The following is a 111470-nucleotide window of genomic DNA, read 5'->3' as shown; positions in this document are numbered from 1 at the left end:
TAAACCAGGTCGAGGGGTAGATCTCGCCCAGAACCCGGCCAAAACCCGACAGCGAAGAGACCGGGTAGATCAAACCCGAATAGCTGACCGCCGGGATCATCGTCAGCATGGCGGTCGCGAACAGCGCCGCGACCTGACTTGCGATGAAGACCGACACCAGAAAACCAAGCGCCGTGGTCGCGGTGACATAGATCAGCGCCGAAAGGGTAAAGCCCAGAAAACTGCCGTTGAAGGGCACTGCGAAGAATGTGACCGCCATGGCCATCATCAGGAAGAAATTCAGCATGGCCAGCGCGATATAGGGCAGCTGTTTGCCAAGCAGAAATTCCAGCCGCGTCACCGGCGTGACGTAGAAATTGATGATCGAGCCCAGTTCGCGTTCACGCGCGACCGAAAGCGTGGTCAGGATCGCCGGGATCATCAGCAAAAGCAGCGGGATGATCGCCGGGACCATCGCATTCAGGCTGCGCACGTCGGGGTTGTAGCGGTATCGGGTCACCAGTTCGAAACTGCCGCCGCTCGCCTTGTCACCGTAAAGCTGACGCGCCTGACGTGTGATCCAGTCGGCATGCATGCCCTGCACATAGCCCTGCACCGTATTGGCGCGGCTGGGGTTGGCGCCGTCGAACCAGGCCCCGACCTGCACATCCCTGCCTGCCGCGATATCGGCGGCAAAGCCGGGCGGGATCTCGATCGCCAGCGCCAGCTCGCCCGAGCGCATTCTTGCGTCGATCTCGTCGTAACTTGTCAGGGCCGGCTGTTCGATGAAATAGCGCGATCCCGCAATATCGGCGATATAATTGCGGCTGGTGGTGGTCTGGTCGCGGTCAAGGGCGGCGAAGGTCAGATCCTCGACATCCATGTTGATGCCCAGCCCCACCACGATCATCAGAAGAAGGCTGCCGACCAACGCCATGGTCAGCCGGATCGGATCGCGCTGCAATTGCAGGCTTTCCAGCTGCGAATAGCTAAGCAGTCGCCGCAGGCTGAAGCCGGATTGCTGCGCGTGATGGGTCACCCCGGCTGCGGGGGCCTCGGGCGCGGCCTCGGGCGCAGCGGCGGGGGCGGGTGCCGTCTCGCCAATCGCCTCTTCAAGATAGGCGATGAACGCGTCTTCCAGCGTGGCGCAACCTTTGGCTTTCGTGATCCCCTCGGCGGTGTCCGAGACCAGCACCTTGCCCGCATGCATCAGGCTGATGCGGTCGCACCATTCCGCCTCGTTCATGAAATGGGTCGAGACAAAGATCGTCACGCCATCCTTGCGCGATAGTTCCGCCAGAATGCGCCAGAAGCCGTTGCGCGCCACCGGGTCCACCCCCGAGGTCGGCTCGTCAAGGATCAGGATCTCGGGCGCATGGATCATCGCCACCGCCAGCGAAAGCCGCTGGCGGATACCCAGCGGCAACGCCTCGGGCAGGCTGTCGGTCACGTCGCCCAGATCGAACCGGGCGATCATCTCGTCAACCCTGGCGGGGATCTTCTCGGCCGCCATATCGAAAAGCCGCGCGTGCAGATCAAGGTTCTGACGCACCGTCAGCTCGGAATAGAGCGAGAAGGCCTGCGACATGAACCCGACCCGGCGGCGCACCGACAGATCGCTTGCATCGACCTCATGGCCGAAAAGCTTTGCCCGGCCCTCACTCGGCTCCAGAAGCCCGGTGAGCATCTTCATCGTCGTCGTCTTGCCGCAGCCGTTCGAACCCAGAAAGCCGAAAATCTCACCCCTAGGGATGCGGAAGGAAACATTATCGACCGCCACGAAATCGCCAAAGCGCTGCGTCAGCCCCTCGGCCTCGATGGCGATATCGCTGTCATCGGTGGTCCGCGGCGGGATCACCACGGCACTGTCTTCGCCCCGGTCTTCTTCGGGCAAAAGCGCGATGAAGGCTGCATCAAGCGTGTCGGCCCCGGTCCGCGACAGCAGATCGTTGGTGGTGCCGGTGGCCAGCACCCGGCCCGCATTCATCGCAACCAGCCAGTCGAAGCGCGCGGCCTCTTCCATATAGGCGGTGGCGGTGATCACGCTCATCCCCGGCCGTGTCGCGCGGATGCGGTCGATCAGATCCCAGAACTGGCGGCGCGACAGCGGATCGACGCCGGTGGTCGGCTCGTCAAGAATCAGGAAATCGGGATCATGGATCAGCGCGCAGCACAGACCCAGCTTTTGCTTCATGCCGCCCGACAGCTTTGACGCCGGGCGCGACCGGAACGGCGTCATGCCGGTCGCAGCCAGCAGATCGGTAATCCGCCGCTCGCGTTCGGCCTTGTCATGACCGAAAAGCGAGCCGAAGAAATCAAGGTTCTCTTCGACCGAAAGCGTCGGGTAGAGGTTCTTGCCCAGACCCTGCGGCATATAGGCGGTGCGGGGGCAGACGCGGTTGCGATGCGCCACATCGCGCATATCGCCGCCCAGAACCTCGACCTTGCCCTGCTGGATCACACGTGCCCCGGCCAGCAGCGACAGAAGGCTGGACTTTCCGACCCCGTCTGGCCCGATCAGCCCGACCATGCGCCCCTCAGGGATCTCCAGCGTCACATTGTCAAGCGCCGTGACCTTGCCATAGCGCAGCGTCAGGCCGGAGACCCCGGCAACTGAGCCGGTCATTTCGCGACATTGGAAAGAAAGTCAGGCCAGGCGGCATCCGGATCAAGCCGCAGATAGGCCATGCCCGGCAGGCCGGTTTTGACATATTCGATATGCCGCGACAGCAGCTCGGGGTCGATGCGGGCACGGACGCGGAACATCAGCTTTTCGCGCTCATCGGCGGTCTCGACCGTCTTTGGCGTGAACTGCGCCACATCGGCAACATAGGAAACCGTGGCCGGGATCACGAATTCCCGCGCCGCATCCATGACAAGGCGCACCTCTGATCCGACCTGCACCCGGCCGACCTGCGATGTCGGCAGAAAAACCGTCATATAGACATCGCCCAGATCGACAAGGCTGAGGATCCGCCCGCCAGAGCCGACAATCTCGCCCTCTTGTGCGATGCGATACTGGATCCGGCCCGTGCGCGGCGCTTTCAGCGTGGCGTCGTCCAGAGAGGCCTGGATCGCATCAATCGACGCCTTTGCCGCCTCGACGGCCGCACTTGCATCGACCACCTGCGCCTGCGCGCTGCTGACCCCCGCCAGCGCTGCCGCATGGCTGGCTTCGGCCGAGGCCACACCGGCGCGGGCCTGGGCGTCCCGGGCGCGGTCATCATCCAGCACCTGCTGCGAGATCACACTGGTCTTTGCAAGCTGCTCAGAGCGTTCAAGCCTGCGCGACGCGGCATCGGCAACCGAGCCTGCCTGATCAACCGCGGCCCGGGCCGCGCGCTCTTGTGCCTCGGCCTGAGCGACCAGCGCCCTTGCTGTCTCGACGCCGATTTCGGCGCGGGCAAGCTGCGCTTCGGCCTGACGTTTTTGTGCGTTCAGCTGCACCACGTCCATCTGCACCAGCACATCGCCTGCGCTGACCATGTCACCTTCGGCAGCGGTGATTTCGGCGATTCGGCCGCCGGTGAGCGCCGCGATATCCACCTCGGTCGCCTCGATCCGGCCATTGGCGCTGGCAAAACCCGCCGGCAGACCGGCGGGTTGCAGCCGGTCCCAGGCCAGCCAGCCAAGCACGGCGACAACGGCCAGGCCGCCCAGAATAATGGTGTTTCTGCCGGGCTTTGCCATGATCTGCCTCTGATTGCTGTGCTGATGGATGCTTCGCGCATGTCCCGATGCGGTTTTCGCCCTACGCTCCCCTGTTGTCAACGCTCGATGACAGGGTAAAAACCTGTATTGTCGCGCAAAAGCGGCTGCTGGTTGTTTGCTGTTGAAAAACCAGCTAAACAACACGACCCGGTGTGGGCTGCACCTTGCCGCACCTCTGCTCCGGGGCAGCATTTTCAGTTTCTTCGCGTCGAAGCCACCGGACGAACACAAGCCACCCATGCCAAGGACGCTCAACTCAGCCAACTCGACCGACCGCATGCCGGGGCAGGCAACCGGGAAAGAACGCATTCTTGCATCGGCGATGCTGCTTTTCGCGCGGATGCCCTATTCCGACACCAGCCTGCGCGACATCGCCGCCGCGGCTGGGGTCGATGTGGCCTATGTCCATCGCGCCTTCGGGTCGAAGGCCGAGATATTCCGTCAGGCCTTGCTGGCGCTTGCGCCCCTCGATGACATCGCCGCAGGGGACCCCGATGGCGCGACCATGATCAACCGGATCTGCGATCTGGCCTTCCTGCGTGATCCGCGCAAGGTAGAAGATGTCAGGCCGCTTCATTTACTGACACAGTCCAGCCTCTGCAGCGAGGCGCGGGCGATCATTGCGCAATTCTTTGGCACGTCACTAGCCCTGCCTCTAAGCAGGGCGTTTGGCCATGCGGATCCGGGACGGGCGCATTTCGCGCTTAGCCTTCTCAGCGGTTTCGTGACCCATCGTGCGATTTTCGGGCCTGCGGATTTGCTGGCTATCCCCGAGGCGGATCAGCGACAGATGCTGCAAACCGCCCTGATGAACGCAATGCTGCCTGGTTGTTCAGATGGGGTATTCGGCTGGCGTCCCATCTAGACCACTATCCAAGTCAGCTTGCCAACTGCGATCCTGTATAAGTCATGTTGGGATTTCCGCGTTTCGTGCGGAGATTTCAACACGATTGATCGGACGCCTCAGGTGCTTTCAGGCGGCTATATACGGTCGGTCAGATGGCCGCTTGGATCGAGTGTCGGTCTCGTAGGTAGCGCGCCCCCGCACCAAACAAATCAACGATATCAAAATGTTGGAGCCCGACTTAAACCGTCGGGTTTTTGCTTTTGAAATTCTTGTCAACACCTGGTCAACATTTGCAGAGGCCCCCATCGAAGGCCCTGCGGATGGGCGAGTGCTTCCATTTTCCCGATCAATGGAAATCCCGACTCGGAAACAGCTTCCGTGCCTGTTCGCGGGGATGGCGCGCTGTTGGTCTCCTGCTGCCGCCAGTCGGGCGCTTTCCCGGTCTCGACCCATGTCTCGCCTAGGATGGTGTTGCGGAACGCCTTGATCGCCTCGTCCGACCCCTGAGCTGCGTCCCATGCCCGAACGATCCGCTCCCAGCTCAGCCAGCCGATCGGCGAATAGAGCGCCGAGAGGTGATACCCGACCGTGGTCGGATCGGCGGCCGTGGCGGTCGCCCGCCACTCGCCGCCTTCCAGCATCGCCGTCTTGTGGTGTTCCGTGATTGCCGCGTCGCAGCCCTCGCAGTGATATTCCGCCGTTTCCGGCTTACCCTTCTGCCAGCGCAGCCGGTCGAACTTCAGCCATTGCATCGCGCCGCAATGCGGGCACGGCACGAAGTACCGGCGCTGGTCGCTCACCTCGTATTCCCGTTCGATCCGGCTCAGCCCCCGGATGGTGGGCGTCGACACCAGCAGCACCTTGCGCCGATGGGCGAAGGTCAGCGACCGTGCCTCGGCCAACGTGACCGGATCGCCTTCCTCGTCGGCCGAGGCGGGATAGGCATCGACCTCGTCGAGGAAGATGTACCGCGCCGGGGTGGACCGCAGCCCGACCGCCGAATTGGCCCCGGTCATGATCAGGATGCCACCCGCGAACTCCTTCGACAGCATCGTATTGCCCGCATCTCGCGACCGGGCCGGTTTGACCCGCTCCCGCAGCTCGGGGCTCTCGTCGATCAGCGGGTCGATCCGCTGGCGTGAGTTGCGCTTGGCAAGTTCCACCGTCGGCTGGACCGCAAGCATCGGGCCCGGTGCCTGGTGGATCGCAAAGCCGATCCAGTTGTTGCCCGCCTCGGTCGCCCCGACCTGCGCGGCCTTCATGAACACGATCCGCTGCATCGTGTCGCCGGCCGACAGCCGGTCCATGATCTCGCGCATGTAGGGCGTGCGCACCGTCCGGTGCCCGAGCACGATCACCGGCGCTTCGGTCAGCCCGAGCTGCGTCGCGGCCAGCACCCGGCCATGGCCCGCTATCAGTTCGCCGTCATCGCCGACGAGGCAGGGCACGGTCCAGCCGAACTCGGCCATGCTGGCGGCGATTTTTGCGACCTGGTCGGGCCCGTGCACCTTCGCGTTCTTCGCGTAGGGTTGGAGGCGCGCAAGCGGCCACATCTCGATCCGCTCGGGGGCGAAGGCGAGGTTCATGCAGGTTCCTGTCGATGATAGGTCGGCATCCGCTGGGCTGGACTCCGGCGCGATGGGGTCCGCCGGCTTCCGGCTGGACTCCGGCATCCGCGGGGTATCCACCCCGCGCGGCCGGTCAGATGCTTGAATTCACGAGGGTTTCTTGGCGCCGCGGCTGGACGCTGGACTCCGGTGGCTTCCCAAAAATCTGGCCCTGTCGCTGGCGAAATGCCGAGCCAAGCCCGCCAGCATACGTGCGGGCCCGGAAAGGAACCGGAAAACAACGGCTTGGCAGCCTGGACCCCGGCTGGACCCCGGAAGCCAGCCCCGGTGTCCACCTCGGGATGAGCGTCGGTTCGCCCGAGCGCACAACTCCGAGTCTAGTGATTTGATAGCGTGGCTGGGCTTCGGCGTCTCGCCTTCCGGTGTCTCGCGGGAAAATGTCTCGCGGGTTCGTTGTGACTTGACAGCGCGATCTTGAAGCCCGTTGCCGCGCCCCCATCTTTCCGGTAGTATTTCCGGAAATGGAGGGCAGCATGGCCAGCACCGATCCTTCCCCCGTCACCCAGTGGCGCAAGCGCCGTCAGCGGCAGGGCTTCGTGCGCGTGGAAGTGCAGGTCCGCAAGGAGGATGCCGCCCTCGTCCGGGACGTCGCCACCGCTCTCGGCGATCCCGAACGCGAGAGCGAGACGCGCGCCATCCTGCGCGAGAGGATCGCCACGCCCCGCAGCGGCGGTCTCAAGGCGTTGCTCGCCTCGGCGCCGCTCGAAGGGATCGATCTCGACCGTCCCCGCGATTTCGGGCGCGACGTCTCCCTGTGAGCTTCCTGATCGACACGAACATCATCTCTGAAGTGCGCAAGGGCGACCGCTGCGACCCGGCCGTGGCGGCCTGGTGGTCGGGCGTCGCCGAGGACGACCTGTGGCTCAGCGCGCTGGTGCTGGGCGAGATCCGCAAGGGCGTGGAACTGGCGCGCCGCCGCGATCCCACGAAGGCCGCCGCGCTCGAGGCGTGGCTCGGGGACGTGATTGCGGGCTTCGGTGACCGGGTTCTGCCCGTCGACACGGCCGTGGCGGAGGAATGGGGCCGAATGAACGCGGTCCGTCCGGTGCCGGTCGTCGACGCGCTGCTGGCGGCGACGGCCAAGACCAACGGCCTGACGCTCGTCACGCGCAACGGGGCGGACGTGGCCGGGCTGGACGTGGAGGTGCTGAACCCGTTCGAGGCGACGTAAGGCGCGCTCATCCCGCACGCCCGACCACGAAATCCATCGACCGCTTCTTCGGCACCTGCCTCCCATTCAGCCGCCAGACGATCACGGCGATCCCGTATTGCCAGCGCCGGTTCGCGGTGGCACGGCTGATGCCGAGTTCCCAGCAGATCGGTTTCCACGGCTTCCGGTTCGCCCGGAGCCAGAGCAGGCGCGCGTCGGCGGGGTCGAGCCAGCGCAGCCAGAGCAGAGCATCCTCGGCCTGCGTGATCTGCCGCGGGCTCGGCCGCGGCCGACGCATCCGGGGCTCCTGGCCGACCTGATCCGCGAAGCTGTGGAAATACTCGGGCCAGGCGTTGAAGTAACCCTGCGGCTTCACCTCGGGCAGCGAGCGGAACACGTCGGCCGCGCTCTCGAGCCGGTCCTCGACCATGGTGGGGGTCCACTCAGCCATTCGCAGCCTCCCGGTCGCCCGCCCGAGGTCCATACAGCTTCTCGCCGAGCTGACGCACCAGCTCGCGCTCCGGCCAGGTCAGGCGGTTGTCGTTGACGGAGACGGCCAGCACACCCTCGTCATGCCAGCCATCCCGCTTTACCTGGTCGGGATCCCGGCGCGCGCCGCCGTAGCCTTTCGGGTACCACCTCATCCCAGGCCCCCGTTCGTCTCGATCGCCCAGAGCAGGATGGCGATGGCGTCGGCCTCGTTGTCGTCGGCGGGGCTGAAACCGCGGGCGCGGGCCGCGGCAATCATCGCCTCCTTGGGAGCGTTGCCCTTGCCGGTGGCGTGGCGCTTGATGGTGCCCACCGGCACGCCCTGGTAGGGGATGCCCCGCAATTCAGCGTATGCGGTCAGCGTTGCGAGGAGACCTCCAAACACATGCGCCGCGTCGGTCCCGGCGTGGCGGCGAACTTCCTCGAACCAGATCGCGGCGATGGGCCCGGACAGCCGATCGAGTTCGGTCAGCCAGTTGGTGAACCGCAGGTAGCGCATACCGCCACCGTCGAAGCGTCCGGGCCGAAAGCTGACCGTGCCGCTGGTGGTCAGTCCGTCGTGGCTGCGGAGCGCCCAGCCGGTCGTGGTGCCGAGGTCGAGGGCGAGGATGCAGGACCGGGAGATCGCGCCCGGCTCGGGGCGGACGTCCTGCGCGGGGATCGGTGTGTTCATCATGAAGGCTCACAAGCTGTGGGCCTTCGGCTTCGGTCACCGCAAGATGTAGCATTCGGCGGTCCTCGGCCAAAGCGAAAACGACCAGGACCGCGGCGACGTGCGATGATCCGCGCTCTGCACGCGCCGGTCCCAACCTCCGAACGCGTGGCCCCAACCTTCGAGGGGGTTGGGACAGTTCTTTATCGTTCTATAACAATGGCTTGCGCGGATGTGGTCCCAACCTCGGTGTCCCCAACGGGGGTCCTTCTCTTTTCGTATAGAAAAACATGTTCCCGACCTTTTCCGTTCTCCCACATGAATGTGTAGCAAAAGGTTGGGACCACGGGGTGAGGTTGGGGACACCTTTGTTTTTGAACGGCTTTTTGTGTCCCCAACCTCCTCGGGAGGTTGGGCCAGGGTTGGGGCCACCGGGGAGGTTGGGACAAGACTCTGTTCCGAGGGGAGGCTGAAGCCGAAACGCTCAAGGGTTAGCAAAGGGCGGAAAGCGACCAGACTGCACCGCGGCAGAGCGACCGCAGAAATGCCTGGTATGCGGCCAACCGTCGGTCGCGCTGGAGTCGTGCTCCATGTGTCATTGCGGGGCCGGTAAAGGAACAATAGCAATGGGCCAAGTATGTCGCCGTGCGAAGCCGTTGACGGAGTGAACCGTGTCAAAGAAAAAATTGAGTACTGCCCTACACAACCTGTCCGAAAGCGCCTTCGATTTCCTTGAACGGTCGGTGGAGGAGATCAAGGCTCATCCGAAGTACTCTGTGATCCACTTCGCCACGGCGGTTGAACTAATCCTGAAGGCTCGACTGATGCGGGAACACTGGACACTCGTAGTCGAACGAACTTCGGACGTATCGGTTGAAGACTTCCTGTCGGGGAAGGCGAAGACTGTCACACAAGGCGATGCGATCAAAAGGCTGAAGAACGCCTGCGGTGAGAACATTCCGCAGGATGCAGTGACGCAGTTTGCCCAGATCGCCGCACACCGGAATCGTATGATCCATTTTTTCCACGAGGCCGCAAAAAGACAGGCCGACGACAAGATGACGGAGGAGATCGTCAAGGAGTTGTGCCTGTGTTGGTTTCACCTCGAACGCCTGCTCTCCGATTGGGATGATCAATTTGATCAATTCGAAGAAGAAATCTCGACCGTAACTTGGCGAATGAACCAACTTCGCGCCTATTTGCAGGTGGCGTTCGACCGGCTGAAACCGGAAATTGACGCGGAAAAGAAGGCAGGCACGGTATTCAAGACCTGTTCCGGCTGTGGGTTCGAAGCGGCAGCCGTAGCCGAAGTTTCAGAGGTTTTCTTTGAACAAAGATGCAAGGTCTGCGGCTTGGGTGAGTCGTATATCGAGATACCTTGCCCGGGTGAATGCGGTGCAACACTGCACATCGACGGGCACAACGTCTCCGGGATGACCTGCGAGGAATGTGGATACGAGGTGACGCGCGAAGACCTGTCAGAAGCCTTGGACACGGAATTCTCCGATCCGTCAGACTTTGAGCCCCAGATCAATTGCGCCCAATGTTCCAGTCTTGGCAGCGTAGTGCAGCACGGCGAGACCTTTGTATGTACTGAATGCCTTTATTCAGAAGATTCAGCGCCCCAATGCGACTGGTGCAACGAACGGCAGATAGGAGGCGGCGATTTGGAATACAGCTATCATACCGGCTGCGAGTTCTGCGAAGGTCACGCTGGTTGGACGAAGGATGACTGATCAAGGCCAACTAGAAGCTCCGGTTCAATGATCATCCTGCCCCTCTCCTATACCGCCACTCGCGCGGCGCCTCGCGCCCGCCCTCGTCTCGCCGTCGGTACCGCTCCCAGCCGTTGGCCTTGAGGTAGGCCGAGACGCGCATCTGGTCTCCGCGGGTCCATCGGGCCGGTTCGAGGCCGATGGCCTCCTCCAGGATCTCGCCGACCGACACGTCCCGCAGCGGCTCCGGCCGCAGCACGCTCTCGGTGCGGGAATTGCCGTAGTCTGGGAAGCCGTCGGAGACGGTGCGGATCTCGTGCGTCAGCCAGTGTTCGATCAGGTCGTCCCAGGCGTCGGACTGGTAGCGGCGGTCCTGTTCCTCGCGGGCTTCGGCCAGCAGCGCCGGGTCGTCGATCCACCAGATCGCGCCGGCCCGGAAGCGATGGACGGCCTCGGCCCAGATCTGGTCCCGGTCGCGGGCGAGCGCCGCGATGTCTATGGCGCCGCAGCGGAGGGGCCAGAACCGGCGGTTCCCGGTCTCGTCGCGCAGATAGGTGTCGGGGTTCACGGTGCCGGCGAAGACGCACTGGCGCGGAACCTCGACCGTGTATCGGCCATAGGGCGGGCGGAAGCGGTCAGTGGTGCGGGTCAGGAACGCCTTGATGCGCGAGACCTCGGCGCGGCCGATGGCGTCGAGCTCGGCGATCTCCACAATCCAGACGCCCTGCATGTGCAGTGCGGCGTCCTTCGACCCAAGCTCGGGCAGCTCGTCGGTGAACCAGTCCTCGCCCGCCATCACCTTGATCGCGGTGGATTTGCGCGCGCCCTGCGGCCCTTCAAGGATCAGCATGTGGTCGGCCTTCACCCCGGGGCGGTAGATCCGGGCGACGGCAGAGATCAGCCAGAGCGCTCCGACGGTGTGATGGAAGGCGGTCGGCGCAGCACCGAGATAGGTGCTGGTCCAGGTCTCGATCCGGGGCGTGCCGTCCCATTTCAGGGTGTCGAGCCAGTCGCGGACGGGATGGATGCGCAGCTCGCGGGCGACGGCGCCGACGGCACGGCTCACGACCACCGGCGCCACGTTGATCCCGCGCAGCTGCAGCCATTCGGCGGTGCGGATGTCGTCGGCGTCCTCCCACGGGCGCGGCAGGGTCGCGGCGGCGCAATCCCACGGCAGCGGCTGGCGCACGACAATCTCCTGCCCGAACTCGTCGAAGGCCAGCACGCCGGCAAAGGCCGGGTCGGAGGTCAGCGCGACGATGACGTTGGCCTCGTTGCGCTCGGGCGCGCCCGCGAGATCGAGCCGAAGGCGCCTGAACCAGGCAGGCTTCGGGATCGGCGCGTTTGGATCGCCGGTGGCGTTGATCCTGCGGCGGAGCTCGGCCAGCTGCTGGGTCAGGACGGACATGCCGATCCCGGTCGCGGACTTGATCCGCGCGACGACCTGCCGTTCGGGCAGCGGGTCGAGTTTCGCCAGCGCGATGCGCCCGAGCAGCGTGGACAGGGCTTCGAACTCGGGCGGGTTGGTCAGCGCCTCGGCCGCGGCAATCAGCGTTGCGGGATCGTCGGCAGAGGTGACGACGGGCGTGGCCGTCTCGGCGTCGACCGGATCTTCGGTCTGCGGCTCGGCTGCGGCATCTGTCCCGCGCGCGTAATCCTCGGCGCGGGCCCCGCGCAGCAGATCGTCGTTGAAGTCGTCGCCATGGAGTGGCGCGACGATTTCGTTCGGGATGTCGGCCCGGTTCAGGCGGTCCGAGAGCGTCGCAGCCGCCTGGCAGCCCGCGTCTCCGGCATCGGCATAGATGGTGACGCGCCGGGTGCCCTCGGGCCACTGGAACCGCGCCAGACCGTCGGCCGACAGCGCTGCCCAGACCGGTGTGCCGAAGAGCGCGTGGGCGGCGAGCGCCGTCTCGATCCCCTCGGCGATGCCGATGTGCCCATCCTCCGGCATAGGAAACAGACGAACGACCGCATCCTTCACGCTGCCGAGCATCTTCTTGCCCGGAGGCGCCTTGGCGCTGCCGTCGTCGAGCAGGAAGGTGCGGTGGATGCCCGGCGCGCGCTCCCCGCCCGGCAGCCGCAGGATCGCGATCAGGCCGGGCCAGCCGCGGCAGCTGTCGAAGTCCGGAAGATCGGGATGGAACAGCAGGTCGGGCGATCCGGGATCCGAGACCCCGCGGGCGCGCAGATAGGTCTCGCCAGGCGTACCCGCGATCGGCACGGCCCCGCCGACCAGCCGCGCGATCTCGGCGGTATGGTCGGGGCGCGCGCGCATGGGCGACGCCGGCGCGGGCCGCGGCGCCGGCAGGTCCATCCCCGCAAGCCGCGCCGCCTCGTCGAAGAGCGCGCCGTCGCAGAGCCCTGTCGCCTGCGCGATCAGGTCGATGGGACCGGCCCGCTCGCCGGTGGCGTAGTCGAAGCCCCAGCCTGCATAGGGCCCGTCGAGATGGATGGTGCAGGAGCCCTCCTTGCGCGGCGGGCGCCCGGAGAGGTCTGCGCAGCGCAAGGATCGACGGTCACGCGCGAGCCGGGCCTCGGGGAAGAGCCCCGGCAGCCAGTCGGCGGCCGTGTAGGCGAGCCGCTCCTTCACCGCCGCCAGATCGTGCCGGGTCTTCGGAACCGCGATGTCGTTGAGATCGATCATCGCACCCCTCAGGCCAGAAGGACGAGCCCGCGCTCGGCCCGGGTGATCGCGGTGTAGAGCCAGCGGCGCCGGTCGATCTCGGTGCGACCCAGCCCGTCGTCCCAGACGATCACATTCTCCCACTGCGAGCCCTGCGCCTTGTGGGCCGTGATCGCCCAGCCGAAGGTCGCCTCGGTCAGGAGGCGCTTCTCCTTGTAGTCGCGGTCGTGACGCTTGTCGTCGTAGGCGACATGGTCCTCGAAATGCCCCTTGTAGATGCGCAGCCGGCCCGGGCGCCCGTCCTCATAGGGCTCGCCGATGCGGCGCCCGTCCTCGTCATGGACGACGGCGGAGAAGTAGAGGCTCCCCTCGTCGACGATGTCCTCGAGCGTCACGAACATGCCGTTGATCAGCCCCAGATCGTTCTGGTTCTTCAGGCAGATGATCTTCTCGGCCGGCCCCGTGGGCAGCCAGGTCCCGCCGAGACCGGCCGCCGCGCGCATGGCGTTGTTGATCTGCAGCCGCGTTGCGTTCAGCCCGCAGATCAGCTGGCCGCCGCGGAGCGCCTGTTCCGGCGTTATATCGCCCTTGCGGAGCTTCGCGACATGGTCGTCGTAGACGCCGAAGCCGATGGGCCGGCCTTCGCGCGCCATGGTGGCGAGGCGGATGATCGCGCTCTCGGCCGCCTGGCGGTGGATCTCGGTCAGCATCACGTCCGGCTCGTCGCGAGTGAAGGCGCCTTCGCCCCGGATCGGCGGCAGCTGGCCGGGATCGCCGAGCACGAGGATCGGCTTGCCGAAGCTCATCAGGTCGCGCGCCATCTCCTCGCCGACCATCGACACCTCGTCGAGCACGATGAGCCGGGCGTCCGCGGCGTCGCTCTGCGGGTTCAGGGCGAAGCGCGGGTGCTTCATCGCCGAGAGGCCCCGGCGCATCGCCTCGATCGCGGCATCGGCCGTGGTGCGCGCGAACCCGGTGAGGCGAAGCGCGTCGCGTTCGGCCAGCGCGATCTTCCTCGCGGCTTCCTCGATTTCCTCCTCGGTCGCCTCGATCACCGAGTAGATCAGGCTGTGGATGGTGCGCGCCGGCGTGCCCTTGCGGGTCAGCACCAGCGCGGCCTTGCCGGTGAAGGTGGCGGTGACGACGCCCGGCACGCACCGGCCGTCCTTCGCGCTGCGGTGGGGCGAGAGCCCGAGTTCGTCGAGCGCGAACTTCAGCACGGTGGTCTTGCCGGACCCGGCATAGCCGAACAGGCGAAATACCTGCTGTTGCTCGGTGCGGGTCTCGAACCACTCCTTGATCTCGCGGATCGCGGTGGCCTGCGTGGCGGATGGGGTGAACTCGGTCATGAATGGGGTGCCTCCACTGCGTAATCCTTGACGATCCCGCCGCGGGTCGGATCGCCCACCTCGCACGGACGGACGAAGACCCGGCGCCCGTCGGCCAGCTGCCGCCAGTGACCGCGTCGGATGTGCCAGCGTGGGCTGGCGTGACTGCCGCCCTGAGGCGGCGTCGCCGCGCGCAGGCGCTCCGGATCGATGGCGACCTGGCGCCAGACCCATCCGCGCACGCCCTCGCGGGACAGGCGGGACCGTTTTGCAGGCGACACCTTGCGGTCGCGGATTTCAGGTGAGGCGCCGAGGATGGTCAGCGCGCGCCAGACGATGCCGGCGGCGACTTCGCCGTGACCGCGGACCGTCTCGTCGCTCCGCTCGGCCGGGTTGCCCTCGATCTCCGCCTTGCCGTCCGGATGCATCCAGACCCGCACCAGGCAATCCGTCCAGCCGCGCGGCGCCCGCTTGCGCATGAGGAACGTGGCCTCGACGATGTCGCCGTCGGCGCGTGCGCAGACGATCAGGCCCGAGGGAGAGGCGCGCTGCTCGCGCACCTCGAAGATCACGGACGGATGCGGCAGCCGGAGCGGACCGGTAAAGACCCGGGTCATCGCGCGGTCGACGATATCGCCATCGAAGGCGGCCTGATCGTCGAAGAAATAGATCGGCGCGAACTCCGCCGCTCCGAGCAGGTCGGAGCACCAGAACCGCTCGCGATGCGCGCGCACGATCCGCTTGAGCTCATAGGCGTCAGGGATCATCGCCGCTCACCCCAGCACCGTTTCGCCCACGCACAGGGGGCGTGCCATTTGCCCGCCGCCATGCCGCCGCGGCAGAGGACCGCCGTGGGCTCAGCCGCGGCGCGCGGCAGCCATTCCCCCGCCTCGGAGGCTCGCACCACGGCAACGGCGCGATCCGACATCTCCTGCGCGAGATGCGCATCGAAGGGCACGAGCTCGGCATGCAGCTCCATCGTGTCGCGATTGAGCGCTGTGAAGAGCGCCGGGGCCGGCAGGTCCATGTAGGCCTGATAGAGCGCGATCTGGGCGGCATAGACCGGCCGCGCCAGGCTGACGCCGCGCTTGACCACGTCCTTCCAGCTGGCAGCGCCGAGCGCCTTGTTCTCCCAGAGCGCGGGATAGACCATCGCGACGGGGCCCGAGACGAGGCAGCCGTCGATATGGCCCTTGAACCGGCCGCCGAGGGCCTCAAACCCGAACTGGCGGCCGTCCGGACGCTCGGTGCGCAGGTCGAACCCGGCGATGCGGAACCAGCCCGCGACGATGTCCTCGGCCCGATGGCCCGCCTCGAAGATGCGCAGCGTGCGCGGCGCGAACTCCTGGCCTTCGTCCTTGGGCACCGCGAGGAAGTCGTACTGGATCTGGCGCAGGCAGTCGCGGCCGAGACCCGAGGAGCTTACATAGGTGCGCGGGCGTTCGGCGCGGTGGCGCGCGGACAGCGCCGTGTCGATGGCGGCAGACACGGCTTCGGCGATGGGAGGACGTGGCGCGCCGGCGCCGTAGAGGAAACCCGAGCCATGGTTGAGGTCGATCATCGCTCGCGCTCCCAGAACCCGCCGGCCTGCGCGATGCAGGTCAGCTTGTGGAACTGCGCGTCCGTCAGCCGGGCGTTCTCGCCGAACCGCGCGAGCTTCTCGTGGAGGCTGTCGCAGAACTCGATCTCGAAGTCGGTGACGGCGTTTTCGGTGGCGGCCTCGAGCAGGTGCTTCCAGCTGCAGGACGCGGTGTCGTCGTTCAGGTCGATCATGACCGTGCCCTCCGACGCTTGCCGACGGCGACGGGATGACGATCTCCGGCCCTCCCACGGCAGTATTCGAGGAAACCAGGCGCGTTCAGGTTTTCGCGCTGCGTCCCCCACGCGAGGTTGTCGGCGCGATTGTTCGCGGCGTTCTCGTCGAGATGCATGACGACGGCGCGGTCGAATGGCGCGGGTCCGTGGAACGCCTCTGCGACGAGCCTCGCGACCTTGTAGGTCGTTCCGCGCACCACGATGATGAAGCGGGCATCCTGCTTGTTCCACACGCCGAACGTCGGCGTGCCCCCGTAGGATCGTTCGCCGCCCTTGGGCATCGGACCGCGATAGGGCGCGAGCATCACGCGCCCCTCGCTGCTCACTAGCAAGTCGGGGGCGCTCGGGACGGTTCTCCAGATTTCACCGTTGGTCATTTCGCTCTCCGACTAGAATGGCAGAGGGTCATCCAGGACCGTGCCGGTGCGCTCCTTGCGCGCGGCCTGGTCCTGCATGCTGTCGATGTAGCCGGTGACGGCCGCCTCGATCAGGCGGTCGATGTCTTGGGCGCTGCGATGGAAGAAGGGCTCCATGAGCCCCAGATCGGTGAGCGCTTCGGCGAAGAGCGTCCGCGCATCGCGGATCGCCTGCGCCTCGCGCGCGGTCTTGTCGATCATGCCGTTGTTCCTTTGGGCGATGGCGCTGCCCACGTCCTGACAGCGGCGCGAGCAGAAGCGGTGGTAGGGGTGGCGATCCCAGCGGAGGCCGTGGCAGTAGCCGAAGCCGCGCGCCTCGCGGGCGCAGACGGCGCAGAGCGCTACCCGAGCAAGAAGGTCGCGATCGGGTCCTCGGGCGGCCAGCCCGCCCTCCGGAGCTTTTCGGACTGGAGCACGATCCAGCGCGAGATCGCGTTGCTGGCCATGGCTTCGAGGTCTCCGAGGCCGAGGCTTGCGATGGGGGCGTGCAGTCTTCCTCGGGCCTCGAGCCATCGTCCGATCTCCAGCGCCGCCTCGCGCGTCACATGCGCCTGCCATTCATCCGGGGTCATCGGCCCGGCAGGATCGCGCCGGGCCTCGGGCAGCGGCGAAGGCCGACCGGACCTCCGCCGCCGCGCTGCCGACCGCGCCTCACCCATTGAGCCAGGCGGGCATGCCGGTCGCCGGCGCTCCGCTCGGCGCGGTGGGCGGGGACGCCGGGGGCTGCTGGGCGGGCGGTTGCTGCGGAGCCGGCGCCTGCGAGCCCCAGGCCGGAGCCGCCGCCGGGGCTTGCGGCTGCGCGCCCCATGCCGGCGTGGGCGCCTGCCAGCCCGGCGCCGGCGCGCTCGCGGCTTTCCGCGGCGGCGCGTTGACGGGCTCCGGGGGAACGGCTTCGCCGCGCATGATGGCGGCATGCTGCGGCTCGTCGGGCAGAACGACGTTGGCGATGCGGTTCTGGTCGCGGTATTGCGGGTTCGAGGCGGGCTCCACCATGATCCGCGCGGCGAAGACGATGCCGTCGAGATGCTTGAGCCCGGGCAGCACCCGCTTGGCCTTGGCGTCGGGGCTTTCGTCCCTGGGATCGAGCCCGAGAGCGCTGTCGACCATCGCCCGAAAGGTGGATTTCGAGATCTTCCAGCCGATCGACTGGCCCTTCTCGTCGACCTTGCCGCCCGCCACGGTGAAGCTCTGCCAGAACTTCCGCCGGGCATGCGGCCCCTCGAGGATGGTGAACTCGCAGTCCAGCATCTTCGCGTCGCTCGACTGCGAGGCTTTCAGGAGCTTCGCGTCCATCGGCGTGGCGCCGTCCACGCCGCCGGGGCGCACGGTCAGGCGGACCTTGGCGAAGGTGCCGTCGGGGATCAGCTCGCCGATGGGGGCCATCTGCGGCTGGGCATCATTGAGATCGTAGCTCATGGATCTGTCCTTTGCGTCTGGATCAGGAGGGATTTGCGGAGTGGGCGGGTGCGCGGCCGTCGATCTTCGCGATTAGCGCGCCGAGATCGGGCGGCTCGGTCACATCGAGGCGGCCGGAGCGGTCCTTGGCGGGAAGGCCCCAGGGGTTGCCGGAGCGGCAGACGAGGCGGCGCTCGGCGGAGGTCTCGTCGAGGGTCCAGTCGCCCTTGGCGTCGCGGCCGAAGAGCTGCATGGAGACGACCTGATCGACGATGCCCGGCAATTCGCGCCCGGCCTTCGTGCCCTCCATCTGCGGCTGCCATGTCGTCGCGCCGAATTCGTCGGTCACCTTCTCGAGCACGCCGACGAAGATCACCGTCTTGCCGCGGGCGTGCTGGAGGTGCTTCAGCGCCTGGATCACCTCGCGACCCAGGAGCCCGTAGGCGCCACGGACATCCGGTTTGCCGGTCCGCTCGGAGAAGGCCTCGGGTTGCTGGCGGGCATAGGCCATGGCCTGCCGCGTCAGGTCGGTGATCGAGTCGACGAAGACGATCCGCTTCCGGGCGAGGAAGTCCTCGATGCCGGTGCCGAGATACTGCTGCTGCAGCCAGGCGTGATACTCGGCGCCGTACCAGGACTTCGGATGCTGGGCCGGATCGTGGCCGCCGATCAGCACGGCGAGGTCGCGGAAATCGGTGAAGCTGCGCACCGGGATCGAGTCCCCGCGCCAGTCCTGCACCGATTTCATACCGGCCTCGAGATCGAGACAGACTGTGTCCTCGGCGGGCAGCGATTTCAGGAGCGTTGTCTTGCCGACGCCGGGCGGACCGAAGATGGCGAGGGACGTCTTGTTCTCGGCGGCCGAGAGCCGTTCGTCGGCGGTGATGATGCGGAAGGCCATGGGGTTCTCCGGGGTGTGAATTCAGGGGGCGCGGCGGCGGGGGTGACCGGGTGCCGAAGGGGAACCTGCCCGGCGTTGCCGACCGGGCGTCCCGCCGCCGCGCGTCACCGGTCTCGAGCCTCGAGCCGGAAGACGGGTTTGCCGGTGGTCTCGCTGCGCGCGTCCGCGAAGCCCTCGCGCATCGCCGCGGGCCAGGCGCCGAAGCGCCGCTCGGGCACGCGGTAGGCGACCTCGAGATACTCGGTCGGGTCGTCGCCCGCGGCGCGGATGCGTTCGGCCATGGCCGCGAGCCGGACCTGATCCCACGTGACCTTCTTGGGCAGGTCCGCGACGACCACGACGCCCTCATCATCGACCCGCACGGTGCCGCTGGTCTTGCCCTGAGCGGCCCGCTCGGCCGCGACGGCGGCCTCGTAGCGCTGCGCGATGCCGGCCTCGAGCCGGTCCCGCAGCCGCTTCACGCGGGCGGTCTCGGCGAGCGCCGTCGTCTGCAGATCCAGCAGCATCTCGGGCGGCAACGCCGCGATGTCGCCGATGGCGAGACCTTCGAGATCGTCGAAGCGGGGGGCATTGTTGGGGTGCGGCATGGCGGGGTCTCCGTTTGAAGGGAATGGCAGGGCCATCACGCGGCGCGCTCTTCGAGGAGCAGCGCCGAGAGCGAGGCGTTGGCGGCTCTGGGTCTGGGTCGCGCGACGGCGATGTAGGCGAAGCGATCGGGGCCCACGCGCTCCTGCACGAGGTGGACGAGGCCCTTCTCGAAGGCGCCCAGCGCGGCCTGACCGAGGTCGGCGAGCTGACGGCGCTCGGCCTCGGGCAAGGTCGAGATCACCGGCGTGACATCGATCCCGAGAAAACCGCGGTGGTACTCGATCCGGGCGCCGGCCTCGGCCTGCGCGATCCAGGCGTAGAGCTCGACATCGGTGAGCTTCGGCGTCGCCACGCGGGCGCCGATCGGGGTTGCGGCGACCATCAGCACAGCCGCGCAGTCCGCTGGTGCGTGGCACCATGACCGGTGTCCCGCACCGGGTCCGCGGTCAGACGGCGGGGCGTGTGACCGACGCGCGCGACGGCCTCGCTGATTTTCAGGGCACGCTGCAGCTGGCTCTGCTCGAAGGCTTCGATATCGGCGAGCCGGTAGAGCACGCGTCCGCCGAGCTTGAGGAAGGCCGGCCCCTGGCCGTTGTAGCGCCAGCGTTCCAGCGTCCGGTGGGAGATCCCCCAGCGCCGGGCCAGCTCCTTCTGGTTCAGGCAATGCCTCTGCAGCATCGGTGTCTCCTCTCGTGTCGTCGTTGAGGAGACAGTGCGCAATTGCGGTGTGGGATGTCGTGGGGACTAGCGGGGGATACGGAGGGGGATCAGTCGGCCCTTGCAGGACTGACTCTTGGCCGTTGGCGGGGCGCCGTCATCCCCCACCATCCCTCACCCATCCCCCTCCCGATCCCACAGGGACCGGGCGGACGGGGATCGCTCAGTCGAGATTCAGACGGTATCCGCCGCGCCGGTCGGAGCGGATCAGATGCCGCCAGTCCTTTTGCGACTTGAAGACGTCGGCCATGCGCAGGCTCTTCGAGCCGGCGCGCGACAGGATCGCCTTGCCATTCTGCCAGGGCGCGCCGGCCTGCGCCGCCTCGTGCAGTGCGCGCACCACCTCCGCCTGGATCGGGCCCAGCTTGAACCGGCAGCCGTTGCAGCGAACCTCGAGATAGTCGGCCGAGTAAATGAAGGTGGCCTCCTCCATCGGCTGTCCGCCGGGCGAGAACCCGGTCTCGACTTCGAAACGGTCGCGTTCATCGCGCCTTAGCAGCAGGTCGCCGATCATCACCAGTACGGGTTGCGCATCGCCCCAGGTCTCCGCGTAGTCAGCTTTCGACGTCCGAAAGCTTTCAAGATGGACTTCACCACACCGGAAGAGCTGGAACACATCACGGGCATGGAGATCGAGCAGGCCGCTGTAGTAGTTCTGTTCCCACGGCACCCGGCAGGGCTCGCCGTCCGCACCTTCCTCGTAGTCGCCGAACTCCATAGGCACGCCGAACACGCGCACCGACAGCCGGAGCTTGTCGTTTTCCGCGAGGTAGATCAGGTCGGCCTCGGTGATCTGCCACCGCTCGAGGATCTCGGGGAGCGTGAAGTACGATTTATCGATGTGCATTCGCTGCCCTCCGCCCCGATTCCCGTGTAAGATGTTTACTTTCTGTTCTTATTCGCTTGACGGGCTTCGATCAATCCTATTTTATCCTATTTCATCCACAGATGGTTGGGGATGACATGACCGAGCACCACACGCTTTCCGACCGCCTCAGAGCCCGGGCCAACCAGCTCGGCATCAGCCCCGCCCATGTTGCCGAGATGGCCGGCGTGAACCGTTCCTTCGTCTACGACATCCTCCGTGGTCGCTCCGCGCGCCCGGGCATCGATCGGCTGGCCGAAGTCGCCCGCGTGCTGAAGGTGGATCGCGACTGGCTGATCCATGGCATCGGAGAGGTCGAGGGCACGCCCCCCTTCGTCGAGAACCCCGACGATGCCTTCGTGGCCATCGCCCACGCCACCCCGCGCCCGGCGATGGGCGGCGGCGCCGTCGTGACCGAGGACGGCGACACGCCCGGCCGGGTCTATCATTTCCGTCGCTCCTGGATCCGAAACAGCCTCAAGGCCACCCCGTCGCAGCTGCGCATCATGCATGTGGAGGGGGACAGCATGGCGCCGACGCTCCTGAGCGGTGACGCGGTGCTGGTCGACATGACCCGGCGTGCGCCCAACCCACCCGGCATCTTCGTGCTGGATGACGGGATGGGGCTGGTCGCCAAGCGGCTCGAGCACATCCCCAACAGCGACCCGCCCGCGGTGCGCGTCATCTCCGACAACAAGCACTACCCCGAATACGAAAGAACGGCCGACGAGATCCACATCGTCGGCCGCATCCGTTGGTTCGCGCGGGAGATCTGAGGTGATTGCGTTCCGCGAGGTCGATGATGCCGATCCGGCGCTGGTGTTCTCGCCGCTGGTGCGCGGGATGGAGAAGACCTTCGCCTGGGTAGACGAGCATGGCGGCATTCCCCTGACGCCGTCCAGGGCCTTCAAGCGGGTCTTCGTGCACTGGGCCGCGGCCGAGTTCGACCGGCCCGCCCACACCGAGGCGGACCTCTTCGCCGTCAACAAGGTGCTGAACGAGCCCGACTTCGCCCCGCTCATGGTGCTTCACGACCTGATGATCGCGATGAAGCTCGGGCGGCACTACAAGGGCGAATTCCGGCCAACCAAGGCTGGCCAGGCACTGGCGGGCCATCCCGGTCGGATTTTCGGCACGGTCGTCCCGTTCTTCCTGTTCCGGATCAACCACGCCAGCATGTCTCGCTTCGAGGACGCACCGATACTCGGCAATTGGGACGTGTTCCTGAACGTGCTGAACGTCGAAACCGAGGACGGCACCACCGGCGCCCACCTCCGCCGCGTGCTCTTCGGAGAACCCGAGATGGGGCCGTTGCCGCGCTACGACGAGGTGATGGGCCAGCTGTACATCCAGGTGCTGCGCCCGCTCTGCTGGGCGGGGCTGCTAAAGCAGGGACGCGGCACGGCTAGCTATCGCTTCGAGGAGGCGGTATTCATGAAGACGCCGCTCTGGAGATCGGCGCTGGTTCTCGACACCGATGCCCAGGTCGCGCCGGCGATTCGTCACTGAGGCTCCGCCGGTTCCTATCCTCTGCGCAGGCTTACGCGGGACTCCCATAAGCCTTTGAATCCGATTGTTTTCGGAGGGTGTACGGGTAGCGTTTCCCCCATGCGAAACGTGCCGACAAATCCACAGCGGGGTTCAAACCCGCTGCCGCCCGACCAGATGACTCCCGCCGAGCGCCGCGGCGAACTGTGCGGCCTGCTGGCGCTCGGGCTGGTCCGCCTGCAGCTGCGGGAACAGGGCGAACCTTCTGACGATACTGGAGAAATTCGCCTACACTCTCCGGCCGACCGATGCCGTCATGCAACTCCAACTCACCGGAGACCCGCATGACGACCCACGATCCAATTCTCGCGCGCCTGGCTGCGCTGAAAACCGCCACGACGCCGGAACTGAAGGCGCAATGGCGCGATCTGTTAGACAGCGAACCGCCGCCGTTCAACCGGCGTTACCTGGAGAGCCGGCTGGCCTATCGCATCCAGGAGCTCGCCTATGGCGGGCTGAAGCCCGAGACGATCCGGCGGCTGGAACGGCTGGGCGAGGAACTCGACGGCGGTGACAAGAGGAAGCGCGGCATGCGCCTCGACCGTGACCGCCCCATCACCGGCACGCGGCTGCTCCGCGAGTGGCAAGGTGTCGAGTACATCGTCACCGTCACCGCCGACGGCTTCGAATGGCAGGGGCGGCCGTACAAGTCGCTGTCCGCTATCGCGCGCGCCATCACGGGCACGCGCTGGAATGGCTGGGTGTTCTTCGGCCTCAAGAATCGGAGGGCGCGGACATGACGAAGGCCCCTGCGAAATCAGGAATGGTCCGGAAACTCCGGTGCGCGATCTACACTCGGAAATCCTCCGAGGAAGGGCTAGAGCAGGAGTTCAACTCGCTCCACGCCCAGCGCGAGGCATGCGAAGCCTACATCGCCAGCCAGCGCTCAGAGGGCTGGGTGCTGGTCCGCGATCAGTATGACGACGGCGGCATCTCGGGTGGGACTCTGGAACGGCCCGGCTTGAAGCGGCTGCTCGAAGACATCGAGGACGGGCTGGTTGATGTCGTCGTGGTCTACAAGATTGACCGTCTCAGCCGCTCGCTGGCCGATTTTGCCAAGCTGGTCGAAGTGTTCGACCGGAACGGCGTAACCTTCGTCTCCGTGACGCAGTCGTTCAACACCACCACGTCGATGGGCCGGCTGACTTTGAACATCCTGCTCTCGTTCGCCCAGTTCGAGCGGGAGGTCACGGCCGAGCGCATCCGCGACAAGGTTGCAGCGAGCCGGAAGAAAGGCATGTGGATGGGCGGCGTCCCGCCCTATGGCTACCGGGTCGAGAGCCGGAAACTGGTCATCGACGACGAGCATGCCGAGCAAGTTCGCTTGATCTTCACCCGCTTCCTCGAGATCGGATCCGGGACGGAACTGGCACGCGAGGTCGCGAAGCGCGGTATCCGCACGCCACGGGGCAACCGGATCGACAAGAAATACCTCTACCGGATGTTGAATAACCGCGCCTACATCGGCGAAGCGGTCCACAAGGGCGACAGCTTCCCCGGCGAGCACGACGCCATCATTGACCGCCAAACATGGGACCGCGTCCACGCCATTCTGCAGGAGAGCCCGCGCAAGCGGGCGATGCGAACACGCGCCGAGTCGCCGGCACTGCTGAAGGGTCTGCTGTTTGGACCCGACGGCGCGGCGTTCTCGCCGACGCACACCCGCAAGGGCGAAAAGCTCTACCGCTACTACGTAAGCCAGACGGTGCTTAAGCATGGTGCGGGTTCGTGTCCTGTTGGACGCGTACCGGCAGGGGAGATTGAGGCGGCAATCATCGACCAGCTGCGCGCCGTGTTTCGCCAACCCGAGATCGTGGCGGGCACGTGGAAGGCCGCGCGCGCCCACGCCGACGACATCACCGAGGCCGATGCTGACCTGCCACGGGCTTTTTCCTCCATCTGTGACTAGAGTCCGGCCCAACGAGAGGACGGACGAAGATGAAGAAGGCACGACGGACCGAGGAACAGATTATCGGTATCCTTCAGGAGCATGATGCCGGCGCGAAGTGCGCAGATCTGTGCCGCAAGCACGGCATGTCGGAAGGCACATTTTACGCTTGGAAGGCGAAGTATGGCGGGATGACGGTGTCGGAGGCGAAGCGGCTGAAGGCACTCGAGGACGAGAACGCCAGGCTGAAGCGCTTGCTGGCTGACCAGATGCTCGACATGGCTGCGATGAAAGAACTGCTGTCAAAAAAGTGGTAACGCCCGCCGTGAAGCGCGAGGCTGTCGCGCACCTGAAGGCCCATCTCGGGCTGTCGGAGCGGCGGGCGTGCCAGATTGCCGGGGCGGACCGGACGATGGTGCGCTACCAGTCCCAGCGAGCGCCGGACACGGCGCTGCGCGGGCGGTTGCGGGATCTGGCCAACGAGCGGCGCAGGTTCGGCTACCGGCGGCTGTTCGTGCTGCTCAGGCGCGAGGGAGAGCCATCCGGGATCAACCGCATCTATCGGCTTTACCGAGAAGAGGGCTTAACCGTGCGTAAACGCAAAGCGCGCCGCAAGGCCCTCGGAACGAGGGCACCGATCCTGATCGAGACACGAGCCAATGCACGGTGGTCGCTGGACTTCGTCCATGACCAGTTCGCCTGCGGGCGGCGCTTCCGGGTGCTGAACGTGGTTGACGACGTCACCCGCGAATGTCTGGCGGCGATCCCGGACACCTCGATTTCGGGCCGCCGCGTGGCTCGGGAACTGACGGCGCTGATCGAACGCCGCGGCAGGCCTGGAATGATTGTCAGCGATAACGGGACAGAGCTGACATCGAACGCGATCCTGAAGTGGTGCGCCGAGCACAAGGTCGAATGGCATTACATTGCGCCGGGCAAGCCGATGCAGAACGGGTTCGTCGAAAGCTTCAACGGCAGGATGCGGGACGAGCTTCTGAACGAGGCCCTGTTCCGCAACATCGCCCATGCCCGTGACCTGATCGCTGCCTGGGTCACGGATTACAACACCGAAAGGCCCCACTCGGCCTTGGGCTACCAGACCCCTGTAGGGTTTGCCGCGAACCTGAACCCCGCAATCGCCCGCCCCGCTGCGCGAGATGAAAGCTCCGCGCGCCGGGCGATTGCTCAACCCGCGCCAACAGGCGTAAACAAAAACCGGGCTCAGGTCGCCGTTGGATGAAAGTTCAGTGGCAGGTCAATACCCGCGCGGCCCTGCAGCAGCTCGATCCGATGTGGGACGAGCTTTTCCCGGCCGAACAGGCGCGCATCGTGGCGCTGCTGGTTGAGCGGGTGGAGATAGGCAGGGACGGGCTGAACGTCCGGCTCCGCGTCGACGGGCTCGGCAGCCTCGCGCGCGAGATGCTTGCCGGCGGCATCGAGGCGGCCGCATGAACCGCAGCACGCCGATCCCGGAGACTGTGACGCTCCACGTCCCGTTCCGGATCGTGAAGCGTGGCGGGAAGAAGGAGATGCAGTTGCCCGAGGGCGCCACGCAATCGCAGCGGACTGACAGCACGCTGGTCAAGGCGCTGGCCCGTGCGTTCCGATGGAAGCGGATGCTCGAGTCGGGCGAATACGCCACCATCGCCGAACTGGCCGAACGAGAGGGCATCGCGCCCTCCTACATGACCCGCGTCCTGCGGCTCACGCTGCTCGCGCCTGACATCATCGACGCGATCCTGGACGGGAAGCAGGGGCCGGAGGTGACGCTCGCGCAGGTGCTGGAGCCGTTCCCGCTCACATGGCAGCATCAGGCGCTGCATTTTTCTCTGTAGGGTGAAAACTGCAATTTGAAGGATTGACTCTAGGGGCGGGTTCTCCTAGATCTCTGTAAATCGCCTTACAGAGGTTTCTTTCATGCGGCTCGCGGAGCTCTCGGACATTCACTCCGGCTACACGGCGCGCGGCAGGCTCGATCCGCTGTCGGAGGGTGGCGTGCCGGCGCTTCAGCTGCGTGACGTCGGAACGAACGGCGAAGCGCCAGGACCAGACTTCCAGAGGTACGACCTGGCCAAGCTGTCCGACCGATACTTCGTCCGCGGCGGCGAGGTCGTCTTTCGATCGCGTGGCGAGCCGAACGCCGCGGCGGCCATTCCCGCTTCGCTGCCGGAGCCCGTCGTGGTCATCGTTCCGCTGGTGATCGTTCGCCCTGACAGGGCCCGCGTTCTCCCAGAATACCTCGCTTGGGCCATCAACCAGCCCGACGCGCAGCGCAGGCTCGGCGCGGAAGCGCAGGGCACAAGCCTCAGGATGATCCCGATGGGGGTCCTCGAGAACCTCGAGATTGCCGTGCCTGACCTGCCCACGCAGAAACGTATCGTTGAACTCGATGCCCTCGCCCGGCAGGAGGGACAACTGCTCCGTCAACTCGCCGCTCGCCGCGAAGAACTCGTAAGCGCCATTCTCGGCGAGGCCGCAAAGGCCGCCGACCAGAAGGAAATTGCCTGATGACCGATCAGATTACGCAACAGCAGATCAACCAGACCGCCTGGGCGGCCTGCGACACCTTCCGGGGCGCCGTCGATGCCGGCCAGTATAAGGACTACATCCTCGTGATGTTGTTCCTGAAGTACATTTCGGACCTCTGGAACGACCACCTCGAGACCTACCGCAAGCAGTATGGCGACGACGAGGCCCGCATTCGCCGCCGCCTCGAGCGGGAGCGCTTCATCCTGCCCGAGGGCGCCAGCTTCTACGACCTCTACGCTCAGCGGAACGAGGCCAACATCGGCGAGCTGATCAACATCGCGCTGGAGAAGATCGAGGACGCGAACCGCGCGAAGCTCGAGGGCGTCTTCCGCAACATCGACTTCAACTCCGAGGCCAATCTCGGCCGCCCGAAGGATCGCAACCGCCGCCTGAAGAACCTCCTCGAGGACTTCGCCAAGCCTGCCCTCGACCTGCGTCCGTCGCGAGTGACAGAGGACATCATTGGCGAGTGCTACATCTACCTGATCTCGCGCTTCGCCTCGGACGCCGGAAAGAAGGCGGGCGAGTTCTACACGCCCACCGCCGTCTCGCGCCTGCTCGCCAAACTGGCGGCGCCCCAGCCCGGCAACACGATCTGCGACCCCGCCTGCGGGTCCGGCTCGCTGCTGATCCAGGCATCGCAAGAGGTTGGCTCCGAGAATTTCGCGCTCTACGGGCAGGAGGTGAACGGGGCGACCTGGGCGCTGGCCCGCATGAACATGTTCCTGCACGCCAAGGACGCCGCCCGCATCGAGTGGTGCGACACGCTCAACAGCCCGGCGCTGGTCGAGGGCGACCACCTGATGCGCTTCGACGTGGTGCTCGCCAATCCGCCGTTCTCGCTCGACAAGTGGGGCGCGGAGGACGCCGACAGCGACCAGTACAAGCGCTTCTGGCGCGGCGTGCCGCCCAAATCCAAGGGCGACTACGCCTTCATCACCCACATGATCGAGATCGCCAAGCGCCAGTCCGGCCGCGTGGCGGTGATCGTGCCGCATGGCGTGCTGTTCCGGGGCGGCGCCGAAGGGCGCATCCGCCAGCAGCTCATCGAGGAGAACCTGCTCGACGCCGTGGTCGGACTGCCGGCCAACCTGTTCACCACCACGGGGATCCCGGTCGCCATCCTGATCTTCGACCGCTCGCGCGAGGAAGGCGGCGCGAACGAAGGCCGGCGTGATGTGCTGTTTATCGACGCCAGCAAAGAGTTCACGCCGGGCAAGACCCAGAACGTGATGGACGAGGCGCATGTGGCGAAGGTGCTGGAGACCTACGCCACCCGCGCCGAGGTCGAGCGGTATTCGCATCGGGCGAGCCCGGAGGAGATCGCCGAGAACGGCTTCAACCTCAACATCCCCCGCTACGTCGATACCTTCGAGCCAGAGGACGAGATCGACGTCGCCGCCGTGCAGAAGGACATCCTGCGGATCGAGGCCGAACTGGCCGAGGTGCGGGCGAAGATGGCCGGGTATCTGAAGGAGCTCGGCGTTGATGCGTGACCTGGAATTTCAAGCGACTGACTGGCCCGAGACAACGCTCGGAGACGTCTGCACGTTTCGTGGAGGCAGCGGGTTTCGCGAGTCCCATCAGGGCCAATCGAGCGGCGACCACCCGTTCATCAAAGTCAGCGACCTGACGATCGACGGCAACGAGAAGTATATAACCACGGCCCAGAATTGGGTTTCCGCAGCTGCACTGCGGGAACTGCGTGCCACCCTCCAGCCTGCGGGGGCCGTGGTGTTCGCGAAGGTTGGCGCTGCACTCAAGCTGAACAGGCGGCGAATTCTTGGGCTCCCGACTGCTATCGACAACAACATGATGGCGGCCATACCGGACAAGCAGCAATTGGACGGCGAGTTTCTCTACTACTTTCTTCTGATGCAGGACCTTGGGCGGTTCAGCCAGGAAAGTGCTGTTCCGTCAGTCAACCAGGGGCATCTCTCATCCATCGAGATCAGCCTTCCCCCACTCCCCGAACAGCGCAAGATCGCCGAGATCCTGCGGACCTGGGACGAGGCGCTCGAAAAGCTCAACGCCCTCCGCGCAGCGAAGGCGCGGCGGCACCGCGGGCTCACGATGGCGTTGGCCTTTGGCGCCAACCAGCTCGACCGATTCCGCAGGACCGACGAAGTCGCGCCGTACCGGTGGTTTAAGCTTCCCGCATCCTGGAGCTGCCAGCACATCGGTGATCTGGCCGATGAAATTTCGGAACGGAATGGTGGAGGGGACCAGCACGAAGTCCTTTCCTGCTCGAAACACGACGGTTTCGTGCGATCGCTGGAGTACTTCAAGAAGCAGGTCTTCAGCGCCGACCTGACTGGCTACAAGAAGATCTGGCGCGGCGATTTCGGCTTTCCCAGCAACCATGTCGAGGAAGGGTCGATCGGCCTCCAGAACCTGACCGACATCGGCGTCGTCAGCCCCATCTACACTGTCTTCCGCTTCGACCCGGACCAGGTGAATGCCGAATATGCCTTTGCGGTTCTGAAGACCGAACTCTACAGGCACATCTTCGAGGTCAGCACCAGCGCCTCAGTAGACCGGCGCGGAAGCCTCCGCTGGAGCGAGTTCTCCCGCCTCCCGTTCCCGGTCCCGCCGCTGGATGAACAAGAGGCCATCGCCGATGTCCTCCGAACGTCGCGGCGCGAACTGGATGCTCTCACAGACGAGATCGAAGCCCTGACCCGACAGAAACGCGGCCTCATGCAGAAGCTGCTGACGGGCGAGTGGCGCGTGAACACGACAGAGGCGACGGAGGTGGCGCAATGAAGTTCATCTACGTCGACGAAAGTGGATCAGAGGGTGAAAGCGACGTCTTTGTCATGTGCGGGCTGATGGTGGACGCCTACAAGCTGCGCAAGAAGACGGCTGATTTCGACAAGATGTTGGCTGAGTTCCTGGCCAAGCATCCGGGATCGAGCACCGAACTGAAGACCAGCAGGTTCATCAACGGGAAGGGCGGCTGGAGTAAGATCTCGCCGGACGAACGGAAGGCGTTCCTCGCCGACATCTGCAATCTCGCAGTCGACAACGGCGGAAAACTCTTCGGCATCGGCTTGTCTTTCGCGGCTCTGGAGGCCGCGCGCGCCGCCGGGCGCGGTCATCCATTCGGTGAGAGCTATTGGCTTGCCGGCGGCATGTTCACCTGCGCACTCGTCCAGAAAAGGATGCAGAGCAAAGAGAAGAGCAAGGGCCTCACCGTCGTGATCATCGACGACAACAAGGCCGGGATGCCGCAGCTCTCGGACGGCCTGTACAATGCAGATGCCTGGTACGACGGACTGTACCAGCTCCGGGGAACCAAGCGCGGAAAGAAAATCTGGCTGCCTCGAAGCAAGTCGGATCGGTTTGATCACATCATCAACACGGCCTTCGCGATCAAGTCGCACCATTCCTCGCTGGTGCAGGTCGCCGATGCGATCTGCTACGTGTATCGTCGGCACCTCGAGATGAAATCCTCGGGCGAAGCCTACCCGGGAGAGGCCGCGTATTACCAAAGCTTGGTCGATATCCTCGAACCCCAGCGAGAGAAACTCGGCCAGTCGCCCGACGCGCCCTGCGTTACATTCTACAAGGCAGCCAGGCACCCGGAGTGGGCGCTATGAGCCCCGAGACCTTCAATTCGAGCGAGAAGCACCAATCCCAGGTACCGGCGCTGCAGCTACTGGTGGCGCTCGGGTTTAAGCCGCTCTCGCAGGACGAGGCACTGCGCCTGCGCGGCGGGCGGCTGCGGAACGTGGTGCTGGACGATGTGCTCGCCGAGCAACTCATGCGCATCAACCGCTTCTCGCATCGCGGCCGTGAGTATGCCTTCGACCTTGAGGACGCGCACGAGGCAATGCGACGGCTCAAGCCCACGCCCGATCGCCTGAAGGGGCTCCGGGGCACCAATCAGGACATCTACGACACGCTCGTCCTCGGCACGACCATCACGAAGTCCATCGACGGCGACTCGAAGAGCTACTCGTTCCGCTACATCGATTGGGAGCGGCCGGAGAACAACGTCTTCCATGTCACTGCCGAGTTCTCGGTCGAGAGGACAGCGTCGAGCCAGACCAAGCGTTGCGACATCGTCACGTTCGTGAACGGCATCCCGATCCTGGTGATCGAGAACAAGCGGCCGACCGAAAGCCTGAAGAAGGCGGACAGCCAGCTGATCGGCTACCAGAACGAGGACAACATCCCGCAGCTCTTCCACTTCGCGCAGCTGCTGATCGGCATGAACCGGAACGAGGCGCGCTATGCGACCGTCGGCACGCCGCGGAAGTTCTGGCAGACTTGGCGGGACGAGGAAGACACCGACGAGGCCATCGCGCCCTTCTCAAACCGCGTGCTCACCGTGGCGGAGAAGGACGCCATCTTCTCCGGCGACTTCGCGGATGCACGCGCCTACTTCGACGCGATGGCCGCCGAGGGCGAGCGCGCGGTCACGGCTCAGGACCGGACGGTGTACGCCCTATGTCGCCCCGAGCGGCTGCTCGACCTCATCCGCCGCTTCACGGTGTTCGATGGCGGCGTCCGCAAGGTTGCGCGCCATCAGCAGTTCTTCGGGATCCGGCGCGCGGTCGAGACGGTCAAGCAGCGCGACCTGAGCGGCGCGCGCAAGGGCGGCGTGATTTGGCACACACAGGGCTCGGGCAAGTCGCTGACGATGGTGATGCTGGGGCGCTCGCTCGCTCTCGAGCGCAGCATCGAGAACCCGCGGATCATCATCGTCACGGACCGCGACGATCTCGACAAGCAGATCAAGGATACCTTCAAGTCCTGTGACCTCGAACCGGTTCGGGCGACGAGTGGGTCTCATCTTCTGGAGCTCGTCCAGAACAAGGCTCCGCTGGTCACCACAATCATCAACAAGTTCGACACGGCGCTGAGGAACAGCAAGCTGGCGGACGACGACCCGAACATCTTCGTGCTGGTCGACGAGAGCCACAGGACGCAGACGGGGCGCTACGGCGGCCACAGCCAGTTCGCCGCCAAGATGCGCCGCCTCCTGCCCAAGGCCTGCTACCTCGGCTTCACCGGCACGCCCCTGCTGAAGAAGGAGAAGAACACGCTTTCGACCTTCGGGCGGCTGATCCACCGCTACGCCATCGACGAGGCTGTCGCCGACGGCGCCGTCGTGCCGCTGCTCTACGAGGGACGACTTGTGGAGCAGCAGGTCTCTGGCACCGTGATCGACCGCTGGTTCGAGAAGATCAGCGAGGGGCTCAACGACAGTCAGAAGGCCGACCTCAAACGCAAATTCTCCCGAATGGACGCGTTGGCCAAGACCGACCAGGCCATCCGAGCCAAGGCGTTCGACATCTCCGAGCACTATCGCCAGCACTGGCAGGGGACCGGCTTCAAGGCGCAGCTCATCGCCCCGTCGAAAGCGGCGGCCGTCCGCTTCAAGGAGGTCCTCGACGAGATCGGCCACGTGTCGAGTGCGATCGTCATCTCCCCGCCGGATGAGAACGAGGGCAACGAGGAGGTCGACCAGGAATCCAAGGACCTCGTCCGCCGCTTCTGGTCGCAGATGATGGCGCGGTACAAGACCGAGGAAGAGTACAATCGCCAGATCATCGATGCCTTCAAGGGTTCCGGCGATCCGGAGATCCTGATCGTCGTCTCCAAGCTCCTCACCGGCTTCGACGCGCCCCGGAACACGGTCCTTTATGTCTGCAAGTCCCTGAAGGAACACAATCTCCTGCAGGCGATTGCACGGGTGAACCGGCTCTACGAGGACGGCGGAACGGAGAAGGAGTTCGGCTTCATCGTCGACTATGAGGGGCTGCTGGGCGAGCTGGACAGTGCGCTGACGACGTACAGCGCCTTCGAAGGCTACGAGGCGGCCGACCTCGCCGGAACGGTGCATGACGTCCGCGAGGAGATCCGCAAGCTGCCCCAGCTGCACGATCAGCTCTGGGATCTCTTCAAACCGGTTCGAAACAAGAAGGACATGGAGCAGTTCGAGCAGCACCTCGCTGACGAGGCGCTGCGCCATGAGTTCTACGGGCGCCTCAAGGCATTCAGCCGCTGCCTGCACATCTCGCTCTCGTCCGACAAGCTGTTCGATGTCTTCGACGAGGCCAAGATCGATGCCCTGAAACGCGACTGGAAGCAGTTCTCCGAACTCAAGCGCTCGGTCCAGCTCCGCTACCAGGAGACGGTCGATGTCCGCGAGTTCGAGCCGAAGATCCAGAAGCTCCTTGATGACCACGTCGTGGCAATGCCGGCGGAAACCATCATCGAGGTGGTCAACATCAACGATCCCGACGCGCTGAAGGCCGTCGTCGAAGAGACGGGGGTGTCCGAGGCCTCGAGGGCCGATCGCATCGCCAGCGCGACCCGGCGGGCGATCACCGAGAAGATGGATGAGGACCCGACGTTCTACAAACAGTTCTCCGAGCTGCTCGAAGAGACCATCCGCACCTACCGCGAGAAGCGGCTGTCCGAGCGCGAATACCTGAACAGCGTCGTGGACCTCGCGAGCAAGGTCGCGCGCAAGGATCGCGGCCGCGATGTTCCGGAAAGCATCCGGGGCGATGAGGATGCGCAGGCGTTCTTCGGGATCCTGGACGGTCAGCTGAAGACCGAAGGCGATGAGCTGGTAGCCGGCGACGATGCCGCAGCGATCGCTCAACAGATCATCGACATCATCAAGTCCCACCTGATCGTGGACATCTGGTCGAACGAGGTGGCCCAGAACAATCTGCGGAACGCCATCGATGACTACTTCTTCGACGTCCTGCGCGACGAAAAGGGCGTCGACCTGCCCGTGGAGGTGCTCGACGAGCTCGAACTGAAGATCATGGACCTCGCCCGGGCCCGGTTCGCAGCATGACGCCGGAATTGCATTGCCTGCAGTACGGTGAGCAGGAGATCCGATACGAAATCGTCCGCCGCCCAAGGAAGACACTGGAGATCGCCGTCGAGCCGGATGCGTCGGTGGTGATCGCGGCCCCGGAAGACGCGACACTAGACGCCATCGAAGCCAAGCTGCGGAAGCGCGCGGCATGGGTGACGAGGCAGCAACGGTACTTTGCCCAATTCCTGCCGCGGACGCCGGAGCGCAGGTTCGTGGCCGGAGAAACGCATCTTTACCTAGGGCGCCAGTACCGGCTGAAGGTCGTCCCGCATGTCCAGGAAAGCGTGAAGCTGATCCGCGGCTTCATCGTCGTGCAGACTCATCGGCCGACCAGGCCGGAAGTAACGCGCGAACTGGTCGACGCCTGGTACCGGGATCGGGCCCACATCAAGTTCCCGGAGCGGATCGAATTCTGTCTCGGCCACTTCCCGGATCCGGAGGCATTCAGGCCGAAAGGTCTCATCGTACGTCAGACCCGGCAGCGATGGGGGTCCATGTCACCGGCCGGACGTCTGCTACTAAACCGCCGCCTCGTGCAGGCGCCGGTCGATGCCATCGACTATGTGATCACCCACGAACTCTGCCATGTGGCCGAGCCTCATCACGGGGCAGCCTTCTTCGATCTCCTCGACAAGGTGATGCCCGACTGGGAGCGCCGGAAGCAGAGACTGGAACGGGCCATGGCCTAAGAACTTCCGAACCCGGTCGCGGCAGCCCCAAACGCGACTCCAATCCAAGCAATTTTGACCTGCCACGGGCTTTTTCCTCCATCTGTGACTAGAGTCCGGCCCAACGAGAGGACGGACGAAGATGAAGAAGGCACGACGGACCGAGGAACAGATTATCGGTATCCTTCAGGAGCATGATGCCGGCGCGAAGTGCGCAGATCTGTGCCGCAAGCACGGCATGTCGGAAGGCACATTTTACGCTTGGAAGGCGAAGTATGGCGGGATGACGGTGTCGGAGGCGAAGCGGCTGAAGGCACTCGAGGACGAGAACGCCAGGCTGAAGCGCTTGCTGGCTGACCAGATGCTCGACATGGCTGCGATGAAAGAACTGCTGTCAAAAAAGTGGTAACGCCCGCCGTGAAGCGCGAGGCTGTCGCGCACCTGAAGGCCCATCTCGGGCTGTCGGAGCGGCGGGCGTGCCAGATTGCCGGGGCGGACCGGACGATGGTGCGCTACCAGTCCCAGCGAGCGCCGGACACGGCGCTGCGCGGGCGGTTGCGGGATCTGGCCAACGAGCGGCGCAGGTTCGGCTACCGGCGGCTGTTCGTGCTGCTCAGGCGCGAGGGAGAGCCATCCGGGATCAACCGCATCTATCGGCTTTACCGAGAAGAGGGCTTAACCGTGCGTAAACGCAAAGCGCGCCGCAAGGCCCTCGGAACGAGGGCACCGATCCTGATCGAGACACGAGCCAATGCACGGTGGTCGCTGGACTTCGTCCATGACCAGTTCGCCTGCGGGCGGCGCTTCCGGGTGCTGAACGTGGTTGACGACGTCACCCGCGAATGTCTGGCGGCGATCCCGGACACCTCGATTTCGGGCCGCCGCGTGGCTCGGGAACTGACGGCGCTGATCGAACGCCGCGGCAGGCCTGGAATGATTGTCAGCGATAACGGGACAGAGCTGACATCGAACGCGATCCTGAAGTGGTGCGCCGAGCACAAGGTCGAATGGCATTACATTGCGCCGGGCAAGCCGATGCAGAACGGGTTCGTCGAAAGCTTCAACGGCAGGATGCGGGACGAGCTTCTGAACGAGGCCCTGTTCCGCAACATCGCCCATGCCCGTGACCTGATCGCTGCCTGGGTCACGGATTACAACACCGAAAGGCCCCACTCGGCCTTGGGCTACCAGACCCCTGTAGGGTTTGCCGCGAACCTGAACCCCGCAATCGCCCGCCCCGCTGCGCGAGATGAAAGCTCCGCGCGCCGGGCGATTGCTCAACCCGCGCCAACAGGCGTAAACAAAAACCGGGCTCAGGTCGCCGTTGGATGAAAGTTCAGTGGCAGGTCAATTTCAATGGCTTGGATTTCGCCATTATCTACAGGGGCTTATGAGAAATTCACCAAAATGGCGCAGTCATCAGGTCCGGAGAATATCGCCCTGGAGAGACCGCTTCCAGGCCTCCTAGCAGCGGGGGCGGTGCTCAGCCCCTCCCGCATAACCCTCGAAAACAACGGAAAAATCCGGCCGCAGCCGGATCGAGAGAATGCTTTCGCGAGGGCAAGTGGCGGAGGCGGTGGGATTCGAACCCACGGTGGGGTTGCCCCCACGTCGGTTTTCAAGACCGGTGCATTTAACCACTCTGCCACGCCTCCCGCGGCCCGGCTGCGTAACCCGCCGCGCGGCGCGGGGCAAGGGCCCCGGCCCCGCCGCAGGCTACCCCTCGCCCAGCCGGTCCAGCACCCCGGTCAGACGCGCCAGCGTGCCCTCCACGTCCTTCAGCTTGTCGAGCCCGAAGAGCCCCAGCCGGAAGGTGCGGAAATCCGGTCCCTCGCCGACCTGCAGCGGCACGCCCGCGGCGATCTGCATCCCCAGCGCGGCAAAGCGGCGGCCGCTCTGGATCTCGGGGTCGGTCGTGTGGCTCACCACCACCCCCGGCGCCGCAAAGCCCGGCGCCGCGACCGAGGCGAAGCCGCGCTCGGCCAGCGCCGCGCGCACCCGCTCGCCCAGGTCCCACTGGGCCGCACGGGCCGCCTCGAACCCCATCTCGCGGGTCTCGACCATCGCGTCGCGCAAGACCAGCAGCGAGTCGGTCGGCAGCGTCGCGTGATAGGCGTGGCCGCCGTCCTCATAGGCCTTCATGATCGCGCGCCACTTCTTGAGGTCCAGCGCGAAGCTGTCGCTCGTCGTCGCCTCGAGCCGCGCGAGGCCTTCGGGCGAGAACATCACCAGCCCCGCGGCGGGCGGCGCGCTCCACCCCTTCTGCGGGGCAGAGATCAGCACGTCGACGCCGGTGGCGCGCATGTCGACCCAGATCGCCCCCGAGGCGATGCAGTCGAGCACCATGAGCGCGCCGACCTCGTGCGCCGCGGCCGCGAGCGCGGTGATGTAGTCGTCGGGCAGGATCAGCCCGGCCGAGGTCTCGACATGGGGGGCAAAGACGACCGCCGGGCGGCTGTCGCGGATCTCGGCCACCACGTCCTCGATCGGCGGGGGGGCGAAGGCCGGCTGGGGGTCATTGCCGGCGGGGCGGGCCATCTCGACGGCGGCCTCGCCCTCCATCGCGGCGGCCTCGTGGATCTGGGTCCAGCGGAAGCTGAACCAGCCGTTGCGCACGATCAGCGCGTCGGCGTGGCGGGCGAACTGGCGGGCCACCGCCTCCATCGCGAAGGTGCCGCCGCCGGGGACCACGGCCACCGCCTCGGCGCCGTAGGCCTCGCGCGCGATGGCCGAGATGTCGCGCATCACCGCCTGGAACTTCTGCGACATGTGGTTGAGGCTGCGGTCGGTGAAGACGACCGAGAACTCCATCAGACCGTCGGGGTCCACCACGCTCTTGCCGTCGGGGCGCAATCCGTCCATCGCCTGCTCCTCTGCTCGCCTGTGGGGCGAGACTAGCCCCCCCGGCCCGGCAAGGCCAGCCGCCGCGAGACCCCCGGCCACCACCCCGCGGCCCCCTTGCGGCACCCCCTGCCCCGTGCCTAGGTTGGCGGTAACGGCAGACACCCCCATGCAGAGGCAATCCCCGATGCGGATCGGCATCCTCAAGACCGGCCAGTCGCCCGAGGTCATCCGCGGCGCGCTCGGCGACTATGACCAGATGTTCGAGCGGCTGCTCGGCGGGCGCGGCTTCGACTTCGACAGCTACCATGTCGAGGCGATGCAGTTTCCCCCCGACGTCCACGCCGCCGACGGCTGGCTGATCACCGGCTCGCGCCACGGCGTCTATGAAGACCACCCGTTCATCCCCCCGCTCGAGGATTTCATCCGCGCGGCCTATGCCGCCGGGGCGCCGGTGGTGGGGATCTGCTTCGGCCACCAGATCATCGCCCAGGCCCTCGGCGGGCGGGTCGAGAAGCACAAGGGCGGTTGGGCCGTGGGGGCACAGGACTACGACTTCGCCGGCCAGACGGTGACGCTGAACGCCTGGCACCAGGACCAGGTGGTGACCGCGCCCGAGGGGGCCGAGGTGGTCGCCACCAGCCCCTTCTGCGCCAACGCCGCGCTGCTTTACGGCAACCGCGCCTATTCGGTGCAGGCCCACCCCGAGTTTCCCGACGCCTTCATCGACGGGCTGATCGAGCATCGCGGCGGCAGCGTCCCCGAGCCGCTGATCGAGGCTGCGCGCGCCCGCCGCGGCAGCGCCGACGCGCGGCTCGTGGCCGACCGGATCGAGGCGTTCTTCCGCACCCCCCGCGCGCGGGCGCCGGTCCCGGCCGCCACACCCGACGCAGCCGCCCGTCCCGACCGCGAGACGGCCGCCTGATGTACACGCCCCCCGCCTTCGACGAGACGCGCCCCGAGGTGCTGTCGGCGCTGATCGCCGCGCATCCGCTGGCGCTGCTGGTCACGGCGGGGGACGACACCGGGCCGACCGCCAACCTCATCCCGATGACCGCCGAGGGCGGCGTCCTGCGCGCCCATCTGGCCCGCGCCAACCCCCAGCTGGCCGAGCTTCGCGCGGCGCAGGCGGCGGGTCGCCCGGTCCTCGCGGTGTTCCAGGGGCCGCAGGCCTATGTCTCGCCCGGCTGGTACGCCAGCAAGGCCGAACATGGCCGGGTCGTGCCGACCTGGAACTTCCTCATGGTGCAGGTCCGCGGCGTGCCGCGGGTGATCGACGAACCCGACTGGCTCGCGGCCCAGGTCACCGATCTGACCGACCGGCTCGAGGCCGAGCGCCCCGACCCGTGGTCGGTCACTGACGCGCCCGCCCCCTTCGTCGCGGCGCAGCTGCGCGGGATCGTCGGGCTGGAGCTTCCGATGACCGCGCTGGCGGGCAAGTGGAAGGCCAGCCAGAACCGCAGCGCCGCGGACCGCGCGGGGGTGGCGCACGGCCTCGCCCGCGCCGGCCACGCGATGGCCGACCACATCCCCCTGACACCCTGAACCCGATCAAGCCGGCAGCCCCGGCGGAAAGTCCCCGATGTCAGACTGGCTGACCCGATTGCCCCGCGCCGCGCAGACCTATATCGACGGCCGCCGCCTCGATGAGGTCGAGTGCATCGTCTCGGACATCGCCGGCGTCGCCCGCGGCAAGGCCATGCCCGCGTCCAAGTTCGCACGGCAGGAAAGCTTCTACCTGCCGAACTCGATCTTCCTGCAGACCATCACCGGCGAATGGGCCGACAACCCCTCGGGCGCCTTCACCGAGCCCGACATGATCCTCGTCCCCGACTTCGAGACCGCGACCGCGGCGCCGTGGACGGCGGACGTGACGCTGCAGGTGATCCACGACGCCTATGACCAGCAGGGCAACCCGGTGCCGGTCGCGCCGCGCAACGTCCTGCGGCGCGTGGTCCAGCTTTACGCCGACAAGGGCTGGAAGCCGCTGGTCGCGCCCGAGATGGAGTTCTTCCTCGTCGCCCGCAACATCGACCCGAACCAGCCCATCCAGCCGCCGATGGGCCGCTCGGGGCGGCGGGCGGCGGCCAAGCAGGCCTATTCGCTGTCGGCGGTGGACGAATACGGCCGGGTCATCGACGACATCTACGACTTCGCCGAGGCGCAGGGGTTCGAGATCGACGGGATCCTGCAAGAGGGCGGCGCGGGCCAGGTCGAGATCAACCTCGCCCACGGCGACCCGGTCAAGCTGGCCGACGAGATCTTCTTCTTCAAGCGCCTGATCCGCGAGGCGGCGCTGCGCCACGACTGTTTCGCCACCTTCATGGCCAAGCCGATCGAGGGCGAGCCGGGCAGCGCCATGCACATCCACCACTCGGTGGTCGAGGCCGAGACGGGCCGCAACATCTTCTCGGACGAGAAGGGCCGCGAGACGCCCGCCTTCCTGCATTTCATCGCCGGGATGCAGCGCCACCTGCCGGCCGCGGTCGCGCTGCTTGCGCCCTACGTCAACAGCTACCGCCGCTACGTCCCCGACTTCGCGGCGCCGATCAACCTCGAATGGGGGCGCGACAACCGTACCACTGGGCTCAGGGTGCCGATCTCGGGCCCCGACGCGCGGCGGGTGGAAAACCGCCTCGCCGGGATGGACTGCAACCCCTATCTCGGGATCGCGGCGTCGCTCGCCACCGGCTACCTCGGGCTGGTCGAGTCCGACAACCCGCGCGCCGAATGCCTGGGCGACGCCTACATGGGCGACGACGAGCTGCCCACGAACCTCGGCGATGCGCTGGACGAAATGGTCGAGAGCGCGCCGATGCGCGAGGTGCTCGGCTCCGAGTTCGTGGCCGTCTACGAATCGGTCAAGCGCAACGAATACAAGGAGTTCCTGCAGGTCATCAGCCCGTGGGAACGTGAGCACCTGTTGCTGAACGTCTGACCCGGCGGCGCCGGGCGCTGCACGTGCGGGCGGGGTCTTGCGGCGCGGGCCGCGCGGTGGCAAGCCCCGCGGGCAAAGAGGGGTGCCCGCCATGTCCGACCAGAAGCTTGCCATCGTCACCGGCGCCTCGCGCGGCCTCGGCGCCGCCCTCGCCGAGCGGCTCGGCGGGCGCGGCCACCACGTCGTCGCCGTCGCCCGCACCACCGGCGCGCTCGAGGAGCTCGACGACCGCATCCGCGCCCGCGGCGGCGAGGCGACGCTCGCGCCGATGGACGTGGCCAGCCCCGAGGCGATGATCCAGCTGACCCGCGCCGTGCTCGACCGCTGGGGCGGCATCGACCTGTGGGTGCACGCGGCGATCCACGCGGCCCCGCTCGCCCCCGCCCCCCATGTCGATCCGAAGGACATGGAGAAATCCATCGCCGTGAACCTCGCCGCCACTCACGGGCTCATCGCGCTGTTCGAGCCGCTATTGCGCGCCCGCGGCGGCACGGCGCTGTTCTTCGAGGATGCGCGCGGCGGCCAGCCCTTCTTCGGCGCCTACGGCGCCACCAAGGCCGCGCAGATGGCGCTGGCGCGGAGCTGGCAGGCGGAAACCGCGCGCCTCGGCCCGCGCGTGGTCATCGCCGCGCCCGCGCCGATGCCGACCGGCGTGCGCGCCCGCTTCTACCCCGGCGAGGACCGCGCCGCGCTGACCCCCTGCGGCACCGAGGCCGACCGTATCCTCGGCGAACTCGGTCTCTGACCCGACCTTCCTGCGCGGGGTGGCGGGCTGGGGAGCCTCCGGCGGGGATATTTAAGTCCAGCCCGAGGGGGGGCGCTGCGCCCGGCCCCCGCCTCGGTGGCGTTTACAGGCCGTAGATCGCCCCGAACTTCTCTTCCAGATAGTCGAGCAGCGGCTCGGGGCTGACCGCGGCGCCGGTCGCCGTCTCGACCAGCTCGCGCGGCGGCAGCAGGCCGCCGTGGCGCTGCAGGTTCTCGCGCAGCCACTCGACCCCCGGCCCCGCCTCGCCGCGGGCGAGGCTCTCGTCGAGGTCCGGCACCGCCGCCCGCATCGCCTCGTTCAGGCAGCCGGCATAGACGTTCCCCAGCGCATAGGTCGGGAAGTAGCCGAAGAGCCCCACCGACCAGTGCACGTCCTGCAGCATCCCGTTCGCCGGCCGGTCCACCGCCACGCCGAAATCCTTGAGGAAGCGCGCGTTCCACGCCTCGGGCAGGTCATCCACCGACAGCCGACCCGAGATGAGGTCGCGCTCGAGGTCGAAGCGCATCATGATGTGCAGGTTGTACTGCACCTCGTCGGCCTCGGTGCGGATGTAGCCCGGCTGGACCCGGTTGACGGTGCGGTAGAACGCATCCGCATCCGCGACCGACAGCCCCCCCATCATGTCCGACATCCGCTGGTAGAGCCAGCCGGTGAACGCCCGGCCCCGCCCCATCTGGTTCTCGTAGATGCGCGACTGGCTTTCGTGCACCCCCATCGACACCCCCCGCCCGAGCGGCGTGAAGGCGTGGTCGGGGTCGATCCCCAGCTCGTAGCTCGAATGGCCGACCTCGTGGATGGTCGAGTAGATGCAGTTGAACGGGTCCGCCTCGACCACCCGGGTCGAGATCCGGCTGTCCTGCCAGCGCCCCGACGAGAACGGATGCACCGCCATGTCCAGCCGGCCGCGGTTCCAGTCATAACCGAAGGCCGTGGCGCAGGCCCGCGCGAGCCTCAGCTGCATCTCCTGCGGGAACCGCCCCTCGAGCGCCGCGGGCGGGTTCTCGGCCCCCAGCACGTCCTCGCGCAGGCTGACCAGCCGCGGCCGCATCTCGGCGTAGAGCGCTTCCAGCTCGGCCTGCGTCATCCCCGGCTCGTAGTCGTCCAGAAGCGCGTCATAGGCATCGCCGCCGCCGAACCCCGCCGCGACCAGCGCCGCCGCCTCGTCCTGCTTCAGCACCACGATCTGGTCGAGCGTCGGCAGGAAATCCCCCGACGCGTCGTTGGCCCGCGCCTGCGCCCAGATCCCCTGCGCAAGGCTCGTCAGCCGCGCCATCTCGGTGGCGAGATCGGCCGGGATCGCGCTCGCCCGGGCGAACTCGCGCCCGATCAGCTCGAGGATGCGCGCCTCGCGGTCGCTCTCGGGGGTGGCGGCGTCCAGCCACTCGCCCAGCCGCGGGTCGGTGCGGCGCTCGTGCAGCACCGCCTCCATCGCCGCCATCTCCTCGGACCGCTGCTCGGCGGCGCCGCGCGGCATCACCGTCTCCTGGTCCCAGGCGAGCCGTTCGGCCACCGCCGACAGCGCCTCGGTCTGGCGCTGGAACGCCATCAGCTCGACCATCGCAGAGGTGGAGTTGCTCATCGGATGGTCCCCCGGACACTGGTTTCAAATGGATAGCGCGCGTGGTGGCGGGCGCGGATGATCAGCACGAACAGCGCCACCGCGCCAAGCTGGTGGGCCAGCGCCTCGGGCAGGGGCGCGCCATGCATGATGGTGACGATGCCCAGCACCACCTGGAACGCCACCGCGGCGAGCATCACCGTGAACGCCCCCCGTGTCACCGGATGCGGCGAGCGGCGGGCGCGCAGCCACACCACCACCGCGAAGATCGTCAGCAGATAGGCCACCATCCGGTGGGTGAACTGCACCGTCGCCGCGTTCTCGAAGAAGTTGCGCCAGCCGAGCGCGCTGTCCCAGATCGCCGCCGGCACCCACTCGCCGCCCATCTTCGGCCAGCCGGTGTATTGCCGCCCCGCGTCGATCCCCGCCACCAGCGCGCCGAGCAGGATCTGTACGAAGGCGAGGTGCATCAGCCCGGTGGACATGGAAAAGAGCTTCGGCTCGCCCGCCCGCCGCGCCCGCATCAGCGCCGCCTCGGGCCGCGACAGCTGCAGCACGTACCAGGCGATCAGCCCGAGGATGGCGAAGGCGAGCCCGAGGTGCACCGCCAGCCGGTACGAGGCGACCGAGGTCATCCCCGCCACCAGCCCCGAGCTGACCATCCACCAGCCGACGAGCCCCTGCAGCCCGCCGAGCGCCCCCAGCGTCAGCAGCCGCGGGGTCCAGCCCGGCGGGATGCGCTTCGTGAGCCAGAACCCGAGGAACCCAAGCGCCCAGACCGCGCCGACCGCGCGCCCGAGCAGCCGGTGCGCCCACTCCCACCAGTAGATGCGCTTGAACCCGGCGAGGTCCATCGTCGGGTTCTCCTGATGGAACTGCGGGATCTGCTGGTATTTCTCGAACTCGGCCGTCCAGGCGGCCTCGCCCTGCGGCGGCAGGACGCCGGTCACGGGTTTCCACTCGGTGATCGACAGGCCCGAGCCGGTCAGCCGCGTCGCGCCGCCGAGGGCGATCATCGCCGCGACCATGACGAAGAGCACCACGAGCCAGGCCCGGATGGCGCCGCGCGCGCCCTTGGGGGCGGCGTCGATCATCCCGCCTTGGGGAAGCTGCGCCGCCGGGGCGAGGTCCGAGACCTCCTGAAAGATCGGGCGCTTGGCCATGTTGAGGGTGTTCCTGGGCAGGTGTGGGGGGTCGAATTGCGGGCGCACAGTGGCCTTGGCGGGGGGAAAGGTCAATCGGAGGGGGTGAGGGCGGCTGCCGGGGCGGCGCGGCGGATAGCGTCGGGGCGGCGCGAGCGGAGCCACGGCGGCGCATGGCCGGCGCTGGGGTCAATGTGCGGGCGGCCTCGCTTAGCGCGTCGTTCGCGTCGGGGTGGCGCGGGCTGAGGTGGCACGTGTGCCAAGATGGCAAGGGTGCGGCGCGCGGGGGTAACGCGGTGGCCGCAGGGCTGGCCGGTGTGCGGGCGGACTGGGGTGGCGGGTGGTCGGCTCCGGGGCGACGCGGGTGCGGGCGGGCGGGGGTAGCGCGCGGTTGGCGCCGGGACGGCGATTGAGCGCCGCAGGCTCAAGGGAAGGGTGCGCCGGCCAGCACGGACGCCCCTTCCCGACAAAACGCAGCGCCTCCGGCAGACTGAAGGGTCCGGCTTCTTTCTGGCCCTAATACCCAAATGACGCCGGGGCCACCGCATCCGGCAGGTCCTCTGTCACTCCGGCGGGCGCCTCATACCGCTCCGCGTTTTGCCTCCAAGCGGCCGCCCGTTCTAGCCGCCCCAGACCCCGGCTTCCCGTCAGCAGCCCCGCGACGCCCTCACGCCCCCGGCCCGTCTCCGTCCCGCCCGCGCCAGGTCAGTTGGCGGATCATCCCGTGGAAGATCTGCACGTCGCCCCGGGTCAGCGGCAGCCGCGACCACAGGTTGCGCAGCGTCAGCCGCATCGAGGCCGCCTTGTCCTCGGGAAAGAAGAACCGCGCCGCGGTCAGCCGCTCCTCCCAGTGATCGGCGAGCCGCTCGATCTCGAGCCGCGTCGCCGGCACCTCGCCCGCCGGGCGGCGCCCCGCCGGCGCAGGCTCGGGCGGCAGCGCCTCGCGGCCCCACTCGTAGCCCATCAGCAGCACCGCCTGCGCGAGGTTGAGCGAGGGGAACGCGGGGTTGACCGGCACCGTCACGATGGCGCTGGCACGCGCGATGTCGTCGTTGTCGAGCCCCGCCCGCTCGGGCCCGAAGACCAGCGCCACCCGCCGCCCTTCCGCGGTCAGCGCCCGCGCCTCGGCCATGGCGGTGGCGGGGGTGTGGACGGGCTTGGTCAACTCGCGCCCCCGCGCCGTGGTGGCATAGGCGGTGTCGATGTCGGCCATCGCCTCGGCCAGCGTCGGGAATACCCGCGCCCGGTCGAGCACCTGCCCCGCCGCGCCCGAGGCCATGGCGACCGCCCGCGGGTTCGGCCACCCGTCCCGCGGCGCGACGAGCCTCAGGTCGGTCAGGGCAAAGTTCAGCATCGCGCGCGCGGCGGCGCCGATGTTCTCGCCCATCTGCGGGCGCACGAGGATGACGACGGGTTGAACGGGGGTGATGGACATGGCCGCGCGGTAGCGAAACCCGGCCGCGCGGGCAAGGGTGAGCGGCGGGTTCCGCCGGCCGTCGCCGTCCACGCCGCCCCTAAACTGGTCCCGATCGAAGGCGCCGCGTCCCCTGCTGGCACGAGCCTCTTTTCCGCCGCCCCTAGCGGACGCGCGTCGGCGAGTCAGATCGGCGTCTTGGCCGCGGCCTCGCGCCGCACATCAACGTGGCGGACCCGGCGCCCCGCACGGCATCTCCGGGTGGCGCCTCGGCGCGTGTAACGGCCCCGGGACAGCGATATTCAAAAGGCTCGTCGGCGGTGCAACCTGGTCCCGTGCATCACTCACGCCGCGGCTGCCTCGCCCCCGAAAAAGCTCCCACCTGACCGCCCCTCCGCGCGGCCCACAGCAGAGCAACAGGGATCAGCACGCGCCACCCGCGGCGGCCCCCCTCGTCGCCCCACGCGACGGCTGCAAGCTGATCGCCGGAGAGGCCGCTTTTCGGTTGTGCCCGCGTCCGACGGAGGCAGGCGGGTCATCGTCCGCATTCGCGCGACACGCCCCCGCGTGCCTAGGAAGTCTCGTCCTCACGGCGCGGAGCTTGGCGGGACTGAAGCGCCAAATCGTTCGCATGAACTGTGCATGAACATCGCATGAACGATGCACGAACGGTGAACGGGTCGTGCATAACGGATTTCTACAATATTCAATCTATTCATATGCCAATCCATGAAATCTAACCATCTTCGAGCGTTGCGCACCGCCCCCGTTGCCCGCTCGCCCGCCTCCACCGAACGTTGCGCGTGTCCCGTCGCCCCCGCCCCAACCAACCGGCCCTTCCCCCGCCCGCCACGCTGCGCTATCCCCCGTCCCCAGCCCGACAGGAGAGCCGCAGATGACCGAGGACGCCCCGCAGCTTTACCTCATCGCCCCGGCCCGCCTGCCGGCCTCGGAACTCGCGCCCCGTCTGACCGCGGTGCTCGACGCACACCCCGTCGCCTGCCTCCGCCTCTCGGGCGCCGGCGATGAGGCCGAACTGGCCCGCATCGCCGACCTCGCCCGCGAGATCGCCCACGCCCGCGACGTCGCCGTGGTGATCGAGGACCACGTCGCACTCGCCGCCCGCCACGGGCTCGACGGGGTGCACCTGACCCAGGGCGCGCGCGGCGTCCGCCACGCCCGCAAGGAACTCGGCGCCGATGCCATCGTCGGCGCCTTCTGCGGCGCCTCGCGGCACGAGGGGATGAACGCCGGCGAGGCGGGGGCGGATTACGTCAGCTTCGGCCCCCTCGGCCCGACCGCGCTGGGCCCGGGAACCCCGGTGGATCTCGAACTTCTCCAGTGGTGGTCCGAGGTGATCGAGGTGCCCGTCGTGGCGGAAGGCGCCCTCGACGCGGCCCTGATCCGCGCCGTCTGGCCGGTCGCGGACTTCATCGCCCTGGGGCCGGAAATCTGGCAGGCGCCCGACCCGGCCGAGGCGCTGAGCGCGCTCTGGCCCGTCTGAACCGGGGCCGCGGCGCTAGCAGCTATCCGCGGCTGACGCGCTTAACCTGATCTTCACCCGCCCCGTGCCAGCCTGCACGGATGCTGTGGCTTCTGACCCTTCTGCTGATTCCCTGCGCCTGCGCGGCGGCATGGCGCGCGCACCAGCCAGCCCCTTGCCCGGCGCGGATGCGCGGCGTAACAGCGGCCCATGACCCAGCACCAGCGCCTTCTCATCATCGACTTCGGCAGCCAAGTGACGCAGCTGATCGCGCGCCGCCTGCGCGAACTGAACGTCTATTGCGAGATCCACCCGTACCAGAGCCTCGACGACGCGGCCCTGCGGGCGCTCGCGCCCCAGGCCGTGATCCTGTCGGGCGGGCCAGACAGCGTGACCCGCCCCGGCAGCCCCCGCGCCCCGCAGGCGGTGTTCGAGATGGGGGTGCCGGTGTTCGGCATCTGCTACGGCCAGCAGGTGATGATGGCGCAGCTCGGCGGCTCGGTCGAGGCCGGCCACCACGCCGAATACGGCCGTGCCTTCGTGACCCCGGCACCGGGCCACTCGGGCGACGGGATCTTCGCCGGGCTGTTCGCCGCCGGGCGCGAGGAGGTGTGGATGAGCCACGGCGACCGCGTCACCGCGCTCGCCCCCGGCTTCGAGGTGATCGGCACCTCGCCCAACGCCCCCTTCGCCATGATCGCGGACCCGGCCCGCAGCTTCTACGCCGTTCAATTCCACCCCGAGGTGCACCACACCCCGAACGGCCGGGTCATGCTGGAAAACTTCGTGCGCATGGCGGGGTTCACCGGCGACTGGACGATGGCCGGCTACCGCGACGAGGCGATCCGCCGCATCCGCGAGCAGGTCGGCGGCGGCAAGGTGATCTGCGGACTCTCGGGCGGGGTCGACAGCTCGGTCGCGGCGGTGCTGATCCACGAGGCGATCGGGGACCAGCTCACCTGCGTCTTCGTCGACCACGGCCTGTTGCGCCAGGGCGAGGCCGAGGAGGTCGTGGCGATGTTCCGCGACGCCTACAACATCCCGCTCGTCCACGCCGACGAATCCGAGCTGTTCCTGGGCGCGCTCGAGGGCGTCAGCGACCCCGAGGTGAAGCGCAAGACCATCGGGCGGCTCTTCATCGACGTGTTCCAGAAGCACGCGGCCGAGGTGGGCGGGGCCGAATACCTCGCGCAAGGGACGCTCTACCCCGACGTGATCGAGAGCGTCAGCTTCACCGGCGGCCCCTCGGTCACGATCAAGTCGCACCACAACGTCGGCGGCCTGCCCGAGAAGATGGGCCTGAAGCTGGTCGAGCCGCTGCGCGAGCTCTTCAAGGACGAGGTCCGCGCGCTCGGCCGCGAACTCGGCCTGCCGGAGAAGTTCATCGGCCGCCACCCGTTCCCCGGCCCCGGCCTCGCCATCCGCTGCCCGGGCGAGATCACCCGCGAGAAGCTCGAGATCCTGCGCCAGGCCGACGCGGTATTCATCGACCAGATCCGGCGGCACGGGCTCTACGACGAGATCTGGCAGGCGTTCGTCGCGATCCTGCCGGTCCGCACCGTGGGGGTGATGGGCGACGGGCGCACCTACGACTTTGCCTGCGCGCTGCGCGCGGTGACCTCGGTCGATGGGATGACGGCGGACTATTATCCCTTCTCTCACGCCTTTCTCGGCGAGACCGCGACGCGGATCATCAACGAGGTCAAGGGGATCAACCGGGTCACCTACGACATCACGTCGAAGCCGCCAGGGACGATCGAGTGGGAGTAGGGGCGGCTGTTTGTCGTGGGAGTGCGGTCCGGCGGGTGTGTGGTTGAGGGGCTGCGCGGCTGAGGGGCTGCGCGGCTCATAGGATGCGCGGCTCATAGGATGCGTCGTCTCTCACGGGCCCGCACGGCTGATGGACTGCGCGTCTAAGGGGGTGCACCGCTGATAGTCTGCGCGGTTCGTGCGTTGCCCGGCTGACGGATGGCACGGGTAATGGATTGCACGGCGGAATGATGCTCGGATCATGGGTTCCGCGACTTAAGGGCTGAGAGGCTGAGAGGCTGAGAGGCTGATGCCGTGTCAGCCGGGCGCGCCTTTTCCATGATGTCGGGCCTGATGCCCTGGACCTTGATCTCCATCTGCAGGCTGGGGCTGCCCTTCTCGGTGCCGGCCACCTTGAAGGCCATGTCGCCAAGTTGGTCCTCGCCGCTCAAGGATGTGGGGGTTAGCACCGCGCAGTTGGCCTCGTCTCAATGGGCAGGCCCCGGCCCACCCCCCGGGCATCGACACGATGACCACCCCGAGCGACACTATCCGCGAAGTGTTCGTCTTGGGCGGCGAGGTGATCCGCTATGGTTGCAAACGCTAGTCGCTGACTGCCCTACGACCTGCCATCCATCGGATTCGATGACACTCCGAACAGTAAACAACAGCAGTCCTCCCGGTGTGCGCACCCTGCTTGATGCAAGGCCGCATCGCCTGCTGCCGGAGATACGGCGGCCGGCGCGCCGAGCGCGGTGCGTGTTGGGGAAAGCGGTCGTTCGAGACCCCGGCCCGCGCGGACACATCGGCGCCCACCTCCTGACTGCCGAACGCCCGTTCTTTGACCGCCTCGTCTTCCGAGCGCCTCGTTCCCGCCGACGGGTTCGTCGCCGGACGGCTTAGCGTGCCGACCCCAACGACCCGCCTCGAACGGACCCTCCTGGCCGTTGGCATTGCTGCATGCCTTGCGATCCTATCGGTTGATGCCTCACCGCCCCAACCATCCTACCGCCACTGGACCCGACGCGTGCCCCGCCCACCCGCCTCTTGGCATCGCCGCCGGGCTGGCGCATCCTCCCCTCGAACCCGCGCGGCAGACGAGACGATGACCCCCAGACCGACGCTCCTCGCCTTGACCATCGCCCTCTTTGCAGGCCTGTCGGCAACCCCTGTCACCGCCGCCCCGCAGGCCGCGCTGTGCGAGGTCGCGCTGGGCGGCACCCGCATCGACGGGCCGTGCCGCTTCACCCCGCGCAAGGGGGGCAGCTTCGACATCCGCATGGACGACGGCCGCCGCTTCGGGGGCGCCGAAAGCCTGTCGCTCGAGGTGACCGGCAAGGGACGGCGTCGGCTCTCGGGGTCGGACGGCCGGGCGTGGGGCACCGCCCGGCGGCAGACGGATGGCGCCTGCTGGGCCGCCACCGGCCTCACCGTCTGCGTCCGCGACCCGGGCGACGCCCCGGGCGCTGGCGCCAGGGGCGGCACACCGCCGACCGAGGCGGAACGCCGCACGGCCTTCGGCGCGCGCTGCCACATGGGCGGCTGCACCTGGGTCATCCAGTCGGCCGCGCGACAGATCGGCGAGGGCAGCGCCGCGATCCCCGGCAAGCGGGTTGAGGTCACGGCGCGCGCGGCCTCGGCCGAATATCCCGGCGACTACCCCGCCCATCCCGAGGCGGGCCTCGACTGGAGCGCGCCGTTCACCGACCAGTATTTCTGCTCGCCTCGCCGCCCGGCCTTTGCCGAGGCAGACGGCAGCTGGCAGGTTCTCGACCTGCCGCAGGTCTTCGGCGCGAGCGAGGCGGTCAGCCTGCGCTATCTCAAGGCCTGCCACCCGGGCACCGGCGACGATCCCTATGCCGCCGCCGAGGCGCTGGACCTTGCGCCCAGCCCTGACGCGGGCCGCCGCTTCCCCGATTTCGCCGCTCTCATAGCGAGGTGAGCCGATGACCTGCGCCTGCGGACAGCATCACGGCCCTTCGGCCAGCCACGGCCGGCCCGCGCCGACCGGCGCGCAGGTGGCGCTGTCGGGGCGGCTCACCTGCGCCGATGCGGGCGAGCTGATGGCGGTGCTCGCCCACGCCCCCGACCATATCGCGGCCAGCCGGGCCGAGCCGGGCTGCCTGCATTTCGCGCTGAGCCAGACCGACGACCCGCTCGTCTGGCAGGTCGAGGAGCTGTTCGCCGACGAGGCCGCGCTCAAGGCCCACAAGGCCCGCACCACCGCCAGCCCCTGGGGCGCCGCCACGGCGGGGATCGCGCGCTCGATCCACCGCATCGACGCCGCCTGATGGCGCGCCCCGCCCGCACCGCCGACGCGGAGGGCCCGATCCGCATCGGCGTCGGAGGGTGGAGTTTCGAGCCCTGGAACGACACCTTCTATCCCGCGGGGCTCCGCAAGACCGACCAGCTCGCCCACGCCGCCAGCCGCCTGACCGCGATCGAGGTCAACGGCACCTTCTACCGCACCCAGACGCCTGAGACCTTCGCCGCCTGGCGCGCAGCGGTGCCCGAGGGGTTCGTGCTGGCGCTCAAGGCGCCGCGCTACGCCGTGCAGAAGCGCAAGTTGGCCGAGGCGGGCGAGTCGATCCGCCGCTTCACCGACAGCGGCATCGACCGGCTGGGCACGGCGCTCGGCCCGATCCTGTGGCAACTCGCGCCGACCAAGGCCTATGATCCTGAGGATTTCGCGGCCTTCCTCGAACTGCTGCCGGCGCAGGCGGGCGACCAGCGGCTGCGCCACGCGGTCGAGCTGCGCCACCCCTCGTTCGCGTGCGAGGAGGTGGTCGCGGCCTGCCGGGCGCGGGGCGTGGCCATCGTGCTCGCCGCCGACAGCGACTATCCGATGATCGCCGACCAGACGGCGGATTTCAGCTATCTGCGGATCATGGGGACCACCGAGCGCTACAAGGCCGGCTACGCGCCGCGGGCGCTCGACCTGTGGGCGCGCCGGGCGGGGCAACTGGCGTCCGGGCAGCAGCCCGAGGGGCTCGCCCCGCTCGGCGCGCCGCTAGGCGACGGCGCCCCGCGCGAGGTGTTCCTGTTCGTGATCTCGGGGCACAAGGCGCTCAATCCCCTCGCCGCCCTCGAGCTGATCCGGCGGGTGGGCTGAGCCTCACCCCGCCGGCGGATGCGGGGTGTCGGGCAGGCGGGCGCGGACCCGCTTGATGCGGCGGGCGTCGGCGTCGATCACCTCGAACTGCACGCCGCTGTCGTCGGTGACGATCTCGCCCCGCACCGGCACGTGGCCCGCGAGCATGAAGATCAGCCCGCCCAAGGTGTCGATCTCTTCCTCGTAGACGCCCGAGACGAGCTTGACGCCGATGGCGGCCTCTACCTGCTCGATCGGCGCGCGCGCGAGGATCATCCACTGGCCCGGCCGCTCCTGCACCCAGAGCCCGGTCTCGCCCTCGTCATGCTCGTCGTCGATGGCGCCGATCACCTGCTCGACCAGGTCCTCGAGCGTCACCAGCCCGTCCACCCCGCCGTACTCGTCGATCACCAGCGCCATGTGGATTCGCTTCTGCTGCATCTGCTGCAAGAGCGCGCCGATGGGCATCGAGCCGGGGACGTAGAGCAGCGGCCTGAGCAGCGGGCGCAGCGCGAAGCGCGGCACCGGGCCCTTGCCCGCGAACCCGTGCTTCATCGCCAGGTCCTTGAAGAGTACGAGCCCGAGCGGCTGGTCCAGATCGCCGCGATAGACGGGGACGCGCGAATAGCCGTGCTCGCGGAAGACCTCGACCAGTTCGGGCAGACCGACGGTGACCGGCACCGCGACGATGTCGGCCTTGGTCACGGCCACGTCGTCCACGCTCTTGCGCCGCAGGTTCAGGATCGAGGGCGCCGCGGCGCTGGTCGCGGCCTCCATCATCGAATCGGGGGCCTCGTCGTCGCCGCCGTTCCCGGCAGAGGCGAAGCGCGTGAGGATGCGGCCGAGGAAGCCGCGCGACTGCGGCAGGTCCCGCCCCTCGCCGCCGATGCCGTCCGACCAGTCGGCATGGGCGGCGGACGGGGTCACGGCAGAGGGGGTGACGGGCGATCGCGGCTCGGACGCGGCGTCGGGGTCTGCCGTGCCGTCGGTCGAACGTGCAGGCGGTTGCGGCAGGGAGGGGGACGGGGTCGGCACGCTCAGCTCTCGTGATAGGGGTCGGGGATGCCCAGACCGGCGAGGATCGAACGCTCGGCATCCTCCATGGTTTCCGCGTCGGCGTCGGCCTCGTGGTCGTAGCCGGCGAGGTGCAGGATCGCGTGCACCAGAAGGTGGGTGACGTGATCGGCGAAGGGCTTGCCTTGCTCGGTCGCCTCGCGCGCGCAGGTGTCGAAGCTGATGGCGATGTCGCCCAGCTCGTCGCCCTCGGGCGGCCGCGGCACCTCGCCCGGGCTGCGCGGGGTCGGCTCGGTCGAGGGCCAGCTCAGCACGTTGGTGGGCACGGGCTTGCCGCGGAAATGCGCGTTCAGGGCCGCGATGCGCGCGTCGTCGCAGCCCATGACCACGATCTCGACCGCGTCGATGCCGAGATGACGCGTCGTGGCCTCGGCCGCCCTCTCGGCCATGCCGCCCAGGTCCACGTCGAGCCAGCGCTCGTCCTCGATCACCAGATCGACCGGCGACGGGTGGTGCGCGCCCTCCGGCCCGGGCGCGTCCGGTTCGTCCATGCCGATCATGCCGGCTCTCCGCCCGGGGCGCGCCGCCACGGGTCGCGGCGCGGGGGATAGGCGCCGTAGCCCTCGGGCGGGGCCTCGGCGGCGCGGGCGGCGGCGGTCTCGTCATCGGCGTCGTAGGCGTGGATGATCCGCGCGACCAGCGGGTGGCGCACCACGTCCGAGGCGGTGAAGTAGCTGAACGAGATCCCCGGCACGCCCTTGAGGATGCGCTCGGCGTCCTTGAGCCCCGACTGCACCCCGCGCGGCAGGTCCACCTGCGTGCGGTCGCCGGTGATGACCATGCGCGAGCCCTCGCCCAGACGGGTGAGGAACATCTTCATCTGCATCGAGGTCGCGTTCTGCGCCTCGTCCAGCACCACGAAGGCGTTGGCGAGCGTTCGGCCGCGCATGAAGGCGAGCGGCGCGATCTCGATCCGCTTCTCCTCGATCAGCTTGGCCATCTGCTTGGCGGGCAGAAAGTCGTTAAGCGCGTCGTAGAGCGGCTGCATGTAGGGGTCGACCTTGTCCTTCATGTCGCCGGGCAGGAACCCCAGACGCTCGCCCGCCTCGACCGCGGGGCGCGACAGGATGATCTTGTCGACATGGCCGCCGATCAGCATCGTCACACCGACGGCGACGGCGAGATAGGTCTTGCCGGTCCCCGCCGGGCCGATGCCGAAGGCGAGTTCGTTGGCGAAGAGCGACCGGACATAGTCCTTCTGCGCCTCGGTGCGCGGCTCGACGGTCTTCTTGCGGGTGCGCAGCTCGACCGGGCCGTGCTGGAACATCTCGAGCTGTTCGGCGGGCGTGGGGGACGGCGCGCCGTCCGGCTCTCCGCCCATTCTGAGCGCGGCCTCGACCTCGCCCATCTCGACCGGGCGACCCTGCTCGAGCCGGGCGTAGAGGCCGCGCAGCACCTGCGCCGCGTCCGCCTGGGCCTCGGCGGGGCCCACCACGGCCAGCAGGTTGCCGCGGCGCAGGACATGGACGCCGAGCGCCTGCTCGATCCGGGCGAGGTGCCGGTCGTGCGGCCCGCAGAGGTCGATCAGCAGGCGGTTGTCGGGAAATTCCAGCAGGGTTTCGACGGAATGGGCGGGGGCGGCGGTGTTCGTCGGGGTCAGACCCACGGGGCGGTTTCCTCATCGGATGCGTCCGGTCCATCTTGCAAGCGCGTCCCGGGATGGCAAGGGAAAGCCGGCCCCGGGGGGGCCGGCGGCCTCCGGCGGGGATATTTTTGTCCAGCCCGAGGCGGGGGGGGGTGGCCAGGCCCCGCCGCTCAGTCGCGCGGCCGGCCCTCGACGAAATCGCGCAGGCGCGGGTCTGGGGCGGCGTCCATCTCGGCCACGCCACCCGCCCAGGCGATCCGCCCGCCGGCGAGGAACGCCACCCGATCGGCGATGGTGCGCACGCTGGTCATGTCGTGGGTGATGGTGACGGCGGTGGCGCCGGTCTCGGTCACGATGCCGCGGATCAGCGCGTTGATCGCCGCCGCCCGCTGCGGGTCGAGGCCGGTCGTCGGCTCGTCGAAGAAGATCACCCGCGGGTCGGCGGCGATGGCGCGGGCAAGGCCCACGCGCTTGCGCATCCCGCCCGAGAGCTCCGCCGGCATCCGGTCGGCGGTCTCGGGGCCGAGGCCCACGCGCGCCAGCCGCTCGACCGCGCGCGCGCGCGCGGCGGCCGCGGGCATGGTGCCGATGAGGCGGAAGGCGACGTTGCGCCAGACCGGCAGGCTGTCGAACAGCGCCGCGTTCTGAAACAGCATCCCGAAGTCGCGCGTGAAGGCCGCCCGCACCGCGGGCGTGCTGGCCGCGCCGTTCAGCAGGACCGCGCCCGCGTCCGGCGTCTCAAGCCCGAGGATCGTGCGCAGCAGCACCGACTTGCCGGTGCCCGAACCGCCGATGACGACGAGGCTCTCGCCGCGCGGGACGGCGAGGTCGAGCCCGTCCAGCACCGGCGTGGCGCCGTAGGACTTGGCGAGGCTGCGGACCTCGATGACGGGGGGTGCGGTCATGTGAAGAACAGCCCGGTCAGGACGAAGTTGGCGGCGAGGATGCCGACCGAGGCCGCCACCACGGCGTTGGTGGTGGCGCGCCCTACGCCCTCGGCCCCGCGGCCCGCGTGCATCCCGAACCAGCAGCCCGCAAGCGCCACGATGGCGCCGAACACCGCGCCCTTGATCAACCCCGAGAGCACGTCCCAGCTTTCCAGATAGGCCCAGGAGTTCGAGATATAGGCCTGCGAGGTGAACCCCAGCGCGGTGGTCCCGACCAGCCAGCCGCCCATGATCCCGATCGCGTCGCCGACCGCCACCAGCACCGGCACCGACAGGATCGCCGCCCACAGCCGCGGCGTGACCAGCCAGCCCATCGGGTCGGTCGAGAGCGTGACCAGCGCGTCGATCTGCTCACTCACCCGCATCGAGCCGATCTCGGCGGCGATGGACGAGGCGACGCGGGCGGCCACCATCAGCCCGCCCAGGACGGGGCCGAGCTCGCGGACCATGCCGATGGCAACGATGGCCGGCACCACGTCGCCGGCCTGGAACCGCTCGCCGCCCGAGTTGATCTGCAGGGCCAGCGCCGCGCCGGTGAAGAGCGCCGTCAGCCCCACCACCGGCAGCGACAGCCAGCCGATCCGCAGCAGCTGGCGCGCCAGCAAGGCCGGGTGGAACCCCGGCGCGGCCAGGCCGCGGGTGGCGAAGATCGCCACCTGCCCCACGCCGCGCACGACCCGCAGCGTGACCCGGCCCAGGGCCGCAAGCGGGTTCACGCCCCCTCGCCCACCCAGCGGCAGGCATAGCGCGCCCCCAGCGAGGTCAGGATCTCGTAGCCGATGGTTCCGGCCTTCGCGGCCAGCGCGTCGACGCCCTGGCGGTCGTTCAGGATCTCGAGCTCGGCCGGCACCTCGGGCAGGTCGGTCACGTCGGCGGTGATCAGGTCCATCGACACCCGCCCGACGATCGGCGCGGACCGCGCGCCGGCCCAGAGCTCCACGTCCTTTCCGGTCAGCGACCGCAGCAGCCCGTCGGCGTAGCCCGCCGAGACGGTGGCGATCCGCGACCGGCGCGGCGCGGTCCAGGTGCAGCCGTAGCCCACCGCCTCGCCCGGCTCGACCCAGCGGGTCTGGATCACCTCGAGCGCCAGCCGCACCACGGGGCGGGCGTCGGTGAAGGGCTCGGCGCCGTAGAGCCCGATGCCGGGCCGCGTCACGTCGAAGTGATAGTCGGGGCCGAGCAGGATGCCGCCCGTCGCGGACAGCGAGCGGGGCGCAGCGACCCCCTCGGTCATGCTGCGGAAGGCGGCAAGCTGCGCCGCGTTGGCGGGGTGGCCGGGCTCATCGGCGCACATCAGGTGCGACATGACGAGCGCCGGGCCGGTGCCGTCGCCGGTCGGCGCGGCGAGCGCCTCGGCGCGGACGGCCGCCCACTCGGACGGCTCGAACCCCAACCGGTTCATGCCGCTGTCGAGCTGGATGCCGAAGGCGCCGCGCGGGCGCAGCGCGCGGTCGCGGAAGAACTGCTCGGGGCTGTTCAGCACCGGCACGAGGCCGGTCAGGTCCTGCCCCGGCATATGCCCCGACAGCACGAAGATGCGCGCGTCGGTCCCGAGCAGCGGCCTTATCGCCCGCCCCTCGCCCGCCTGCGCCACGAAGAAGTCGCGGGCGCCTGCGGCATAGAGCGCCGGCGCCACCCGCGCAGCGCCCAAGCCGTAGGCGTCGGCCTTGACCACGGCGCCCGGGCGCGCGCCCGGCGCCCGCGCGGCGAGCGCGCGCCAGTTTGCCGCGATGGCGGCCAGATCGATCGTCAGTCCCATGCCGGGGGGCATGGCCCCGCCCCGGCGCGGCGTCAAGCCTTCGCCACACGGTCGCGGCGGCGCACCCGCGCGCGCCACCTATACGGGTTTTCAGTTTAAGCAGCGGTTTCCCGACGTAGTTTGCAAAGTTTCCGCTTTCCGCTTTGCGGCGCATCGCGCGCGCCTTATGGTCCCGCGCAACCCGAACACAGGCATGCGAACCACAGAGGGCGGCGATGAAGGACATTCCGGGACAGCTCGAGCAACTTCGCGCCGAGGCGAGGCTTGGCGGCGGCCAGCGGCGAATCGACGCCCAGCACGCCCGCGGCAAGCTGACCGCGCGCGAACGGCTCGACATCCTGCTCGACGAGGGGTCGTTCGAAGAGTTCGACATGTTCGTCCGGCACCGCTCGACCGACTTCGGGATGCAGGACGACCGCCCCTACGGCGACGGCGTGATCACCGGCTGGGGCACGATCAACGGCCGCATGGTCTATGTGTTCAGCCAGGACTTCACCGTCTTCGGCGGCTCGCTGTCGGAAACCCATGCCCAGAAGATCTGCAAGATCATGGACATGGCGATGCAGAACGGCGCGCCGGTGATCGGGCTCAACGATTCGGGCGGGGCCCGGATCCAGGAGGGCGTAGCCAGCCTCGCGGGCTATGCCGAGGTCTTTCAGCGCAACATCATGGGCTCGGGCGTGATCCCGCAGATCAGCGTCATCATGGGTCCCTGCGCGGGTGGCGCGGTCTATTCGCCGGCGATGACCGACTTCATCTTCATGGTGAAGGACACCTCCTACATGTTCGTGACCGGCCCGGACGTGGTCAAGACGGTGACCAACGAGGTGGTGACGGCCGAGCAGCTCGGCGGGGCCTCGACCCACACCAAGAAATCCTCGGTCGCGGACGGGGCCTTCGACAACGACGTCGAGGCGCTGACCGAGATCCGCCGGCTCTTCGACTTCCTGCCGCTTTCGAACCGCGACAAGGCGCCGACCCGGCCGTTCTTCGACGACCCGGCGCGGATCGAGGCCTCGCTCGACACGCTGATCCCCGACAACCCGAACCAGCCCTACGACATGAAGGAGCTGATCGCGAAAATCGCCGACGAGGGCGATTTCTACGAGATCCAGAAGGATTTCGCCGGCAACATCATCATCGGCTTCGTGCGGATCGAGGGGCAGACGGTCGGCGTCGTCGCCAACCAGCCGATGGTGCTGGCGGGCGTCCTCGACATCGACTCGAGCCGCAAGGCCGCGCGCTTCGTGCGGTTCTGCGATGCGTTCAACATCCCGATCCTGACGCTGGTCGACGTCCCCGGCTTCCTGCCCGGCACGGCGCAGGAATACGGCGGGGTCATCAAGCACGGCGCGAAGCTGCTGTTCGCCTATGGCGAGGCGACCGTGCCGAAGGTCACGGTGATCACCCGCAAGGCCTATGGCGGGGCCTATGACGTCATGGCCTCGAAGCACCTGCGCGGCGATTTCAACTATGCCTGGCCCACCGCCGAGATCGCGGTGATGGGGGCCAAGGGCGCGGTCGAGATCCTCTATCGCAGCGAGCTGGGCGACAAGGACCGGATCGCCGAGCGGACCAAGGACTATGAGGACCGCTTCGCCAACCCCTTCGTGGCGGCCGAGAAGGGCTTCATCGACGAGGTGATCCAGCCCCGCTCGACCCGCCGCCGGGTGGCCCGCGCCTTCGCCAGCCTGCGCAACAAGCAGCTGACCAACCCGTGGAAGAAGCACGACAACATCCCGCTGTGACCTGACCCGCCCCGACCGCTCTCACCCGAGGCTTCCCTGCGCGCCCTGATCCCGATGACCGTGACGCTGTTTCTTGCCCAGGCGGCCGCCCCCGTGGCGGTCGGCGCCGCCGCCGACGCCGCGCATGAGCGCGTCGAGGTGCCGTCGGGCGCCGAGGTCTGGCTGCAGGAAGAGATCACCGACCGGGTGCCGGGCATGGGCCTCGTGGCACGGTTCCGCTTCGTCATGCCGGCGCTCGAGGACGTGGTGCCGGCGGTCGATCCGGCCGACCTTGCCGACCATCTGCCCGCCGACATGGTCGAGGGGACGCAGGACACGCGCCCGCTGAGCCCGGCCGAGCAGGCCGAGCTTGACGCGGCGCTGGGGGACCTGGTGATCGAGGCGGTCCCCGACCAGGGCGCCGGCGCCGGCGATCCGGCGTGGGGCGGCGCGGGGTCGAGCGGGATCTCGATCACCCCTGTCCTTCCGGGCGACGGGGGCGAGATCGACGCGCCGCTGCCGTCGGAACTCGCGGCCCCCGACGCGGCCCTGCCGGGCGGCGACGGGGCAGCGGACGAGGCGGGCGGCGATCTGGCCGCCGTCGCCGGCGAGCCCGGGGCGATGGACGGGCCGGTGCTGCCGGCTGCGCCCGACCTCTTGATGCAGGACCCGGTGCACCGCGACATCCAGTTCCTGTGCGAGAACTACGCCCTGCCGCGGCTCAAGGCGATGAACCCGCGCCCGACGCAGATCGTGATCTCGATGGCGTCGGCCCCGAGCCCGTTCGGCAGTTTCGACCCCGCCATCGTCCAGTTGTTCGAGGGGTTCAGCGTCCCCCGCGACCGCGAGGCCTGCGTGTGGGAGCCGATGTGATGCGCCCGTCCCCTGCCCCCTGCCCCATCCGCGCCGACGACCGGAGCGGCGATGATGCAAGCCTGCCACAGCCCGCGCCCCGCGCGGCGTGGCCCCGCTGTCGGCGGCGGGCGGGCGCGGTTAGCATGCCGCGTCGGCCGCAGGTCGCGGTCACGACAGGCAACAGCCGGGGCACCCAAGCCCCGCATCACAGGAACAGTCCATGTCCAAGAAACTCGTCCTTCTGCTGGCAGCCACCGCAGCCACCAGCGTCCTGGCCGCCTGCCAGCCGCAGCCCACGACCACCACGGTCGTCCAGCCGACCGCCGTCACCCCCGAGCCCGTGTTCCAGGGCAAATACGGCCGCAACTGAGGCCGTCCGGCGCGGGCCATCGGGTCCGCGCCACCCCCACCCCCCGGCGCCGCTGCGCCCCCTCAGCGAGGGCGCGCCATGCTGAAGCACCGTGGCTTTCCGGGCCGGCTGCCGTCGTCGGACCTGCAGTTCGTTATTCGCCGCGCCAACAACAAGGGCGCGACCAAGCTGATCGCGCGCGAACGCTTCCGTGACCGCTCGCCGCTCGACCGGCGTGCCGACACCGCCTTCCTCGCCGCCCTCATCGAACATTTCGGCGACGAGCCGTTCGAGCGCGGCAACCTCGACGCGGGCCGGCTGTCCTGGCTGCTGGGGCGCGAGGTCGTCGCGGTCGGCAAGCTCGACCCGACCAGCTACGAACAGCTCCTCCGCGTCGACCTGAAGAAGGCCGAGGCGAACTTCCCCGAGCTCTTCGCCCCCGACACGCCCCCCGACTTCGGCTGGGACGACGACGATTTCGACGACGAGGACGACGCATGACCGTCGTCCCGCCCCGCGCCCCCGCCTGCCCGCCCCCCGCTCACCCGACCCGCGCGGACGGGGTCATGTGCGGCTTCCCGCTGCTCGCGGTGGCTTCACCGGGTTGTCAGTTTGACGCCGGTTGTGCCCGTGACATAGTGTGCCGGAACATCAAACCGGCCCGCCAACGGGCCCAGCAGACAGGCAGATCATCATGCAGAAGTCTCTCTTCCGCCTTGCGGGCGTCGTCGTCGTGTCGGTGGCTCTCTCGGCCTGCGCCCAGCAGGGCGGCTACGGCTACAACACCGGCCTCGCGCCTGACGTGCAGCGCGCGGCGGGCGGCGCCCTCGCCGGGGCCGTCGTCGCCAAGGCCGTCGACGGCAACGTTGCGACCGGTGCGCTCATCGGCGGTGCCGCCGGTGCGCTGTGCGACGACGCCGGCGTCTGCGTCCAGTAATCGGGACGAAGCCCGCTGCGGCCTCGGCCCTGACCCTCGCGCCCGGTCCCGGTCCTGCCGGGCCGACGCGGGGGTTCACCTGATCCAACCTGCCGGCTCCGTCGCGGATGCGTTCCGCGGACCCGGCCTCGAACAGAAAGACATCTCATGTCCAAGACCCTTCTTCTCGCCGGCATCTCGGCCGCCCTGCTGGCCGGCTGCACCCAGAACATCCAGCCGACCGACATGGACCGCGCCCTCATCGGCGCCGGCACCGGTGCGGTCATCGCCGACATCTCGGGCAAATCCGTCGCCAAGGGCGCCGCGATCGGTGCTGTCGGCGGCGCGCTCTGCGACGACGTGCGGCTCTGCCAATAACACCGGCCTGCGCGCCGGCTGCCTGGGCAGCGGCGCGGCCGACCTGAACTGCGCGGCGGATGCCGTCCGCGCCCTGCCACGCCGTCCCGGTCCGAGCGACCGGGGCGGCGTCTTTCGTTCGTTTTCGCGCCATCGAGGGGCCTAGATGTTCAAGAAGATCCTGATCGCCAACCGCGGGGAAATCGCCTGCCGCGTCATCAAGACCGCGCGCAAGATGGGGATCGCCACCGTCGCCGTCTATTCCGACGCGGACCGCAATGCGCTGCACGTGCGGATGGCGGACGAGGCGGTCCACATCGGCCCCTCGCCGGCCAACCAGTCCTATATCGTGATCGACAAGATCATGGATGCGATCCGCCAGACCGGCGCCGAAGCCGTCCATCCTGGATACGGTTTCCTGAGCGAAAACATGAAGTTCTCCGAGGCTCTTGAGAAAGAGGATGTGGTCTTCATCGGCCCGCCGTCGGGCGCGATCGAGGCGATGGGCGACAAGATCACCTCGAAGAAGATCGCCCAGGAGGCCGGCGTCTCGACCGTGCCGGGCTACATGGGGCTGATCGCCGACGCCGACGAGGCGGTGCGGATCTCGACCGAGATCGGCTATCCGGTGATGATCAAGGCCTCGGCCGGCGGCGGCGGCAAGGGGATGCGGATCGCCTGGAACGACCAGGAGGCGCGCGAAGGCTTCGAGTCCTCGCGCAACGAGGCCGCGAACAGCTTCGGCGACGACCGCATCTTCATCGAGAAGTTCGTCACCCAGCCGCGCCACATCGAGATCCAGGTGCTGGCCGACACGCACGGCAATTGCGTCTACCTGCACGAGCGCGAATGCTCGATCCAGCGCCGCAACCAGAAGGTCATCGAAGAGGCGCCCTCGCCCTTCCTCGACGCCGCGACCCGCAAGGCGATGGGCGAGCAGGCCTGCGCGCTGGCGAAGGCCGTGGGCTATGCCTCGGCCGGCACGGTCGAGTTCATCGTCGACGCGAACAAGAACTTCTACTTCCTTGAAATGAATACTCGTCTGCAGGTCGAGCACCCGGTCACCGAGCTCATCACCGGGGTCGATCTGGTCGAACAGATGATCCGCGTCGCGGCGGGCGAGAAGCTGCCCTTCACCCAGGACGACCTGACCATCACCGGCTGGGCGATCGAGAGCCGGCTCTACGCCGAGGACCCCTATCGCAACTTCCTGCCCTCGATCGGGCGTCTGACCCGCTACCGCCCGCCGGTCGAGACCGCCGCCGGGCCGCTTCAGGCGGCGGACAAGTGGGTGCCGGCCCAGCCCGGCGACGAACCGCCCGCCGCCGCCACCGGGGTCCGCAACGACACCGGCGTCTACGAGGGCGGCGAGATCTCGATGTTCTACGACCCGATGATCGCCAAGCTCTGCACCTGGGCGCCCGACCGCGCGCAGGCCATCGAGGCGATGCGCACCGCGCTCGACGGGTTCGAGGTCGAGGGGATCGGCCACAACCTGCCCTTCCTCAGCGCCGTGATGGACCACCCGCGCTTCGTGTCGGGCGACATCTCGACGGCCTTCATCGCCGAGGAATACCCTGAGGGGTTCCAGGGTGCGACGCTCTCCGAGCCCGAGCTCGAGCGGGTGGCCGCCGCCGCCGCCGCGATGCACCGCGTGGCCGAGATCCGGCGCACCCGGATCACCGGCCGGCTCGACAACCACGAACGCCACGTGGGCGAGAACTGGGTGGTGACGCTCGACGGGCGCGAGTTCCCGGTGCGGGTGACGGCGGACAAGGCGGGCTCGACCGTCCGTGTGAACGGCCGCGACCTGCGGGTGGAAAGCGACTGGCTGCCCGGGCAGTCGCTGGCACGCATCCAGGTCGACGGCGCGCCGCTGGCGCTCAAGGTGGACCGCATCCCGGCCGGGCTGCGGCTCAGGACGCGCGGCGCCAACCTCAAGACCCACGTGCGCCGTCCCCGCACCGCCGAGCTCGCCCGGCTGATGCCCGAGAAGCTGCCGCCCGACACGTCGAAGTTCCTGCTCTGCCCGATGCCGGGGCTGGTGGTGAAGATCAACGTGGCCGAGGGCGACGAGGTGCAGGAGGGTCAGGCGCTGGCCACCGTCGAGGCGATGAAGATGGAGAACATCCTGCGCGCCGAGCGCCGCGGCACGGTGAAATCGGTCAACGCCGCGCCGGGCGAGAGCCTCAAGGTCGATGACGTGATCATGGAGTTCGAATGAGCGCCTGCGCGCCATGGAGCCTGCACTGGCGTCCGACGGCGCCGCGCCCGGCGGCATGAGCCTCGGCGCCACCCTTCTGGCGCCCCAGCCGCTGGCGGCGATGATCGCCGGCGGTTTCCTGGCGCTGGGGTGGGTGTTCACCCATGCGCTGACGCTGAGGCGCGACCGCGCCCAGCGGGCCGAGCGGGTGCGCGACGTGCAGGGCGCGCTCTATGCCGAGATCCGGGTCTATACCGACACGCTCGAATCCCAGCGGCTCGAGGTCTACGGGGCCGAGGTCGAGGCCCAGATCGTGAGCCAGCCGGGGTTCTTTCCGGTGATCCCGACCGAGAACAACGACCGCGTCTTTGCCGCCATCGTGGACGAGATCCACGTGCTGCCCTTCGCCGTGGTCGATCCGGTGGTGCGCTACTACAACCAGCTGTCGGTGATCGGCGCGATGATCGCCGACCTGCGGGCGCTCGACCTTGCGCGCGTGGGCCCTGAGCGGGCGGCGCGGATGTATCGCCACTACATCGAGATGAAGGTCGAGGCGATCGACCTCGGCAGCGCCGCCAAGCTGTTCCTGCACACCCACCTGACCGGCGGCAACGCCGCCGTGGCCGAGCTGGTCGCGGCGCGTGAAAAAGCCCGGCTCGTCGAGACGAAAGCCGGGCTGCAAGCATGGGTCGCGGCGCATGGCGCCACTGAGGCTGTCAGCGACGCGCGTAGCCCGGCATCGGGCCGGTCCGGCCGGTGATGGGCGGGGGATTGTAGGATGTGGTGTCCATCGCGAGCCTCCCTTGGTGGTCCTGCCGCAGATATAACCTGCCGGGGCGCGATTTTCAATCCGCCTCGGGCGCGGCGCGGCTGCGGCTGCGCCTACGGCATCACGCCCATGCGCCCGATCTCTTGCCGGCGCAGCGGGAACTTGTCGATGGCGCGGACGATCTCGCGCACGTCCCAGGGGCTGGGCTTGCGCTGCTTCACCTGCCCGTCCTTGTCGATCACCAACAGCGAGAAGCCGTTGGGCTTCAGCCGCTGGCGCCAGACGGTCGCATCGGCGGGGTCGCTGTCGGCGACCACCACCACGTCGCGGTCGACCAGCGGCCCGGCCTGCGTTTCCAGCGCCACCATCTGCGCGGTAAAGGCCGGGTCGGCGGGGGTGTCGGCGAAGACCACCACCACCCGGCGGCGGAACAGCAGCTCTTCGGGCGTGATGTCGCGGGCGAGCAGGTATTCCAGCTCGACCGTCCGGTCGGGCAGCGGCACCCGCCGCGGCTCGGCCGTCCCGAGCGGCGCGTCGTGCGCCGGGCGCGCGGGCGGCGCCCGCTCGACCTGCACCGGCGCGGGCGGGGGCGTGGGGGCGCCCATGGCCCAGGCGCCCGCGCCGCACACCGCCACCCCACAGGCCAGCAGCGCCGGACCGGCCGCTGCGACACTCCGCGCGACCCTGCCGCGCCCCAGAAAATCCCGTATCATACCCCGGAATATAGCGACCGCGTTCGCAACGGAAAGGACCGAGCCATGACCCAAGCCAATCTCGACCAGTGGCGCGCGCTGGCCAGCAAGGAACTGAAGGGCGCCGATCCCGACAGCCTCAACTGGGAGACGCTGGAGGGCATCACCGTCAAGCCGCTCTACACCGAGGCCGACACCGCGGACCTGCCGCACATGGGCAGCCTGCCGGGGATGGAGCCGTTCACCCGCGGCCCGCGAGCGACGATGTATGCCGGCCGGCCGTGGACGATCCGGCAGTATGCGGGCTTTTCCACCGCCGAGGAATCGAACGCCTTCTATCGCCGCAACCTCGCGGCCGGGCAGCAGGGCGTCTCGGTCGCCTTCGACCTCGCCACCCACCGCGGCTATGACAGCGACCACCCGCGGGTCGAGGGCGACGTGGGCAAGGCCGGCGTCGCCATCGACTCGGTCGAGGACATGAAGATCCTGTTCGACGGCATCCCGCTCGACAAGGTGTCGGTCTCGATGACCATGAACGGCGCGGTGATCCCGATCCTCGCCAACTTCATCGTCGCGGGCGAGGAACAGGGTCACAGCCGCGCGGTGCTCTCGGGGACCATCCAGAACGACATCCTCAAGGAGTTCATGGTCCGCAACACCTACATCTACCCGCCCGAGCCCTCGATGCGGATCATCGCCGACATCATCGGCTATACCGCGGCCGAGATGCCCAAGTTCAACTCGATCTCGATCTCGGGCTACCACATGCAGGAGGCCGGGGCGAACCTCGTGCAGGAGCTCGCCTACACCCTGGCCGACGGGCGCGAATACGTCCGCGCCGCGATTGCCGCGGGCATGGACGTGGACGCCTTTGCCGGCCGGCTGTCGTTCTTCTTCGCCATCGGCATGAACTTCTTCATGGAGATCGCCAAGCTGCGCGCCGCGCGCCTGCTGTGGCACCGCATCATGACCGAGTTCGGCGCGAAGAAGCAGTCGAGCCTGATGCTGCGCACCCACTGCCAGACCTCGGGCGTCAGCCTGACCGAGCTCGACCCCTACAACAACGTGATCCGCACGGCGTACGAGGCGATGAGCGCGGCGCTCGGCGGCACCCAGTCGCTGCACACCAACGCGCTGGACGAGGCGATCGCGCTGCCCACCGACTTCTCGGCCCGGATTGCGCGCAACACCCAGCTGATCCTGCAGGAAGAGACCGGGATCACCCATGTCGTCGATCCGTTGGCCGGGTCCTACTACATCGAATCGCTGACCGCGGAGCTCGCCGACAAGGCCTGGGCGATCATCGAGGAGGTCGAAGCGATGGGCGGCATGACCAAGGCCGTCGCCACCGGCCAGCCCAAGCTGCGGATCGAGGAGACCGCCGCCCGCCGCCAGGCGATGATCGACCGCGGCGACGAGGTGATCGTTGGGGTCAACAAGTACCGCAAGGACAAGGAAGACCCGATCGACATCCTCGACATCGACAACATGAAGGTGCGGGCGTCGCAGATCGCCCGGCTCGAGACCATCCGCGCTACCCGCGACCAGGCCGCCTGCGACGCGGCGCTGGCCGAGGTCGAGCGGCGCGCCCGCGAGGGCGGCAACCTGCTGGAAGCGGCGGTCGAGGCGGCCCGCGCGCGGGCCAGCGTGGGTGAGATCAGCATGGCGATGGAACAGGTCTTCGGTCGCCACCGGGCGGAGGTGAAGACATTGGCAGGGGTCTATGGCGCGGCCTACGAGGGCGACGAGGGCTTTGCCCGCATCCAGAAGGACGTCGAGGCCTTCGCCGAGGCCGAGGGCCGTCGGCCGCGGATGATGGTGGTCAAGATGGGTCAGGACGGCCACGACCGCGGCGCCAAGGTCATCGCCACGGCCTTTGCCGACATCGGCTTCGACGTCGACGTGGGGCCGCTGTTCCAGACGCCCGAGGAAGCCGCGCAGGACGCCATCGACAACGACGTCCACATCGTCGGCATCTCGTCGCAGGCGGCCGGCCACAAGACGCTGGCGCCCAAGCTGATCGCGGCGCTGAAGGCGCAGGGCGCCGAGGACATCATCGTGATCTGCGGCGGCGTGATCCCGCAGCAGGACTACGCCTTCCTGCGCGACGCCGGCGTGGCCGCGATCTTCGGGCCCGGCACCAACATCCCGGCGGCGGCGCGCGAGATCATGGAGATCGTGAGGGCCAAACGGGCAGCGTGATGCTGACGGCGCACCTTCCCTCGGGCTATGTTCTCGGCCGCGCTGCAGGGTGGCGCGGTTCGTTGCTGGCCGCGGCGGTGGTCGGTGCGGTCACGCCCGACCTCGACATGATCCGATTTCACCTGCTGGATCACGGACAGGTTCATCATCACCGCTACTGGTCCCACATCCCGGCGGTCTGGCTTGCGATCGGCGTGGCATCCCTTGCGTTACCGCCGGCGTTTCGCCGCCTCGCGGCCGCGTTCCTGGCAGGCGTGGCCCTGCATCTGATCCTGGACAGCATCGGCGGAGACATCCTTTGGGGATGGCCGGTAACGGACCGCTTCTTCAGCCTTGTCACGGTGCCGGCCCGCCACGGCCACTGGATTGCCAATTATCTGCTGCACTGGACCTTCATGTTCGAGCTTCTGATCTGGGGCGCGGCGCTGTTCCTGTTCGTCCGGGATCGCACCGCCCCGAAAACCAGCGCCTCCTGATTGAACGAACCACGATCGGAATCCGGTGTTGGAGGTGCATCCGTCCGACAGATGAGCAGCGTTCCTGATGTCCCGGGTGCGGGCCGCCACGCCGTCACCACCTTGCCCCTTCCCCCCACCCCATGCCACCACTCCGCCCATGACCGCGGACGTCAAACAAATCATCTGCATCAAGTGGGGCACCAAGTTTGGCCCCGAATACCCCAACCGCCTGCGGGCGATGATCGCGCGCAACATCACGCCGCCGTTCCGGCTGGTCTGCTTCACCGATGACGGCGCCGGGCTGCATCCCGACATCGCGGTGCGGCCCCTGCCCGATTTCGACTATGAGGCGCCGACCAACACCATCGGCAAATGGCCGAAGTCCCGGCTCTGGGGGGACCTGGGCGACATCACCGGGACGGTGCTGTTTCTCGACCTCGATGTGGTGATCGTGGGCTCGCTTGACGATTTCTTCCGCTTCGGCGATCCGGGCGACACCGTGCTGGCGACCAACCCCACGCGGATCAAGCCGTTCGAGACGCTGGGCCAGACCTCGGTCTACCGGATGCGGGTCGGCACCCTCGCCCCGTTGCAGCGGATCTTCGCCGCCGACCCGCAGGGAATCGCGGACGAGTACCGGTTCGAGCAGCGCTTCGTCACCCGCCGCGCGCCGGGCGGGGTGCGGTTCTGGCCCAAGGGCTGGGTCGTGCATTTCCGCAGCGACTGCGTGCCGGGGATGCCGGCGCGCTACTGGCGCGAACCGCGCATTCCCGCGGGCGCGCGGATCGTGATCTTCGCCGGCAGCCTCAACCCCCCCGACGCCATCGCCGGACGGTGGAGCGAGGAGGACACCCCCCGCGACCCCGCCGACCACCTGCGCGCCGCCTTCGACGGGCGCCGGCGCGAGGGGCTGTCGCGGCACCTGCGCCACTACATCAGGCCAACCGGATGGGTCGAGCGGCTGTGGCGCGAATAGACGGCGATCCCTCTGTCTGGCACCCGCTGCCCCCCGACCTCGCGGCCGAACTGGGCTGGACGGTGGCGAGCTTCGGGCATCTCGAGGACATGCTGAAACGCGCCATCTTCGCGCTCGACCGCGACCGGCTGGCGGGCGGCATCCGCGAGCGCGACTTCCGCGACTGGCTGCGGCGGATGGATCACGTCGCCGCCGATTCGCTCGGCACGCTGATCGAGCGGCTGGAGCGGGTGCTGGGCCGCGGCCCCCACCCCGCGCCGCAGCGCGACCTGATCGCGCAGATGGAGGAGATCAAGGACTGGCGCAACCTGCTCTGCCACGCCGTCTGGCGCCCGGCCGCGGGCGGCTGGCAGCCGGTCTTCGCCAACACGAGGGGCGAGCTTTACGAGGGCACGATCGACACCGCCGACCTCGCCGCGATCCGCGCCATGACGCTCGACGCCGCGCGGCGGGCGGGGCGGCTGATCGAGGGGCTGGACGAGGGCAGCGGGGCGTCGGACTGATGGGGAGGGCCGGGTGATGGGGGGACTGCGCGCGCTCGACCTGCCGCCGGTGTGGCTGGCGCTCTTCGCGCTCGCGGCCTGGGGGCTGGGGCGGCTCGCCCCTTACACCGCGCTCGCCCCGATTGGCTGGGGGCTGGTCGCGCTGGGGGCGGCGCTGATGATCGCCGCCGCCTGGACGATGACCCGGCGCGGGGCGACGCTGCACCCGGGCCGCCCGCCCACGGCGCTCGTCACCCACGGGGTCTATGCCCGCTCGCGCAACCCGATCTATCTCGCCGACGCGATCATCCTCGCCGGGCTCTGCCTCATCAGGCAGCCGCTCGGCGCGCTGGTGCTGGTGCCGGCGTTCGCGGCCGTCATCACGCGCCGCTTCATCCGCCGCGAAGAGGCGTGGCTGGCCGCCCGCGACCCGGACGCCTTCGCCGCCTGGGCGGCACGCACCCGCCGCTGGCTCTGAGCCGCCACGCCTCCGGGCGGGCCGCCTCCCCTGCCCCCGATCCGCGACACGCGGCCCGATTGCCTTCCCCCCCGCGGCCGGGCTAACACCGCCCCGACCCGAAAGCAGAGGCACGCCATGTCCGACACCTCCCCCCCGGCCCCGCTGCGGCTTGGCATCGCCGGGCTCGGCACCGTCGGCATCGGCGTCGTCAAGATCATCCAGGCCCACACGGACCTGCTGTCGGCCCGCGCCGGGCGGCCGGTGGTCATCACCGCCATCTCGGCACGCGACCGGCAGAAGAACCGCGACGCGGACCTGTCGGCCTATGCCTGGGTCGACCAGGCGACCGAGCTGGCCACCCGCGACGACGTGGACGTGGTGGTGGAACTGGTCGGCGGCGAGAACGGCATCGCCAAGGAGACGATCGAGCTGGCGCTCGACAATGGCAAGGACGTGGTGACGGCCAACAAGGCGCTGCTTGCCGTCCACGGCCAGGCGCTGGCCGAGCGGGCCGAGGCGAACGGCCGGCTGATCCGCTTCGAGGCCGCGGTCGCGGGCGGCATCCCGGTGATCAAGACCATCACCGAAAGCCTCGCCGGGAACCGCATCCGCCGGGTGATGGGGGTGATGAACGGCACCTGCAACTATATCCTGACCCGGATGCAGTCCGCCGGCCTGCCCTATGAGACGGTGTTCGAGGAGGCCCGCAGCCTCGGCTATCTCGAGGCCGATCCGACGCTCGACGTGGGCGGCATCGACGCGAGCCACAAGCTCGCCATCCTCGCCACGCTGGCCTTCGGCACCCGCGTCGCCTTTGACGGGGTCGAGATCGAGGGGATCGAGCGGGTCTCGATCGACGACATCAACCGCGCCGCCGACATGGGCTATCGCATCAAGCTGCTGGGCGTCGCGCAGATGACCGGGCGCGGCCTCGAGCAGCGGATGTCGCCCTGCCTCGTCCCCTGCGACAGCCCGCTGGGCCAGCTTGAGGGCGGCACCAACATGGTGGTGATCGAGGGCGACGCCGTGGGCCAGATCGTCCTGCGCGGCGCCGGCGCCGGCGAAGGCCCGACCGCGAGCGCGGTGATGTCCGACATCATCGAGATCGCCCGCGGCGTGCGGATGCCGGTCTTCGGCCAGCCCGCCACCACGCTCGGCTCGCCGCAGCCCGCGCGCACCGCGGTCCCGGCGGCCTATTACCTGCGCCTGACGCTGGCCGACAAGCCGGGGGCGCTGGCCAAGGTGGCGAGCGTGCTGGGGGATGCGGGCATCTCGATCGACCGGATGCGCCAGTATGGCCACCACGCGGGCGAGGCGCCGGTGCTGATCGTGACCCACAAGACCACGCCCGAGGCCATCGACCACGCCATGCAGGTGCTGCCGAAAACCGGCGTCATCACCGGCGATCCGGTCGAGCTGCGCATCGAAGAGGTCTGAGCGGGCCTCAGCGCCCCTCGACCGCCGGCAGCAGGTGGCGCAACCCCTGCGTCACGTCGGTGCGGACCGCGAGCCGCAGCCCCGGCTCGTCCCCGGCCCTGAGCGCGGCAAGGATGATGCGGTGGTGCCGCGGCGCCTCGTTGCGGCGCATCTTCTGATAGACCGCCCGCATGGTCGGGCCGAGTTGCAGCCAGATCGTCTCGAGCATCGCCAGCATCGCCGGGGCCTGCGCGCGCAGGTAGAGCGTGCGGTGGAAGTCGAGGTTGGCGCGGATGTAGCCCACCGCGTCGTGCCCCTGCGCCGCCTCGCCGATGGCCGCGTTGATCGCCGCCAGCCGGTCGATCAGGGCGAAATGCGCCCGCGGCAGGGCGCGGGCGGCGAGTTCCGGCTCGATCAGCGCGCGCAGCGCCGCCAGTTCCTCGATCCGCTCGACCGACAGCTCGGGCGTCGCGACCCGCCCCGAGGCCGAGAGCGACAGCGCCCCTTCGGCGACCAGCCGCCGCACCGCCTCGCGCGCGGGGGTCATGCTGACCCGGCTTTCGGCGGCGATCCCGCGCAGCGTCAGCGACTTGCCGGGCGGCAACTCGCCCAGCATGATCCGGGTCCTGAGCGCGCGATACAGGCGCTCATGCGCGGCGGGCAGGCTGGGCGTGGGGGGGGCTGAGGCCATGATCGTCGGTTGTGATCACAGCCGCGGCGCCTGTCAATCGCCCGCCGCGGGGCCGGCACGAAACTGCCAGCGATGCAGCCCCGCGCCATTCTGCCGCAGCCAGCGGCGGTGGGTCTCATAGTCCGGGCAGAGGCTCCGCACCGCCGCCCAGAACCGCGGCGAGTGGTCCATGTGGGCGAGATGCGCGACCTCATGCGCGGCGATGTAGTCGAGCACCTCGGGCGGCGCCATCGCCAGACGCCAGCTGTACATCAGCCGCCCGTCGGCCGTGCAGCTGCCCCAGCGCGAGCGCGTGTCGCGCAGGACGATCGCGCGGAAGCCCCGCCCCAGCGCCGCCGCATGGCGGTCGCTCGCGGCGGCGAGCCGGGCCTGCGCCAGCGCCCTGAGGAACCCCGCCGCCGCCGGCCCCGCCGGCCGCGCCGCGGGCAGCAGCAGCGCCCCGCCCTCGGCGACGGGGCGCCGCACCGCGGCGGGGGTCAGGAGCAGCGCCCGCCCTTCGACCGGGAGCGCTGCGCCGAACGCGGCCACCGTCGGCGGCACGACCGTCGCCAGCGCCCCGCGCAGCCAGTCGCGGCGGCTGGTGAGGAAGGCCAGCGCCTCGGCCTCGCGCACGCCCGGCGGCAGGGTCAGCGTCACCGACCCGTCGCGCCGCGCGACCCTGAGCGTCATCCGCCGCGCCCGCGCCGTGCGGCGCAGCGTGACCTCGGTCCCTTCGAGCGCGATGATCCCGGCCACGCCGCCTCTCCCCCGCCCCCGAAAGCCTTTGACACCCCCTGTGGGCTGTGGCAGGGGAGGCCGGATTTACCTGACCTTTGGCGAAAAGAGAACACCATGCCCAAAGAGGAATGGGGCACCAAACGCCTGTGCCCCGTCTGCGCCGCGCGATTCTATGACCTTGGCAACGACCCCATGACCTGCCCGGCCTGCGGCAACAGTTTCTCGGTCGAGAGCCTGGCGACCGCGCGCACCCGCTCGATGATCGCCGAGAAGGCGGCGAGCCGCGACGCCGGCGACGATGACGTGATCGACGACGATCTGGACGACGCGAGCGACGCGGGCGATCTGGACGACGATCTGCTGGACGACGACGACGATGACGGCGACGTGTCGCTGGACGACATCGCCGACGTGGCCGAGCCCGAAGAGGACTGAGCCCGGGCCGCCGCATCGGCGCCCGATCCGGCCGTGAGGAAAGCCCCCTGTGCGGGGGCTTTTTTCGTTTCGGGCCAGCCGTTTGGCGGCGGGTTCGAGAAACTTGCCGGCGCCGTTCTTTTTCCGCTTGCAGCGCTCCGCGCCTGCCCCTATACGACCCCCCACGCGGGCGGCAGGTGCTGCTGCCCGGACCTCCGGTGGGGCCATAGCTCAGTTGGTAGAGCGCTTGAATGGCATTCAAGAGGTCAGGGGTTCGACTCCCCTTGGCTCCACCAATTCTCCCTGATCCGTTGGGTTCTAGAGCGGCCGTAACCGTCGAAGCGGCGCGTCAGGCCCTTCCCGCGCAGGCCAGACGGACCGCCCCGCCTGACCCTCAGCTCCGGCGCAGCCGCTCGGCCCAGCTTTCCTTGTCGGGGCCGCGGAAGTCCTCGACCGAGTTGAAGTTGCGCTGCGCGAGGTAGTGCATCTCCTTGCGCAGGCGCGCGTCCCATTCGCGCGTCGCCCGCGCCCGCAGCAGCGCCATCTGTTCGAGCAGCTCCGCGCCGCCGGGCAGGCCCTCGACGTAGCGGTGGAAATACCGCGACTGGGTCTCGGCATACTCGCGGGCGGCGGCGGGCTCGCGGGCGTTCAGCTGCGCCATGACCCGGAGGATCTGCCCCATCCACGCCCCGGCCGCGCTGAGCGAAAGGTCGGTGTCGCGCGGCTGGTCCGTGTTCTCGCGCGCCTCCGCGAAGGTCAGGCGGGCGTGGGCGGCCAGCGGCGCCATCGCCGCGCCGGTCACGGCATCGCGGCCATGCAGCGTCAGCGCCAGCCTGACCTGCTCGCCGGGGCGGCCCGGGGGAAGGGTCAGGGCGATGAAGACGTCGCGCGGCTTGCCGCGCAGAAGGGCGCCCATCGGGATCTCGATCCCGTTGCGGGTGCGGCGCGCGGTGGTGGCGCCGAGCGCCTCGGCCATCACTCCGGCGGGCAGGTCGAGCGTCAGCACGAGCGCATCGGCCGCGGTCTGCGCCGAGGCATCGACTTCGGCCGCCAGCACCGTCTCGATCTCGTCGCATTCCTCGGCGTTGAGCAGGCGGCCGCCCCCGGCCTCGGCGATGCTGCCGAGCAGCTGCTCGTCGTAGCCGTCGCCGATCCCCAGCGCCGAGGTGGTCACGCCCCGGGCCAGCAGCTCCTGCGCATGGCGGGCGAGCTCACCCGTCGCGACCACGCCCGCGTTCGCATGGCCGTCGGACAGGATGACGATCCGCGTCGCCTGCCCCGCCCGCGACGGCGACTCGGTCGCCGAGATCACCGCCTGGAACCACCCCTCCGAGAGGTTGGTGCCCCCTCCGGCCTCCATCGCTGCGATCACGCTTCGGGCGTCGCGCCGGCCGGCCTCGTCCATCTCGACCCCGGCGACGCGCACGGTGGCGTCGCTGGCGAAGGACACGAGGGTCAGGCGGTCCTCCGCGCCGAGGCCGTCGAGCGCCCCGATCGCGGCCCGGCGGGCGGCGTCGATCCGGCCGCCGCTCATCGAGCCGCTGGTGTCGAGGGCGAGCCCGAGGTTCATCGGCGGGCGGGCGACCGGGGTGGCCGCGGGGGGCGCGGTGACGCGCACCCGCAGGTAGCGGCGCGAGTCGCCCCGGTCCCAGACGAGCTGGCGGTCCAGGGCGGCGGTCATGGTGAGATCACTGGTCATGCGGCGGCTCCTTGAGGCTGCTGCGGATGAGGTCCGCGATGCGGTCGAACTGCAGGCGGACGGCGGGCGGAAGCTCGCCCGAGACGTGCAGCTCGACGTCGGGGTTGATGGTGAAGACGGTGACGGTGCGGGTCGGCGTGCGCCGGCCCGGGGCGTTGGGCGGCGCTTCGGACGACGGTTGCGCGCGGGTGTTGGCCGGAACGCGGGCCAGCCGGTTCGGGGCGTCGGCCGAGGGGCGCGGGGCGGCCGGGGCCGCAATCGAGCGCAGATAGGCCGCGGCAGAGTTCAGCGGCCCGGGCTGGGGCGTGAGCAAGGCGGCCTGCGCCTCGATCTCGGCCTCGCTCATGGTCCACAGCCGGCGGCGGATGTCGGTGAGGCTGGCCCGGTCGAGTTCGCGCATGGCGCGGATAGCGCGGGCGCGGGCCAGGTTTTCGGGCGGGTAGCCCGCCCCCCGTCCCTGCCGGAGGGGTGGCAGCAGCAGGTCCTGCGCCAGCCACGAGCGCAGGGTCCGGATCTCGACGCCCGCGGCGTCCGAGATGTCCTGCAGCGAGATTTCAGAGTTGTCTGCCATGGCGGCAGAGTTAGATCATACATCTTGTCATGTCAAGATGTATAGTTATTGACAGCGCAGGGCAGATCGGCCCGTGACGGGCCGGTGCCATCGGGCGCACCCGTGCAGGAAGCAAACGGGCGCGGCCCCAGCGCGCGCCGCCGCCGGCAAGGCTCAGGCGCTCAGGCGAGCGCGGCCGCGAACACCTCGATCAGCCGGGTCTTGAGGATCTTCCCCGTGGGCGCCGCGGGCAGGCTGTCGGCGCAGACGATCCGCGAGGGGCGCTTGTAGGGCGACAGCCGCTCGGCGACGAAGGCCGACAGCTCCGCCTCGTCCACCGCGCCGGGGGCGGCGAGCTGGCAGAAGGCCAGCACCTCCTCGTTCCCGCCGGGCAGGCTGCGGCCGATCACCGCCGACTGGACCACGGCCGGGTGCTCGTTCAGCGCCGCCTCGACCTCGGGAGGGTAGACGTTGAAGCCACCGCGGATGATCAGCTCGCGCGAGCGCCCGGCGATGTGCAGGTTGCCGGCCGCGTCGATCCGCCCGAGGTCGCCCGAGCAGAGGAACCCGTCGGCGTCGAAGAGGGCGGCGGTCGCCTCGGCGTTGCGGAAGTAGCCGGGGGTGACGTGCGGGCCGCGGGTCTGAATCTCGCCCACCCCGTCCAGGCCCGGCTCGCGCAGTCGCAGCTCGACCCCCGGCAGCGGCGGGCCGACGCTCACGTCGGGCACGCCGGGCGGGTTGACGGTCAGCGTGACCCCGGCGGTCGTCTCGGTCATGCCGTAGCCGTTCTGCAGCGCGACACCGTAGAACGCCTCGGCCCGCCGCTTCCACTCGGGATCGAGCGGCGCGGCCCCCGACGAGACGTAGCGCAGCCGCCCGCCCGGAGCGTGCGTCAGGCCGCGCGCCGCCGCCTCGGCCATGATCAGCGCGTGCATCTGCGGCACCGCGGGCAGCACCGTGGCACCCGCGGCCAGCGCGTCGAGCACGTCGCCGGCCGAGAACCGCGGCGCCAGCCGCAGCTCGGCCCCCGCGATCAGGCCGGCCAGCATCATCGAGGTCAGGCCGAACACATGGGTCATCGGCAGCACGCCGAGGATGATGTCCTGCGGCCCCAGCTCGCGCATCCGCGCCGACGAATTGCCGCCGAACATCAGGTTCGCGTGGGTCAGCATCACCCCCTTGGGCGTGCCCGTCGTCCCGGTGGTGTAGAGGATCACGGCGACGTCCGGGGTCTCGGGCGGGGCCGGATCGGCGGGGGGCGTCGCGGCCAGCGCGAGCGCGCCGAGCGGCGTCGGCCACGCCTCGGCGCCGAGGCGGGCGGCGTGCTCGGCCGCGGCGGGCGAGACACTGGTCAGGAACACCGTCAGCCGCGGGTCGGCGTGGGCGCGGATGCGGTCGAGCTCGGGCCCGGTCATGCGGGCGTTGACCGGCACCGCGACCGCCCCCAGCCGCGAGGCCGCAAGGACGAGGCCGATCATCGCGGCGGCGTTTTCCGACAGGATCAGCAGCCGGTCGCCGGGGCCGAGCCCGCGGGCGGCGAGCGCCGCGGCCATCTCGGCCACCGCAGCGGCGAGGTCGCCGAACGAGATGCGGCGGCCGTCGTGATCGACGAGCGCGGTCGCCTCGGGGCGGGCGGCGGCCTGGGTATCGAGGACGCTGTGGATCGGGGTCATCGGAACTCCTCGGTCCGTTCAGGCATCGGGGCGGGCGCCTTGGCGCGGGTGAAGACGCCCGAGGCGGTGGCGAGCAGGGTGCCGTCGTCGGCGACCAGCTCGGCGGCGGCAAAGACGATGCGCGCACCCTGGCGGACGATCCGGCCGGTGGCGGTGACGCCGCCGGGGCGGCCGGCGGCGACGAAGTCGGTGTTGAGCGAGAGGGTCAGGAACGGCACCCGGCCGGTGTCGTCCACCGTCAGGCTCGCCGTCGCGCCGCAGGCGTTGTCGAGCAGCATCGCCGCGATCCCGCCGTGCAGCACCCCCGATCGGTTCAGGTGGCGGTCGTCCACCACCAGCCGGCAGCGCGCCCGCCCGTCGCCCTCGCCCACGTCGAGCGTATAGCCGAGCAGCCGCTGCGCCCCGGTCTCGTCGCGGATCAGCCGGCTCATGCGGCGTCCGGGCCAGCGTCGGGGGCGGCGTCCGGGGCCGACAGCGCGATGAACCGCTCGAGATGGTGGTCGCTGTCGCCGAAGCGGGCGTCGGCGGCGATCAGGCGGCGGGCCAGCGGGGCGGCGTCGTATTCCTCGGTCATGCCGATGCCGCCGTGCAGCTGGATCATCTCTTCGGCGACCCGCCGCGCCACCCGGCCGACCAGCGACTTGGTGGCGGCGACATGGAGCTCGCGGTCGGGCGCGTCGAGATGGGCGGCGAGGTTCCACGTCGCCGACCGCGCCTGCTCGACCTCGACCAGCAGGTCGGCCATGCGGTGCTGGATCGCCTGGAAGCTGCCGATCGGGCGGCCGAACTGCTTGCGGGTCCGCAGATAGTCGGCGGTCAGGTCGACCGCACGCTCCATCCCGCCCAGCGCGTCGGCGCAGGTGGCGAGGATCGCGGCGGCCATCGGCCGGTCCAGCAGCGCCGCATCCCCCAGCCGGCGCGCCGGCACGCCGTCGAGCGTCACCTCGGCCGCGCGCCCCCCGTCCATCAGCGGATAGCCCCGCATCGAGAGCCCCGGCGCGTCGGCCAAGACGAGCCACAGCCCATCGGTCGCGCTGACGATGAAGTGGGTGGCGTCCTCGGCCCCCGCGACCAGCGACTTGGCGCCGCTCAGCCGGTCGCTTTCGGCCAGCGTCGCGCCGGTGCCGTGGTCGTAGCGCTGCCCCGGCTCGCCCAGGGCCACGGCGATGCGCGCGGTCCCGGTGGCCGCAGCCTCGGCCAGCTCGCCCTCGCCGGCCGCGGCGAGCACGCCTGCGCCCAGCACCACGCTGTCGAGCAGCGGCGACACCGCGCCCGCCCGCCCCAGCGTGCGGAACACCGCGAGGATGTCGCGCCCCGTGCCGCCAAAGCCGCCCGCGGCCTCGTCCATCAGCGCCGCCCCGGCGCCGAGGTCATAGACGGCCGCCGCGTCCCCGCCCCGTTCGAGCGTCCGGGCCAGGCTTTCGCCCAGCATCTGCTGTTCTTCGGTGAAGTCGAAATCCATCATGCGTCCCCGTCACAGCCCCAGCAGGGACTTGGCGATGATCCCCCGCTGGATTTCGTTCGAGCCGCCGTAGATCGACAGCTTGCGGTTGTTGAGATAGGCGCGCCCCGCCGCTGCCGCCTCGGGCGGGCCGGGGGGCGTCTCGTCGTTGGCGCCCTCGAGCCCCTCGGACGGGAAGGCCAGCGCCCACGGCCCCACCGCGCGGCGGGCAAGGTCGTTGATCGCCTGCCGGATCTGGGTGCCCTTGAGCTTCAGCATCGAGCTTTCCGCCCCCGGTGCCTGCCCTACCGCGGCCTGCGCCAGCATCCGCAGGTTGGTGGTGGCCATCGCCATCAGCTCGATCTCGACCTCGGCGATGCGGGCGGCAAACAGCGGGTTCTCGCTGAGCGGGCGACCGTTCGCCACCTGCGCCCGCGCGATCCGCTTGAGCGCGGCGAGGCTGGCGGTGGCGAAGCCGACGCCCGCGATGTTCGTCCTCTCATGCGTCAGCAGGTACTTGGCGTAGGTCCAGCCCTTGTTCTCTTCGCCGACCAGGTTCTCGACCGGCACGCGCACCTCGTAGAAGAACACCTCGTTCACCTCGGGGGTGCCGTCCAGCAGGACGATGGGCCGCACGGTGATCCCGGGCGAGGTCATGTCGATCAGAAGGAAGCTGATCCCCTCCTGCGCCTTCGCGGCCGGGTCGGTGCGCACGAGGCAGAAGATCCAGTTGGCGTGCTGGCCGAGGGTGGTCCAGGTCTTCTGGCCGTTGACGATGTAGTGGTCGCCGTCCCGCACCGCGGTGGTCCGGACCGAGGCGAGGTCGGACCCCGCGCCCGGCTCGGAGTAGCCCTGGCACCACCAGTCGGTGCCGTCGAGGATGCGCGGCAGGAACCGCTGCTGCTGCGCCTCGGAGCCGAACTTCTGCAGCACCGGCCCCAGCATGGCGATGCCGAACGGCAGCACCCGGGGGGCGTGGGCGAGCGCGCTCTCCTCCTCGAAGATGTGGCGCTGGATGGCGGTCCAGCCGGCGCCGCCGAAGCGGGTCGGCCAGTTGCCGGCCAGCCAGCCCTTTTCCTGAAGGGTCGCGTGCCACTGCTCGGTCTCGGCCTTGGTCAGCTCGCGGTTCAGCCGCACCTTGTCGGCCAGATGCGCGGGCAGGCGGTCCTTGAGGAACTGCCGCACCTCGGCGCGGAACGCCTCGTCCTCGGGCGCAAGCGTCATGGTCATGGGCGTCTCCTTCAGAAAATCTCGATGAGGCCCGCGGCCCCCTGGCCGCCGCCGACGCACATCGTCACGACGCCCCATTTCGCCCCGCGCCTGCGGCCCTCGAGCAGGATGTGGCCTGCCTGACGGGCGCCGGTCATGCCGAACGGGTGGCCAATGGCGATCGAGCCACCGTTGACGTTGTAGCGTTCGGGGTCGATCCCCAGCCGGTCGCGGCAATAGAGCGCCTGGCTGGCGAAGGCCTCGTTCAGCTCCCACAGGTCGATGTCGTCGATGGAAAGCCCGGCGCGTTCGAGCAGCCGGGGGACGGCGAACACCGGGCCGATGCCCATTTCGTCGGGCTCGCAGCCCGCGACCGCGAAGCCGCGGAAGGCGCCGAGGGGGGTGGCGCCCTCGCGGGCCGCGGTCTCGGCCTCCATCACCACCAGCGCGGCGGCGCCGTCCGAAAGCTGGCTGGCGTTGCCGGCGGTGACGAACTGCCCCTCGCCGCGCACCGGGGTCAGCCCCGCCAGCCCCTCGCGCGTGGTCGAGGGGCGGTTGCACTCGTCGGCGGCGAAGGTCACGCGCTCTTCGCGCGTCTCGCCCGAGGCCTTGTCGGTCACGGCGCGCGTCACCTCGATCGGCACGATCTCGTCGGCGAAGAGCCCGGCCTCTTGTGCCGCGGCGATGCGCTGCTGGCTGCGCAGCGCATAGTCGTCCTGGTCGTCGCGGCTGACGCCGTAGCGGGCGGCGACGATGTCGGCGGTCTCGATCATCGGCAGGTAGAGGTCGGGCCGATGCTCTTCGAGCCACGCCTCGCGCGAGTTCCGCGGCGGCGGCTGGACGAGGCTGATCGATTCGAGCCCGCCGGCGAGGATCGCCTTCGCCCCCTCGACGCGGACCATCTGCGCGGCCATCGCCAGCGCCTGCAGCCCCGAGGCGCAGAAGCGGTTCACGGTCGTCCCCGCGACGCTGACCGGCAGCCCGGCGCGCAGCACGATCTGGCGGGCGATGTTGCCGCCGGTGACGTATTCCGGGTAGCCGCAGCCCCAGATGCTGTCCTCGATCAGCGCCGGGTCGATGCCCGCGCGCGCGACCGCGATGCCGGCGACATGGCCACCCATCGTGGCCCCGTGGGTGAGGTTCAGCGTGCCGCGCCCGGCCTTGCCGATGCCGGTGCGGGCGGTGGCGACGATGACGGCGTCCTTCATGCGGTGTCCTTTCCATGATCGGCGAAGCGGCCGCCGGTGTCGGCGAGCCGCCTGAGCAGCGGCGCGACTTGCCAGAAATGCGGGTCGTCCTCGGCGTAGCGGGCGATGTCGGCGGCGATGCGGTCCAGCCCCTGCGCGTCGGCCCAGTGCATCGGCCCGCCGAGCGCGCGGGGGAAGCCGTAGCCGTGCAGCAGCACCACGTCGATGTCGCCGGCGCGCGCGGCGATCCCCTCGTCGAGGATGCGGGCGCCCTCGTTGACCATCGCGGCCATGTAGCGCGCCTGGATCTCGTCCTGCGAGAACGGGCGCGGGGTGATCCCCAGCTCGTCGCGCACGTCCTTGAGCAGCGCCCCCATCTCGGGGTCCGGGCGGCCCTGCGGCGAGGCGTCGTCGTAGATGTAGTAGCCCCGCCCGGTCTTGCGCCCGAGCCGCCGGGATTCGGCCAGCCGGTCGGCGAAGACCGGCACCCGCTCGGCGGGGTGGCGGGTCGGGGCCTTCCGCTGGCGGGTGGCGTAGCCGATGTCGAGCCCGGCGAGGTCGCCGACCTGATAGGGCCCCATCGGGAAGCCCAGCTCGACGATGGCGGCGTCGATCTCGTAGGGCGAGGCGCCGTCCAGCACCATGTGGTCGGCGGCGGCGCGATAGACCGAGAGCATCCGGTTGCCGACGAACCCGTCGCAGACGCCCGCGCGGACGGCGATCTTGCCCATCCGCTTGGCCAGCGCAAAGCCCGTCGCGGCGACCTCGGGGGCGGTCGCGTCGGCGATGACGATTTCGAGGAGCCGCATGACGTTCGCGGGCGAGAAGAAATGCAGCCCCAGCACGTCCTGCGGGCGCTTCGTCGCCGCCGCGATCTCGTTGACGTCCAGATACGAGGTGTTGGTGGCCAGCACCGCGCCCGGCCGGCAGACGCCGTCGAGCGTGGCAAACACTTCGCGCTTCAGCGCCATGTCCTCATAGACCGCCTCGATCACCAGATCGGCCTCGGAGAGTGCGCCGTAATCGGTGGCGGTGCGGAAGCGGTCCTTCAGCATCGCGTCACGGTCGGCGGCGGTCAGCTTGCCGCGCTTGACCGCGCCGTCCTGCATCCGGGCGAGCCCCTCGGCGGCACGGGTCGCGGCGTCGGCGTCCCGCTCGATCAGCGTCACGTCGAGCCCGGCCGAGAGGGCGGCAGCGGCGATCCCCTGCCCCATCGTGCCGCCGCCGATCACGCCGATGCGGTCGACGGCGCGCGGGGTCACGCCCTTCCGCTCGGGCTGCTGCGCCGCCTGCCGCTCGGCGAAGAAGGCGTGGATGAGGGCGGCGCGCTGCGGCGTCTCCATCAGCTCGAGGAAGATGCGCCGCTCGAGCGCCATCCCCTCGTCGAAGGGCAGCGCCAGCCCCTCGGCCACCGCCTCGAGCGCGCGGCCGGGCGCCACCTGCCCGCGGGCGCTGCGGGCGAGCTTGGCGCGCAGGGTGGCGAGTTGGGCGGCGTCCACCGCGGGCGCGGGCTCGGCCGAGAGCCTTCGCGGCGCGGCGCCCTGGGCGAGCAGCGCGCGGGCAGCCGCGATCCCCGCCGCGCGAGGGTCGGTCTCGTCCGCCAGCCTGTCGATCACCCCGAGCGCCAGCGCCTCGTCGGCGCCGATCTGGCGGCCAGAGGTCATCAGCTCGACCGCCGGCCCGACCCCGATCGCCCGCGGCAGGCGCTGGGTGCCGCCGGCGCCGGGGATCAGGCCCAGCGTCACCTCGGGCAGCCCCATCCGCGTGCCGGGCACCGCCACGCGGACGTGGGCGCCGAGCGCGAGTTCCAGCCCGCCGCCCAGCACCGTGCCGTGCAGCGCCGCGACCACGGGCTTTGGCGCCGCTTCGAGCGCGGCGATCACCTCGGGCAGGTAGGGCGGCACCGGGGGCTTGCCGAACTCGCTGATGTCGGCCCCGGCGACGAAGGTGCGCCCGGCGCAGAACAGCACCGCGGCGCGGGCCTCGGCGTCGGCCTCGAACGCCGCGACCGCGTCGGTCAGCCCCTGCCGCACGGCGGCCGAGAGCGCGTTCACCGGCGGGTTGTCGATCTGGATGAACCCGAGGTCGCCCTCGCGGCTGTAGGTCACTGCACTCATGTCGTCGTCCTCGTCATGGTGGGCGGCTGGCCGGTCAGCCGTTCGAGCGTCTGGACCGCCTCGGCGAGCTTCGGCCCGACCTCGGCCTGCATCCGCGCGGCCTCGGCCGCGTCGGGCAGCGCGCCGCAGGTGAAGACCACCGGCTCGGCCAGCTCGGCGGCGCGGAAGGGCGCCGAGACGGCGTTGTAGGGCGCGGGTCCGCCCGGCCCCCCTTCGGTGTAAACGAAGCCGCGGGCCAGCAGTTCGGCCTGCGCCCGGCCCCGGGTCGCGGCCAGGTCGCCGAGGGGCGCGGCCTCGCCCACGGGGAAGTCGGCCAGGACCCGCGCCAGCTCGTCCTCGGTCGCCGCCGCGATCCAGGCCCGCGCCGACGAGAACCCGCGCAGCGACACGGGCTGGCCGACCTCGAGCCAGATCGAGGCCACCCGGCTCGGCCGCCAGGTGCGGATCAGCACCAGCCGCGGCCCGTCGCGCACCGCCAGCACCACCAGCGTGCCGGTGTCCTCGGCCAGCCGCGTCATCAGGTCCACGGCGGGGGTGAGGAAGCTCAGCGACGCGGCCGCCACCTGCCCCACCGCCACCAGCGTCGGACCGGGGCGGAAGCGGTCGTCGCGCTCGGACTGGACGAGGTAGCCGAGCTGCCCCAGTGTCCACGTCAGCCGCGAGACGGTGGACTTGGGCAGTCCCGCGCGCTGCGCGATCTCGGCGTTGCTCAGCCCGTCGTCGCCGATGCGGAAGGCACGCAGCACCGACAGGCCACGGGCCAGCGTGGTGGCGAAGCGGGGGTCGTCGTCGGGTCTGAGCATGGCCGTATCCTCTCGCTCACATCGCGTTGGGGATGACGAGCGAGATCCACGGTATCAGCACCAGGAGCGCCAGCACCACGAGATCCATGGCGAGGAAGCGCATGACCCCGGCGAAGATCGTGTCCACGCTGATCCCGCGCCCGGCGACGTTGCCGATGACGAAGACGTTGAGCCCCACCGGCGGCGTGATCAGCCCGATCTCGAGCAGCTTGACCACGATCACCCCGAACCAGATCAGGTTCATGTCCATCCCCTGGATCAGCGGGATGACGAACGGCAGCGTCAGCACGATGATCCCGATCGGGTCGAGGAACATCCCGAGGAACAGGTAGAGCACGACGATCGCGGCCATCAGCATGAGCGGCGGCAGCCCGGCGTCGGCGATCCACCCCGAGACCATCCCGGCCGAGCCGGTCAGCGCCACGAACGACACGAAGATCTTGGCGCAGGCGGCGATGAGGAAGATGGCCGAGGTCTGCAGCAGGCTCTCGCGCACCGCCGACCACAGCGTGGCGAGTGTCAGGCGGCGCTGGCCGAAGCCGATGGCGACGGTCAGCACGACGCTGACGGCGGCGGCCTCGGTCGCGGTGAAGAACCCGCCGTAGATGCCGCCGATGATCGCCGCAAACAGCACCAGCGCCGGCCAGGCCGAGATCGCGGCGGCCAACCGTGCGCCGCGCGGCATCGGCGTCGGGTCGATCGGCGCGGCCGAGGGGTCGCGCCCCACCCACCACAGGATGACGATGATGTAGCCCGCGAGCGTCAAGAGCCCCGGCAGGATGCCGGCGAGGAACAGCTTGCCGATCGAGGTCTCGGTGAAGATACCGTAGAGGATGAACAGCACCGACGGCGGGATCAGCGAGCCCAGCGTGCCGCCCGCGGCGACCGAGGCGGTGGCGAGCCGCGGGTTATAGCCCAGCCGCAGCATCTCGGGGATGCAGATGCGGCCCATCGTCGAGGCGCAGGCGATGGACGACCCCGAGATGGCCGAGAAGCCCGCGCAGCCCATGACCGAGGCGATCCCCACCCCGCCCGGCACCCGCCGCATCCAGACGTTCGCGGCGTCATAGATCCGCGTGGTGATACCGGCGTGATAGGCGATGTTGCCCAGCGCGATGAACAGCGGGATCATCGACAGATCGTAAGAGTGGATCAGCTCGAAGAAGCTGTTGACCACCAGCGAGGTCGTCGGGTTGATCGCCCGCTCGGGCGCGAAGCTGCCCGACCGGAAGGCGTAGACGAGGAACGTGCCGATGGTGGCGGTGCCGGCGAGCACGAAGGCGATCGGCACGCGCAGCGCCAGCAGCAGGATGACGAGGCCGAAGGCCACAAGTCCGATGGTCGATGCGTCCATGTCAGACGGCCTCCTCTTCGTCGTGGCGCTGTTCGGTGACGGTGCCGGTGCGGCGCAGCTCGGTCAGGTCGGCCAGCGCCACCTGCGCCAGCCGCACCCACATGGCGATCAGCCCGAGCAGGAAGACCAGCCGCATCGGCCAGCGCGGCACGCCCAGCTGGCCGTCGTAGAACTCGCCCGAGGTCCAGGTCGCGTTGAGGTCGCGGGCCGAGGCGTAGATCAGCGGCAGCACCGCGATCAGCGCCACCACCCAGCCCATGACGATCAGCCGCCCGCGCCAGGCGGGTGACATCCGGTCGGTCAGGAAGGTGACGGAGATATGGGCGCGGTGCGCCGTCGCTGCCGCGAGCGGCAGCATGATGGTCGGGATCATCAGCTCGCGCACGAGGATCACCACGTCGGGCAAGGTGCGATGGGCGAATGTCCGCATCGCCACGTCGGTGGCGATCAGCGCGGTCAGCAGGAAGACCGACACCACCGCAAGTTCCAGCATGATCCGTTCGATGGCCTTCATGGCAGGCTCCTCTGCCGCTTCTCGGGTCGGAAGATCGGGTCCGGCGCGCCGGCCCGCGCAGGGCGGGCCACGGGGGCCGGACGGCGCCCTGCCGCGGTCAGGCGGCGGCAGGGGCAGATGGCGCGGGGCCCGGCGGGCGGGCCCCGGTCACGCGGTCAGCGGCTCACTTGGGCGCCCAGGGGTAGCCCTTCTCGTCGCGCAGCTTGGTGTATTCTTCGATCCCGGCCTTGTAGGCCTCGACCATGCCCTTGCCGTCGAGGCCCGCGGCGTCGGCGCGCGCGATCCAGTCGTCGATGTACTTCTGCCCACCCTCGACCAGCCGGGCGCGGTCGGCCTCGGGCAGGACGATGATCTCCTTGCCGCCGTCGCGAAGGATCTGGACCGATTCCTCGTTCGCGGCGCCGAGAATGCGGCCGAACTCGTCGGCCAGCCCCTCGCCCGCGGTCATCAGCGCGGTCTGGTTCTCGGGCGAGAGCGCATCGAAGCTCTGCTTGTTCATCAGGATGCCGAGGGCGCCGATCTGGCCCCAGTCGAGCTCGGTGTAGCTGGTGAACACCTCGTCCAGCTTCAGCGCCTTGACGAGATAGGGATAGGTCTGGGTGCAGTCGATCAGCCCCGTCTCGAGCCCCTGGTAGGCCTCGTAGACGCTCATGTCGACGGGGGTGGCGCCGAGGTCGGCGAAGACCTTGCCATAGACGCCCACGCCGCGGACCTTGAGCCCCTTGAGGTCGTCGAGCGTCTTGATGCTCTTGCCCTTGCAGCCGACCTGCACGGCCGAGGTGGTGTAGGTGCCGACATAGACGAGGTTCTGCTCGGCCAGGTTCTCGCGCACCTTCTCGTCGGTGCGCATGATCCGGTCGACGGCCTTCATGCCCACCCACGGGTCGGTGTTCGGGATCGGCAGGTCGGCGAGCCCATAGGCGATCATGTCGGCGGGGAAATAGACGCCGATGACGCTGCCGAGGTCGGCCACGCCGTCGCGCAGCGACTGCACCGCGGCCTTGTCGGAAAACATCGCGCCGCCCCAGTTCACGTCGATCTTGAGATCGCCGTTCGAGAGCTTGCCGACCTGTTCGACGAACCACTGGGTGCCCTCGGCGCGCACGCCGCGGTTCGGCCCGGCCTCGCCATAGATCAGGGTCGTCTGGGCGCTGGCCCATCCGGCGGTCGCGCAGAGCGCCCCGGCGAGAATCGTCGCGTGAAGCTTGTTCATGATGAAGTCCTCCCTGTTCCGTTCTATGGCACAGTGTTCCACTCAGTGGAACATGAAAAATGACGTCGCGGCATTTTCGGGGTCAGGTCGGACGCGACCTGCCGTTCCAAGAGAGAGGGCGCGCGGCTCCACGCGCGCCCCAGACCCGCTCACGGGCCGCGGTCCCGCCCTGCCCCGCGGCAACCCAAACCCCCGCCACCCCGCCAGATTGCAGCGTTAACGCTAACGCGCTACACCTCGATGACCCCGCATCCGGCCGGAGGAGCCGCGCATGACCCTTCACCCCGTCATCGACCGCGTCACCGACCGCATCCGCGCACGCTCGGCCGAGAGCCGCGCGGCCTATCTCGACCGCCTCGCCCGCGCCGGCGAAGAGGGGCCGCGGCGGGCGCATCTCTCCTGCGGGAACCAGGCGCACGCCTATGCGGCGATGCCCGACAAGGCCGACCTCGCCCTGACCGCGCGCCCGAACCTCGGGATCGTCACCGCCTACAACGACATGCTGTCGGCCCATCAGCCCTACGAGCGCTTCCCCGACCTGATCCGCCGCGCCGCCCACGCGGCCGGCGCCTCCGCGCAGGTCGCGGGCGGGGTGCCGGCGATGTGCGACGGGGTCACCCAGGGCCGCGCGGGGATGGAGCTGTCGCTCTTTTCCCGCGACGTGATCGCGCTCGCCGCCGGGGTGGCGATGAGCCATGACGTCTTCGACGCCGGCCTCTGGCTCGGGATCTGCGACAAGATCGTGCCGGGGCTGGTGATCGCCGCGGCGACCTTTGGCCATGTGCCGGCGGTGTTCCTGCCCGCCGGGCCGATGCCCTCGGGGCTGCCCAACGACGAAAAGGCGAAGGTGCGACAGGATTTCGCCGCCGGCCGCGTGGACCGAGCGGCGCTGATGGCGGCCGAGATGGCCTCCTATCACAGCCCCGGCACCTGCACCTTCTACGGCACCGCCAACTCCAACCAGATGCTGATGGAGTTCATGGGCCTGCAACTGCCCGGCTCGAGCTTCGTGAACCCCAACACGCCCTTGCGCGAGGCGCTGACGGTGGCCGGGGTGACGCGCGCCGCGGCGATCACCCGGCTCGGCAACGACTACACCCCGGTCGGCGCGATGCTGGATGAGCGTGCCTTCGTCAACGGCATGGTCGGGCTGATGGCGACGGGCGGGTCCACCAACCTCGTGATCCACCTGCCGGCGATGGCGCGGGCGGCGGGGATCACGCTCGACCTCGCGGATTTCCACGACATCAGCGCCGCCGTGCCGCTGATGGCGCGGGTCTATCCGAACGGGCTCGCCGACGTGAACCATTTCCACGCGGCGGGCGGCCTCGGCTTCCTGATCGGCCAGCTGCTTCAGGCGGGGCTGCTGCACCCCGACGTGCGGACCGTGGCGGGCGACGGCCTTAACCGCTACACCGCCGAGCCGCGGCTCGAGGGCGACGCGCTCACCTGGGTGCCGGGCGCGGGCGAGAGCCTCAACGACCGCATCCTGCGCCCCGCCGCCGCGCCCTTCGCGGCCACGGGCGGGCTGCACATCCTCGGCGGCAACCTCGGGCGGGCGGTGATCAAGGCCTCGGCGGTCAAGCCCGATCTGCACGTCATCGAGGCGCCGGTGCGCGTCTTCGACGACCAGAACGCGGTCAAGGCGGCATTCCAGGCCGGCGAGTTCACCGCCGACACCGTGGTCGTGGTCCGCTTCCAGGGCCCGCGCGCCAACGGGATGCCCGAGCTGCACTCGCTCACCCCCACGCTCTCGGTGCTGCTCGACCGCGGGCTCAGGGTGGCGCTGGTCACCGATGGGCGGATGTCGGGCGCGTCGGGCAAGGTGCCGGCGGCGATCCACGTCTCGCCCGAGGCGGCGACGGGCGGGCCGCTCGCGCGGCTCAGGGACGGGGACGTGGTGCGGCTCGACGCGGTGGCGGGGACGCTCGACTGCCTCGCCCCCGACTTCGCCACCCGCGAGCCGGTGACCGCCGACCTCTCGGCCAATGCCCACGGGATGGGGCGCGAGCTCTTCGCCGCCTTCCGCGCCCACGCCGCGCCGGTCGAGAACGGCGCCGGGATCGTCGTCTGAACGACGAAACCGCAGGCGCTGCGGCCCGCGGTTTCTTTCCTGCCCAAATATCCTGGGGTCCGGGGCAAGGCCCCGGCCTCGGCGGGGGCAAGCGCCCCCGGCGTCAGCTCACTTGAGCTTGGTCCAGGTCTGCGACTTGCAGATCAGCCCGCCGGCCACGCAGCCCGACAGCTGCATCGACTTGCCGTTCACCTGCGCCTTGCCGTTGTAGATCTTGTCGTCGGCCGGGCGCAGCACCTTGCCCTTGTAGGCGCCGCCGCCGGCCGGGGCCATGCCGATCACGATCTGCTTGCCGATGTTGGGCGACTTGTAGGCTTCCTTGCCCTTGAAGGTCTTGACGATGGTGCCGCAGAAGGCGCCGCCGCAGGGGCTGATCTGCACGAAGGCCGAGGCGCCCTCGTCGGCCTGGGTCTGCCACAGCCCCTCGATCGGATCGGCGGCCATCGCGGCGGTGCCCGCCAGCGCGAACGCTGCGGCGAGAATCATGGTTTTCATAAGGTGTCCTCCCAAGGATCAAGCGCCAGGCGCTGGCGGAATCAGACGGGCAATGGCGCGATTCAGGCAAGCGTGACGTAGGGTCGCGGCGATCACATCCACGTCGCGCCGAACCCCTGCCATGCCCCGCACCAACACCCGCGCGTCTTTCCCCGGCCCCGCGCCTGTGGCATGGACCCCCGACCCCACCGACAGCACGAGTGACGCCATGATCCTTTACCCCGCCATCGACCTCAAGGACGGGGCCTGCGTGCGGCTCTTGCGCGGCGACATGGCGGCGGCGACGGTGTTCGGCACCGACCCGGCGGCGCAGGCCCGCGCCTTCCAGGACGCCGGGGCCGAATGGCTGCATCTGGTGGACCTGAACGGCGCCTTCGCCGGCCAGCCGGTGAACGGCGCGGCGGTCGAGGCGATCCTCGACGCGGTCACCGTCCCGGTCCAGCTCGGCGGCGGCATCCGCGACATGGCGACCATCGACGGCTGGCTGGCGCGCGGCATCGCCCGCGTCATCCTCGGCACCGTCGCGGTCGAGAACCCGGCGCTGGTCGAGGAGGCCGCCCGCGCCCACCCCGGCCGCATCGCCGTCGGCATCGACGCCCGCGGCGGCCGCGTCGCCACCCGCGGCTGGGCCGAAGATACGGAGGTCACCGCGACCGACCTGGCCCGCCGCTACGAGGACGCGGGCGTGGCCGCGATCATCTATACCGACATCGACCGCGACGGGGCGATGGGCGGCCCGAACACCGCGGCGACCGAGGCGCTGGCCCGCGCGGTCGCGGTCCCGGTCATCGCCTCGGGCGGGGTGTCGTCGCTCGCCGACCTCGTCGCGCTGCGCGACACCGGGGTGATCGCCGGGGCGATCTCGGGGCGGGCGCTCTATGACGGGGCGCTGGACCTCGGGGATGCGCTCGCGGCGCTGCGCTGACGCCGGCCCAGTCGGGCGGAGGCGCTTGGGGGGCGGGCGATCAGCTTGCCTTCCCCCGGCCCGCTGCCTAGATAGGCGCGATTCCGAACCAAAGGCGAAAACCCGTGGAAAACGTCGTCCTGACCGTGCATCTCATCCTGGCGCTCCTGCTGATCGGGGTGGTGCTGCTGCAGCGGTCCGAGGGCGGCGGGCTGGGCCTCGGCGGCGGTGGCGGCGGGGTCATGACCGGCCGGCAGGCCGCCAACGCGCTGTCGCGCGCCACCTGGATGCTGGCCACGGGCTTCCTGATCACCTCGATCGCGCTGACGGTCATCGCGGCGCGCAACTCGGCGGGCGTGTCGGTCGTCGACCGGCTGGGCGGCTCCACCGCCCCGGCGACGCCCGCACCGACCACGGGCCTGCCGACGCTGCCGACTTACGCGCCGCCGCCCGGCAGCGGCCAGCCGGTGCTGCCGCCCGGCGCCGCCGCGCCGGTGACGCCGGCCGCGCCTGCTTCGACGGCGCCCGCCACGACCGAGCCGGTCACCCCTGCCGCCACGGCGCCGGTTGCCCCGGCCCCCGCCGACCCGGCTCCCGCCGCGGCGGAAAGCCCCGCAACCACCACCACTACCACCACCACCGTCCCGGTGACGGCGCCCGCCGCGCCCTCGAACTGATCCACAACCCTTGGGGGCGGCCTCGCCCCCGCCCTACCACACATCGCGGTCCGTTGCGGCAACGCGGAGAATCGGCTATAGCTCGACTCCCGTGATGGTCGCGGCTTTTGCCACGGCCTGCTTGGCTGAACCTCACGGGAGTCTCATGGCGCGTTACATCTTCATCACCGGCGGCGTGGTCTCCTCCCTCGGCAAGGGGCTCGCCTCGGCGGCGCTCGGGGCGCTGCTGCAGGCCCGCGGATACACCGTGCGGCTGCGCAAGCTCGACCCCTATCTCAACGTCGACCCCGGCACGATGTCGCCCTTCGAGCATGGCGAGGTCTTCGTCACCGACGACGGCGCCGAGACCGACCTCGACCTCGGCCATTACGAGCGCTTCACCGGCGTCAGCGCGCGCCGCACCGACACGATCAGCGCCGGCCGGGTCTATTCCAACGTGCTGGAGAAGGAGCGCCGCGGCGAATACCTCGGCAAGACCATCCAGGTCATTCCGCACGTCACCAACGAGATCAAGGACTTCCTCGCCATCGGCGAGGACGAGGTGGATTTCCAGCTCTGCGAGATCGGCGGCACCGTCGGTGACATCGAGGGGTTGCCCTTCTTCGAGGCGATCCGCCAGTTCATGCAGGACCGCCCGCGCGGCCAGTGCATCCTGATGCACCTGACGCTGCTGCCGTGGCTGGCGGCCTCGGGCGAGCTGAAGACCAAGCCCACCCAGCACTCGGTCAAGGAGCTGCGGACCATCGGCCTGCAGCCGGATGTGCTGGTCTGCCGGTCCGAGCATCCGATCCCTGACCGCGAGCGGGCCAAGATCGCGCTCTTCTGCAACGTCCGCCCCGACAGCGTGATCCCGGCCTACGACCTCAAGTCGATCTACGAGGCGCCGATGGCCTATCACCGCGCGGGCCTTGACCGGGCGGTGCTCGACGCTTTCCAGATCAGCCCCGCGCCCAAGCCCGACCTGCGCCGGTGGGAGGACGTGATGGACCGCCTGAACAACGCCGAGGGCCAGGTCCGCATCGCCATCGTCGGCAAGTACACGCAGCTCGAGGATGCCTACAAGTCCATCTCCGAAGCGCTGACCCATGGCGGGATGGCCAACCGCGTCCGCGTCCGCCCCGACTGGATCGCCGCCGAGGACATCGAGAAGGAGGGGGGCACCCACCTGCTCGACGGCTACGACGGCATCCTCGTCCCCGGCGGCTTCGGCGAGCGCGGGACCGAAGGGATGGTCGCCGCTGCCCGGTACGCGCGCGAGCGTGACGTGCCCTATCTCGGCATCTGCCTCGGGATGCAGATGGCCGTGGTCGAGGCGGCGCGCAACCTCGCCGGCATCCCCGACGCGGGTTCGGAAGAGTTCGACCACGAGGCCGGCGCCGGCCCCGACACGGGACGCTTCACCCCGGTCGTCTATCACCTCAAGGAATGGGTGCAGGGCAACCACAAGGTCGAGCGCAAGCTGTCGGACGACAAGGGCGGAACGATGCGGCTCGGGGCCTATACCGCCGTCCTCGCCCCCGGCAGCCGGATCAGCGAGGTCTATGGCGGGGCGACCGAGATCGAGGACCGCCACCGCCACCGCTACGAGGTGGACGCCCGCTACCGCGACCAGCTCGAGTCGGCGGGGATGGTGTTCTCGGGGATGTCGCCGGACGGGCGACTGCCCGAGGCGGTCGAGATCGAGGACCACCCGTGGTTCATCGGCGTGCAGTCCCACCCTGAGCTGAAGTCGAAACCCTTCGAGCCGGCGCCGCTGTTCGCGGACTTCATCCGCGCCGCCAAGGATCAGGAGCGGATGGTGTGAGCCTGCGGCTGCGCCCCGGCCATCATGCGGCGGCGCTGCTGATCGCGGCGCTGCTGGCCGCCCCGGCGGCGCGGGGGGATGCGCCGCTCTTCATCGTCGAGCCGTCGCAGATGCCCTTCGACCTCGGGCCGGGGGCGCCGGCGAACCAGCCCGCGCGGGCGGCGAACCTGCCGACGGCGGCGGGCAATTCTTCGGGCGCGCCGGGCAGTTCCTCGACCACCCACGCCAATGCGCCCGACAACCCGGCGAACGGCCCCGACGGCGGGCGGGCGATCTGGGCCGGGGACGAGGTGGTGGGCTACTACACCCGCAACGGCGGGACGCTGAACCTGTTCAGCCGCAGCGGCCGGCGCGTTGCCTATCGGCCGCGGGGCGGGCACACGCGGTCGCTCTTCTCGCCCGCCGGACGCTGGTGCGGGACGGTGGCCGACAGCGCCTCGGGCGTGGCCTTCGGGCTGACCCGCGCCTGCGCGCAGGCGCTGCTGGACTAGGCCGGCCGCACCGCTCCTGCGCCCGTGAGCCAGCGCGTCGGGCGCCTACCCCTTGCGCCGGCCCGCCGGGGCCGCGGGCTTCCCCGCCCCGGACCGCGCCCCCGCGGCGGGGGCAGAGGGCGCCGCCACCCCCTCCTTCACCCGCGCCGCCAGGTCCTTGGCCACGCCGAACGCCCCCTTGATGCGCTCGGCGTCCGTCGACCACGCGGCCGACACGACGATCTTGTTGTCCACGATCCGCGCCGTGCCCTTGTGCTCGGTCAGGAAGGCGACGAGCCCGGCCGGGTTCGGGAACTTGTCCTGGTGGAACTGCACCGTCGCCCCCTTCGGCCCCGCGGTGAGCGAGGCGATGTTGGCGCGCTTGGCCATCGCCTTGATGCGGATCACCAGCATCAGCGTGTTCACCTCGCGCGGCAGCGGCCCGAAGCGGTCGATCAGCTCGGCCGCGAAGCCCTCGAGCTCGACCTTGGTGGTCAGCTGCGCCAGCCGCCGATAGAGGTCCAGCCGCACGTCGAGATCGGGGATGTAGCTTTCGGGGATCGTCACCGGCACGCCGAGGTTCAGCGTCGGCGCCCAGTCGTCGTCCGGCGCGCCGTCGATCTCGCCCGACTTCAGCCGCGCGATCGTCTCCTCCAGCATCGCCTGGTAGAGCTCGAACCCCACCTCCTTGATGTGGCCCGACTGTTCTTCACCGAGCAGGTTCCCCGCCCCGCGCAGGTCGAGGTCCTGGCTGGCGAGGTTGAACCCGGCCCCCAGCGAATCGATCGAGCCGAGGAACTTGAGCCGCCTTATCGCCTGCGGGGTCAGCGGCACCCGCGGCTTGGTGGTCAGGTAGCAATAGGCCCGTGTCCGCGACCGCCCGACCCGGCCGCGGATCTGGTAGAGCTGCGCCAGCCCGAACATATCCGCCCGCCACACCACCATCGTGTTGGCGCGGGGAATATCGAGGCCCGATTCCACGATCGAGGTCGCCAGCAGCACGTCGTGGCTGCCGTCGTAAAAGGCGTTCATCCGCTGGTCGAGGTCGCCCGCCGCCAGCTGCCCGTGCGCCACGATGACCGACACCTCGGGGACGTGCTCCTTGAGCCAGTCCTCGACGTCCGGCAGGTCGGCGAGCCGCGGGACGACGAAGAACGACTGCCCCCCGCGGTATTTCTCGCGCAACAGCGCCTCGCGGATGGTCACGCTGTCGAACTCGGACACGTAGGTGCGGATCGCCAGCCGGTCCACCGGCGGCGTGCCGATGATCGAGAGATCGCGTACCCCGGTCAGCGACAGCTGCAGCGTCCGCGGGATCGGCGTCGCGGTGAGCGTGAGGACGTGGATGTCGGAACGCAGCTCCTTCAGCCGCTCCTTGTGGGCGACGCCGAAATGCTGCTCTTCGTCGATGACCAGAAGGCCGAGGTCTTTGAACTTCACCTGCTTGGCCAGCACCGCATGGGTGCCCACGACGATGTCCACGGTCCCGTCGGCCAGCCCCGCCCGCGTCGCCGCCGCGTCCTTGGCCGAGACGAACCGCGACAGCGGCCGCACGCTGATCGCCGTGCCGCGGAAGCGTTCGGCGAAGCTGCGATAGTGCTGGCGGGCGAGCAGCGTCGTCGGCGCCACCACCGCCACCTGCTTGCCCTGGCTCGCGGCGAGGAAGGCCGCGCGCATGGCGACCTCGGTCTTGCCGAAGCCCACGTCACCCACCACCAGCCGGTCCATCGGCCGCCCGGCGGCGAGGTCCTCGGCCACGTCGGCGATGGCCGCGGCCTGATCGTCGGTCTCGGTCCAGGGGAAGCGGGCGGCGAACGCCTCCCACTCGTGGTGCTCTGGTTCCAGCACCGGGGCGGCGCGCAACATCCGCTCGGCCGCGACCCGCATGAGACGGTCGGCGATCTGGCGGATGCGCTCCTTCAGCCGGGCCTTGCGGGCCTGCCAGGCGCCGCCGCCGAGCTTGTCGAGCAGCCCTTCCTCGTGGCCATAGCGGGTGAGCAGCTCGATGTTCTCGACCGGCAGATACAGCCGGTCGCCGCCCGCATATTCCAGCGCCACGCAGTCATGCGGCACACCCAGCGCGCGGATCGTCTCGAGCCCCGTGTAGCGGCCGATCCCGTGCTCGACATGGACGACCAGATCGCCGGGGGTCAGGCTCTGGGTGTCGCGCAGGAAATTGTCGGCCCGCCGGCGTTTCTTCGCCCCGCGGATCAGCCGGTCGCCCAGCACGTCCTGTTCCGAGATCACCGCCAGCGGCCCGGTCGCCTGACCGTCGGCCACGAACCCCTCGTCCAGCGGCCAGACGGCGAGGCCGAGCGCGTTGCCCTTGGGCAGCCCGCGGATGTCGTCGATGGGGGTGCCGGTCAGCCCCTCGTCGGCCAGAAGCCCGGTCAGCCGCTCGCGCGCGCCTTCCGAGAAGCTGGCGATCACGACCGGGCGCGATTTCTGCAGGTCGCGGACATGGGCCGCGAGGGCGCCGAACAGGTCCGCCTTTTCCGCCTGCCGCTCGGGCGCGAAGTTGCGTCCGACGTGCCCGCCCGCGTCCAGCACCCCCGGCCCCGGCGGATGCGCCAGCACCGCCAGCCGGATCACCCGGTGCCGGGCCAGCCAGCGCGCCCACTCCGCGTCGTCCGCGAACATCTCGGCCGGCGCCACCGGGCGATAGGGGCTGTCGCCGCCCTTCCGCGCGAGGCTCTCGCGGCGGGCGTCATACTGCTCGGCGATGGTGTGGGCGCGGGCCTCGCGGTGCTGGTCGAGGTGGTCGTCCAGCACCAGCGTCGCCCCGGGCAGATAGTCGAAGAGGCTGTCGAGCCGTTCGTGAAACCACGGCAGCCAATGCTCCATCCCGGCGATCTTCTGCCCGGCGCTCACCGCCTCGTAGAGCGGATCGTTGGCGCCGCCGCCGTATTCGGCGCGGTAGCTCTGGCGGAACCGGGCGATCGCGTCCTCGTCGAGGATCACCTCGGACATCGGCGCGATCTCGACCCGGTCGAGCGGGGCGAGGCTGCGCTGCGTCTCGGGGTCGAACCGGCGGATGCCGTCGAGCACGTCGCCGAAGAGGTCGAGCCGCACCGGCCCCGCGCCGCCCGGCGGGTAGATGTCGATGATCCCGCCGCGGATCGCATAGTCGCCCGGCTCGCTGACCGTGGGCGATTGCGAGAAGCCCATGCGGACGAGGAACCCGCGCAGCGCGCTTTCGTCCAGCCGCGCGCCCTTGGTGGCGATGAAGCTCGCCCCGCGCACCGTCTCGGCCGCGGGCAGGCGCTGGATCGCGGCGTTCATGGTCGTGAGCACCACGAAGGGCGGCTTGATGGCGCCCGTGGCGAGCGCCGCGAGCACCTGCAGCCGCTGCGCCATGATCTCGCCCGAGGGCGAGACGCGGTCATAGGGCGTGGTGTCCCAGGCCGGAAACTCGAGCACCGCCAGCGCCGGGGCAAAGAACCCGAGCGCCGCGCGCATGGCGGCCATGCGGCGGTCGTCGCGGGCGATGTGGACCACCGGCGCGCCGCGGGCGGCCTCGCGCGCGATGAGGGCGGCGTCAAAGCCCTCGGGCGCGCCAGAGAGGATCAGGGTTTCGGGCATGAGCGGTGAGGTAAACTGCACGGGCGCGGTGTCAAGATGGGCTGCCCGGCGCCCAGCGGCCTAAAGCCCGTTCGGATGCAGCGCCAGCCAGCGCGTCCCCCAGATCGCGGCGAGCGCGACCGCCGCCATCGACAGCGCCATCGTGCCCCGCAGGTGCCGCACCATCACTGCGGCCGCCTCGGCCGCGGCGGGAACGGCGCCGGTGCGCCCCGCCTCGGCCTCGGCCAGCACCCGGCCCAGCCGCGCGGCCAGCCGCACCCGCATCAGCGCCAGCAGCGCCATCGGCGCGACGAGCAGCGTCAGCGCCTGCGCGAACTGCCGGTCGTAGAGGAACCCCAGCCCCGCCAGCGCGCTCAGCAGGAACGCCGCGACCGCCGTGAGGATCACCCCGTCGTGCGGATCGACCCGCCAGCGCGGGATCACAAGCGACAGCCAGTCGAGCAGCAGCATCGCCTCGGCCCGGATCGCACTCGCATCCTCCGCGGCCTCGGGCTCGCGCGTCCTGCGGTGCACGCGACGGACGAGGTCGGTCGGCACCCCCAGGGCGCCGCGGCCGAGCCAGCTCCACAGCCCGGCCAGCACCAGCCAGTACCAGACCGAGCCGAAGGACCGCGTGTCCAGCACGGAAACCAGCCCCTCGATCCCCCGCATCCTTGCCCCTGATGTCCCTGGTCCGGCGGCCACCCTAGCGCCGCGCGGCGGGCGGCCGCAACCTGCCGGACGGAGGCGACGCCGGGTCCGCAGGGTTCATCGCATCAAATCCGACTGAACCAACGGGTCCGCGTCGCGCGCCCCACCGGCGCCACAGGCGGTTGCGGCCCAGCGCGGGATCGTGGCAGGTGGGTCAAACCCAACTCTCAGGTGCGCGACGTCCGACCTGATGCTCATGAGGCCGCCCATGCCTGCCACGCCGATCATCGCCCCGTTCCCCGCCACCCGCCTGCGCCGCCTGCGCCGCACCCCGGCGCTGCGCGCGCTGACGGCCGAGCGGCACGTCTCGGTCGCAAACCTGATCTGGCCGATCTTCGTGACCGAGGTGGCGGGCGGCGAGGGCGAGATCGCCTCGATGCCCGGGGTCGAACGGCTGACGCTCGATGGCGCGAAGCGCGCGGCCGAACGCGCCGCCGGCCTCGGCATCCCCGCGATCTGCATCTTCCCGCACTCGGACCCCGACCTGAAGACCGAGGATTGCGCCCGCGCCTGGGACCCCGAGAACATCGGAAACCGCGCCATCCGCGCCATCAAGGAGGTCGCCCCCGACCTCGCGGTGATGACCGACATCGCGCTCGACCCCTACAACATCAACGGCCACGACGGCTTCGTGCGCGACGGCGTGATCCTGAACGACGAGACGATCGAGGCGCTGGTCAGCATGGCGCTGGCGCAGGCCGAGGCGGGGGCCGACATCCTCGGGCCCTCGGACATGATGGACGGGCGGATCGGCGCGCTGCGCGGGGCGTTGGAAGGGGCAGGCCACAAGGATGTGGCGATCCTCAGCTATGCGGCGAAATACGCCTCGGGCTTCTACGGCCCGTTCCGCGACGCGGTGGGCGCATCGGGGCGGCTGGTGGGCGACAAGAAGACCTATCAGATCAACCCCGCCAACCGCGACGAGGCGCTGCGCTGCGTGGCCCGCGACCTCGCCGAGGGCGCCGACATGGTGATGGTGAAGCCCGGGATGCCCTATCTCGACATCTGCCGCGAGGTGAAGGACCAGTTCGGCGCGCCGACCTATGCCTATCAGGTGAGCGGCGAGTACGCGATGCTCGAGGGCGCGATCCGGGCCGGCTGGCTCAAGCGCGAGGTGGTGGTGGAGAGCCTGCTGAGCTTCCGCCGCGCCGGCTGCGACGGGATCCTGACCTACTACGCGCCGATGGTGGCCGAGATGCTGGCGGCGGGCTGAAGGACCAGTTCGGCGCGCCGACCTCCACCTATCCGGTGACCGGCGAGGACGCGGTGCTCGAGGGCGCGATCCGGGCCGGCTGGCTCAAGCGCGAGGTCGTGGCTGAGAGCCTGCTCAGCTTCCGCCGCGCCGGCTGCGACGGGATCCTGACGTACTACGCGCCAATGGTGGCCGAGATGCTGGCGGCGAGGACGCGGTGCTCAAGGGCGCGATCCGGGCCGGCTAGCTCAAGCGCGAGGTGTGGTGGAGAGCCCTGCTCAGCTTCCGCCGCGCTGGCTGCGACGGGATCGTATTACGGACTGAGCAGGCTTTGTCGGCGCATCGCAGCCCGGTGTGGCCACTCATGGCCACATCGAGCAAGGCACTCAGGCGATGCATAGCCGGGGCATTGCAGGCGTGTTGGCGGCGGTGGCAGCGCGAAACGCGCGCCGAGCCAATCCCTGAGCCAATCGGCCGGCCGGCCTCACCGCAGCCCAAACCCGCCAGATTTCTTCCTGCCCAAATATCCCGGGGTCCGGGGCAGCGCCCCGGTCCGGCGTCGCCACAAAGACCGACGGCGCCTTAGCGCCTCAGCTCCCGTGGATGATCCGCACGTAGTTCGTGGTCTCGCGGTAGGGCGGCACGCCGCGGTACTTCGCCACCGCGCCCGGCCCGGCGTTGTAGGCCGCGAGTGCCAGGCGCCAGTCGCCGAAGGTATTGTACATCATCCGCAGGTAGCGCGCGCCGCCCTCGAGGTTCTGGATCGGATCACGCGGGTTCACCCCGAGCTTGGCGGCGGTGCCCGGCATGAGCTGCGCGAGCCCCGTCGCGCCCTTGTGCGACCGCGCCCCGGCGTTCCAGCCCGATTCCTGCTGGACGAGGCGCAGGAACAGATCCTCGGGCACCCCGTGCTTGCGGGCCATCGCCCGGGCGTGCGGCAGGTACTGGCTGCGCTGGTTGCCCGCATAGCGCGGGATCGCCCCGCCCGAGGTCGACACCCGCCCGTCGAGGTTGATGATGGTGACCGTCTTCACCTTGCCGTTCGCGTCCGGCCGCAACCGCTGCGAGCGCTGGTACTGCGCCGACAGCCGCGAATCCATCAGCTGGGTCTGGCGGGCGAACTGCGCCGCGCGGGACTTGGAGGATGCGCCCCCGAGCCTCAGCCCGTCGGCCTGCGCCGGGGCGGCCACCGCCACTGCGGCCAGTGCGAGCGCGGCGACCTTGGCCGCACCCGACACACCACCCCACATCCCCGTCAATGCTGCACGCATCTGATGCCCCTCGCCGGTTATCGTTTTGCAGGAACGATACCCGAAAACCGCGCCAGAACCATAGCGCCGGGCGACGCGGTTCCGCGGGGCGCCGCCGGATCGGCGGAAACTCGCCGAGTCCGGCCGCAAGCCATTGATCTCAGAACGGAATGTCGTCGTCGAAATCGGCGCCGCCGCGGCCACCCGAGCCGGACCCGCCGGACGAGCCGCCCGACGCGCCGCCGCGGTCCGACCCGCCGCCGTAGCCGCCGTCGTAGTCGCGCCCGCCACCGCCCGAGCCGCGGCCATAGTCACCGTCGCCGCCGTAACCGCCGCCGCCGCCCGAGCCGCCGCGCCCGTCGAGCAGCGTCAGCTCGCTGCGATAGGGGCGCAGCACGACCTCGGTGCTGTATCTGTCCTGCCCGGACTGGTCCTGCCACTTCCGGGTCTCGAGCTGGCCCTCGATGTAGACCTTGCTGCCCTTCTTCAGATACTGCTCGGCGATCCGGCCCAGCGGTTCCGAAAAGATCGCCACCGAGTGCCACTCGGTCCGCTCGCGCCGCTCGCCCGAGTTGCGGTCCTTCCACTGCTCGGACGTGGCGATGCGCAGGTTCACCACCTTGCCGCCGTTCTGGAAACTGCGGACTTCGGGGTCCTGACCCAGATTTCCGATCAGGATGACCTTGTTGACGCTCCCTGCCATTGTGCGGCCTCCTTGTGGGTCTCGTGCTGGCTGTCTTACTGCCCCAAGCTTAACGCGGGGTAAAGTTCGCCGCGGCTCTTACCGCGCCCCTTACCGCGCGGCGGCGAGCGTCTCGGCGATCCGCGCCGGCGGCACGTCGTCGGCGACGAACGCCTCGCCGATCCCGCGCGCGAGGATCAGTCGCAGCCGCCCGTCCACCACCTTCTTGTCCTGCCCCATCAGCCCGATCAGCGCCTGGTCGTCGGGCAGCGCGCCGGGAATGTCCGACAGCCGCGACGGCATCCCCATCGCGGCGAGGTGCTGGGTCACCCGCGACGGCTCTTCCTGCGAACACAGGCCCAGCCGGGCCGAGAGGTCGAAGGCCAGCGCGCAGCCGATCGCCACCCCCTCGCCGTGCAGCAGCCGGTCCGAATATCCCGTGGCGCTTTCCAGCGCATGGCCGAAGGTATGGCCGAGGTTGAGAAGCGCTCGCTCACCCTGCTCGGTCTCGTCGCGCACGACGATCCCCGCCTTCATGGCGACCGAATGGGCCACCGCGTGCTCGAGCGCCTCCGCGTCGCCCCGCAGCCCCGGCCCGTGGGTCTCGAGCCAGTCGAAGAACGCCGCGTCGCCCAGCAGACCGTATTTCACCACCTCGCCATAGCCGGCCCGGAAGTCCCGGGCGGGCAGCGTCGCCAGCGCGTCGGTGTCCGCGAGCACCAGGCTCGGCTGGTGGAACGCCCCGATCAGGTTCTTGCCTTGGGGCGCGTTGATCCCCGTCTTGCCGCCGACCGAGCTGTCCACCTGCGCGAGCAGCGTCGTGGGCATCTGCACGAAGCGTACGCCGCGGCGCAGGATCGCCGCGGCGAAGCCCGCGAGATCGCCGATCACCCCGCCGCCCAGCGCGATGACGATGTCGCGCCGCTCGATCCGCTCGTCGAGCAGCCACGACACCGCGCGGCCGAGGTGATCCCAGGACTTGGTGGCCTCGCCCGCGGGCAGCGCCAGCGCCGAATGTGCGATGCCCGCAGCGTCGAGCGCCGCTTCGAGCCGCGGCAGGTGCAGCGCGGCCACCCGCGCGTCGGTCAGGATGGCGACCCGCGGCCGGGCGAGCAGCGGGGCGATCTCGTCGCCCGCGCGGTCGATCAGGCCGGGGCCGATGCGGACCTCGTAGGCGCGGTCGCCAAGGGGCACGGGAACGATGCGGGTCATGCGGGCTCCAGGATCTCGGGTCGGTGGGTGCGGATCGCCTCGAGCACCCGCGCGGCGGTGTCGTCGACCGAGTTCTCGGCCCGGACCGGCACGGTGATCTCGGCCAGCGCATAGCTCGGGGCGCGCTCGGCGAGCAGCCGGGCGAGGGTGCCGCGCGGGTCGGGCGTCTGCAAGAGCGGCCGGGTCGGGCGCTGGCGCACCCGGTTCCACAGCACCCCCAGCGGCACGTCGAGCCAGACCGAGACCCCGCGCGCCGCCACCTGGGCGCGGTTCTCGGCGCTCATCCAGGCGCCGCCGCCGGTCGAGACGATGCCGGGCTTGCCGCGCAGCACGCGGGCCAGCACCTCGCTTTCGCGGGCGCGGAAGAAGGCCTCGCCGTCGCGGGCGAAGATCTCGGGGATGGTCATGGCGGCGGCGCGGACGATCTCGGCGTCGGTGTCGCGCAGGCTGACGCCCAGCCGCCGGGCGAGTTCCGCGCCGACGGCCGACTTGCCGGCCCCCATCATGCCGACCAGCACGATGCTGCGTTTCACCACCCCTGCCCCCTTCGCTGGCCGCCCGGTGCTCGCTGATGCCGCAGGGCCGGGGCGAACGCCACAGGAAATTGACCGTCTCGGGGGCGGCGGGGGCGGCGGCGCGCAGGGCACGCGGGCGCTCAAGCCTTTCCCCCCTGGCCCGGACGGGTTAGACCTCCGCCGAACGGGACGGCCCGGCCCGATTGCCCCGCGACGGGGCCGGGGAACGAAAGGATACCGCGAGCCATGCGCCTCTTGCGCGTCATCATCTTCCTGCTGCTGGCCGGGTTCGCCGGGCTGGCGGGCTATGCGTATTTCGGCGACATGGCCGCCGATCCGCAGCCGATGCGGGTGCCGGTGCAGATCGACCTCGGGTCGGGGCCGGGCGCCGCGCCGGCGGCGCCTGCGGCGGGCGCAGCCCCCGCCGCGGCCACGCCGGCCGAGGCCACCGCGCCGGCCACGACCGCGCCGGCCGAGGGCACCGCCCCCGCGGCAGACGCCCCCGCCACCGCGGAAGGCGCGGCCGATGCGTCGCTGGACTGACCTCGCGCTGGCGGCGCTGCTCGGGCTTACGCTCGGCGGCGCGGCCTCGGCGCAGGACATCGGCATCGGGATGCCGAGTTCGGCGAGCGACTGGCTTTCGGGCAAGGCCCCGCCGCGCACGCCGCCCACCGCCTGGCGCCCCGGCGACCCCCGCCCGACCGAGGCCGAGCGCCGCCGCCCCCTGCCCCCGCCCGCGCGCCCCGCGACGCGCGCCAAGGGCACTGGCGCGGGCGTCGCCGAGACGGCGGCGGTCCCGCGGGTCGGGGTCACGCGGCTCTCGAACGGCAACCCGGACGCCAAGGGCGCGGTCCCGGCGGGGGCCGCGGGCCTGCCCCGCGACCTCTGGGGCGCGGCCGCCGCGGGCGACATCGCCGCGGCGCTCGGGTCCGCCCAGCCGCGGCTCGCGGCGACGCGGGCGCTGCTGGTGCGGATGCTCACCGCGCAGCTCGACGCCCCCACAGGCACGCCGGGCGGCGCGGCGGGCACCGGCGACGAGGGGCGGCTCTTTCTCGCCCGCACCGACCGGCTGATCGCCCTTGGCCTCGTCCCCGAGGCCGAGGCGCTGGCCCGCGCCGCCGGCACCGGCAGTGCCGAGGGCTTCGCCCGCCGCTTCGACGCCGCCCTCTATCAGGGCGACGCGACCGAGGTCTGCCAGCTCATGGCCGACCGCCCGGGCCTCGCCCCCGACCTCGCCGCCCGCGCCTATTGCCTCGCGCAGGCGGGCGACTGGCCGGCCGCGGCGCTGACGCTCCACGGGGCCCGCGACGCCGGGCTGATCCCGCCGCAGACCGTGGCGCTGCTGGAGCGCTTCCTCGACGATTCGAGCGCCGATCTGGCCGAGGCGCTGCCCGATCCGCGGGCCGTCTCGCCGCTCGAGTTCCGGCTCTTCGAGGCGATCGGCCAGCCGCTGGCGACGAGCCAGCTGCCCCTGCCCTTCGCCTGGTCCGATCTCGGCGGCGACGCGGGCTGGAAGGCCGAGATCGAGGCGGCCGAGCGCCTCGCCCGCGCCGGCGCCATCGACCCCGCACGGCTCGCCGCGGCCTATGCCGAACAGAAGCCCGCGGCGTCGGGCGGGATCTGGGACCGGGCGGCGGCCTATCAGCGCCTCGACGCGGCACTCGGCGCGGGCGATGGCGCCGCGCTGGCCGAGGCCCTGCCCGACGCCGAGCGCCGCTTTGCCGAGGCCGGGCTGCTGCCCGCGCTCGCCCGGCTGGTGGCGGTGCGCCTGCCGGCCGCGGGGCTCGACGGCCCGGCCGCCGAAAGCGCGGCGCATCTGCGGCTGCTGGCCGGCGTGCCGGTGCCGGGCGCCGCAAGGCTGCCCGAGGCCGACCGAGCGCTGGTGCAACTGGCCGAAGGTCACCCGGCGGCGGCGCCTGTCGCCGCGGACGGGGATGGGGCCGACGCGGACCGCACGGCGCCCCTCGCGCCCGCCGCGCCCGCAGACACCGCTCAGGCTTCGGACACCCGCCCCGCCGCCGACGGCCCCGCCCCGCCCCCCTACAGCGACCCCGCCTACGCCCCCGGCAGCCCGGGCGCAGCCTATGCCGCGGCGTTGCGGACCCCGCCCGACCTCGCGCCCCCGCCGCAGGGCCGCGGGCTGGCGCTGCTTGCCGCGCTGACGGACGTCGAGGCCGGGCTGGACGGCGACACCGCCCGCGCCGCTGGCGGGCTCGCGGCACTGACCCGCCTCGGCCAGCCCGAGACGGCCCGCCGCGCCGCGGTCGAGCTGCTGCTGACCGACCATCTCGGCGGCCCCCGCCGGTGACACGCCGGTGACCCCGCCGGGGCGCCCGCGCGGCGCGGCCCGCCCGCCCGTCGCGCCGGGCCCCCACACGGGCCCGCCGGATGCGCAGGACCGGCCCGGCAGCCCCGACGACCTGCGCCGCGTCGGCGCCTTCCTCGACGCCCGCGCGGCCGAGGCCGGGGCGGCGCGCAACACCGTGCTCGCCTATGCCCGCGACCTCGCCCACCTCGCGGCCTTTGCCCGCGCGCGGGGCACCTCGCTCACCACCATCACCCGCGACGGGATCGAGGCCTATCTCGCGCGGCTGACCGACCTCGGCCTGTCGCGCGCCACCCGCGCCCGCCGCCTCTCGGCGATCCGGCAGTTCACCCGCTTCGCGCTGGAAGAGGGGTGGCGCGACGACGACCCGGCAATCCGCCTGACCGGCCCCGGCCGCTCGCCCCGCCTGCCCCGCACGCTCACGCAAGGACAGGTCGAGATGCTGCTCGCCGCCGTCCCCGCCCACGGCGCGACCGAAGCCGAGCGGGCCCAGAACACCGTTGCGCTCGAGCTGATCTACGCCACCGGGATGCGGGTGAGCGAGCTTGTCTCGCTGCCCGTCGCGGCGCTGCGCGGCGACCCCGAGGTGATCCTGATCCGCGGCAAGGGCGGGCGCGAGCGGATGGTGCCGCTGACCCGCCCGGCGCGCGCGGCGGTGGCGCGCTGGCTCACCCTGCGCGACGCGGCCCCGGCGGACAGCCCGCTCGGCAGGCTGGTGCGCGGCACGGGCGCGCGCTGGCTCTTTCCGGCGCGCGGGGCGGCGGGACACATGACCCGGCAGGCGTTCCACGGGATGCTGGCGAACCTAGCCGCCAGCGCCGGCCTGCCGCCGGGGGCGGTCACGCCGCACGTGCTGCGCCACGCCTTCGCCACCCACCTGCTCGAAGGCGGGGCGGACCTGCGCGCCATCCAGACGCTGCTCGGCCACGCCGACCTTGGCACCACCGAGATCTATACCCATGTCGTGGACGCGCGGATGCGCGACCTGGTGCTGCGCCACCACCCCCTCGCCGACCTCGACGGGGCCGACGGGCCCTACGACGACCCGGACGCCGACGACCCGGACGGCGCCTGACCCGACCGCCGCCAAGCCCCGCCCCGCAGCCCCCGCGCGCCCCCAGCCTTGCAACCGGGACGCGCCCTGCCTATCACCCCCCCGACCCCCCCCTTTCCTCGCTCTGAAAGCCGCGCCGATGCCCCTCACCCAAGCCCGCCTCGCCGATCCCGACCACTGGAGCCTCGCCAGCGCGATCCGCGTGCTCAGCATGGACGCGGTCGAGGCCGCCAACTCGGGCCACCCGGGGATGCCGATGGGCATGGCCGACGTGGCGACCGTCCTCTGGGGCAAATACCTCAAGTTCGACGCAGCAGCCCCCAACTGGTTCGACCGCGACCGCTTCATCCTCTCGGCCGGGCACGGCTCGATGCTGCTCTATTCGCTGCTGCACCTGACCGGCTTCGACGAGATGACCCGCGACCAGCTGCGCAACTTCCGCCAGTGGGGCGCGATCACCGCGGGGCACCCGGAATACGGCCACGCCGACGGGATCGAGACCACCACCGGCCCGCTCGGCCAGGGCTTCGCCACCGCCGTCGGCTTCGCCATGGCCGAGGCCAAGCTGCGCGCCGAGTTCGGCGAGGAGCTCTGCGACCACCGCACCTGGGTCATCGCCGGCGACGGCTGCCTGATGGAGGGGATCAGCCAGGAGGCGCTGACGCTGGCCGGGCACCTGCGGCTCGGGCGGCTGATCGTCCTCTGGGACGACAACAACATCACCATCGACGGGCCGGTGTCGCTGACCGATTCGACCGACCAGCTGGCGCGCTTCGCGGCCTCGGGCTGGCGGACGCTGTCCTGCGACGGCCATGACGCCGCCGACATCGACCGCGCCCTCGCCGCCGCGGTCGAGGATGACGGCCGCCCGGTGCTGGTCGCCTGCAAGACCACCATCGGCTACGGCTCGGCCAAGAAGGGCGGCACCTCGGGCGTCCACGGCTCGCCGCTCGGCGCCGACGAGATCCTCGCCACCCGCACCGCCTATGCGTGGGAGCACGAGGCCTTCGACATCCCCGACGACCTCGTCGCCCGCTGGCGCGAGATCGGCCGCCGCGGCGCCCAGGACCGCGAGGCGTGGGTCGCCCGCGTCGACGCGCTGCCGGCGGATCGCCGCGACGCCTTCGCCACCCGCATCTCGACCGAGGTGAACCCCGCGCTCGCCCCGGCCATCGCCGAGGTCAAGCGCAAGGCCGTGGCCGACCGGCCCAAGATCGCCACCCGCAAGGCCTCGGAACTGGTGCTCGACGCGGTGAACCCGGTCATGCCCGAGACCATCGGCGGCTCGGCCGACCTGACCGGCTCGAACAACACCAAGACCCCGGACCTCGGCGTGTTCGACGCCCAGAACCGCGCCGGCCGCTATGTCCACTGGGGCATCCGCGAGCACGGGATGGCGGCCGCGATGAACGGCCTCGCGCTGCACGGCGGCTTCCGCCCCTATGGCGGGACGTTCCTCTGCTTCACCGACTACGCGCGCGGCGCCATGCGGCTCTCGGCGCTGATGGGGGTGCCGGTCGTCTATGTGATGACCCACGATTCCATCGGCCTGGGCGAGGACGGTCCGACCCACCAGCCGGTCGAGCATCTCGCCATGCTGCGCGCCACCCCGAACAGCTGGACCTTCCGCCCCGCCGATCTGGTCGAGACCGCCGAGGCGTGGGAACTCGCGCTCTCGGCCGAGGCGACGCCCTCGGTGCTGGCGCTCTCGCGGCAGAACCTCGCCGCGGTGCGGATCGAGCACACGGACGAGAACCTGACCGCGCGGGGCGCCTATGTGCTGCGCGAGGCGTCCTCTGCCCCGCAGGCGATCCTGATGGCCTCGGGCTCCGAGGTCGAGATCGCGGTCAAGGCCGCCGAGGCGCTCGAAGCCGACGGCGTGCCCACCCGCGTCGTCTCGGTCCCCTGCATGGAGCTCTTCGCCGAGCAGCCCGAGGACTATCGCGCCGAGGTGCTGCCCGAGGGCCCGGTCCGCGTCGCCATCGAGGCCGCCGTGCGCCAGCCCTGGGACTGGCTGCTTTTGGGCGAGCGCGGCAACTGGAAGCGCGCGGCCTTCGTCGGCATGACCGGCTTCGGCGCCTCGGCCCCGGCCGACCGGCTTTACAAGGAATTCGGGATCACCCCCGAGGACACCGTGGCGCAGGTCAAGGCGTTGCTGTGACCGTTCCGGCGCGGCGGCCGGTGCACGCGCCGACCGCGCGAGGGGTTGGGGTGACGGTGGGCGGTGCGGTTCATCGGGCCGCGCTGCATCTGCTGCGGGCACCGGCACGGCGCGCCGGTGGTCGGCGCGACGCCAAAGCGCGCCCGGCCCACGCCGGCCGTGCGATCCTGTGCTGGCCTCGTCCCACGCCCCCGTCGCGCGGACCCGCCGCCCGCCGCGACGGCTCACACCCCGCGCCGGGCGTCTGTCTGGCCCAAATACCCCCGCGCCACTCAAGCCCGAGGGTCGGCTGATGCGCCCGCTTCCCCGCGCCAAGGCGCTGATGGGGCGCGAGGCGGATGCGGTGCGCGTCCCCCTCTCCACCCCCACGCCCCAGACCCAGCGGCTGGGCATCCTGATGCTGCTCGGCTCGGTGATGCTGTTCACGATGATGGACGCGCTCGGCAAGCACCTGACCCAGAGCTACCACCCGGCGCAGGTGATCTGGATGCGGATGGCGATCAACCTCGCCATCGTCCTCGCGGTGCTGGCGCCGCGGCTGAGGACCGTGGCGCGCTCGAACTCGCCGTGGCTGCAGGTCGGGCGGGGGCTGACGCAGGTGGCCTCGATCGGGCTCTTCTTCACCGCCCTCCAGCACATCGGGCTGGCCGAGGCGACCGCGATCATGGACATCAACCCGGTGCTCATCACGCTGGGCGCGGCGGTGTTCCTGGGCGAGCGGATCGGCATCCGCAGGCTGGCCGGGGTGGCGGTCGCGCTCGCCGGTGCGCTGGTCATCATCCGCCCGGGCGCGGGCGTGCTGCACCCGGCGGCGATCCTGCCCTTCATCGCCGCCTTCACCTATGCGGCGGGGGCGATCATGACCCGGCTCGTGCGCGGCGATTCGACCGCGACCTCGATCCTCTGGTCCACCACCATCGCAACCCTCGGCGTCTCGGTCGTGGCGCCCTTCGTCTGGCAGCCGATCGCCGCCTCGGACCTCTGGGCGTTCGTCGGCATGGGGCTGCTCGGCACGGTGGCGCAGGCTTTGCTGATCCGCGCCTTCTCGCTGGCCGAGGCCGCCGCCGTCGCCCCCTTCGGCTACACCGGGTTGATCTGGGCGGGGCTCTGGGGGGCGCTCTTCTGGGGCACCTGGCCGGATCTCTGGACGCTGGTCGGGGCGGCGATGATCGTCGGTGCGGGCATCTATGTCTGGGCCCGCGAGGCCCGCGCCATGCGCAACGCAGGCGGTTGAGCGCCATGTCGCGCCCCCCCGCACCCCCGTCGGACCGCGCCCCCGGCCCCGCGCCGGGGACGGACGGCGCGCGGACGGACGGGGGGCGCCGGGCGACTGAGGCATCGGGCGAAGCTTCGGCGATCAGCCCTATGGAGCAGCCCGGGGCACCGTCCGGCCTTGCCCCCGAGGGCGGGGCGGCCGCCGAGAGCACCACGTCGCCCGCACCCAACCCCGAATCGTCGGCTTCCCTCCCCCGCACCCCTGACGAGCGCGCCTCGGTGAGCGGACGAGACTCGGCTCTCTTTTCCTCACCCGCCCCCACGCCGAACGCCACGCCCACGTCCACCGGGGCCACGCCAGACCGCACCGGCGCCCCCGCCGCCCCGCCCGAGCCGCCCATCCCCCTCCTCGACCGCCTCGCCAGCGGCGCCTTCCTCGGCCTCGTCGGCGTGCTGCGGCTCCTCCCCTATCCGCAGCGCATCGCCGCGATGGGCTGGATCTTCGCCCATGTCGCGGGCCCCCTCGCCGGCTGGCGGCGGCGCATCCGCGCCAACCTCGCGCTGGCCTGCCCCGAGCTGACCCGCGCCGAGGTCCGCCGCCTGACCCGCGCCGTCCCCGACAACGCCGGCCGCGCGCTGATGGAGATCTACGCGGGCACCGCCTTCACCGCCCGCGTGACCGCCACCGACCCGCTCGAGGGGCCGGGGCTGCCGGTCCTCGAACAGGCCGCGGCCGCAGGCCGGCCGGTGATCCTCGCCTGCGCGCATTTCGGCAATTACGACGCCATGCGGGCGGCCCTCGCGGCGCGCGGCTGGCCGGTCGGCGCGCTCTATCGGCCGATGAACAATCGCGCCTTCAACCGCCACTACATCCCCGCCATCGAGGCCATCGCGAAACCCCTCTTTCCCCGCGCCGGCCGCGGCGGGCTGGCCGCGATGATCCGATTCCTGCGGCAGGGCGGGATGCTGTGCCTCGGGTTCGACCAGTACGACCGGCACGGGGCCACGCTGCGCTTCTTCGGCCTGCCGACCGAGACGGTGCTGACCCCGGCGGAACTGGCGCTGAAATACCACGCGCCCCTCGTCCCCATCGCCGGCATCCGCCAGCCCGACGGGCTGTCCTTCCGGGTCCGCGTCGGCGCGCCGGTGCCGCCCGGCACGCCGCAGGCGATGATGCAGGCGCTGAACGACGACCTCGAATCCCTCGTCGCGGCACACCCCGACCAGTGGTTCTGGGTCCACCGCCGCTGGAAGAACCTCGCCCCGCCCGGCCCCGGCCCCGCGGCGCCCGGCCCGCTCGAGCCGCCCGGCCCCGCCATCCCGGCCGATCCCGACGCCCGGTGACGCGGCGTCCCGAAACGGTTTCCCTTGCCCCCGTCAGGGGGTATAACCCCGCGACAGTTGCCCCCCGGGAACGCCGCCCAGAGACGGCCCACAGGCAGAAAGAGCAGATGAGCGACACCGAACAGACCCGCCCGCATGATGGCGACGCCGCCTTCATCCAGGCCCTCGCCGAGCTTCTCAACCGCAACGAGCTGACCGAGCTGACCGTCAAGCGCGAGTACGGCGAGAACGACAAGCTCACGGTCGAGTTGTCCAAGCACGGCAAGCAGGTCATCGTCCAGGCCGCCGCCACCCCCGCCGCCCCCGCCTATGCCCCGGCCCCCGCCGCGCCCGCGGCGGGCGCGCCCGGCTTCGCGAGCCCGGCCCCCTCGGCCGGCGCCGATCCGGCCAGCCTGCCCGGTGCGGTCACCTCGCCCATGGTCGGCACCGCCTACCTCGCCGCCGAGCCGGGGGCCGCGCCCTTCGTCACCGTCGGCCAGCAGGTCGCCGAGGGCGACACGCTGATGATCGTCGAGGCGATGAAGACGATGAACCACATCCCCGCCCCGCGCGCCGGCACCGTGCGCCGGATCATGGTCGAGGACGGCACCCCGGTCGAATACGGCACGCCGCTGATGGTCGTCGAATAAGATGTTCGACAAGATCCTGATCGCCAACCGCGGCGAGATCGCGCTGCGCGTCATCCGCGCCTGCCGCGAGATGGGCATCGCCTCGGTCGCGGTCCACTCCACCGCCGACAGCGACGCCATGCACGTCCGCATGGCCGACGAATCGATCTGCATCGGCCCGGCGCCCTCGCCCGCCTCGTATCTCAACATGCCCGCCATCGTCTCGGCCTGCGAGATCACCGGCGCGCAGGCGATCCACCCCGGCTACGGCTTCCTGTCCGAGAACGCCCAGTTCGTGCAGATGGTCGAGGATCACGGCCTGACCTTCATCGGCCCCCGGGCCGAGCACATCCGCATCATGGGCGACAAGATCACCGCCAAGGAGACCGCGCAGTCCTTGGGCATCCCGGTCGTCCCCGGCTCGGACGGCGGCGTCCCGGACGTCGAGACCGCCCGCCGCGTCGCGGCCGAGATCGGCTATCCGGTCATCATCAAGGCCACCGCCGGCGGCGGCGGCCGCGGCATGAAGGTCGCCCGCGACGACGCCGCGCTCGAGGTCGCCTTCCGCACCGCCCGGGCCGAGGCCAAGGCCGCGTTCGGCAACGACGAGGTCTATCTCGAGAAGTACCTCCAGCGCCCGCGCCACATCGAGATCCAGGTGTTCGGCGACGGCAAGGGCGCCGCGGTGCATCTGGGCGAGCGCGACTGCTCGCTGCAGCGCCGCCACCAGAAGGTGCTGGAAGAGGCCCCCGGCCCGACCATCACGCCCGAGGAGCGCACCCGCATCGGCACCATCTGCGCCGAGGCGATGGCCAAGCTCGGCTACGCCGGCGCCGGCACGATCGAGTTCCTCTACGAGGACGGCGAGTTCTACTTCATCGAGATGAACACCCGCCTGCAGGTCGAGCATCCGGTGACCGAGGCCATCTACGGCGTCGACCTGGTGCGCGAGCAGATCCGCGTCGCCTCCGGCCAGCCGCTGAGCTTCGCGCAGGGCGACCTCTCAATCCGCGGCCACGCCATCGAGGCGCGGATCAACGCCGAGCGGCTGCCGAACTTCGCCCCCTGCCCGGGCCGGATCACCCAGTATCACGCCCCCGGCGGGCTGGGGGTGCGGATGGATTC

109 protein-coding genes, 2 tRNA genes and 1 pseudogene (2 of these 112 only partly in view) are annotated in these 111470 nt (G+C 69.9%); 58 read left to right on the top strand and 54 right to left on the bottom strand.

Annotated features, from left to right (window positions below):
* Positions 1-2605 carry the 5' portion of a ribosome-associated ATPase/putative transporter RbbA gene (rbbA, locus tag HGN31_RS15280; RefSeq protein ID WP_036707940.1) on the bottom strand. It extends 134 nt beyond the left edge of the window, so 2605 of the gene's 2739 nt are visible here — the first part of the coding sequence; the start codon lies at positions 2603-2605; the stop codon falls past the left edge of the window.
* Positions 2602-3669, bottom strand: coding sequence for an HlyD family secretion protein (locus HGN31_RS15275; RefSeq protein ID WP_168783747.1), 1068 nt, complete (start codon positions 3667-3669; stop codon positions 2602-2604). Before HGN31_RS15275 ends, rbbA begins: the two co-directional genes overlap by 4 nt.
* Before the next feature lie 259 nt (positions 3670-3928).
* Between HGN31_RS15275 and HGN31_RS15270 the strand changes: the two genes are divergently transcribed.
* Positions 3929-4555, top strand: a complete 627-nt coding sequence (locus tag HGN31_RS15270) for a TetR/AcrR family transcriptional regulator (RefSeq protein ID WP_078543000.1) — start codon at positions 3929-3931, stop codon at positions 4553-4555.
* 254 nt (positions 4556-4809) lie between these two features.
* Here HGN31_RS15270 and HGN31_RS15265 read toward each other — a convergent pair whose 3' ends face one another.
* On the bottom strand, positions 4810-6123 hold the full coding sequence (locus HGN31_RS15265; RefSeq protein ID WP_244961060.1) for a terminase gpA endonuclease subunit: 1314 nt from the start codon (positions 6121-6123) through the stop codon (positions 4810-4812).
* 515 nt (positions 6124-6638) lie between these two features.
* Here HGN31_RS15265 and HGN31_RS15255 point away from each other — a divergent pair.
* Both HGN31_RS15255 and HGN31_RS15250 read left to right on the top strand, forming a co-directional pair.
* Positions 6639-6923 carry a hypothetical protein gene (locus tag HGN31_RS15255; protein WP_021099076.1) on the top strand — a complete coding sequence of 95 codons (285 nt, stop codon included), beginning with the start codon at positions 6639-6641 and terminating at the stop codon, positions 6921-6923.
* On the top strand, positions 6920-7336 hold the full coding sequence (locus HGN31_RS15250) for a type II toxin-antitoxin system VapC family toxin (protein WP_021099075.1): 417 nt from the start codon (positions 6920-6922) through the stop codon (positions 7334-7336). Before HGN31_RS15255 ends, HGN31_RS15250 begins: the two co-directional genes overlap by 4 nt.
* Positions 7337-7343: 7 nt before the next feature.
* On the opposite strand, the gene HGN31_RS15245 is transcribed toward HGN31_RS15250, so the two are convergent.
* From HGN31_RS15245 to HGN31_RS15235, 3 genes are read right to left on the bottom strand one after another with little or no spacing between them, the layout of a single operon-like run.
* On the bottom strand, positions 7344-7766 hold the full coding sequence (locus HGN31_RS15245) for a DUF6362 family protein (protein WP_168783746.1): 423 nt from the start codon (positions 7764-7766) through the stop codon (positions 7344-7346).
* The gene (locus HGN31_RS15240) at positions 7759-7959 is read right to left on the bottom strand and encodes a hypothetical protein (protein ID WP_168783745.1); all 201 of its coding nucleotides are present in this window, start codon (positions 7957-7959) and stop codon (positions 7759-7761) included. The genes HGN31_RS15245 and HGN31_RS15240 overlap by 8 nt, the downstream gene beginning before the upstream one ends.
* Positions 7956-8480: a crossover junction endodeoxyribonuclease RuvC gene (locus HGN31_RS15235; RefSeq protein ID WP_425325322.1), complete on the bottom strand. Its 525-nt coding sequence runs from the start codon at positions 8478-8480 to the stop codon at positions 7956-7958. The genes HGN31_RS15240 and HGN31_RS15235 overlap by 4 nt, the downstream gene beginning before the upstream one ends.
* Before the next feature lie 647 nt (positions 8481-9127).
* Here HGN31_RS15235 and HGN31_RS15230 point away from each other — a divergent pair.
* Positions 9128-10192 (top strand): hypothetical protein, encoded by a 1065-nt coding sequence (locus HGN31_RS15230; protein ID WP_168782145.1) that lies wholly within the window; start codon positions 9128-9130, stop codon positions 10190-10192.
* 31 nt (positions 10193-10223) lie between these two features.
* Here HGN31_RS15230 and HGN31_RS15225 read toward each other — a convergent pair whose 3' ends face one another.
* From HGN31_RS15225 to HGN31_RS15160, 14 genes are all read right to left on the bottom strand, one after another.
* Complete coding sequence (locus HGN31_RS15225) at positions 10224-12815, bottom strand: VapE domain-containing protein (RefSeq protein ID WP_168783744.1); 2592 nt, start codon at positions 12813-12815, stop codon at positions 10224-10226.
* An 8-nt stretch (positions 12816-12823) separates the two neighbouring features.
* A complete protein-coding gene (locus HGN31_RS15220) occupies positions 12824-14143 on the bottom strand; it encodes an ATP-dependent DNA helicase (protein ID WP_168782147.1) in 1320 nt (439 codons plus the stop codon).
* Complete coding sequence (locus HGN31_RS15215) at positions 14140-14889, bottom strand: hypothetical protein (RefSeq protein ID WP_168782148.1); 750 nt, start codon at positions 14887-14889, stop codon at positions 14140-14142. Before HGN31_RS15215 ends, HGN31_RS15220 begins: the two co-directional genes overlap by 4 nt.
* A complete protein-coding gene (locus tag HGN31_RS16575; protein ID WP_168783743.1) occupies positions 14886-15683 on the bottom strand; it encodes a hypothetical protein in 798 nt (265 codons plus the stop codon). Before HGN31_RS16575 ends, HGN31_RS15215 begins: the two co-directional genes overlap by 4 nt.
* Positions 15680-15895 carry a hypothetical protein gene (locus tag HGN31_RS15205; protein ID WP_168782150.1) on the bottom strand — a complete coding sequence of 72 codons (216 nt, stop codon included), beginning with the start codon at positions 15893-15895 and terminating at the stop codon, positions 15680-15682. The genes HGN31_RS16575 and HGN31_RS15205 overlap by 4 nt, the downstream gene beginning before the upstream one ends.
* Entirely contained in the window at positions 15892-16242 is a 351-nt protein-coding gene (locus tag HGN31_RS15200; RefSeq protein WP_211096310.1) for an HNH endonuclease signature motif containing protein, read from the bottom strand. Before HGN31_RS15200 ends, HGN31_RS15205 begins: the two co-directional genes overlap by 4 nt.
* A gap of 84 nt (positions 16243-16326) precedes the next feature.
* Entirely contained in the window at positions 16327-16554 is a 228-nt protein-coding gene (locus HGN31_RS16350; protein WP_211096309.1) for a DUF6511 domain-containing protein, read from the bottom strand.
* A gap of 140 nt (positions 16555-16694) precedes the next feature.
* Positions 16695-16925, bottom strand: coding sequence for a hypothetical protein (locus tag HGN31_RS15190; RefSeq protein WP_168783742.1), 231 nt, complete (start codon positions 16923-16925; stop codon positions 16695-16697).
* Positions 16926-17004: 79 nt separating this feature from the next.
* Positions 17005-17769, bottom strand: a complete 765-nt coding sequence (locus HGN31_RS15185; RefSeq protein WP_168783741.1) for a hypothetical protein — start codon at positions 17767-17769, stop codon at positions 17005-17007.
* Between the two features lie 22 nt (positions 17770-17791).
* A complete protein-coding gene (locus HGN31_RS15180; protein WP_168783740.1) occupies positions 17792-18649 on the bottom strand; it encodes an ATP-binding protein in 858 nt (285 codons plus the stop codon).
* Between the two features lie 104 nt (positions 18650-18753).
* Positions 18754-19236 carry a hypothetical protein gene (locus HGN31_RS15175; RefSeq protein WP_168783739.1) on the bottom strand — a complete coding sequence of 161 codons (483 nt, stop codon included), beginning with the start codon at positions 19234-19236 and terminating at the stop codon, positions 18754-18756.
* Between the two features lie 35 nt (positions 19237-19271).
* Positions 19272-19619: a hypothetical protein gene (locus HGN31_RS15170; RefSeq protein ID WP_244961059.1), complete on the bottom strand. Its 348-nt coding sequence runs from the start codon at positions 19617-19619 to the stop codon at positions 19272-19274.
* Entirely contained in the window at positions 19619-19915 is a 297-nt protein-coding gene (locus tag HGN31_RS15165; protein WP_168783737.1) for a helix-turn-helix transcriptional regulator, read from the bottom strand. The genes HGN31_RS15170 and HGN31_RS15165 overlap by 1 nt, the downstream gene beginning before the upstream one ends.
* A 202-nt stretch (positions 19916-20117) precedes the next feature.
* Entirely contained in the window at positions 20118-20801 is a 684-nt protein-coding gene (locus HGN31_RS15160; RefSeq protein WP_168781932.1) for a hypothetical protein, read from the bottom strand.
* 116 nt (positions 20802-20917) lie between these two features.
* On the opposite strand from HGN31_RS15160, the gene HGN31_RS15155 reads away from it, so the two are divergent.
* The 14 genes and pseudogenes from HGN31_RS15155 (at position 20918) to HGN31_RS15090 (ending at position 35631) form a co-directional block, all read left to right on the top strand.
* Positions 20918-21595 carry a LexA family transcriptional regulator gene (locus tag HGN31_RS15155; RefSeq protein ID WP_168783736.1) on the top strand — a complete coding sequence of 226 codons (678 nt, stop codon included), beginning with the start codon at positions 20918-20920 and terminating at the stop codon, positions 21593-21595.
* A gap of 1 nt (position 21596) precedes the next feature.
* Positions 21597-22328 (top strand): hypothetical protein, encoded by a 732-nt coding sequence (locus HGN31_RS15150; RefSeq protein WP_168783735.1) that lies wholly within the window; start codon positions 21597-21599, stop codon positions 22326-22328.
* Between the two features lie 323 nt (positions 22329-22651).
* Complete coding sequence (locus HGN31_RS15145) at positions 22652-23107, top strand: DUF2924 domain-containing protein (RefSeq protein ID WP_168783734.1); 456 nt, start codon at positions 22652-22654, stop codon at positions 23105-23107.
* Positions 23104-24276 (top strand): recombinase family protein, encoded by a 1173-nt coding sequence (locus HGN31_RS15140; RefSeq protein WP_244961057.1) that lies wholly within the window; start codon positions 23104-23106, stop codon positions 24274-24276. Before HGN31_RS15145 ends, HGN31_RS15140 begins: the two co-directional genes overlap by 4 nt.
* A 29-nt stretch (positions 24277-24305) precedes the next feature.
* Positions 24306-25495, top strand: a protein-coding gene (locus tag HGN31_RS15135; protein ID WP_168781936.1) for an IS3 family transposase whose coding sequence is annotated in 2 segments (ribosomal slippage) — positions 24306-24558 and positions 24558-25495 — 1191 coding nt in all. Because the reading frame shifts where the segments join, the coding sequence is not laid out codon by codon here.
* Positions 25496-25512: 17 nt separating this feature from the next.
* Positions 25513-25707: pseudogene (locus HGN31_RS15130) on the top strand (recombinase family protein); the annotation flags it as partial.
* Positions 25704-26090: a bacteriophage-like protein gene (locus HGN31_RS15125; protein ID WP_041375641.1), complete on the top strand. Its 387-nt coding sequence runs from the start codon at positions 25704-25706 to the stop codon at positions 26088-26090. The pseudogene HGN31_RS15130 and the gene HGN31_RS15125, both read left to right, overlap by 4 nt.
* Before the next feature lie 82 nt (positions 26091-26172).
* Positions 26173-26763: a restriction endonuclease subunit S domain-containing protein gene (locus HGN31_RS15120; RefSeq protein WP_168783733.1), complete on the top strand. Its 591-nt coding sequence runs from the start codon at positions 26173-26175 to the stop codon at positions 26761-26763.
* Complete coding sequence (locus HGN31_RS15115) at positions 26763-28280, top strand: type I restriction-modification system subunit M (protein WP_168783732.1); 1518 nt, start codon at positions 26763-26765, stop codon at positions 28278-28280. The genes HGN31_RS15120 and HGN31_RS15115 overlap by 1 nt, the downstream gene beginning before the upstream one ends.
* Positions 28273-29550, top strand: coding sequence for a restriction endonuclease subunit S (locus tag HGN31_RS15110; protein ID WP_168783731.1), 1278 nt, complete (start codon positions 28273-28275; stop codon positions 29548-29550). Before HGN31_RS15115 ends, HGN31_RS15110 begins: the two co-directional genes overlap by 8 nt.
* Entirely contained in the window at positions 29547-30386 is an 840-nt protein-coding gene (locus HGN31_RS15105) for a DUF3800 domain-containing protein (RefSeq protein ID WP_168783730.1), read from the top strand. Before HGN31_RS15110 ends, HGN31_RS15105 begins: the two co-directional genes overlap by 4 nt.
* Positions 30383-33607 carry a type I restriction endonuclease subunit R gene (locus HGN31_RS15100; protein WP_168783729.1) on the top strand — a complete coding sequence of 1075 codons (3225 nt, stop codon included), beginning with the start codon at positions 30383-30385 and terminating at the stop codon, positions 33605-33607. The genes HGN31_RS15105 and HGN31_RS15100 overlap by 4 nt, the downstream gene beginning before the upstream one ends.
* Positions 33604-34320 (top strand): M48 family metallopeptidase, encoded by a 717-nt coding sequence (locus HGN31_RS15095; protein WP_168783728.1) that lies wholly within the window; start codon positions 33604-33606, stop codon positions 34318-34320. Before HGN31_RS15100 ends, HGN31_RS15095 begins: the two co-directional genes overlap by 4 nt.
* 121 nt (positions 34321-34441) lie before the next feature.
* Positions 34442-35631, top strand: a protein-coding gene (locus HGN31_RS15090; protein WP_168781936.1) for an IS3 family transposase whose coding sequence is annotated in 2 segments (ribosomal slippage) — positions 34442-34694 and positions 34694-35631 — 1191 coding nt in all. Because the reading frame shifts where the segments join, the coding sequence is not laid out codon by codon here.
* Positions 35632-35864: 233 nt separating this feature from the next.
* Here HGN31_RS15090 and HGN31_RS15085 read toward each other — a convergent pair.
* Together HGN31_RS15085 and HGN31_RS15080 are read right to left on the bottom strand one after the other, a co-directional pair.
* A tRNA-Ser gene (locus HGN31_RS15085) sits at positions 35865-35954 on the bottom strand.
* Between the two features lie 61 nt (positions 35955-36015).
* Positions 36016-37161 carry an aminotransferase class V-fold PLP-dependent enzyme gene (locus HGN31_RS15080; RefSeq protein ID WP_036713111.1) on the bottom strand — a complete coding sequence of 382 codons (1146 nt, stop codon included), beginning with the start codon at positions 37159-37161 and terminating at the stop codon, positions 36016-36018.
* Positions 37162-37327: 166 nt separating this feature from the next.
* On the opposite strand from HGN31_RS15080, the gene HGN31_RS15075 reads away from it, so the two are divergent.
* The 4 genes from HGN31_RS15075 (at position 37328) to HGN31_RS15060 (ending at position 40823) form a co-directional block, all read left to right on the top strand.
* Complete coding sequence (locus HGN31_RS15075) at positions 37328-38065, top strand: type 1 glutamine amidotransferase (RefSeq protein ID WP_168783973.1); 738 nt, start codon at positions 37328-37330, stop codon at positions 38063-38065.
* Positions 38065-38685, top strand: coding sequence for an FMN-binding negative transcriptional regulator (locus tag HGN31_RS15070; protein ID WP_168783727.1), 621 nt, complete (start codon positions 38065-38067; stop codon positions 38683-38685). Before HGN31_RS15075 ends, HGN31_RS15070 begins: the two co-directional genes overlap by 1 nt.
* Before the next feature lie 37 nt (positions 38686-38722).
* Positions 38723-40078 carry a glutamine synthetase family protein gene (locus HGN31_RS15065; RefSeq protein WP_036705115.1) on the top strand — a complete coding sequence of 452 codons (1356 nt, stop codon included), beginning with the start codon at positions 38723-38725 and terminating at the stop codon, positions 40076-40078.
* Between the two features lie 82 nt (positions 40079-40160).
* Positions 40161-40823: an SDR family NAD(P)-dependent oxidoreductase gene (locus HGN31_RS15060; RefSeq protein WP_394320942.1), complete on the top strand. Its 663-nt coding sequence runs from the start codon at positions 40161-40163 to the stop codon at positions 40821-40823.
* A 103-nt stretch (positions 40824-40926) separates the two neighbouring features.
* Here the strand turns inward: HGN31_RS15060 and HGN31_RS15055 are convergent, their stop codons facing one another.
* From HGN31_RS15055 to HGN31_RS15045, 3 genes are all read right to left on the bottom strand, one after another.
* Positions 40927-42423 carry a carboxypeptidase M32 gene (locus tag HGN31_RS15055; protein WP_211096308.1) on the bottom strand — a complete coding sequence of 499 codons (1497 nt, stop codon included), beginning with the start codon at positions 42421-42423 and terminating at the stop codon, positions 40927-40929.
* Positions 42420-43565 (bottom strand): heme A synthase, encoded by a 1146-nt coding sequence (ctaA, locus tag HGN31_RS15050; RefSeq protein WP_036705109.1) that lies wholly within the window; start codon positions 43563-43565, stop codon positions 42420-42422. The genes HGN31_RS15055 and ctaA overlap by 4 nt, the downstream gene beginning before the upstream one ends.
* Before the next feature lie 646 nt (positions 43566-44211).
* Positions 44212-44979 (bottom strand): RNA methyltransferase, encoded by a 768-nt coding sequence (locus HGN31_RS15045; protein WP_168783726.1) that lies wholly within the window; start codon positions 44977-44979, stop codon positions 44212-44214.
* An 874-nt stretch (positions 44980-45853) separates the two neighbouring features.
* Between HGN31_RS15045 and HGN31_RS15040 the strand changes: the two genes are divergently transcribed.
* Complete coding sequence (locus HGN31_RS15040) at positions 45854-46462, top strand: thiamine phosphate synthase (RefSeq protein ID WP_074827021.1); 609 nt, start codon at positions 45854-45856, stop codon at positions 46460-46462.
* A 189-nt stretch (positions 46463-46651) separates the two neighbouring features.
* The gene (gene guaA / locus HGN31_RS15035) at positions 46652-48211 is read left to right on the top strand and encodes a glutamine-hydrolyzing GMP synthase (RefSeq protein WP_036732517.1); all 1560 of its coding nucleotides are present in this window, start codon (positions 46652-46654) and stop codon (positions 48209-48211) included.
* Between the two features lie 239 nt (positions 48212-48450).
* Here guaA and HGN31_RS15030 read toward each other — a convergent pair whose 3' ends face one another.
* On the bottom strand, positions 48451-48615 hold the full coding sequence (locus HGN31_RS15030) for a hypothetical protein (RefSeq protein WP_168783725.1): 165 nt from the start codon (positions 48613-48615) through the stop codon (positions 48451-48453).
* Between the two features lie 680 nt (positions 48616-49295).
* On the opposite strand from HGN31_RS15030, the gene HGN31_RS15025 reads away from it, so the two are divergent.
* The 3 genes from HGN31_RS15025 to HGN31_RS15015 are packed head-to-tail and all read left to right on the top strand — an operon-like array spanning position 49296 to position 51302.
* Positions 49296-50132 carry a hypothetical protein gene (locus tag HGN31_RS15025; protein WP_168783724.1) on the top strand — a complete coding sequence of 279 codons (837 nt, stop codon included), beginning with the start codon at positions 49296-49298 and terminating at the stop codon, positions 50130-50132.
* Between the two features lie 4 nt (positions 50133-50136).
* On the top strand, positions 50137-50481 hold the full coding sequence (locus HGN31_RS15020; protein ID WP_081969382.1) for a putative quinol monooxygenase: 345 nt from the start codon (positions 50137-50139) through the stop codon (positions 50479-50481).
* The gene (locus tag HGN31_RS15015) at positions 50481-51302 is read left to right on the top strand and encodes a DUF72 domain-containing protein (protein ID WP_168783723.1); all 822 of its coding nucleotides are present in this window, start codon (positions 50481-50483) and stop codon (positions 51300-51302) included. Before HGN31_RS15020 ends, HGN31_RS15015 begins: the two co-directional genes overlap by 1 nt.
* Positions 51303-51305: 3 nt before the next feature.
* Here HGN31_RS15015 and HGN31_RS15010 read toward each other — a convergent pair whose 3' ends face one another.
* From HGN31_RS15010 to alr, 6 genes are all read right to left on the bottom strand, one after another.
* Positions 51306-52169: a transporter associated domain-containing protein gene (locus tag HGN31_RS15010; protein WP_425325341.1), complete on the bottom strand. Its 864-nt coding sequence runs from the start codon at positions 52167-52169 to the stop codon at positions 51306-51308.
* 149 nt (positions 52170-52318) lie between these two features.
* The gene (gene ybeY, locus HGN31_RS15005; protein ID WP_168783722.1) at positions 52319-52846 is read right to left on the bottom strand and encodes an rRNA maturation RNase YbeY; all 528 of its coding nucleotides are present in this window, start codon (positions 52844-52846) and stop codon (positions 52319-52321) included.
* Positions 52847-52851: 5 nt separating this feature from the next.
* A complete protein-coding gene (locus HGN31_RS15000; protein ID WP_168783721.1) occupies positions 52852-53961 on the bottom strand; it encodes a PhoH family protein in 1110 nt (369 codons plus the stop codon).
* 149 nt (positions 53962-54110) lie between these two features.
* A complete protein-coding gene (locus tag HGN31_RS14995; RefSeq protein ID WP_168783720.1) occupies positions 54111-54845 on the bottom strand; it encodes an ABC transporter ATP-binding protein in 735 nt (244 codons plus the stop codon).
* Positions 54842-55603 carry an MlaE family ABC transporter permease gene (locus HGN31_RS14990; protein ID WP_168783719.1) on the bottom strand — a complete coding sequence of 254 codons (762 nt, stop codon included), beginning with the start codon at positions 55601-55603 and terminating at the stop codon, positions 54842-54844. Before HGN31_RS14990 ends, HGN31_RS14995 begins: the two co-directional genes overlap by 4 nt.
* On the bottom strand, positions 55600-56646 hold the full coding sequence (gene alr, locus HGN31_RS14985; protein WP_168783718.1) for an alanine racemase: 1047 nt from the start codon (positions 56644-56646) through the stop codon (positions 55600-55602). The genes HGN31_RS14990 and alr overlap by 4 nt, the downstream gene beginning before the upstream one ends.
* Positions 56647-56861: 215 nt before the next feature.
* On the opposite strand from alr, the gene HGN31_RS14980 reads away from it, so the two are divergent.
* The 8 genes from HGN31_RS14980 (at position 56862) to HGN31_RS14945 (ending at position 63813) form a co-directional block, all read left to right on the top strand.
* Positions 56862-58394, top strand: coding sequence for an acyl-CoA carboxylase subunit beta (locus tag HGN31_RS14980; protein WP_168783717.1), 1533 nt, complete (start codon positions 56862-56864; stop codon positions 58392-58394).
* 54 nt (positions 58395-58448) lie between these two features.
* Positions 58449-59246 carry a DUF6497 family protein gene (locus HGN31_RS14975; RefSeq protein WP_168783716.1) on the top strand — a complete coding sequence of 266 codons (798 nt, stop codon included), beginning with the start codon at positions 58449-58451 and terminating at the stop codon, positions 59244-59246.
* A 202-nt stretch (positions 59247-59448) separates the two neighbouring features.
* On the top strand, positions 59449-59598 hold the full coding sequence (locus HGN31_RS14970) for a hypothetical protein (RefSeq protein WP_168783715.1): 150 nt from the start codon (positions 59449-59451) through the stop codon (positions 59596-59598).
* A 78-nt stretch (positions 59599-59676) separates the two neighbouring features.
* Entirely contained in the window at positions 59677-60078 is a 402-nt protein-coding gene (locus tag HGN31_RS14965) for a hypothetical protein (RefSeq protein WP_168783714.1), read from the top strand.
* A gap of 193 nt (positions 60079-60271) precedes the next feature.
* Positions 60272-60514: a hypothetical protein gene (locus tag HGN31_RS14960; RefSeq protein ID WP_036704462.1), complete on the top strand. Its 243-nt coding sequence runs from the start codon at positions 60272-60274 to the stop codon at positions 60512-60514.
* A gap of 147 nt (positions 60515-60661) precedes the next feature.
* Positions 60662-60871 (top strand): YMGG-like glycine zipper-containing protein, encoded by a 210-nt coding sequence (locus tag HGN31_RS14955; RefSeq protein WP_036704463.1) that lies wholly within the window; start codon positions 60662-60664, stop codon positions 60869-60871.
* Positions 60872-61016: 145 nt separating this feature from the next.
* The gene (locus tag HGN31_RS14950; protein ID WP_168783713.1) at positions 61017-63074 is read left to right on the top strand and encodes an acetyl-CoA carboxylase biotin carboxylase subunit; all 2058 of its coding nucleotides are present in this window, start codon (positions 61017-61019) and stop codon (positions 63072-63074) included.
* Between the two features lie 13 nt (positions 63075-63087).
* On the top strand, positions 63088-63813 hold the full coding sequence (locus HGN31_RS14945) for a hypothetical protein (protein WP_036735709.1): 726 nt from the start codon (positions 63088-63090) through the stop codon (positions 63811-63813).
* Between the two features lie 122 nt (positions 63814-63935).
* Here the strand turns inward: HGN31_RS14945 and HGN31_RS14940 are convergent, their stop codons facing one another.
* The gene (locus HGN31_RS14940; RefSeq protein WP_168783712.1) at positions 63936-64427 is read right to left on the bottom strand and encodes a DUF4174 domain-containing protein; all 492 of its coding nucleotides are present in this window, start codon (positions 64425-64427) and stop codon (positions 63936-63938) included.
* A 153-nt stretch (positions 64428-64580) separates the two neighbouring features.
* On the opposite strand from HGN31_RS14940, the gene scpA reads away from it, so the two are divergent.
* The 6 genes from scpA to HGN31_RS14910 all read left to right on the top strand — a co-directional run bounded on the left by scpA (position 64581) and on the right by HGN31_RS14910 (position 70529).
* Positions 64581-66716: a methylmalonyl-CoA mutase gene (gene scpA / locus HGN31_RS14935; protein ID WP_168783711.1), complete on the top strand. Its 2136-nt coding sequence runs from the start codon at positions 64581-64583 to the stop codon at positions 66714-66716.
* Positions 66716-67192 (top strand): metal-dependent hydrolase, encoded by a 477-nt coding sequence (locus HGN31_RS14930; protein ID WP_168783710.1) that lies wholly within the window; start codon positions 66716-66718, stop codon positions 67190-67192. The genes scpA and HGN31_RS14930 overlap by 1 nt, the downstream gene beginning before the upstream one ends.
* Positions 67193-67331: 139 nt before the next feature.
* Positions 67332-68150: a glycosyl transferase gene (locus HGN31_RS14925; RefSeq protein ID WP_168783709.1), complete on the top strand. Its 819-nt coding sequence runs from the start codon at positions 67332-67334 to the stop codon at positions 68148-68150.
* Positions 68138-68653 (top strand): hypothetical protein, encoded by a 516-nt coding sequence (locus HGN31_RS14920; protein WP_052172009.1) that lies wholly within the window; start codon positions 68138-68140, stop codon positions 68651-68653. Before HGN31_RS14925 ends, HGN31_RS14920 begins: the two co-directional genes overlap by 13 nt.
* Before the next feature lie 16 nt (positions 68654-68669).
* A complete protein-coding gene (locus HGN31_RS14915) occupies positions 68670-69110 on the top strand; it encodes a methyltransferase family protein (RefSeq protein WP_244961053.1) in 441 nt (146 codons plus the stop codon).
* Positions 69111-69227: 117 nt separating this feature from the next.
* Positions 69228-70529 (top strand): homoserine dehydrogenase, encoded by a 1302-nt coding sequence (locus HGN31_RS14910; protein ID WP_036703498.1) that lies wholly within the window; start codon positions 69228-69230, stop codon positions 70527-70529.
* Between the two features lie 7 nt (positions 70530-70536).
* On the opposite strand, the gene HGN31_RS14905 is transcribed toward HGN31_RS14910, so the two are convergent.
* Positions 70537-71199, bottom strand: coding sequence for a GntR family transcriptional regulator (locus HGN31_RS14905; RefSeq protein ID WP_168783708.1), 663 nt, complete (start codon positions 71197-71199; stop codon positions 70537-70539).
* Positions 71200-71232: 33 nt separating this feature from the next.
* Entirely contained in the window at positions 71233-71934 is a 702-nt protein-coding gene (locus HGN31_RS14900; protein ID WP_244961052.1) for a M48 family metallopeptidase, read from the bottom strand.
* A 96-nt stretch (positions 71935-72030) separates the two neighbouring features.
* Between HGN31_RS14900 and HGN31_RS14895 the strand changes: the two genes are divergently transcribed.
* Positions 72031-72351: a TIGR02300 family protein gene (locus HGN31_RS14895; protein WP_036703496.1), complete on the top strand. Its 321-nt coding sequence runs from the start codon at positions 72031-72033 to the stop codon at positions 72349-72351.
* A gap of 199 nt (positions 72352-72550) precedes the next feature.
* Positions 72551-72626 (top strand) — tRNA-Ala (locus tag HGN31_RS14890).
* A 98-nt stretch (positions 72627-72724) separates the two neighbouring features.
* Here HGN31_RS14890 and HGN31_RS14885 read toward each other — a convergent pair.
* The 12 genes from HGN31_RS14885 to HGN31_RS14830 form a co-directional block, all read right to left on the bottom strand.
* Positions 72725-74029 carry a vWA domain-containing protein gene (locus HGN31_RS14885; protein ID WP_168783707.1) on the bottom strand — a complete coding sequence of 435 codons (1305 nt, stop codon included), beginning with the start codon at positions 74027-74029 and terminating at the stop codon, positions 72725-72727.
* Positions 74019-74600 carry a MerR family transcriptional regulator gene (locus tag HGN31_RS14880; RefSeq protein ID WP_168783706.1) on the bottom strand — a complete coding sequence of 194 codons (582 nt, stop codon included), beginning with the start codon at positions 74598-74600 and terminating at the stop codon, positions 74019-74021. Before HGN31_RS14880 ends, HGN31_RS14885 begins: the two co-directional genes overlap by 11 nt.
* Before the next feature lie 161 nt (positions 74601-74761).
* A complete protein-coding gene (locus tag HGN31_RS14875; protein ID WP_168783705.1) occupies positions 74762-76252 on the bottom strand; it encodes a class I adenylate-forming enzyme family protein in 1491 nt (496 codons plus the stop codon).
* Complete coding sequence (locus HGN31_RS14870) at positions 76249-76683, bottom strand: PaaI family thioesterase (RefSeq protein ID WP_168783704.1); 435 nt, start codon at positions 76681-76683, stop codon at positions 76249-76251. Before HGN31_RS14870 ends, HGN31_RS14875 begins: the two co-directional genes overlap by 4 nt.
* Positions 76680-77714: an acyl-CoA dehydrogenase family protein gene (locus HGN31_RS14865; RefSeq protein WP_168783703.1), complete on the bottom strand. Its 1035-nt coding sequence runs from the start codon at positions 77712-77714 to the stop codon at positions 76680-76682. Before HGN31_RS14865 ends, HGN31_RS14870 begins: the two co-directional genes overlap by 4 nt.
* A 12-nt stretch (positions 77715-77726) precedes the next feature.
* Positions 77727-78923 carry an acyl-CoA dehydrogenase family protein gene (locus HGN31_RS14860; protein ID WP_168783702.1) on the bottom strand — a complete coding sequence of 399 codons (1197 nt, stop codon included), beginning with the start codon at positions 78921-78923 and terminating at the stop codon, positions 77727-77729.
* Between the two features lie 11 nt (positions 78924-78934).
* Positions 78935-80110, bottom strand: coding sequence for an acetyl-CoA C-acyltransferase (locus HGN31_RS14855; RefSeq protein WP_168783701.1), 1176 nt, complete (start codon positions 80108-80110; stop codon positions 78935-78937).
* On the bottom strand, positions 80107-82206 hold the full coding sequence (locus HGN31_RS14850) for a 3-hydroxyacyl-CoA dehydrogenase NAD-binding domain-containing protein (protein ID WP_168783700.1): 2100 nt from the start codon (positions 82204-82206) through the stop codon (positions 80107-80109). Before HGN31_RS14850 ends, HGN31_RS14855 begins: the two co-directional genes overlap by 4 nt.
* Positions 82203-83009 (bottom strand): IclR family transcriptional regulator, encoded by an 807-nt coding sequence (locus HGN31_RS14845; protein ID WP_036703482.1) that lies wholly within the window; start codon positions 83007-83009, stop codon positions 82203-82205. Before HGN31_RS14845 ends, HGN31_RS14850 begins: the two co-directional genes overlap by 4 nt.
* Positions 83010-83025: 16 nt before the next feature.
* Positions 83026-84363: a TRAP transporter large permease gene (locus HGN31_RS14840; protein ID WP_168783699.1), complete on the bottom strand. Its 1338-nt coding sequence runs from the start codon at positions 84361-84363 to the stop codon at positions 83026-83028.
* Position 84364: 1 nt separating this feature from the next.
* Positions 84365-84877 (bottom strand): TRAP transporter small permease, encoded by a 513-nt coding sequence (locus tag HGN31_RS14835; protein WP_036703477.1) that lies wholly within the window; start codon positions 84875-84877, stop codon positions 84365-84367.
* 163 nt (positions 84878-85040) lie between these two features.
* Positions 85041-86090 (bottom strand): C4-dicarboxylate TRAP transporter substrate-binding protein, encoded by a 1050-nt coding sequence (locus HGN31_RS14830; protein ID WP_168783698.1) that lies wholly within the window; start codon positions 86088-86090, stop codon positions 85041-85043.
* Positions 86091-86361: 271 nt separating this feature from the next.
* On the opposite strand from HGN31_RS14830, the gene edd reads away from it, so the two are divergent.
* Positions 86362-88164, top strand: coding sequence for a phosphogluconate dehydratase (edd, locus tag HGN31_RS14825; RefSeq protein ID WP_168783697.1), 1803 nt, complete (start codon positions 86362-86364; stop codon positions 88162-88164).
* A 108-nt stretch (positions 88165-88272) separates the two neighbouring features.
* Here the strand turns inward: edd and HGN31_RS14820 are convergent, their stop codons facing one another.
* The gene (locus tag HGN31_RS14820; protein ID WP_036703635.1) at positions 88273-88659 is read right to left on the bottom strand and encodes a DUF2147 domain-containing protein; all 387 of its coding nucleotides are present in this window, start codon (positions 88657-88659) and stop codon (positions 88273-88275) included.
* A 208-nt stretch (positions 88660-88867) separates the two neighbouring features.
* Here HGN31_RS14820 and hisA point away from each other — a divergent pair, with 208 nt between their 5' ends.
* The 4 genes from hisA to HGN31_RS14800 all read left to right on the top strand — a co-directional run bounded on the left by hisA (position 88868) and on the right by HGN31_RS14800 (position 92535).
* On the top strand, positions 88868-89584 hold the full coding sequence (hisA, locus tag HGN31_RS14815) for a 1-(5-phosphoribosyl)-5-[(5-phosphoribosylamino)methylideneamino]imidazole-4-carboxamide isomerase (RefSeq protein ID WP_036734563.1): 717 nt from the start codon (positions 88868-88870) through the stop codon (positions 89582-89584).
* A gap of 104 nt (positions 89585-89688) precedes the next feature.
* Positions 89689-90240, top strand: a complete 552-nt coding sequence (gene secG / locus HGN31_RS14810; RefSeq protein ID WP_168783696.1) for a preprotein translocase subunit SecG — start codon at positions 89689-89691, stop codon at positions 90238-90240.
* A gap of 145 nt (positions 90241-90385) precedes the next feature.
* Complete coding sequence (locus HGN31_RS14805; RefSeq protein ID WP_036703637.1) at positions 90386-92044, top strand: CTP synthase; 1659 nt, start codon at positions 90386-90388, stop codon at positions 92042-92044.
* Positions 92041-92535 carry a hypothetical protein gene (locus HGN31_RS14800; protein WP_244961051.1) on the top strand — a complete coding sequence of 165 codons (495 nt, stop codon included), beginning with the start codon at positions 92041-92043 and terminating at the stop codon, positions 92533-92535. The genes HGN31_RS14805 and HGN31_RS14800 overlap by 4 nt, the downstream gene beginning before the upstream one ends.
* A gap of 45 nt (positions 92536-92580) precedes the next feature.
* Here HGN31_RS14800 and mfd read toward each other — a convergent pair whose 3' ends face one another.
* Complete coding sequence (gene mfd, locus HGN31_RS14795; RefSeq protein ID WP_168783695.1) at positions 92581-96096, bottom strand: transcription-repair coupling factor; 3516 nt, start codon at positions 96094-96096, stop codon at positions 92581-92583.
* Positions 96097-96156: 60 nt separating this feature from the next.
* Positions 96157-96747, bottom strand: coding sequence for a hypothetical protein (locus HGN31_RS14790; RefSeq protein ID WP_168783694.1), 591 nt, complete (start codon positions 96745-96747; stop codon positions 96157-96159).
* A gap of 247 nt (positions 96748-96994) precedes the next feature.
* On the opposite strand from HGN31_RS14790, the gene hemB reads away from it, so the two are divergent.
* Both hemB and HGN31_RS14780 read left to right on the top strand, forming a co-directional pair.
* Entirely contained in the window at positions 96995-97999 is a 1005-nt protein-coding gene (gene hemB, locus HGN31_RS14785; protein ID WP_168783693.1) for a porphobilinogen synthase, read from the top strand.
* A gap of 35 nt (positions 98000-98034) precedes the next feature.
* Positions 98035-98379, top strand: coding sequence for a hypothetical protein (locus HGN31_RS14780; protein ID WP_342355779.1), 345 nt, complete (start codon positions 98035-98037; stop codon positions 98377-98379).
* A 189-nt stretch (positions 98380-98568) separates the two neighbouring features.
* On the opposite strand, the gene HGN31_RS14775 is transcribed toward HGN31_RS14780, so the two are convergent.
* From HGN31_RS14775 to HGN31_RS14760, 4 genes are all read right to left on the bottom strand, one after another.
* Positions 98569-99228, bottom strand: coding sequence for a lytic transglycosylase domain-containing protein (locus HGN31_RS14775; RefSeq protein ID WP_036703643.1), 660 nt, complete (start codon positions 99226-99228; stop codon positions 98569-98571).
* 160 nt (positions 99229-99388) lie between these two features.
* On the bottom strand, positions 99389-99931 hold the full coding sequence (gene ssb, locus HGN31_RS14770) for a single-stranded DNA-binding protein (protein WP_168783692.1): 543 nt from the start codon (positions 99929-99931) through the stop codon (positions 99389-99391).
* A 90-nt stretch (positions 99932-100021) separates the two neighbouring features.
* Positions 100022-101122, bottom strand: a complete 1101-nt coding sequence (gene aroB / locus HGN31_RS14765) for a 3-dehydroquinate synthase (RefSeq protein ID WP_168783691.1) — start codon at positions 101120-101122, stop codon at positions 100022-100024.
* Positions 101119-101655: a shikimate kinase gene (locus HGN31_RS14760; protein ID WP_036734582.1), complete on the bottom strand. Its 537-nt coding sequence runs from the start codon at positions 101653-101655 to the stop codon at positions 101119-101121. Before HGN31_RS14760 ends, aroB begins: the two co-directional genes overlap by 4 nt.
* A 228-nt stretch (positions 101656-101883) precedes the next feature.
* Here HGN31_RS14760 and HGN31_RS14755 point away from each other — a divergent pair, with 228 nt between their 5' ends.
* From HGN31_RS14755 to accC, 8 genes are all read left to right on the top strand, one after another.
* Positions 101884-102180 carry a hypothetical protein gene (locus HGN31_RS14755; RefSeq protein ID WP_211096307.1) on the top strand — a complete coding sequence of 99 codons (297 nt, stop codon included), beginning with the start codon at positions 101884-101886 and terminating at the stop codon, positions 102178-102180.
* The gene (locus HGN31_RS14750) at positions 102164-103945 is read left to right on the top strand and encodes a hypothetical protein (RefSeq protein ID WP_168783690.1); all 1782 of its coding nucleotides are present in this window, start codon (positions 102164-102166) and stop codon (positions 103943-103945) included. Before HGN31_RS14755 ends, HGN31_RS14750 begins: the two co-directional genes overlap by 17 nt.
* Positions 103946-104057: 112 nt before the next feature.
* Positions 104058-105038 carry a tyrosine recombinase gene (locus tag HGN31_RS14745; RefSeq protein ID WP_211096385.1) on the top strand — a complete coding sequence of 327 codons (981 nt, stop codon included), beginning with the start codon at positions 104058-104060 and terminating at the stop codon, positions 105036-105038.
* 118 nt (positions 105039-105156) lie between these two features.
* A complete protein-coding gene (gene tkt, locus HGN31_RS14740; RefSeq protein ID WP_168783688.1) occupies positions 105157-107178 on the top strand; it encodes a transketolase in 2022 nt (673 codons plus the stop codon).
* A gap of 292 nt (positions 107179-107470) precedes the next feature.
* Entirely contained in the window at positions 107471-108412 is a 942-nt protein-coding gene (locus HGN31_RS14735) for a DMT family transporter (protein WP_244961050.1), read from the top strand.
* A gap of 380 nt (positions 108413-108792) precedes the next feature.
* A complete protein-coding gene (locus HGN31_RS14730; RefSeq protein WP_244961228.1) occupies positions 108793-109737 on the top strand; it encodes a lysophospholipid acyltransferase family protein in 945 nt (314 codons plus the stop codon).
* 107 nt (positions 109738-109844) lie between these two features.
* On the top strand, positions 109845-110366 hold the full coding sequence (gene accB / locus HGN31_RS14725; protein WP_036736183.1) for an acetyl-CoA carboxylase biotin carboxyl carrier protein: 522 nt from the start codon (positions 109845-109847) through the stop codon (positions 110364-110366).
* A 1-nt stretch (position 110367) separates the two neighbouring features.
* Positions 110368-111470 carry the 5' portion of an acetyl-CoA carboxylase biotin carboxylase subunit gene (gene accC / locus HGN31_RS14720; protein WP_036736185.1) on the top strand. The gene runs 244 nt beyond the window's last position, so only the first 1103 of its 1347 coding nucleotides appear in the window; the start codon lies at positions 110368-110370; its stop codon lies beyond the right edge, outside the window.

This window comes from Paracoccus sanguinis, assembly GCF_012689545.1.
GTDB lineage: Bacteria > Pseudomonadota > Alphaproteobacteria > Rhodobacterales > Rhodobacteraceae > Paracoccus > Paracoccus panacisoli.
Note: the sequence above shows the minus strand (reverse complement) of the source record. Positions and strands in the feature narration are given on the sequence as shown.

What these genes read in the sequence shown, in the direction of transcription:
- HGN31_RS15275 (WP_168783747.1), bottom strand. Translation starts at nt 3,669, where the DNA reads ATGGCAAAGCCCGGCAGAAACACCATTATTCTGGGCGGCCTGGCCGTT.
- HGN31_RS15270 (WP_078543000.1), top strand. Translation starts at nt 3,929, where the DNA reads ATGCCAAGGACGCTCAACTCAGCCAACTCGACCGACCGCATGCCGGGG.
- HGN31_RS15265 (WP_244961060.1), bottom strand. Translation starts at nt 6,123, where the DNA reads ATGAACCTCGCCTTCGCCCCCGAGCGGATCGAGATGTGGCCGCTTGCG.
- HGN31_RS15255 (WP_021099076.1), top strand. Translation starts at nt 6,639, where the DNA reads ATGGCCAGCACCGATCCTTCCCCCGTCACCCAGTGGCGCAAGCGCCGT.
- HGN31_RS15245 (WP_168783746.1), bottom strand. Translation starts at nt 7,766, where the DNA reads ATGGCTGAGTGGACCCCCACCATGGTCGAGGACCGGCTCGAGAGCGCG.
- HGN31_RS15240 (WP_168783745.1), bottom strand. Translation starts at nt 7,959, where the DNA reads ATGAGGTGGTACCCGAAAGGCTACGGCGGCGCGCGCCGGGATCCCGAC.
- HGN31_RS15235 (WP_425325322.1), bottom strand. Translation starts at nt 8,480, where the DNA reads ATGATGAACACACCGATCCCCGCGCAGGACGTCCGCCCCGAGCCGGGC.
- HGN31_RS15225 (WP_168783744.1), bottom strand. Translation starts at nt 12,815, where the DNA reads ATGATCGATCTCAACGACATCGCGGTTCCGAAGACCCGGCACGATCTG.
- HGN31_RS15220 (WP_168782147.1), bottom strand. Translation starts at nt 14,143, where the DNA reads ATGACCGAGTTCACCCCATCCGCCACGCAGGCCACCGCGATCCGCGAG.
- HGN31_RS15215 (WP_168782148.1), bottom strand. Translation starts at nt 14,889, where the DNA reads ATGATCCCTGACGCCTATGAGCTCAAGCGGATCGTGCGCGCGCATCGC.
- HGN31_RS16575 (WP_168783743.1), bottom strand. Translation starts at nt 15,683, where the DNA reads ATGATCGACCTCAACCATGGCTCGGGTTTCCTCTACGGCGCCGGCGCG.
- HGN31_RS15205 (WP_168782150.1), bottom strand. Translation starts at nt 15,895, where the DNA reads ATGATCGACCTGAACGACGACACCGCGTCCTGCAGCTGGAAGCACCTG.
- HGN31_RS15200 (WP_211096310.1), bottom strand. Translation starts at nt 16,242, where the DNA reads ATGCTCGCGCCCTATCGCGGTCCGATGCCCAAGGGCGGCGAACGATCC.
- HGN31_RS16350 (WP_211096309.1), bottom strand. Translation starts at nt 16,554, where the DNA reads ATGATCGACAAGACCGCGCGCGAGGCGCAGGCGATCCGCGATGCGCGG.
- HGN31_RS15190 (WP_168783742.1), bottom strand. Translation starts at nt 16,925, where the DNA reads ATGACCCCGGATGAATGGCAGGCGCATGTGACGCGCGAGGCGGCGCTG.
- HGN31_RS15185 (WP_168783741.1), bottom strand. Translation starts at nt 17,769, where the DNA reads ATGAGCTACGATCTCAATGATGCCCAGCCGCAGATGGCCCCCATCGGC.
- HGN31_RS15180 (WP_168783740.1), bottom strand. Translation starts at nt 18,649, where the DNA reads ATGGCCTTCCGCATCATCACCGCCGACGAACGGCTCTCGGCCGCCGAG.
- HGN31_RS15175 (WP_168783739.1), bottom strand. Translation starts at nt 19,236, where the DNA reads ATGCCGCACCCCAACAATGCCCCCCGCTTCGACGATCTCGAAGGTCTC.
- HGN31_RS15170 (WP_244961059.1), bottom strand. Translation starts at nt 19,619, where the DNA reads ATGGTCGCCGCAACCCCGATCGGCGCCCGCGTGGCGACGCCGAAGCTC.
- HGN31_RS15165 (WP_168783737.1), bottom strand. Translation starts at nt 19,915, where the DNA reads ATGCTGCAGAGGCATTGCCTGAACCAGAAGGAGCTGGCCCGGCGCTGG.
- HGN31_RS15160 (WP_168781932.1), bottom strand. Translation starts at nt 20,801, where the DNA reads ATGCACATCGATAAATCGTACTTCACGCTCCCCGAGATCCTCGAGCGG.
- HGN31_RS15155 (WP_168783736.1), top strand. Translation starts at nt 20,918, where the DNA reads ATGACCGAGCACCACACGCTTTCCGACCGCCTCAGAGCCCGGGCCAAC.
- HGN31_RS15145 (WP_168783734.1), top strand. Translation starts at nt 22,652, where the DNA reads ATGACGACCCACGATCCAATTCTCGCGCGCCTGGCTGCGCTGAAAACC.
- HGN31_RS15140 (WP_244961057.1), top strand. Translation starts at nt 23,104, where the DNA reads ATGACGAAGGCCCCTGCGAAATCAGGAATGGTCCGGAAACTCCGGTGC.
- HGN31_RS15125 (WP_041375641.1), top strand. Translation starts at nt 25,704, where the DNA reads ATGAACCGCAGCACGCCGATCCCGGAGACTGTGACGCTCCACGTCCCG.
- HGN31_RS15120 (WP_168783733.1), top strand. Translation starts at nt 26,173, where the DNA reads ATGCGGCTCGCGGAGCTCTCGGACATTCACTCCGGCTACACGGCGCGC.
- HGN31_RS15115 (WP_168783732.1), top strand. Translation starts at nt 26,763, where the DNA reads ATGACCGATCAGATTACGCAACAGCAGATCAACCAGACCGCCTGGGCG.
- HGN31_RS15110 (WP_168783731.1), top strand. Translation starts at nt 28,273, where the DNA reads ATGCGTGACCTGGAATTTCAAGCGACTGACTGGCCCGAGACAACGCTC.
- HGN31_RS15105 (WP_168783730.1), top strand. Translation starts at nt 29,547, where the DNA reads ATGAAGTTCATCTACGTCGACGAAAGTGGATCAGAGGGTGAAAGCGAC.
- HGN31_RS15100 (WP_168783729.1), top strand. Translation starts at nt 30,383, where the DNA reads ATGAGCCCCGAGACCTTCAATTCGAGCGAGAAGCACCAATCCCAGGTA.
- HGN31_RS15095 (WP_168783728.1), top strand. Translation starts at nt 33,604, where the DNA reads ATGACGCCGGAATTGCATTGCCTGCAGTACGGTGAGCAGGAGATCCGA.
- HGN31_RS15080 (WP_036713111.1), bottom strand. Translation starts at nt 37,161, where the DNA reads ATGGACGGATTGCGCCCCGACGGCAAGAGCGTGGTGGACCCCGACGGT.
- HGN31_RS15075 (WP_168783973.1), top strand. Translation starts at nt 37,328, where the DNA reads ATGCGGATCGGCATCCTCAAGACCGGCCAGTCGCCCGAGGTCATCCGC.
- HGN31_RS15070 (WP_168783727.1), top strand. Translation starts at nt 38,065, where the DNA reads ATGTACACGCCCCCCGCCTTCGACGAGACGCGCCCCGAGGTGCTGTCG.
- HGN31_RS15065 (WP_036705115.1), top strand. Translation starts at nt 38,723, where the DNA reads ATGTCAGACTGGCTGACCCGATTGCCCCGCGCCGCGCAGACCTATATC.
- HGN31_RS15055 (WP_211096308.1), bottom strand. Translation starts at nt 42,423, where the DNA reads ATGAGCAACTCCACCTCTGCGATGGTCGAGCTGATGGCGTTCCAGCGC.
- ctaA (WP_036705109.1), bottom strand. Translation starts at nt 43,565, where the DNA reads ATGGCCAAGCGCCCGATCTTTCAGGAGGTCTCGGACCTCGCCCCGGCG.
- HGN31_RS15045 (WP_168783726.1), bottom strand. Translation starts at nt 44,979, where the DNA reads ATGTCCATCACCCCCGTTCAACCCGTCGTCATCCTCGTGCGCCCGCAG.
- HGN31_RS15040 (WP_074827021.1), top strand. Translation starts at nt 45,854, where the DNA reads ATGACCGAGGACGCCCCGCAGCTTTACCTCATCGCCCCGGCCCGCCTG.
- guaA (WP_036732517.1), top strand. Translation starts at nt 46,652, where the DNA reads ATGACCCAGCACCAGCGCCTTCTCATCATCGACTTCGGCAGCCAAGTG.
- HGN31_RS15030 (WP_168783725.1), bottom strand. Translation starts at nt 48,615, where the DNA reads ATGGCCTTCAAGGTGGCCGGCACCGAGAAGGGCAGCCCCAGCCTGCAG.
- HGN31_RS15025 (WP_168783724.1), top strand. Translation starts at nt 49,296, where the DNA reads ATGACCCCCAGACCGACGCTCCTCGCCTTGACCATCGCCCTCTTTGCA.
- HGN31_RS15020 (WP_081969382.1), top strand. Translation starts at nt 50,137, where the DNA reads ATGACCTGCGCCTGCGGACAGCATCACGGCCCTTCGGCCAGCCACGGC.
- HGN31_RS15015 (WP_168783723.1), top strand. Translation starts at nt 50,481, where the DNA reads ATGGCGCGCCCCGCCCGCACCGCCGACGCGGAGGGCCCGATCCGCATC.
- ybeY (WP_168783722.1), bottom strand. Translation starts at nt 52,846, where the DNA reads ATGGACGAACCGGACGCGCCCGGGCCGGAGGGCGCGCACCACCCGTCG.
- HGN31_RS14995 (WP_168783720.1), bottom strand. Translation starts at nt 54,845, where the DNA reads ATGACCGCACCCCCCGTCATCGAGGTCCGCAGCCTCGCCAAGTCCTAC.
- alr (WP_168783718.1), bottom strand. Translation starts at nt 56,646, where the DNA reads ATGGGACTGACGATCGATCTGGCCGCCATCGCGGCAAACTGGCGCGCG.
- HGN31_RS14980 (WP_168783717.1), top strand. Translation starts at nt 56,862, where the DNA reads ATGAAGGACATTCCGGGACAGCTCGAGCAACTTCGCGCCGAGGCGAGG.
- HGN31_RS14975 (WP_168783716.1), top strand. Translation starts at nt 58,449, where the DNA reads ATGACCGTGACGCTGTTTCTTGCCCAGGCGGCCGCCCCCGTGGCGGTC.
- HGN31_RS14970 (WP_168783715.1), top strand. Translation starts at nt 59,449, where the DNA reads ATGTCCAAGAAACTCGTCCTTCTGCTGGCAGCCACCGCAGCCACCAGC.
- HGN31_RS14965 (WP_168783714.1), top strand. Translation starts at nt 59,677, where the DNA reads ATGCTGAAGCACCGTGGCTTTCCGGGCCGGCTGCCGTCGTCGGACCTG.
- HGN31_RS14960 (WP_036704462.1), top strand. Translation starts at nt 60,272, where the DNA reads ATGCAGAAGTCTCTCTTCCGCCTTGCGGGCGTCGTCGTCGTGTCGGTG.
- HGN31_RS14955 (WP_036704463.1), top strand. Translation starts at nt 60,662, where the DNA reads ATGTCCAAGACCCTTCTTCTCGCCGGCATCTCGGCCGCCCTGCTGGCC.
- HGN31_RS14950 (WP_168783713.1), top strand. Translation starts at nt 61,017, where the DNA reads ATGTTCAAGAAGATCCTGATCGCCAACCGCGGGGAAATCGCCTGCCGC.
- HGN31_RS14945 (WP_036735709.1), top strand. Translation starts at nt 63,088, where the DNA reads ATGGAGCCTGCACTGGCGTCCGACGGCGCCGCGCCCGGCGGCATGAGC.
- HGN31_RS14940 (WP_168783712.1), bottom strand. Translation starts at nt 64,427, where the DNA reads ATGGGCGCCCCCACGCCCCCGCCCGCGCCGGTGCAGGTCGAGCGGGCG.
- scpA (WP_168783711.1), top strand. Translation starts at nt 64,581, where the DNA reads ATGACCCAAGCCAATCTCGACCAGTGGCGCGCGCTGGCCAGCAAGGAA.
- HGN31_RS14930 (WP_168783710.1), top strand. Translation starts at nt 66,716, where the DNA reads ATGCTGACGGCGCACCTTCCCTCGGGCTATGTTCTCGGCCGCGCTGCA.
- HGN31_RS14925 (WP_168783709.1), top strand. Translation starts at nt 67,332, where the DNA reads ATGACCGCGGACGTCAAACAAATCATCTGCATCAAGTGGGGCACCAAG.
- HGN31_RS14915 (WP_244961053.1), top strand. Translation starts at nt 68,670, where the DNA reads ATGGGGGGACTGCGCGCGCTCGACCTGCCGCCGGTGTGGCTGGCGCTC.
- HGN31_RS14910 (WP_036703498.1), top strand. Translation starts at nt 69,228, where the DNA reads ATGTCCGACACCTCCCCCCCGGCCCCGCTGCGGCTTGGCATCGCCGGG.
- HGN31_RS14905 (WP_168783708.1), bottom strand. Translation starts at nt 71,199, where the DNA reads ATGGCCTCAGCCCCCCCCACGCCCAGCCTGCCCGCCGCGCATGAGCGC.
- HGN31_RS14895 (WP_036703496.1), top strand. Translation starts at nt 72,031, where the DNA reads ATGCCCAAAGAGGAATGGGGCACCAAACGCCTGTGCCCCGTCTGCGCC.
- HGN31_RS14885 (WP_168783707.1), bottom strand. Translation starts at nt 74,029, where the DNA reads ATGACCAGTGATCTCACCATGACCGCCGCCCTGGACCGCCAGCTCGTC.
- HGN31_RS14880 (WP_168783706.1), bottom strand. Translation starts at nt 74,600, where the DNA reads ATGGCAGACAACTCTGAAATCTCGCTGCAGGACATCTCGGACGCCGCG.
- HGN31_RS14875 (WP_168783705.1), bottom strand. Translation starts at nt 76,252, where the DNA reads ATGACCCCGATCCACAGCGTCCTCGATACCCAGGCCGCCGCCCGCCCC.
- HGN31_RS14870 (WP_168783704.1), bottom strand. Translation starts at nt 76,683, where the DNA reads ATGAGCCGGCTGATCCGCGACGAGACCGGGGCGCAGCGGCTGCTCGGC.
- HGN31_RS14865 (WP_168783703.1), bottom strand. Translation starts at nt 77,714, where the DNA reads ATGGATTTCGACTTCACCGAAGAACAGCAGATGCTGGGCGAAAGCCTG.
- HGN31_RS14860 (WP_168783702.1), bottom strand. Translation starts at nt 78,923, where the DNA reads ATGACCATGACGCTTGCGCCCGAGGACGAGGCGTTCCGCGCCGAGGTG.
- HGN31_RS14855 (WP_168783701.1), bottom strand. Translation starts at nt 80,110, where the DNA reads ATGAAGGACGCCGTCATCGTCGCCACCGCCCGCACCGGCATCGGCAAG.
- HGN31_RS14850 (WP_168783700.1), bottom strand. Translation starts at nt 82,206, where the DNA reads ATGAGTGCAGTGACCTACAGCCGCGAGGGCGACCTCGGGTTCATCCAG.
- HGN31_RS14845 (WP_036703482.1), bottom strand. Translation starts at nt 83,009, where the DNA reads ATGCTCAGACCCGACGACGACCCCCGCTTCGCCACCACGCTGGCCCGT.
- HGN31_RS14840 (WP_168783699.1), bottom strand. Translation starts at nt 84,363, where the DNA reads ATGGACGCATCGACCATCGGACTTGTGGCCTTCGGCCTCGTCATCCTG.
- HGN31_RS14835 (WP_036703477.1), bottom strand. Translation starts at nt 84,877, where the DNA reads ATGAAGGCCATCGAACGGATCATGCTGGAACTTGCGGTGGTGTCGGTC.
- HGN31_RS14830 (WP_168783698.1), bottom strand. Translation starts at nt 86,090, where the DNA reads ATGAACAAGCTTCACGCGACGATTCTCGCCGGGGCGCTCTGCGCGACC.
- edd (WP_168783697.1), top strand. Translation starts at nt 86,362, where the DNA reads ATGACCCTTCACCCCGTCATCGACCGCGTCACCGACCGCATCCGCGCA.
- HGN31_RS14820 (WP_036703635.1), bottom strand. Translation starts at nt 88,659, where the DNA reads ATGAAAACCATGATTCTCGCCGCAGCGTTCGCGCTGGCGGGCACCGCC.
- hisA (WP_036734563.1), top strand. Translation starts at nt 88,868, where the DNA reads ATGATCCTTTACCCCGCCATCGACCTCAAGGACGGGGCCTGCGTGCGG.
- HGN31_RS14805 (WP_036703637.1), top strand. Translation starts at nt 90,386, where the DNA reads ATGGCGCGTTACATCTTCATCACCGGCGGCGTGGTCTCCTCCCTCGGC.
- mfd (WP_168783695.1), bottom strand. Translation starts at nt 96,096, where the DNA reads ATGCCCGAAACCCTGATCCTCTCTGGCGCGCCCGAGGGCTTTGACGCC.
- HGN31_RS14790 (WP_168783694.1), bottom strand. Translation starts at nt 96,747, where the DNA reads ATGCGGGGGATCGAGGGGCTGGTTTCCGTGCTGGACACGCGGTCCTTC.
- hemB (WP_168783693.1), top strand. Translation starts at nt 96,995, where the DNA reads ATGCCTGCCACGCCGATCATCGCCCCGTTCCCCGCCACCCGCCTGCGC.
- HGN31_RS14775 (WP_036703643.1), bottom strand. Translation starts at nt 99,228, where the DNA reads ATGTGGGGTGGTGTGTCGGGTGCGGCCAAGGTCGCCGCGCTCGCACTG.
- ssb (WP_168783692.1), bottom strand. Translation starts at nt 99,931, where the DNA reads ATGGCAGGGAGCGTCAACAAGGTCATCCTGATCGGAAATCTGGGTCAG.
- aroB (WP_168783691.1), bottom strand. Translation starts at nt 101,122, where the DNA reads ATGACCCGCATCGTTCCCGTGCCCCTTGGCGACCGCGCCTACGAGGTC.
- HGN31_RS14755 (WP_211096307.1), top strand. Translation starts at nt 101,884, where the DNA reads ATGCGCCTCTTGCGCGTCATCATCTTCCTGCTGCTGGCCGGGTTCGCC.
- HGN31_RS14750 (WP_168783690.1), top strand. Translation starts at nt 102,164, where the DNA reads ATGCGTCGCTGGACTGACCTCGCGCTGGCGGCGCTGCTCGGGCTTACG.
- tkt (WP_168783688.1), top strand. Translation starts at nt 105,157, where the DNA reads ATGCCCCTCACCCAAGCCCGCCTCGCCGATCCCGACCACTGGAGCCTC.
- HGN31_RS14735 (WP_244961050.1), top strand. Translation starts at nt 107,471, where the DNA reads ATGCGCCCGCTTCCCCGCGCCAAGGCGCTGATGGGGCGCGAGGCGGAT.
- accB (WP_036736183.1), top strand. Translation starts at nt 109,845, where the DNA reads ATGAGCGACACCGAACAGACCCGCCCGCATGATGGCGACGCCGCCTTC.